General features: G+C 42.9%; 105 protein-coding genes and 1 tRNA gene (2 of these 106 running past the window's edge). 54 read left to right on the forward strand and 52 right to left on the reverse strand.

Annotated features, from left to right (window positions below):
• The 6 genes from secA to ACEN9X_RS16125 all read left to right on the forward strand — a co-directional run.
• Positions 1-3,281 carry the 3' portion of a preprotein translocase subunit SecA gene (gene secA, locus ACEN9X_RS16100; RefSeq protein WP_413666108.1) on the forward strand. Its footprint begins 31 nt before the window's first position, so only the last 3,281 of its 3,312 coding nucleotides appear in the window; its start codon lies beyond the left edge, outside the window; the stop codon is at positions 3,279-3,281.
• Between the two features lie 100 nt (positions 3,282-3,381).
• Positions 3,382-3,846 carry an SPOR domain-containing protein gene (locus ACEN9X_RS16105; RefSeq protein WP_413666109.1) on the forward strand — a complete coding sequence of 155 codons (465 nt, stop codon included), beginning with the start codon at positions 3,382-3,384 and terminating at the stop codon, positions 3,844-3,846.
• Entirely contained in the window at positions 3,839-5,029 is a 1,191-nt protein-coding gene (locus ACEN9X_RS16110; RefSeq protein WP_413666110.1) for a M20 metallopeptidase family protein, read from the forward strand. The genes ACEN9X_RS16105 and ACEN9X_RS16110 overlap by 8 nt, the downstream gene beginning before the upstream one ends.
• Before the next feature lie 84 nt (positions 5,030-5,113).
• Positions 5,114-6,040 (forward strand): hypothetical protein, encoded by a 927-nt coding sequence (locus ACEN9X_RS16115; protein ID WP_413666111.1) that lies wholly within the window; start codon positions 5,114-5,116, stop codon positions 6,038-6,040.
• Between the two features lie 368 nt (positions 6,041-6,408).
• Positions 6,409-8,325 carry a gliding motility-associated C-terminal domain-containing protein gene (locus tag ACEN9X_RS16120; RefSeq protein WP_413666112.1) on the forward strand — a complete coding sequence of 639 codons (1,917 nt, stop codon included), beginning with the start codon at positions 6,409-6,411 and terminating at the stop codon, positions 8,323-8,325.
• A gap of 419 nt (positions 8,326-8,744) precedes the next feature.
• The gene (locus tag ACEN9X_RS16125) at positions 8,745-9,596 is read left to right on the forward strand and encodes a gliding motility-associated C-terminal domain-containing protein (protein WP_413666113.1); all 852 of its coding nucleotides are present in this window, start codon (positions 8,745-8,747) and stop codon (positions 9,594-9,596) included.
• A gap of 161 nt (positions 9,597-9,757) precedes the next feature.
• Here ACEN9X_RS16125 and ACEN9X_RS16130 read toward each other — a convergent pair whose 3' ends face one another.
• The gene (locus ACEN9X_RS16130) at positions 9,758-10,279 is read right to left on the reverse strand and encodes an NADPH-dependent FMN reductase (RefSeq protein ID WP_413666114.1); all 522 of its coding nucleotides are present in this window, start codon (positions 10,277-10,279) and stop codon (positions 9,758-9,760) included.
• Positions 10,280-10,580: 301 nt separating this feature from the next.
• Here ACEN9X_RS16130 and ACEN9X_RS16135 point away from each other — a divergent pair, with 301 nt between their 5' ends.
• From ACEN9X_RS16135 to lepB (ACEN9X_RS16165), 7 genes are all read left to right on the forward strand, one after another.
• Positions 10,581-11,384 carry a ParA family protein gene (locus tag ACEN9X_RS16135; protein WP_274990071.1) on the forward strand — a complete coding sequence of 268 codons (804 nt, stop codon included), beginning with the start codon at positions 10,581-10,583 and terminating at the stop codon, positions 11,382-11,384.
• Between the two features lie 3 nt (positions 11,385-11,387).
• Entirely contained in the window at positions 11,388-12,299 is a 912-nt protein-coding gene (locus ACEN9X_RS16140; RefSeq protein ID WP_413666115.1) for a ParB/RepB/Spo0J family partition protein, read from the forward strand.
• A gap of 15 nt (positions 12,300-12,314) precedes the next feature.
• Positions 12,315-12,992 carry a DUF5683 domain-containing protein gene (locus ACEN9X_RS16145; RefSeq protein ID WP_413666116.1) on the forward strand — a complete coding sequence of 226 codons (678 nt, stop codon included), beginning with the start codon at positions 12,315-12,317 and terminating at the stop codon, positions 12,990-12,992.
• A gap of 23 nt (positions 12,993-13,015) precedes the next feature.
• Positions 13,016-13,765 carry a 4-hydroxy-tetrahydrodipicolinate reductase gene (dapB, locus tag ACEN9X_RS16150; RefSeq protein WP_413666117.1) on the forward strand — a complete coding sequence of 250 codons (750 nt, stop codon included), beginning with the start codon at positions 13,016-13,018 and terminating at the stop codon, positions 13,763-13,765.
• A 47-nt stretch (positions 13,766-13,812) separates the two neighbouring features.
• The gene (lepB, locus tag ACEN9X_RS16155; protein ID WP_413666118.1) at positions 13,813-15,234 is read left to right on the forward strand and encodes a signal peptidase I; all 1,422 of its coding nucleotides are present in this window, start codon (positions 13,813-13,815) and stop codon (positions 15,232-15,234) included.
• Positions 15,235-15,574: 340 nt separating this feature from the next.
• A complete protein-coding gene (gene lepB / locus ACEN9X_RS16160; RefSeq protein WP_413666119.1) occupies positions 15,575-16,714 on the forward strand; it encodes a signal peptidase I in 1,140 nt (379 codons plus the stop codon).
• A 22-nt stretch (positions 16,715-16,736) separates the two neighbouring features.
• A complete protein-coding gene (gene lepB, locus ACEN9X_RS16165; RefSeq protein ID WP_413666120.1) occupies positions 16,737-18,215 on the forward strand; it encodes a signal peptidase I in 1,479 nt (492 codons plus the stop codon).
• Positions 18,216-18,434: 219 nt separating this feature from the next.
• Here lepB (ACEN9X_RS16165) and ACEN9X_RS16170 read toward each other — a convergent pair whose 3' ends face one another.
• The 16 genes from ACEN9X_RS16170 to ACEN9X_RS16245 all read right to left on the reverse strand — a co-directional run bounded on the left by ACEN9X_RS16170 (position 18,435) and on the right by ACEN9X_RS16245 (position 34,389).
• Positions 18,435-19,514: an Ldh family oxidoreductase gene (locus ACEN9X_RS16170; protein WP_413666121.1), complete on the reverse strand. Its 1,080-nt coding sequence runs from the start codon at positions 19,512-19,514 to the stop codon at positions 18,435-18,437.
• Positions 19,515-20,111: 597 nt separating this feature from the next.
• Positions 20,112-20,417 (reverse strand): 30S ribosomal protein S10, encoded by a 306-nt coding sequence (gene rpsJ, locus ACEN9X_RS16175; protein WP_022830652.1) that lies wholly within the window; start codon positions 20,415-20,417, stop codon positions 20,112-20,114.
• Positions 20,418-20,564: 147 nt separating this feature from the next.
• Positions 20,565-22,676 carry an elongation factor G gene (fusA, locus tag ACEN9X_RS16180; RefSeq protein WP_090530243.1) on the reverse strand — a complete coding sequence of 704 codons (2,112 nt, stop codon included), beginning with the start codon at positions 22,674-22,676 and terminating at the stop codon, positions 20,565-20,567.
• 190 nt (positions 22,677-22,866) lie between these two features.
• A complete protein-coding gene (rpsG, locus tag ACEN9X_RS16185; RefSeq protein ID WP_022830654.1) occupies positions 22,867-23,334 on the reverse strand; it encodes a 30S ribosomal protein S7 in 468 nt (155 codons plus the stop codon).
• Positions 23,335-23,353: 19 nt separating this feature from the next.
• A complete protein-coding gene (rpsL, locus tag ACEN9X_RS16190) occupies positions 23,354-23,767 on the reverse strand; it encodes a 30S ribosomal protein S12 (RefSeq protein WP_073405808.1) in 414 nt (137 codons plus the stop codon).
• Between the two features lie 490 nt (positions 23,768-24,257).
• On the reverse strand, positions 24,258-24,950 hold the full coding sequence (locus ACEN9X_RS16195; RefSeq protein WP_413666122.1) for a hypothetical protein: 693 nt from the start codon (positions 24,948-24,950) through the stop codon (positions 24,258-24,260).
• Between the two features lie 250 nt (positions 24,951-25,200).
• On the reverse strand, positions 25,201-25,383 hold the full coding sequence (locus tag ACEN9X_RS16200; protein ID WP_090530234.1) for a hypothetical protein: 183 nt from the start codon (positions 25,381-25,383) through the stop codon (positions 25,201-25,203).
• A 276-nt stretch (positions 25,384-25,659) separates the two neighbouring features.
• Positions 25,660-25,866: a cysteine-rich CWC family protein gene (locus tag ACEN9X_RS16205; RefSeq protein ID WP_413666123.1), complete on the reverse strand. Its 207-nt coding sequence runs from the start codon at positions 25,864-25,866 to the stop codon at positions 25,660-25,662.
• A 212-nt stretch (positions 25,867-26,078) separates the two neighbouring features.
• Positions 26,079-28,451: a ribonucleoside-diphosphate reductase subunit alpha gene (locus ACEN9X_RS16210; RefSeq protein WP_413666124.1), complete on the reverse strand. Its 2,373-nt coding sequence runs from the start codon at positions 28,449-28,451 to the stop codon at positions 26,079-26,081.
• Between the two features lie 139 nt (positions 28,452-28,590).
• Positions 28,591-29,565 carry a ribonucleoside-diphosphate reductase small subunit gene (locus tag ACEN9X_RS16215; protein ID WP_413666125.1) on the reverse strand — a complete coding sequence of 325 codons (975 nt, stop codon included), beginning with the start codon at positions 29,563-29,565 and terminating at the stop codon, positions 28,591-28,593.
• 566 nt (positions 29,566-30,131) lie between these two features.
• Positions 30,132-30,497, reverse strand: a complete 366-nt coding sequence (locus ACEN9X_RS16220; RefSeq protein ID WP_413666126.1) for a methionine-R-sulfoxide reductase — start codon at positions 30,495-30,497, stop codon at positions 30,132-30,134.
• A 278-nt stretch (positions 30,498-30,775) separates the two neighbouring features.
• Positions 30,776-31,318 carry an RBBP9/YdeN family alpha/beta hydrolase gene (locus ACEN9X_RS16225; protein ID WP_413666127.1) on the reverse strand — a complete coding sequence of 181 codons (543 nt, stop codon included), beginning with the start codon at positions 31,316-31,318 and terminating at the stop codon, positions 30,776-30,778.
• A gap of 85 nt (positions 31,319-31,403) precedes the next feature.
• Positions 31,404-31,880 (reverse strand): SRPBCC family protein, encoded by a 477-nt coding sequence (locus ACEN9X_RS16230; protein WP_413666128.1) that lies wholly within the window; start codon positions 31,878-31,880, stop codon positions 31,404-31,406.
• Between the two features lie 101 nt (positions 31,881-31,981).
• Positions 31,982-33,418, reverse strand: coding sequence for an asparagine--tRNA ligase (gene asnS / locus ACEN9X_RS16235; RefSeq protein WP_413666129.1), 1,437 nt, complete (start codon positions 33,416-33,418; stop codon positions 31,982-31,984).
• 208 nt (positions 33,419-33,626) lie between these two features.
• Entirely contained in the window at positions 33,627-33,839 is a 213-nt protein-coding gene (locus ACEN9X_RS16240; RefSeq protein ID WP_413666130.1) for a hypothetical protein, read from the reverse strand.
• 58 nt (positions 33,840-33,897) lie between these two features.
• On the reverse strand, positions 33,898-34,389 hold the full coding sequence (locus ACEN9X_RS16245) for a hypothetical protein (RefSeq protein ID WP_413666131.1): 492 nt from the start codon (positions 34,387-34,389) through the stop codon (positions 33,898-33,900).
• A 111-nt stretch (positions 34,390-34,500) separates the two neighbouring features.
• Here ACEN9X_RS16245 and ACEN9X_RS16250 point away from each other — a divergent pair, with 111 nt between their 5' ends.
• From ACEN9X_RS16250 to ACEN9X_RS16270, 5 genes are all read left to right on the forward strand, one after another.
• Positions 34,501-35,370, forward strand: a complete 870-nt coding sequence (locus tag ACEN9X_RS16250; RefSeq protein ID WP_413666132.1) for a DMT family transporter — start codon at positions 34,501-34,503, stop codon at positions 35,368-35,370.
• 50 nt (positions 35,371-35,420) lie between these two features.
• Positions 35,421-37,364, forward strand: a complete 1,944-nt coding sequence (dnaG, locus tag ACEN9X_RS16255) for a DNA primase (protein WP_413666133.1) — start codon at positions 35,421-35,423, stop codon at positions 37,362-37,364.
• Entirely contained in the window at positions 37,364-37,732 is a 369-nt protein-coding gene (locus tag ACEN9X_RS16260) for a YraN family protein (protein WP_413666134.1), read from the forward strand. Before dnaG ends, ACEN9X_RS16260 begins: the two co-directional genes overlap by 1 nt.
• A 5-nt stretch (positions 37,733-37,737) precedes the next feature.
• Positions 37,738-38,814: a glutaminyl-peptide cyclotransferase gene (locus tag ACEN9X_RS16265; RefSeq protein ID WP_413666135.1), complete on the forward strand. Its 1,077-nt coding sequence runs from the start codon at positions 37,738-37,740 to the stop codon at positions 38,812-38,814.
• Positions 38,815-39,132: 318 nt separating this feature from the next.
• Entirely contained in the window at positions 39,133-39,528 is a 396-nt protein-coding gene (locus ACEN9X_RS16270; RefSeq protein ID WP_413666136.1) for a DUF805 domain-containing protein, read from the forward strand.
• Positions 39,529-39,736: 208 nt separating this feature from the next.
• On the opposite strand, the gene pgi is transcribed toward ACEN9X_RS16270, so the two are convergent.
• Positions 39,737-41,383: a glucose-6-phosphate isomerase gene (pgi, locus tag ACEN9X_RS16275; RefSeq protein WP_413666137.1), complete on the reverse strand. Its 1,647-nt coding sequence runs from the start codon at positions 41,381-41,383 to the stop codon at positions 39,737-39,739.
• 253 nt (positions 41,384-41,636) lie between these two features.
• Here pgi and ACEN9X_RS16280 point away from each other — a divergent pair, with 253 nt between their 5' ends.
• The 4 genes from ACEN9X_RS16280 (at position 41,637) to ACEN9X_RS16295 (ending at position 44,906) form a co-directional block, all read left to right on the forward strand.
• Positions 41,637-42,074 (forward strand): hypothetical protein, encoded by a 438-nt coding sequence (locus ACEN9X_RS16280; RefSeq protein WP_413666138.1) that lies wholly within the window; start codon positions 41,637-41,639, stop codon positions 42,072-42,074.
• A gap of 101 nt (positions 42,075-42,175) precedes the next feature.
• Positions 42,176-43,268 (forward strand): peptide chain release factor 2 gene (gene prfB, locus ACEN9X_RS16285; protein ID WP_413666139.1). Its coding sequence is split into 2 segments (ribosomal slippage): positions 42,176-42,235 and positions 42,237-43,268, totalling 1,092 coding nucleotides; the frame shifts between segments, so codons are not numbered across the junction.
• 193 nt (positions 43,269-43,461) lie between these two features.
• The gene (locus ACEN9X_RS16290; RefSeq protein ID WP_413666140.1) at positions 43,462-44,376 is read left to right on the forward strand and encodes an alpha/beta hydrolase; all 915 of its coding nucleotides are present in this window, start codon (positions 43,462-43,464) and stop codon (positions 44,374-44,376) included.
• A gap of 101 nt (positions 44,377-44,477) precedes the next feature.
• Positions 44,478-44,906: a hypothetical protein gene (locus ACEN9X_RS16295; RefSeq protein WP_413666141.1), complete on the forward strand. Its 429-nt coding sequence runs from the start codon at positions 44,478-44,480 to the stop codon at positions 44,904-44,906.
• Between the two features lie 285 nt (positions 44,907-45,191).
• Here ACEN9X_RS16295 and ACEN9X_RS16300 read toward each other — a convergent pair whose 3' ends face one another.
• From ACEN9X_RS16300 to ACEN9X_RS16315, 4 genes are all read right to left on the reverse strand, one after another.
• Positions 45,192-45,569, reverse strand: coding sequence for a nuclear transport factor 2 family protein (locus ACEN9X_RS16300; RefSeq protein WP_413666142.1), 378 nt, complete (start codon positions 45,567-45,569; stop codon positions 45,192-45,194).
• A 112-nt stretch (positions 45,570-45,681) separates the two neighbouring features.
• Positions 45,682-46,359, reverse strand: coding sequence for a LytR/AlgR family response regulator transcription factor (locus tag ACEN9X_RS16305; protein ID WP_413666143.1), 678 nt, complete (start codon positions 46,357-46,359; stop codon positions 45,682-45,684).
• A gap of 6 nt (positions 46,360-46,365) precedes the next feature.
• Positions 46,366-47,892 (reverse strand): sensor histidine kinase, encoded by a 1,527-nt coding sequence (locus tag ACEN9X_RS16310; RefSeq protein ID WP_413666144.1) that lies wholly within the window; start codon positions 47,890-47,892, stop codon positions 46,366-46,368.
• A gap of 160 nt (positions 47,893-48,052) precedes the next feature.
• Positions 48,053-48,928, reverse strand: coding sequence for a transglutaminase family protein (locus ACEN9X_RS16315; RefSeq protein ID WP_413666145.1), 876 nt, complete (start codon positions 48,926-48,928; stop codon positions 48,053-48,055).
• A gap of 44 nt (positions 48,929-48,972) precedes the next feature.
• Here ACEN9X_RS16315 and ACEN9X_RS16320 point away from each other — a divergent pair, with 44 nt between their 5' ends.
• Entirely contained in the window at positions 48,973-49,572 is a 600-nt protein-coding gene (locus ACEN9X_RS16320; RefSeq protein ID WP_413666146.1) for a hypothetical protein, read from the forward strand.
• A 103-nt stretch (positions 49,573-49,675) separates the two neighbouring features.
• Here ACEN9X_RS16320 and ACEN9X_RS16325 read toward each other — a convergent pair whose 3' ends face one another.
• Positions 49,676-50,803 (reverse strand): polymerase, encoded by a 1,128-nt coding sequence (locus ACEN9X_RS16325; RefSeq protein ID WP_413666147.1) that lies wholly within the window; start codon positions 50,801-50,803, stop codon positions 49,676-49,678.
• Positions 50,804-51,010: 207 nt separating this feature from the next.
• Between ACEN9X_RS16325 and ACEN9X_RS16330 the strand changes: the two genes are divergently transcribed.
• The 25 genes from ACEN9X_RS16330 to ftcD all read left to right on the forward strand — a co-directional run bounded on the left by ACEN9X_RS16330 (position 51,011) and on the right by ftcD (position 78,074).
• Positions 51,011-51,991 (forward strand): deoxyhypusine synthase family protein, encoded by a 981-nt coding sequence (locus tag ACEN9X_RS16330; RefSeq protein ID WP_090530168.1) that lies wholly within the window; start codon positions 51,011-51,013, stop codon positions 51,989-51,991.
• Between the two features lie 252 nt (positions 51,992-52,243).
• Complete coding sequence (locus ACEN9X_RS16335) at positions 52,244-53,524, forward strand: cytochrome c3 family protein (RefSeq protein ID WP_413666148.1); 1,281 nt, start codon at positions 52,244-52,246, stop codon at positions 53,522-53,524.
• A 36-nt stretch (positions 53,525-53,560) separates the two neighbouring features.
• The gene (locus ACEN9X_RS16340) at positions 53,561-56,623 is read left to right on the forward strand and encodes a TAT-variant-translocated molybdopterin oxidoreductase (protein ID WP_413666149.1); all 3,063 of its coding nucleotides are present in this window, start codon (positions 53,561-53,563) and stop codon (positions 56,621-56,623) included.
• Between the two features lie 26 nt (positions 56,624-56,649).
• The gene (nrfD, locus tag ACEN9X_RS16345) at positions 56,650-58,122 is read left to right on the forward strand and encodes an NrfD/PsrC family molybdoenzyme membrane anchor subunit (RefSeq protein ID WP_091165019.1); all 1,473 of its coding nucleotides are present in this window, start codon (positions 56,650-56,652) and stop codon (positions 58,120-58,122) included.
• 5 nt (positions 58,123-58,127) lie between these two features.
• Positions 58,128-58,664, forward strand: a complete 537-nt coding sequence (locus ACEN9X_RS16350) for a DUF3341 domain-containing protein (RefSeq protein WP_091213026.1) — start codon at positions 58,128-58,130, stop codon at positions 58,662-58,664.
• Positions 58,648-59,232 carry a c-type cytochrome gene (locus ACEN9X_RS16355; protein WP_413666150.1) on the forward strand — a complete coding sequence of 195 codons (585 nt, stop codon included), beginning with the start codon at positions 58,648-58,650 and terminating at the stop codon, positions 59,230-59,232. Before ACEN9X_RS16350 ends, ACEN9X_RS16355 begins: the two co-directional genes overlap by 17 nt.
• A 13-nt stretch (positions 59,233-59,245) precedes the next feature.
• Complete coding sequence (locus ACEN9X_RS16360) at positions 59,246-60,514, forward strand: quinol:cytochrome C oxidoreductase (protein ID WP_413666151.1); 1,269 nt, start codon at positions 59,246-59,248, stop codon at positions 60,512-60,514.
• Positions 60,515-60,563: 49 nt separating this feature from the next.
• A complete protein-coding gene (locus ACEN9X_RS16365; RefSeq protein ID WP_413666152.1) occupies positions 60,564-61,748 on the forward strand; it encodes a cytochrome c oxidase subunit II in 1,185 nt (394 codons plus the stop codon).
• A 20-nt stretch (positions 61,749-61,768) separates the two neighbouring features.
• Complete coding sequence (locus ACEN9X_RS16370) at positions 61,769-63,658, forward strand: cytochrome c oxidase subunit I (protein ID WP_413666153.1); 1,890 nt, start codon at positions 61,769-61,771, stop codon at positions 63,656-63,658.
• A 137-nt stretch (positions 63,659-63,795) separates the two neighbouring features.
• Positions 63,796-64,854 (forward strand): COX15/CtaA family protein, encoded by a 1,059-nt coding sequence (locus ACEN9X_RS16375; RefSeq protein WP_413666154.1) that lies wholly within the window; start codon positions 63,796-63,798, stop codon positions 64,852-64,854.
• A complete protein-coding gene (gene cyoE, locus ACEN9X_RS16380; RefSeq protein WP_413666155.1) occupies positions 64,851-65,714 on the forward strand; it encodes a heme o synthase in 864 nt (287 codons plus the stop codon). Before ACEN9X_RS16375 ends, cyoE begins: the two co-directional genes overlap by 4 nt.
• Position 65,715: 1 nt before the next feature.
• Entirely contained in the window at positions 65,716-66,300 is a 585-nt protein-coding gene (locus tag ACEN9X_RS16385) for a heme-copper oxidase subunit III (RefSeq protein ID WP_413666156.1), read from the forward strand.
• Positions 66,301-66,321: 21 nt separating this feature from the next.
• Entirely contained in the window at positions 66,322-67,041 is a 720-nt protein-coding gene (locus ACEN9X_RS16390; protein ID WP_090530134.1) for a cytochrome c oxidase subunit 3, read from the forward strand.
• A 13-nt stretch (positions 67,042-67,054) separates the two neighbouring features.
• On the forward strand, positions 67,055-67,396 hold the full coding sequence (locus ACEN9X_RS16395; RefSeq protein ID WP_413666157.1) for a cytochrome C oxidase subunit IV family protein: 342 nt from the start codon (positions 67,055-67,057) through the stop codon (positions 67,394-67,396).
• Entirely contained in the window at positions 67,396-68,094 is a 699-nt protein-coding gene (locus ACEN9X_RS16400) for an SCO family protein (protein ID WP_413666158.1), read from the forward strand. The genes ACEN9X_RS16395 and ACEN9X_RS16400 overlap by 1 nt, the downstream gene beginning before the upstream one ends.
• Before the next feature lie 6 nt (positions 68,095-68,100).
• Positions 68,101-68,676 carry a DUF420 domain-containing protein gene (locus ACEN9X_RS16405; protein ID WP_413666159.1) on the forward strand — a complete coding sequence of 192 codons (576 nt, stop codon included), beginning with the start codon at positions 68,101-68,103 and terminating at the stop codon, positions 68,674-68,676.
• A 25-nt stretch (positions 68,677-68,701) separates the two neighbouring features.
• Complete coding sequence (locus ACEN9X_RS16410; protein ID WP_413666160.1) at positions 68,702-68,980, forward strand: hypothetical protein; 279 nt, start codon at positions 68,702-68,704, stop codon at positions 68,978-68,980.
• 53 nt (positions 68,981-69,033) lie between these two features.
• Entirely contained in the window at positions 69,034-69,438 is a 405-nt protein-coding gene (locus ACEN9X_RS16415; protein WP_413666161.1) for a DUF983 domain-containing protein, read from the forward strand.
• Positions 69,416-70,078 carry a DUF2461 domain-containing protein gene (locus tag ACEN9X_RS16420; protein WP_413666162.1) on the forward strand — a complete coding sequence of 221 codons (663 nt, stop codon included), beginning with the start codon at positions 69,416-69,418 and terminating at the stop codon, positions 70,076-70,078. The genes ACEN9X_RS16415 and ACEN9X_RS16420 overlap by 23 nt, the downstream gene beginning before the upstream one ends.
• A gap of 13 nt (positions 70,079-70,091) precedes the next feature.
• Positions 70,092-70,919 (forward strand): flagellar motor protein MotB, encoded by an 828-nt coding sequence (locus ACEN9X_RS16425; protein WP_413666163.1) that lies wholly within the window; start codon positions 70,092-70,094, stop codon positions 70,917-70,919.
• Between the two features lie 246 nt (positions 70,920-71,165).
• Positions 71,166-71,675, forward strand: a complete 510-nt coding sequence (locus ACEN9X_RS16430; protein ID WP_413666164.1) for a MarR family winged helix-turn-helix transcriptional regulator — start codon at positions 71,166-71,168, stop codon at positions 71,673-71,675.
• Positions 71,668-73,227: a histidine ammonia-lyase gene (gene hutH, locus ACEN9X_RS16435; RefSeq protein WP_413666165.1), complete on the forward strand. Its 1,560-nt coding sequence runs from the start codon at positions 71,668-71,670 to the stop codon at positions 73,225-73,227. Before ACEN9X_RS16430 ends, hutH begins: the two co-directional genes overlap by 8 nt.
• Positions 73,205-74,878: a urocanate hydratase gene (hutU, locus tag ACEN9X_RS16440; protein WP_413666166.1), complete on the forward strand. Its 1,674-nt coding sequence runs from the start codon at positions 73,205-73,207 to the stop codon at positions 74,876-74,878. Before hutH ends, hutU begins: the two co-directional genes overlap by 23 nt.
• Positions 74,879-75,103: 225 nt before the next feature.
• The gene (gene hutI / locus ACEN9X_RS16445; protein ID WP_413666167.1) at positions 75,104-76,330 is read left to right on the forward strand and encodes an imidazolonepropionase; all 1,227 of its coding nucleotides are present in this window, start codon (positions 75,104-75,106) and stop codon (positions 76,328-76,330) included.
• Positions 76,331-76,382: 52 nt separating this feature from the next.
• The gene (ftcD, locus tag ACEN9X_RS16450; protein ID WP_413666168.1) at positions 76,383-78,074 is read left to right on the forward strand and encodes a glutamate formimidoyltransferase; all 1,692 of its coding nucleotides are present in this window, start codon (positions 76,383-76,385) and stop codon (positions 78,072-78,074) included.
• A gap of 214 nt (positions 78,075-78,288) precedes the next feature.
• Here the strand turns inward: ftcD and ilvA are convergent, their stop codons facing one another.
• The 13 genes from ilvA to ACEN9X_RS16515 all read right to left on the reverse strand — a co-directional run bounded on the left by ilvA (position 78,289) and on the right by ACEN9X_RS16515 (position 92,787).
• On the reverse strand, positions 78,289-79,539 hold the full coding sequence (gene ilvA / locus ACEN9X_RS16455; protein WP_413666169.1) for a threonine ammonia-lyase IlvA: 1,251 nt from the start codon (positions 79,537-79,539) through the stop codon (positions 78,289-78,291).
• 2 nt (positions 79,540-79,541) lie between these two features.
• Positions 79,542-80,708 (reverse strand): 2-isopropylmalate synthase, encoded by a 1,167-nt coding sequence (locus ACEN9X_RS16460; RefSeq protein WP_090530095.1) that lies wholly within the window; start codon positions 80,706-80,708, stop codon positions 79,542-79,544.
• A gap of 216 nt (positions 80,709-80,924) precedes the next feature.
• Positions 80,925-81,680 (reverse strand): class I SAM-dependent methyltransferase, encoded by a 756-nt coding sequence (locus ACEN9X_RS16465; protein WP_413666170.1) that lies wholly within the window; start codon positions 81,678-81,680, stop codon positions 80,925-80,927.
• A gap of 126 nt (positions 81,681-81,806) precedes the next feature.
• Positions 81,807-82,877, reverse strand: coding sequence for a 3-isopropylmalate dehydrogenase (leuB, locus tag ACEN9X_RS16470; RefSeq protein ID WP_413671143.1), 1,071 nt, complete (start codon positions 82,875-82,877; stop codon positions 81,807-81,809).
• Positions 82,878-82,937: 60 nt separating this feature from the next.
• Positions 82,938-83,738, reverse strand: coding sequence for a methyltransferase domain-containing protein (locus tag ACEN9X_RS16475; protein WP_413666171.1), 801 nt, complete (start codon positions 83,736-83,738; stop codon positions 82,938-82,940).
• A 113-nt stretch (positions 83,739-83,851) separates the two neighbouring features.
• Positions 83,852-84,442: a 3-isopropylmalate dehydratase small subunit gene (gene leuD / locus ACEN9X_RS16480; protein ID WP_413666172.1), complete on the reverse strand. Its 591-nt coding sequence runs from the start codon at positions 84,440-84,442 to the stop codon at positions 83,852-83,854.
• A 115-nt stretch (positions 84,443-84,557) separates the two neighbouring features.
• Positions 84,558-84,968 (reverse strand): GxxExxY protein, encoded by a 411-nt coding sequence (locus ACEN9X_RS16485; RefSeq protein WP_413666173.1) that lies wholly within the window; start codon positions 84,966-84,968, stop codon positions 84,558-84,560.
• Positions 84,969-85,081: 113 nt separating this feature from the next.
• Entirely contained in the window at positions 85,082-86,494 is a 1,413-nt protein-coding gene (gene leuC, locus ACEN9X_RS16490) for a 3-isopropylmalate dehydratase large subunit (RefSeq protein WP_413666174.1), read from the reverse strand.
• Between the two features lie 196 nt (positions 86,495-86,690).
• Complete coding sequence (gene ilvC / locus ACEN9X_RS16495) at positions 86,691-87,749, reverse strand: ketol-acid reductoisomerase (RefSeq protein ID WP_091213120.1); 1,059 nt, start codon at positions 87,747-87,749, stop codon at positions 86,691-86,693.
• 237 nt (positions 87,750-87,986) lie between these two features.
• Entirely contained in the window at positions 87,987-88,589 is a 603-nt protein-coding gene (ilvN, locus tag ACEN9X_RS16500) for an acetolactate synthase small subunit (RefSeq protein ID WP_091213124.1), read from the reverse strand.
• Between the two features lie 29 nt (positions 88,590-88,618).
• A complete protein-coding gene (ilvB, locus tag ACEN9X_RS16505; protein ID WP_413666175.1) occupies positions 88,619-90,355 on the reverse strand; it encodes a biosynthetic-type acetolactate synthase large subunit in 1,737 nt (578 codons plus the stop codon).
• Between the two features lie 138 nt (positions 90,356-90,493).
• Positions 90,494-92,200: a dihydroxy-acid dehydratase gene (ilvD, locus tag ACEN9X_RS16510; protein WP_413666176.1), complete on the reverse strand. Its 1,707-nt coding sequence runs from the start codon at positions 92,198-92,200 to the stop codon at positions 90,494-90,496.
• Between the two features lie 353 nt (positions 92,201-92,553).
• A complete protein-coding gene (locus tag ACEN9X_RS16515; protein WP_413666177.1) occupies positions 92,554-92,787 on the reverse strand; it encodes a hypothetical protein in 234 nt (77 codons plus the stop codon).
• A gap of 165 nt (positions 92,788-92,952) precedes the next feature.
• Here ACEN9X_RS16515 and ACEN9X_RS16520 point away from each other — a divergent pair, with 165 nt between their 5' ends.
• The gene (locus ACEN9X_RS16520) at positions 92,953-93,732 is read left to right on the forward strand and encodes a Fic family protein (RefSeq protein ID WP_413666178.1); all 780 of its coding nucleotides are present in this window, start codon (positions 92,953-92,955) and stop codon (positions 93,730-93,732) included.
• Between the two features lie 72 nt (positions 93,733-93,804).
• Here ACEN9X_RS16520 and atpC read toward each other — a convergent pair whose 3' ends face one another.
• The 3 genes from atpC to ACEN9X_RS16535 form a co-directional block, all read right to left on the reverse strand.
• Positions 93,805-94,056: an ATP synthase F1 subunit epsilon gene (atpC, locus tag ACEN9X_RS16525; protein WP_091174059.1), complete on the reverse strand. Its 252-nt coding sequence runs from the start codon at positions 94,054-94,056 to the stop codon at positions 93,805-93,807.
• 155 nt (positions 94,057-94,211) lie between these two features.
• Entirely contained in the window at positions 94,212-95,717 is a 1,506-nt protein-coding gene (atpD, locus tag ACEN9X_RS16530) for a F0F1 ATP synthase subunit beta (protein ID WP_413666179.1), read from the reverse strand.
• Between the two features lie 174 nt (positions 95,718-95,891).
• Positions 95,892-96,878 (reverse strand): NAD(P)H-quinone oxidoreductase, encoded by a 987-nt coding sequence (locus ACEN9X_RS16535; protein ID WP_413666180.1) that lies wholly within the window; start codon positions 96,876-96,878, stop codon positions 95,892-95,894.
• A gap of 123 nt (positions 96,879-97,001) precedes the next feature.
• On the opposite strand from ACEN9X_RS16535, the gene ACEN9X_RS16540 reads away from it, so the two are divergent.
• On the forward strand, positions 97,002-97,871 hold the full coding sequence (locus ACEN9X_RS16540; protein WP_413666181.1) for a GGDEF domain-containing protein: 870 nt from the start codon (positions 97,002-97,004) through the stop codon (positions 97,869-97,871).
• 358 nt (positions 97,872-98,229) lie between these two features.
• On the opposite strand, the gene ACEN9X_RS16545 is transcribed toward ACEN9X_RS16540, so the two are convergent.
• Positions 98,230-100,629 (reverse strand): ABC transporter permease, encoded by a 2,400-nt coding sequence (locus tag ACEN9X_RS16545; protein WP_413666182.1) that lies wholly within the window; start codon positions 100,627-100,629, stop codon positions 98,230-98,232.
• A 201-nt stretch (positions 100,630-100,830) separates the two neighbouring features.
• On the opposite strand from ACEN9X_RS16545, the gene ACEN9X_RS16550 reads away from it, so the two are divergent.
• The 4 genes from ACEN9X_RS16550 (at position 100,831) to obgE (ending at position 103,229) form a co-directional block, all read left to right on the forward strand.
• Entirely contained in the window at positions 100,831-101,292 is a 462-nt protein-coding gene (locus tag ACEN9X_RS16550) for a redoxin domain-containing protein (protein WP_413666183.1), read from the forward strand.
• A 62-nt stretch (positions 101,293-101,354) separates the two neighbouring features.
• A tRNA-Arg gene (locus ACEN9X_RS16555) sits at positions 101,355-101,428 on the forward strand.
• Between the two features lie 101 nt (positions 101,429-101,529).
• Positions 101,530-102,108: an adenylate kinase gene (locus tag ACEN9X_RS16560; RefSeq protein ID WP_413666184.1), complete on the forward strand. Its 579-nt coding sequence runs from the start codon at positions 101,530-101,532 to the stop codon at positions 102,106-102,108.
• Between the two features lie 113 nt (positions 102,109-102,221).
• The gene (gene obgE, locus ACEN9X_RS16565) at positions 102,222-103,229 is read left to right on the forward strand and encodes a GTPase ObgE (protein WP_413666185.1); all 1,008 of its coding nucleotides are present in this window, start codon (positions 102,222-102,224) and stop codon (positions 103,227-103,229) included.
• A gap of 159 nt (positions 103,230-103,388) precedes the next feature.
• Here obgE and ACEN9X_RS16570 read toward each other — a convergent pair whose 3' ends face one another.
• From ACEN9X_RS16570 to ACEN9X_RS16625, 12 genes are all read right to left on the reverse strand, one after another.
• Positions 103,389-104,960 (reverse strand): hypothetical protein, encoded by a 1,572-nt coding sequence (locus tag ACEN9X_RS16570; protein ID WP_413666186.1) that lies wholly within the window; start codon positions 104,958-104,960, stop codon positions 103,389-103,391.
• 30 nt (positions 104,961-104,990) lie between these two features.
• Positions 104,991-105,542, reverse strand: a complete 552-nt coding sequence (locus ACEN9X_RS16575; RefSeq protein ID WP_413666187.1) for a WcaF family extracellular polysaccharide biosynthesis acetyltransferase — start codon at positions 105,540-105,542, stop codon at positions 104,991-104,993.
• Positions 105,529-106,095 (reverse strand): exosortase Y, encoded by a 567-nt coding sequence (xrtY, locus tag ACEN9X_RS16580; protein ID WP_413666188.1) that lies wholly within the window; start codon positions 106,093-106,095, stop codon positions 105,529-105,531. Before xrtY ends, ACEN9X_RS16575 begins: the two co-directional genes overlap by 14 nt.
• Entirely contained in the window at positions 106,095-106,955 is an 861-nt protein-coding gene (locus ACEN9X_RS16585) for a glycosyltransferase family 2 protein (RefSeq protein ID WP_413666189.1), read from the reverse strand. The genes xrtY and ACEN9X_RS16585 overlap by 1 nt, the downstream gene beginning before the upstream one ends.
• Entirely contained in the window at positions 106,952-107,575 is a 624-nt protein-coding gene (locus ACEN9X_RS16590) for a class I SAM-dependent methyltransferase (RefSeq protein WP_413666190.1), read from the reverse strand. Before ACEN9X_RS16590 ends, ACEN9X_RS16585 begins: the two co-directional genes overlap by 4 nt.
• Positions 107,576-107,652: 77 nt before the next feature.
• Positions 107,653-109,062, reverse strand: coding sequence for an exosortase Y-associated Wzy-like protein (locus tag ACEN9X_RS16595; RefSeq protein ID WP_413666191.1), 1,410 nt, complete (start codon positions 109,060-109,062; stop codon positions 107,653-107,655).
• Positions 109,063-109,167: 105 nt separating this feature from the next.
• Complete coding sequence (locus tag ACEN9X_RS16600) at positions 109,168-110,325, reverse strand: glycosyltransferase family 4 protein (RefSeq protein ID WP_413666192.1); 1,158 nt, start codon at positions 110,323-110,325, stop codon at positions 109,168-109,170.
• 58 nt (positions 110,326-110,383) lie between these two features.
• Positions 110,384-111,667 carry a glycosyltransferase gene (locus tag ACEN9X_RS16605; protein WP_413666193.1) on the reverse strand — a complete coding sequence of 428 codons (1,284 nt, stop codon included), beginning with the start codon at positions 111,665-111,667 and terminating at the stop codon, positions 110,384-110,386.
• Positions 111,668-111,670: 3 nt separating this feature from the next.
• A complete protein-coding gene (locus ACEN9X_RS16610; RefSeq protein ID WP_413666194.1) occupies positions 111,671-112,888 on the reverse strand; it encodes a hypothetical protein in 1,218 nt (405 codons plus the stop codon).
• Positions 112,885-113,913 carry a glycosyltransferase family 4 protein gene (locus tag ACEN9X_RS16615; RefSeq protein ID WP_413666195.1) on the reverse strand — a complete coding sequence of 343 codons (1,029 nt, stop codon included), beginning with the start codon at positions 113,911-113,913 and terminating at the stop codon, positions 112,885-112,887. Before ACEN9X_RS16615 ends, ACEN9X_RS16610 begins: the two co-directional genes overlap by 4 nt.
• 28 nt (positions 113,914-113,941) lie before the next feature.
• Positions 113,942-115,120 (reverse strand): glycosyltransferase, encoded by a 1,179-nt coding sequence (locus tag ACEN9X_RS16620; protein WP_413666196.1) that lies wholly within the window; start codon positions 115,118-115,120, stop codon positions 113,942-113,944.
• Positions 115,110-115,343: the 3' portion of a glycosyltransferase family 2 protein gene (locus ACEN9X_RS16625; RefSeq protein WP_413666197.1), read on the reverse strand. Its footprint extends 687 nt past the window's final position; 234 of the gene's 921 nt are visible here — the last part of the coding sequence; its start codon lies beyond the right edge, outside the window — the gene reads right to left on this strand; it ends in the stop codon at positions 115,110-115,112. The genes ACEN9X_RS16620 and ACEN9X_RS16625 overlap by 11 nt, the downstream gene beginning before the upstream one ends.

Raw genomic sequence — 115,343 nt, forward strand, 5'->3', positions numbered from 1 at the left:
GCAAATCAGAACGGGATGTAAAAAGTATACAGCCTATAGTTGAGAAAATTAAGGCTGAATATGCAAAACTTGGCTCCCTGAGTAATGATGAGCTTAGGGCTAAGACCATATATTTTAAAGAAACCATTGCCGAAGGCCTTTCAGGTATCGACAGTGAGATACAAGCCATTAAAGATCGTACAGAAAACGAGCTTGATATGGATGTAGCCGAAAAAGTTGAGCTTTATACTCAGCTTGATAAGCTTGAAAAAGACCGTAACAAAGAGCTTGAAGATATATTGATGAATATATTGCCGGAGGCATTTGCTGTAGTTAAAGAAACAGCAAGCCGCTTGTCTGCCAATAGTTCATTAGAAGTTACCGCTACCGACTTTGACCGCACACTGGCTGCCCGCAAATCAAATGTTACTATAAAAGGCGATAAAGCCTTCCATAGCAGCACCTGGATTGCTGCCGGTAACGAGGTTACCTGGAACATGGTCCACTATGATGTGCAGCTGATTGGTGGTACCGTATTGCACCAGGGTAAAATATCGGAGATGGCAACAGGTGAAGGTAAAACGCTGGTAGCCACGCTGCCTGCATACCTGAATGCCCTTGCCGGACAAGGTGTTCACATCGTAACGGTGAATGATTACCTGGCCCGCAGGGATAGTGAGTGGATGGGTCCGTTGTATGAGTTCCACGGTTTGTCGGTTGATTGTATCGACAAGCATGAGCCAAACTCGGAGCAGCGCCGTGCTGCTTATTTAGCTGATATTACTTTTGGTACCAACAACGAATTTGGTTTTGATTACCTGCGTGACAATATGACACGCAGTCCCGAAGAGCTGGTACAACGCAAACTGCATTATGCCATGGTGGATGAGGTTGACTCTGTTTTAATTGACGATGCCCGTACACCTTTAATTATATCTGGCCCTATCCCACGTGGTGATGAGCATGAGTTTTACGAGCTGAAACCACGCATTGAGCGCTTGGTTAATGCGCAGAAAAACTACATCAACGGTGTATTGAACGAAGCTAAAAAAGCGATTAACGATGGTAATACCGAAGTTGACGGCGGTGGTTTGGCGTTATTACGTGCTTACCGTGGTTTGCCAAAAAACAAAGCACTCATTAAATTCCTGAGCGAAGGCGGTAACCGTACCATCCTGCAAAAAGTGGAAAACCATTACATGCAGGATCAGGGTAAAGAAATGCCTAAGGTTGACTCTGAACTTTTCTTTGTTATTGACGAGAAAAATAACCAGGTTGAACTTTCTGAAAAAGGTATTGAGCTGATCACCGCGTCTGGCGAAGACCCCCATTTCTTTGTGATGCCTGATGTAGGTACCGAAATTGCCGAGATCGAAAAATCAGCTTTAAGTACTGAAGAGAAAATTGCTCACAAAGATGAGTTGATGCGTGATTTCTCTATTAAATCTGAGCGTATCCACTCGGTTAACCAGTTGCTTAAAGCTTATACCCTGTTTGAAAAAGATACAGAATACATCCTTGACGAGGGCAAAGTAAAAATCGTTGATGAGCAAACCGGTCGTGTATTGGACGGTCGCCGTTACTCTGATGGTTTACACCAGGCTATTGAAGCTAAAGAAAACGTTAAGGTTGAGGATGCAACCCAAACTTTTGCTACCATCACGCTGCAAAACTACTTCAGGATGTACCACAAGCTTTGCGGCATGACCGGTACTGCTGTTACTGAAGCAGGCGAGTTCTGGGAAATATATAAACTGGACGTGGTTGAAATTCCAACCAATTCGGGTATTGTACGTGATGACCGCCAGGATTTGGTTTATCGTACCGTACGTGAAAAATATAACGCAGTTGCCGAAGAGATTGTTAAGCTTACACAAGCTGGCCGCCCGGTACTGGTTGGTACAACATCGGTTGAGATCTCTGAATTATTAAGCCGTATGCTTAAGCTGCGCGGTATTAAACATAACGTACTGAACGCCAAAATGCACCAGAAAGAGGCCGATATTGTGGCCGAAGCCGGTAAAGCAGGCACTGTGACCATTGCTACCAACATGGCTGGTCGTGGTACGGATATTAAATTAGGCCCGGGCGTTAAAGACGCAGGAGGTTTAGCTATCGTAGGTACTGAGCGTCACGAATCACGTCGCGTTGACAGGCAGTTACGCGGTCGTTCTGGTCGTCAGGGCGATCCTGGTTCTTCTCAGTTCTTTGTATCGTTAGAGGATAACCTGATGCGTTTATTCGGATCAGAACGAATTTCAAGCCTGATGGTACGTATGGGTATTGAAGAGGGCGAGGTTATCCAGCACTCTATGATCTCTAAATCAATTGAGCGTGCACAGAAAAAAGTAGAAGAAAACAACTTCGGTATCCGTAAACGTTTGCTGGAATATGACGACGTGATGAACTCACAGCGTACGGTGATCTACACCAAACGTAAAAATGCCTTGTTTGGCGAACGTTTAGACGTTGACCTGAGCAACACCATTTTTGATGTGGTTGAAGATATTGTTACCGAGTATAAAGAAAGCGCTAACTACGATGGTTTCACTTTAGAGGTGATCCGTTTGTTCTCTGTTGATATTGAGCTTAGTGCTGATCAATTTACATCAACAACAATTCCGGCATTAACAGATTTGACCTTCCAAACGGTAATGGATTTCTATAAACGTAAACAGGAAGCGGTTGCACAACAGGCTTACCCGGTTATTAAAGATGTTTATGAAACCCGCGGCCAATACGTTGAAAATATTGTTGTTCCGTTCAGCGACGGTATTCACGGCATCCAGGTAGCTGTTCCGCTTAAAAAAGCGGTTGAAAACCACGGTCACGAGGTGTTTAAATCGTTTGAGAAAAACGTTACCCTGTACCTGATTGATGATGCCTGGAAAGAGCACCTGCGCGAAATGGACGAGTTAAAACAATCGGTACAAAACGCGGTTTACGAACAAAAGGACCCATTGTTGGTTTATAAGTTTGAAGCGTTTGAACTGTTCAGAGGCATGTTGGCCAATGTGAACAAGGAAATTGTAAGCTTCCTGTTCCGCGGTGGTATCCCGGTTCAGCAGCAGGCCGAAGAGGTAAGGGAAGCAAAGCCCGAACCAAAGCTTGATCTGCGCAAAATGAAAACCACCAAGGCCGAGGTAGTAAGCGAAAGCAACGGTGTGCCAATGGATGATTTCCCTCAGGAACAGCAAAAAATCACCCCGGTAAGGGTTGAAAACAAAATAGGCCGTAATGACCCTTGCCCTTGCGGTAGCGGTAAAAAATACAAAAACTGCCACGGCGTAGGGCAGAATTAACCCCTCCCAACCCTCCCCGGAGGGAGAGGGCTTTAAAAACGTAACTAAAAGACTACCATAAAAAAGTCTCCCCCTCGGGGGAGATTTAGAGGGGGTGACTATGAAAAAAGCAGTATTTGATCATCAAGCTAAACCAGCCATCATCAGATACTGCTTTTTTATTTTATTGCTATTGGCACCCACCCAAACCTTTGCCCAAACCCGCGGCAAAGTTGAGATTATAAAAGATCCATTATTGGACAGCCTGATAGCCAAACGGTTTTCACTCAATGGTGCAACCGGTACCGATGCGGCCGGTTATTCATCATACGGTTACCGGGTGCAATTCTTCAGTGGTTCAAACCGGAAGGATGCCTATAACGCACAAAATCGTTTACAGCAGCAATATCCCGAGCTGCGTACCTACATCAGCTACCGAGAGCCCAATTTTAAAGTAAAAGCAGGCGACTTCCGTACCCGGCTCGAAGCCGAAAAACTGGTACAGGAGCTGCGTTCGTCGTTTTCGAGCATATTCATCATTTCCGAAAAAATTAATCTTCCTAAAACGGATCCTAATAATGATTAAAGAGCAAATACAGGAATTATCCGCAAAAATATTCAATGAGGTAGTGGCCAACCGCCGTCACCTGCATGCCAACCCCGAGCTTTCATTTCATGAACTGCAAACCTCGGTGTTTGTAGCCAACAAGCTTGAAGAGCTGGGTTTGGAATACCATAAAATGGCCGATACCGGTTTGGTGGCCCTTATCAAAGGTGAAAAGCCATCTGATACAAACAATGTAGTAGCATTGCGTGCTGATATGGATGCCCTGCCGATACTGGAAGCTAATGATGTTCCTTATAAATCGCAAAACCCGGGCGTGATGCATGCCTGCGGCCATGACGCGCACACTTCATCATTATTGGGTACCGCTAAAATATTGACCGAACTCAAAAGCCAGTTTGCGGGCACCGTTAAACTGATCTTTCAGCCGGCCGAGGAAAAGCTGCCGGGCGGTGCAAGCCTCATGATTAAAGAAGGCGTTTTGGAAAACCCGAAACCTGCGGCCGTATTGGGCCAGCATGTGATGCCTTTGATCGATGCCGGTAAAGTTGGTTTCCGCGCAGGTAAGTATATGGCCTCAACCGATGAGCTTTACGTTACCGTTAAAGGTAAAGGCGGCCACGGTGCGCAACCACAGCAAAATATTGATCCGGTTATTATCACCGCTCATATACTAACTGCTTTGCAACAGGTGGTGAGCCGTTTTGCCGATCCTAAAAGCCCGTCGGTACTGTCGTTTGGTAAGGTGATTGCCAATGGCGCTACCAACGTGATCCCTAATGAGGTTTACCTGGAAGGGACTTTCCGTACCATGGATGAGAAATGGCGCGAGGAAGCCCACAAACGCATGAAAAAAATGGCCGAAGGTATTGCCGAAAGCATGGGCGGAAGCTGCGATTTCAACATCATGCGCGGCTATCCATTCCTGATCAACGAAGAGAAATTAACCCATGCTACCCGCGGCCACGCCGAAGATTATTTGGGTAAAGAAAATGTGCTCGACCTGGATATCTGGATGGCAGCCGAAGATTTTGCCTACTATTCGCAAGCCGCCGATAGCTGTTTCTACCGCCTCGGCACCCGCAATGAAGCCCGGGGTATTACTTCTTCTGTACACACACCAACTTTTGATATTGAAGAAGATGCATTTAAAGTAAGTACCGGTTTAATGGCCTATCTGGCGGTTAAGCAGTTAGGTAACTAATTTTGAGCTGAAAGGTAAAAGGCGAAAGGCAAAAGGTGCAGCTACCTTTAACCTTTCGCCTTTTACCTTTAACCTAATTTTACTATGAAAAAACTACTCCTGATCCTTATCCTTACTACCGCAAGTCTGTTCGTGAAGGCGCAACAGATCAACCGCTTCAATCCGGATACCATTCGTACTATCGTAATCGACTCGCTGGTTGATATTCGTTCGCATAAACTTAATGCCCAGGATTTTATTGATGCTGTATTGGCCGATACCGGTTTCTACCAAGCTTTCCAGAATATGAAGAAATTCGGCTTTACTGCCGAAAATCGCATTTTTACTTACGACAATAAAAATAAGGTAAACGGACGTATCTACCGTAAAATACTACATAGTAACGCTGCCGGTAAACATAAAATTGAATACATAGCCAAAAAGGATAGTGGCGATGTTTATAAAAAGAACGGCAAGTATCAGTTGTACACTGTGGAGATGTTCGATTTTATTTTCATGAACGCCTATAATTCTGATTTTACCAAGGGGGATGCCCTGCCAGGTTCGGGAGGTAAAAATGAATCGTACAAAAGCAAACTCAAAACGCTGATTTTTACGCCGGGCCGTAAGGTGAGCGGGATTCCTTTCATCAGCAGCAAAACAGAGATATTCTCGGGCGATATGCGCCAGTATTACTATTACGAATTTGCCCGTGGCAAATACCTTGATACCATTCCCGTTTACCGTTTTAAGGTGAGGTGCAAACCCAGCACGTCCGACAGTGATACCATGATCAAGGAAATGACTACTATTTTTGATGAACGCACCTTCCAGATCCTTGGTCGCTATATCGATATGAAATTCAGCAATATGTTCTTTGATTTCAATGTGCAGATGAACATCGAACTTAATAATTTCCAGGGAGAACCATTACCTACCAAAATCACCTACCAGGGTAACTGGAACATCCCTTTCCATAAAGAAGAACGCGCCAGTTTTTTGATTGTGCATAAGGATTATAAGAAAGAGTAGATGGCCCCTAACCCCTAAAGGGGAATGATCTTAAGGGGTAACGATAAAAAGCCATGTCATTGCGAGGTACGAAGCAATCGCACGTAAGCACGGCCGCCCTGTATAGCATAATGAAAGGAAATATAATAAGCTTATTTTTCATATTAGCAGGCTTTTGTATACTAATAGTTAACTTTTTAAATGCGAGGATTGTTTGGGATAAGTGACTGTTTTGCAGTGTATAATATATTCATGGTTTAGCAGGTTTTTATGCACCGGCGTAACCAAAAAAATATATTTTTGGTGGTTCGATGTTTATATTTCTCAACCGGTTAATGCGTTTCAACCCCGTTAAATTATTTCTGTTGATTTTATTTGTGTTTGCTTGCGTGCAAGTTAAAGCGCAATCGGTTGTTTGTAATGGCAGTTATGGCGATCCGGTGGTGAAACTTGACTTTGGGTCGGGCGTTAGTAATACCGGGCCCCCGCTTGCTACAGGCATCACAACTATGAACTACACTTCTGATTGTCCAAAAGACACGTATTATTCAATTGTAAGCAGTCAGACCGCATGCCACCATGACACATGGCATACGGTACTTCATGATCATACAGGAAATACCGGCGGCTACATGATGCTCGTGAACGCGTCATATGAGCCGAGTGTTTTTTTTACCGAAGCAAAGGACCTTAATCTTTGCGAGAATACGACTTACGAGTTTTCGGCGTATGTACTTAACCTTATGAAGCTTTCATCAAGCGATGCAGATACTAAGCAGCCCGATTTATTATTTACCATAAAAAAGCCAGACGGAACAATTTTGGTTCAGTACGATACCTATACCATACAGCCTACCGCAGACCCTCAATGGAATAAATATAGTGTGCCGTTTTCAACAGGTGCCGGGGTTACTCAAATTGTATTGGAGATCTCAAATAATGGTGCAGGTGGTAATGGAAATGATTTGCTTCTTGATGATATTGAATTCAGGGCCTGTGGACCTACTATCAAGGTGGGATTTACCACCGTTGACGACACCCAGCCTAAAAATAGCTGTAAAGGGCAGGTTCAAAGCTATAACCTTATAGCCGATCTGAATAATGGCTACAGCAATCCCAAAGAACAATGGCAAAGCAGTACCGACGGTGGTGTTACCTGGGTAAATATACCCGGAGCAACAAATCTCAGTTATTCATTTCAATTTGATGAAAATAAACCGGTTGGCACTTACCTATATAGGATGGCTGCTGCCGAGGGGGACAATATCAATTCGCCTAATTGCCGCGTTTATTCAGATGTGCGTACTGTAACTGTTAACGCTTACCTGGACAAACCTACAGTTACTGCTCCTGCAGTATGCGAAGGTGACGCGCTTACACTCGCAGCTACCGCACCCGGAGCGGTGAGTTATGAATGGACGGGGCCGGGCGTTACTGCTGCCAATAAAAATCAAAATCCGTTAGTCATCGACAATGCCACTGTTGCTGCAGTAGGTGACTACCAGGTTACCGTAGTTTCGGCCGGCGGATGTCCCACCCCATCGGATAAAGTAAAGGCAACCGTCAATTTAAAACCCGTGATACCGGCTATTACCCCTGCTCCAATTTGTAAAGGGAGTGCCACCATTCTCAATGAAACCACGCCTAACGCCAAAAGCTATAGTTGGTCGCCGGTGGCAGGCTTATCTGATCCAACGGCAGCGAGTCCCGCTGCTAAACCTGCCGAAACCACTACATATACTGTAACCGTAACCAGTAATGAGGGTTGTACAGCCACCCAAACGGTAACCGTAACGGTTATGCCTGTACCCGAGGCAAGTATCATTCCGCAAAAAAAGATTTTTGAAGGGCAGTCTGTAGTACTGGATGCCCAGACGCAATATACCGACACGTACTTATGGAGTCCTGCCACCGGGCTTGACGACCCTACTAAAAAGAATCCTGTTGCCAGTCCTACCGATGATATCACTTATACACTGAAAGCTACATCAGGTATTGGCTGCGGATCTGCCTATGCCTCAATTTTTGTACGGGTGTATAAAAAAATTGTTATTCCTACCACGTTTTCGCCTAATGGAGATGGTTTAAATGATTATTGGGATATCGAAGCTTTGTCAACCTATCCGCAAAGTACGATGAATGTTTTTAGCCGCAGCGGGCAAAAAGTATATAGTTCCACAGGTTACGACAAACCCTGGAATGGTGCCTATAAAGGATATGTTTTGCCATCGGGTACGTATTACTACGTGATTGATCTTAAAAGTGGCGCACCACTTTTATCGGGTTGGGTGCTTATTGTCCATTAATGAGCTTTAGTCTTTAGCCTAAAGTCATAAGTGCTAAGAAGCTTTTGAATTTGATTGTTTTTCTAAGAGACTGTTTAAAAACGATAGTTTTTGAATGTAGAGACACATAATTGCGTCTTCCGCTTGCAATTTACGGCAGCAGAGGCGCTTTGAAATCGGCTTGTCTTCCGGGAGACGCAATTATGCGTCTCTGCAAAAATACTTTCTCCCATTTTTAAACAGCTTCTAAACAATCCGATTTGTGACTTCCGACTTAGGACTATTGACTTAATTTATAAAACTGACCGTTGACTGCTGCCTGAATTAGAGTGGTTGAACATACTTTTGATGTTTTAAGTGTTGATTCGGTCATGCACGTGCGTCTTTCCCCGATTTTTTTACTGTTGATGTTATTTTGTACCAGTGTCAATGCTCAAAGCATGGATTGTACCGGAAAATTAGGGCATTGGTTATTCAGGGAAGATTTTGGCTCGGGCATCGGACATGGGCCTGCATTACCGGCTGGTGTTACCAATATGGTCTATACACCCTATTGCCCGGCCGACGGCTTTTATACACTGGTTAATACTTCGGAAGGCTGTGCTGAAGAGTCCTGGAATAAGGTGATACATGACCATACCGGTAATAATAATGGCTATATGATGATGATCAATGCATCAAACGAGCCGAGCACTTTTTATACCCGCATGGTGCCCTCTCTTTGCCCCGCTACAACCTATGAGTTTTCGGCCTATATTCTTAACCTGCTCAAAAATACCGTAGTTGGGCCAACGGTGCAGCAACCGGATATTCTTTTTTCTATCGAAACAACAACCGGCGAAGTGCTTGAAACACTGCGTACGGGGCCGATAGCTGCAACGTCGGGGCCGGTATGGAAAAAGTATAAGCTGGTTTTTAAAACGCCGGATAATGTAAGCAGCCTTGTTTTAAAAATAAGCAACAATGCCCCCGGCGGTCCAGGTAATGATTTGTTGCTTGACGATATCGAATTTATAACAAGTGCGCCTAAATTAACCATCCCTACTGCATTTTCGCCCAATGGCGATGGGGTTAATGATGTGTGGAATGTTGTTAATCTTGATGCTTATACCGATTGTGTTTTGACTATTTATGATCGCGGCGGTGCAGTGATTTTTAAAAGCATAGGCTATAACACCCCCTGGAATGGTACCCGTAACGGTGCCCCTCTTGACACCGGGACTTATTATTATGTAATTGATTTCAAGAATGAGATCCCAAGGGTATCGGGATGGGTGTTTTTGATTAGATAGGTTTTTGGGGATTACACCGATTATTTTTTGATTTCTCCGATACTCAGCTGATTTAATTAGTTCCGCCCAATGTTGAAATCTTTCTTTTATCAAAATAATCCCTGCAATCGCAGAAAAAAGGAATCGGTGTAATCAATTCCAATCGGTGCAATCTCCCAAAATCAAAATCTAATGATCTTATCGATCTGCTCGTTTACAAACTTTATGGTATCGGGTTTAAACAGGTTTTCTTCTTCGTCAAACTCTTTGTGTATGGCTGCTATGTGCAGTTTAAGCGCCATGATGTTGAGGTGCAGGTAGTGGCAAACGCCGGTGAAATGGTCAACGCCGCGAATGTTGCCGTATTTACCCGATGATAAGCCTACCAAAGCCGCTTTTTTATCGTAAAAACTTTCGGGAAAACTACAGGCATCGATAAAAACCTTGAGCACGCCAGGGAAGCTGCCGTTGTATTCGGGGATAAGGAATATGAATTTATCGGTATTGGTAACTATCTGCTGGATAACTTCGAACTCCGGGCTGCGTTTCTTATAAAGGTCTGTTTCAATAACATTTGGCGGCAGTTGGGCAAGTGATAAAATGCCGGCTTCCACACCTTTTTCGCGCAGTTTTTGCTGATATACGTTGGCGAGTTTTAGCGTTGAGCTTCCGGGCCTGTTGGTTGACGATATTATGGTTATCATTTATTATTGGTAAATTGCTGACTGATCTGCTCAGTATTATCGGTACTGGTTTGCTTGTTAATTTTTTGTTAATGAGTGCTTTAATATTAAATATGATTTAAGCAATAATATCCATCAAATTGTTAAGCTGATAATTCACTAATTGATCAATTTTGTTTGTAAATAGGCGAAAGCTGTGGAATTCTACATTATTTAATTCCGTATCTTTATCACCGGATAAAAACTTTACGAAAGTAGAAATTTCTGTTTCTATTTAACGTTGTTATAAATCACAGAACTATAAATTTTTTTAAACTATAGAATGAGTAAAATTATTGCTTTAGCCAACCAGAAAGGCGGCGTAGGGAAAACTACATCATCTATAAATCTGGCTGCAAGTTTAGCTGTATTAGATTATAAAACTTTGTTGGTTGACGCCGATCCGCAGGCTAATTCAACTTCGGGCATTGGATTCGATCCCCGCAATATAAAAAACAGTATTTACGAATGTATCATCAATGAGGTTGACCCTCATGAGGCCATTCAGAAAACTGAAACCCCTAATCTTGACTTATTACCTGCACATATTGACCTGGTAGGTGCCGAAATTGAAATGATCAATTTAAGCGGCCGCGAGTACAAAATGAAGCAGGTATTTGACAAGGTGCGTGACGAATATGATTTTATCATTATTGATTGTTCACCTTCATTAGGTTTGATCACCATTAATGCTTTAACCGCTGCCGATTCGGTAATTGTACCTGTACAGTGCGAGTATTTTGCGTTAGAGGGTTTGGGTAAGTTGTTGAATACCATCAAAATTGTTCAGTCGCGCCTTAACCCGCAGCTGGAGATTGAAGGTATTTTGTTAACCATGTACGATGTGCGTTTACGCCTGAGCAACCAGGTGGTTGACGAGGTTAAAACCCACTTTGAAGATATGGTTTTTGATACCATTATACAACGTAATACCCGTTTAAGCGAAGCGCCGAGCTTTGGTGTATCGGTAATTATGCATGACGCTACCTGTAAGGGTGCAATAAATTATTTGAACCTTGCCCGCGAAATTTTGGAAAAAAACGGGTTGGTTAAGGGTGAACAGGCAACAGCTACAGCAACAGTATAGTAAATGAGTGGTGAAAAGAGAAATGCCCTGGGCAAGGGACTGAGTGCGCTATTAAACGACACGCCTAACGTACAGCCATACCAAAACAGAAATAAAGAAACTGCAAGCCCGGCTGAGGTAAATGACCTGGGCTCGGTTAATGAAATAAAACTGGCCGAAATTGAGGTTAATCCTTTTCAGCCCCGTACCGATTTTGATGAGCAGGCACTGACCGAACTTTCTGAGTCGATTAAATTGCAGGGTTTAATTCAGCCTATTACACTCAGGAAATTAAGCGCGCATAAATACCAGCTAATATCGGGCGAGCGCCGTTTTCGTGCATCAAAGCTGGCTGGTTTAACCCAGATCCCGGCTTATGTGCGTACTGCCAATGATCAGCAAATGCTGGAAATGGCACTCATTGAAAACATTCAGCGCGAAAACCTGAATGCTATTGAGGTTGCCCTGAGCTTTCAGCGTATGATTGAGGAGTGTAACCTGAAACAGGAAGAACTTGGCGACAGGGTGAGTAAAAACCGCTCGACAGTTACCAACTATCTGCGCCTGTTAAGGCTGCCGCCGGTTATCCAGGCTTCTATTCGCGATGGGGAGCTTACTATGGGTCATGCCAAAGCTATTTTAACGTTAACTGATTCTGCAAAACAATTATTTATACATCAGCATATTATAAAGGAAGGTTTATCCGTTCGTAAGGTTGAAGAACTGGTAAGAGAGATGCAAAAGTCGCCGGTAAAAAAGGAGGGCAAACAGCCTGAGCCGGTATCATACCAGTTGCAAAAGATCCAGGATGACCTGGCTTCAAAATTTAGTACAAGGGTAAAGCTAAAAGTTGGCAGCCGCGGAAGCGGCGTTATTGAGATTCCTTTCCTGTCGGAAGATGACCTTGGCCGCATCCTTGAAATGCTTGATTGGTAATTGTTAATTTTAAAAATGTATAAATTCCTGTTTTTTTTAGGTGTATTCACTTTTTTTATTTTTGCTGCACAGGCTCAAATAGTTGATAGTACGGAGAATAAAAAAAGTGATACGCTGAAAGTAAAGCATCCCGTTAAAACCCCTTCAGGCTCGTTTGCCCCAAAAATCGATCCTGCTAAAGAAAAGATCTATCACCCGGATAGTACGCACATCCCGCATAAAGCAGTAATACATTCATTGATGGTACCGGGCTGGGGACAAGTATATAATCACAGGTGGTGGAAAGTACCGTTAATTTACGGTGGTTTAGGCCTGTTGACTTCGGCCATTATTTATAATCAGCATTATTATCACGAGTATTTAATATTATCGAGATATCGCCAGGGCAACCCGCCAAATCCCGGCGATCCTTATTATAACGAATATTTTTTATATAAGGATGTACCCGATGCCAACCTGAGCGACGCGCGTGAAAACTCAAGGCGTAACCGCGATTTAAGTATTTTTGGTTTTTTAGCCGTATGGGGTATCCAGGCTATTGATGCTTATATCGATGCCAAGTTTATTCACTCGTATACGGTTGATAATAATTTGTCGTTTAAGGTAACCCCCGGTTTAATTAATCAGCCGGTGTATGCGCAGGGTGCTAATAATGCTTATATTCCGGGTTTAAAAGTTACCTTTACGTTTTAATAAGGAAAACCACAATACCTGAAATGAAGATAGCACTACTTGGCTACGGAAAAATGGGCAAAATCATTGAAAAGATAGCCCTTAGCCGCAAGCACGAAATTGTACTTACCATTGATCATGAAACCCTTCATGACCTTACCACCGAAAACCTGCAAAAAGCAGATGTTGTAATTGAATTTACCACACCGGCATCTGTCTTGTCAAATATTGAACATTGCTTTAATGCCAATGTTCCTGTTGTTATTGGTACAACGGGCTGGTACGAGAAACTGCCGGAAGTAAAGCAGCAATGTATTGACGGGAATAAATCATTATTGTGGGCTTCAAACTTTAGTGTTGGTGTTAATGTGTTTTTCCATGTGAATAAGCTGCTGGCTAAAGTGATGAACAAGTACCCTTATTATGAGGTACAGGTTGAAGAAATTCACCATACGCAAAAAATGGACTCGCCAAGCGGTACGGCCATAACCATTGCCGAAGGTATCATAAATAATACCGATACCAAAAATGAGTGGGTTAATGTATTAACTACTGATGACAAGGATGATGATGCTAACGTTGCTCCAAATCAATTGCTCATTGAATCGTTAAGAATTGACAGCGTACCGGGCACTCACACCGTTATTTATGACTCGGAGGTGGATAGCATTGAATTTAAGCATACTGCGCATAACCGTAATGGTTTTGCTTTAGGCGCTGTACTGGCTGCCGAATGGCTTCACGATAAAAAAGGCTTTTATTCGGTTGAAGCCATGTTTGATTTTAACAGCTAATAGCTTTAATATAAATGGCAATAGCGGGCTATATTGGGTTTTATATCATGATAAGCCCGCTATTGGTTTTAATACTGGCCGGATACTGGAAACTTTTTGAAAAGGCCGGTCGCCCGGGTTGGGAAGCGCTCATTCCGGTGTATCACCTTTATATTATGCTCAAGTTGAGCCAGCGGCCGCTCTGGTTGCTTTTGCTGCTTTTAATACCAGGCATAAATTTCATTATAAGCATCGGTATCCTCATTGATTTTATTAAGTCGTTCGGGAAAGTAGGTATAGGGCAAATTACCATGTCTGTACTGCTGCCTTTTATATTTATCCCCAAATGGGGGTTTGATAAAAGTACCCGCTATGTTGGACCATCGGCAAGTGATGATTTCAGAGAGAAATACCGGGACTTTGATAAATCGCCTGTAAGGGAATGGACAGAAGCCATTCTTTTCGCTGTAATAGCGGCAACCGTTATCCGCGGGCTTTTCCTGGAGGCTTTCACTATCCCTTCATCATCTATGGAAAGCTCGCTAATGGTTGGCGACTTTTTATTTGTAAGCAAGATCAATTACGGTGCCCGCCTGCCTATGACCCCGATAGCATTTCCGTTTGCACATCATACTCTGCCGCTTACGGGTACTAAAGCCTATTGGGATGGGATAAAGCTGCCATATTACCGCTTACCCGGTTTTAGCCAAGTTAAAAAAGGTGATGCCGTGGTGTTTAATTATCCTATGGATGCCGATTCGCCGTTTTATCGACCGGTTGATAAGCAGGAAAATTATATAAAACGTTGTCAGGGCAGCCCCGGCGATACCATTAAACTTGAGTATGGCCAGGTGTATGTAAATAACCAGCCGATGCCAATTCCGCGAAGTGGAGAAATGGAGTATCGCATACGTACAGACGGTTCGGTAAAAGGAATTGACCCCGGTACGCGCTATAACCTGCATATGGAAGATCTCCAGCAGTTTACAAGGGTTGATTTTACAGCGAATATGACGGTGCAATCGGCCGAAAAGCTGAAAGCCTATCCTTTTGTTAGAGCAGTGAAACCCGATATTAAATTAAGGGGCGTGTATGATCCGGAAGTTTTTCCGCACGATCCGCACTTTAGATGGAACGAAGATAACCTGGGGCCAATCATTATACCGAGAAAAGGCTGGACAGTGACGCTGGATAGCTTGACCATGCCTTTTTATCAGCGTGCTATTGAGGTGTATGAAAATAACAAGGTGCAGATTAAAGGCAATGAGATATTGATTAACGGTACTAAGGCCGATAGTTATACCTTTAAAATGGATTACTATTGGATGATGGGCGATAATAGGCACAACTCCGAAGATTCGCGTTTTTGGGGTTTTGTTCCCGAAGATCACATTGTTGGCAAGGCGGTGTTTGTATGGATGAGCTGGGATGCCAACGCGCCGTCATGGTGTAAGATAAGATGGGATAAGGTGTTTAGGCGGATCAATTAATGTGCGGATGAGGGAAGATGTGCGGATGTGCAGATTTCAGATGTGCAGATGAGGAAGGATGTGCGGATGTGCAGATTTCAGATGTGCAAATGATTGAGGAAGGATGTGCGGATGTGCAGATTTCAGATGTGCAGATGGGGGAAGATTTGGGGATTTCAGATGTGCAAATGATTAGGAATGGGTGCGAATGAATGGTTTGATTGGCATCTTTTAATTATTATTGGGGAGCGTAACATATAACGTGTAACATATATCTTATATATAAAATATAAACATTAAAAAATCTGCACATTTGCACATCTGAAATCTGCACATTTAAAATAATTTGCACATCAAGAACATGAACTGGAAATTCTGGAAAAAGAAAGATTCAACTAAAGTAAAGAAGAAAAAAAGTGCGCTTCGTGAATGGGGCGATGCTATCATATTTGCAGTAATAGCCGCTACCCTTATCCGTACGCTGTTTATCGAAGCCTATGTTATTCCCAGCGGTTCGATGGAAAACTCGCTTTTAATTGGTGATTACCTGTTTGTAAGTAAAGTGAATTATGGAGCAAGGATGCCAATAACGCCTGTTTCATTTCCTTTTATGCACCATACTACGCCTTGGGGAACTCAAGCTTACTGGGGTGGAATAAAATTGCCTTATTACCGCCTGCCGGGATTAAGTGATATAAAGAAACAGGATATCGTGGTTTTTAATGCACCAATCGAGGCCGATTCACCTTATTTCAGGCCGGTTGATAAACGCGAAAACATTATCAAACGTTGCCAGGGCACGCCGGGCGATACATTGAGCGTTGTTAATGCGCAGGTGTACATTAACGGTAAGGCTGCGCCAAATCCCGAAAGAGGCAAGGAGGGTTATTTTGTTGAAACTAACGGGCAGGAATTTAACCCCGCCATTTTAAACGAACTTAAGATAGAGATTAGGGGGAACACCGGCAATCGTTATGAAATGATGATGGCAAAGGAATCGGCCGCTACTTTGAAAACCTATTCAAACGTAAAATCGGTAGTGCCCGCGGTTACACTCAGAGGTACCAGCGATCCGCTGAACCCGGTTTACCCTGCCAAGTATCCGCGCTATAAGATCACGCCTAACTTCCCCGATTTTAAATGGAACGTTGACAACTACGGCCCTATCATTATCCCTAAAAAAGGCTGGACTGTTAAATTGGATAGCCTTACTTTCCCGGTTTATGGCCGCGCCATTGAGATTTATGAAAATAATAAAGTAAATGTTGTAGGTAAGGATATCATGATTAACGGAAAAAAAGCCGATACTTATACCTTTAAGCTCAACTACTATTTTATGATGGGTGATAACCGCCATAACTCGGAAGATTCGCGCTTTTGGGGTTTTGTTCCGGAAGATCACGTAGTAGGCAAGGCGTTATTTACCTGGATGAGTATTGATAGTACAGCCACTTTCTTTGATAAAATAAGGTGGAACAGGCTATTCAGGGGCATACATTAATTGAAAATATAAAAACACTGAAGTGAACGTTGTAGGATTTGTAATTGCATTTATTATTTTAATCATATTGCCTTACGTAGGCTTATGGAAGTTATTTGAAAAGGCCGGCAGACCGGGTTGGGAAGCTATAATTCCGCTCTACAATTTTTATATAATGATCAAATTAAGCGGAAGGCCTGGCTGGTGGTTTGTATTGTTACTTATACCGGGGTTGGGCTTTCTTGTTGCCTTGGGTATAACAATTGATTTTATTAAATCTTACGGCAAGTTTACGTTTGCCGAACATTGTGCAGGTGTTGCACTGCAATTTATCTACCTGCCAAAATGGGGTTTTGATAAGGATACCAAATATTTAGGCCAATCGGCCAGTCCTGAGTTCAGGGCTAAATACAAGATCGCCTTAAAGAAAACCCAGGCACGTGAATGGGCCGATGCTATCATTTTTGCAGTGATAGCCGCCACGCTGATCCGTACGCTGTTTATTGAGGCGTATGTAATTCCAAGTGCATCGATGGAAAGCTCGTTGCTTATTGGTGATTACCTGTTTGTAAGTAAAGTGAATTACGGGGCACGTTTACCCATGACGCCCGTTGCATTTCCTTTTGCACATCATACCATGCCGCTAATTAATACCAAGGCATATTGGGATGGCCTTGAGTTGCCATATTATCGTTTGCCAGGTTTAAGCGATGTGAAAAAAGGCGATGTGGTAGTTTTTAACTATCCTATGGATGCCGATTCGCCATATTTCAGGCCTGTTGATAAACGCGAAAACTATATTAAACGCTGCCAGGGCACTCCTGGTGACACTTTGAGCGTCGTTAACGCACAGGTATTTATAAACAACAAAGCGGCTATTACGCCGCCAAAAGGGGAGATCACTTATGATGTTAAAACAGACGGAAATGAGCTGAACCCGCAGATAGCAACGGATTTGCATTTGTCTGATATCTCATCGATAAATAACACCGAATTTGTTACCAATACTACCGAGGAGTCGGCAAAAGCACTGAGGGGATATTCAAACATCAAATCGGTTACACCGAGATTAACACCCAGGGGTGCTTCTGATCCTATGAACCCGGTTTATCCTGCCATTTTCTCCAATTACAAAATAGGGGCAAACATTCCTGATTATAAATGGAACGTTGACAACTTTGGGCCTATCATTGTACCTAAAAAAGGCTGGACAGTAAAGCTGGATAGTTTAACCTTCCCGATCTATGGCCGCGCTATCGCTGTATATGAAGGTAATAAAGTAGAAGTAAGCGGTAAGGACATCCTAATCAACGGACAGAAAGCCGATAGCTATACTTTTAAAATGAACTATTATTTTATGATGGGCGATAACCGTCATAATTCGGAAGATTCACGTTTTTGGGGCTTTGTTCCTGAAGATCACATAGTAGGTAAGGCGCTATTCATTTGGATGAGCGTTGATGATAACGCTTCATTCATTCATAAGATTCGTTGGAGCAGGTTGTTTAACCTGATCCATTAGGCCCCCTAACCCCCTAAAGGGGGAACAATAGACAAGGCCTGTTTTGCAGAGCAAAACAGGCCTTGTGCTTTATTGTATACGCTGCCGCGGGCTTTATTATGGTTTCAGCTTTCAACTGAATTTTATGTAAGCTGGAAGCTTACATCGTAATCCCACAGGTTACGCTGCGCTAAACCTGCGGTAGTGGGTAGTTGTTGATTTAGAACTGTTGTTCCCCCTTTAGGGGGTTAGGGGGCTAATTCCGAACCTTTCCGCAAGTTTATTCAAATCCTCCACAACAGCATCAACTAATGGGATTCCATTGGCAATCCTGTCCGCTTCGGCTTCCATTTCAGGTTCGCCGGGGATGATGACCTTTTGCTCCGGATCAACCGTAGTTGATGATTTAAACCGCTCTATCCAGTTATCTAAATGATTTTTGAACTCATCAACCGGCCGGAAACCATCAACACGCATGGCGCCTAAAAAGTGGCCTATACCTGCGCCAACCGGGGCATTCGGCGGGTCAAGAAAAGCAACGAACGGCGGCACCCAGGGGCCGTAGTTTGCGCCGGATAGTACTGCTGATAATATATCAACGGTAGCGCTCAAGCCAAAACCTTTGTGGCTGCCATGATCACGATCGCTGCCGAGGGGCAGGAGGGAGCCTCCTGTTTTTAAGGCATGCGGATCGGTAGTGTAATTGCCCTCTTTGTCCTGAATCCAGCCTTCGGGAACTTGCTTGCCCAAACGCTGGGCTATTTCAAGTTTACCATTGGCAGCAGCCGAAGTAGCCATATCAACTATGACCGGCGGATATTTACCTGCCGGAAAGGCATAGCACATGGGATTGGTACCCAAAAGTCGCTCACTTGAAAAAGTAGGGGCAACCAGCGGACTGGCATTGGTCATGGCAAAGCCTATCATATCTTTCTCTACAGCCATTAATGCATGATAGCCTGCAATACCAAAATGATTGGAATTGCGTACTGACACCCAGCCCGAGCCGTATAATTCAGCTTTTTTAAGGGCTACCTCCATTGCAAAAGGGGCAACCACCAAGCCAAGCCCTGCATCTCCATCTATTGTAGCCGTTGTAGGCGTTTCATGAACTATCCGGATATTGGGTGTTGGGTTAATGCGTTTCTTTTCCCAGAGGCGTACATAGCCGCTCAGGCGGGCCACGCCATGAGAATCGATGCCCCGCAGATCGGACTTGAGCAGCACATCAGCAGCTAAAACAGCATGTTCATGACTGCAGCCTATTGCTTTAAATATATCTTCTGTGAAGGTGCGTAGGGTAGATGGTGATATCAGCATAGGGGCAAAGATAACCGTTGATTTTTTTGATTACGCTGATTTCGTTGATTTTTGTCTGAACCTGGATTTGGGGGGATTTTTGGGATGGAAGGATTTTTTTGTCTGAACTCGAATTTTAAGGAATTATAAGAATTTATCGAATTTGGTGAGCATTCTGCTCATTCCTTAATTCTCCCAAATTCGAGTTCAGACCAAAGCAGGCAGGCAAAATCCTATAATCCGATTAATCCCATAAATCACGGTTCAGGCAAATTCTGCGTTAGGGATGGGAGCGGATACCTGCCCGTGCGTAATGCCTGCAGGCGTATGAGCGTACAGCCCGGGCCGCAGGCAACGCCAATAGCAGTGTGTTTAAATAATTATTAAAATATACGTCATTGCCAGGTACGAAGCAATCGCGAACTATACAGGGATGATTTGCATGGTTGCTCAGTAAAGTTAGGGATTGCTTCGTGCCTCGCAATGACGGGTGGGTGAGGATTGCTTCATTTCCTTACAGCTAATCCAATAAATATCCCCATAAAAAAAAGACCATCCGCTTACGCAAATGGTCTTTTTATTTTTTGATCCCACACCTTTCAGTGGGCCGGTCGTCTATCAAACTTTGATCTCAACCTCAACACCGCTTGGCAATTCAAGCTTCATCAGGGCATCTACAGTTTTTGAGTTAGAGCTGTAAATGTCTAATAAGCGCTTGTATGAGCAAAGTTGGAATTGCTCACGTGCTTTTTTGTTTACGTGTGGTGAACGTAATACGGTGAAGATTTTCTTTTCGGTTGGTAACGGAAGTGGTCCGCTAACTACAGCGCCTGTTGGCTTTACTGTTTTTACGATTTTCTCGGCAGATTTGTCTACCAGATTGTAATCGTAAGATTTCAATTTGATCCTGATTCTTTGGCTCATTGTTAATTTGAATTTTAACTACCCTAAGAGCTATTTATTAGGGATAGTTGATTGTTTATTTACTGTATTTGAAAATTTGGTGATTTGAAGATTTGAAAATTAAAAAGCATCTTCAAATTATCAAATCACCCAATCTTCAAATTAAATTTAGTCGATAGCAACTTGTTTGCGGCCTTTTGATTTGGCAACAACTTCGTCCTGTACGTTACGAGGTGCATCAGCGTAGTGGTCAAACTCCATAGTTGAAGTTGCACGGCCTGAAGTGATAGTACGTAATTGAGTTACGTAACCAAACATTTCAGAAAGTGGTACCATAGCTTTGATTACCTGTGAGCCGTTACGGGTGTCCATACCTTGCAGCTGGCCACGACGACGGTTCATGTCACCGATAACATCACCCATGTTTTCTTCAGGGGTTAAGATCTCGATTTTCATGATTGGCTCAAGCAATACCGGTTTACATTTTGGCAATGCTTCGCGGTAAGCAGAACGTGCAGCGATCTCGAATGATAACGCGTCCGAATCGACTGCGTGGAATGAACCATCAATCAAACGAACTTTTAAGCTTGTAAGCGGGTAACCTGCAAGTACACCATTGTCCATAGCGGCTTTGAAACCTTTCTCAACAGATGGGATAAACTCACGTGGGATAGAACCACCAACAATTTCGTTAACAAACTGCAAGCCTTCTTTGTTGTCGTCGGCTGGAGAGATAACAACCTGGATGTCGGCGAATTTACCACGACCACCAGTTTGTTTCTTGTAAGTTTCACGGTGTTGAATAGTACCGGTGATAGCCTCTTTGTAAGCTACCTGAGGAGCACCCTGGTTAACTTCCACTTTAAACTCGCGTTTTAAACGGTCCATCAAAATATCCAGGTGTAACTCACCCATACCAGAGATAACTGTTTGACCAGTATCTTGATCTGTTTGTACGCGGAAAGTTGGATCCTCTTCGGCTAGTTTACCTAAAGCAATACCTAATTTATCAACGTCGGCCTGAGTTTTAGGCTCAATTGCCAAACCGATAACCGGCTCAGGGAATACCATCGACTCAAGAACCAACTGATGTTTCTCGTCGCAAAGGGTATCACCTGTTTTGATATCTTTAAAGCCTACTACCGCAGCAATATCACCTGCACCTACGTTAGGGATAGGGTTTTGCTTGTTAGCATGCATCTGGAAGATACGGCTGATACGCTCTTTGCTTTCTGAACGCATGTTGTACACGTATGAACCAGCATCAAGGTTACCAGAGTAAACACGGATGAAGCATAAACGGCCCACAAACGGGTCGGTAGCAATTTTAAATGCTAATGCTGCAAATGGTTCTTTTACATCTGGTTTAACCAAAATTTCGGCACCGGTGTCAGGGTTAGTACCAACAACACCTTTTGAATCAAGAGGTGAAGGCATTAACTCCATCACATAGTCAAGCATGGTTTGTACACCTTTGTTTTTGAAAGATGAACCGCAAGTCATCGGAACGATTTTACCGGCCAAAGTAGCCTGACGTAAAGCGTCTAATACTTCGCGCTCAGTGATGGTTGTAGGATCTTCAAAGAATTTCTCCATTAAAGAGTCATCAAACTCAGCAACTGCTTCCAATAATTTCTCTCTCCACTCAGTAGCTTCGTCAAGCATATCGGCAGGGATAGGCACTTCGGTAAAGGTCATACCTTTATCGTGCTCATTCCAAACAATACCACGGAAGTTGATCAAATCAACCACACCTTTAAACTGGTCTTCAGCACCGATAGGTAACTGTAATGGGATAGCAACGCTGCCCAACATTTCTTTAACCTGTTTTACCACGTTTAAGAAATCGGCGCCAGAGCGGTCCATTTTGTTAACGAAACCAATACGCGGTACGTTGTAGTTGTTAGCCAAACGCCAGTTGGTTTCTGACTGAGGCTCAACACCGTCAACCGCGCTGAATAAGAACACCAAACCATCAAGTACACGTAATGAACGGTTTACCTCTACGGTAAAGTCCACGTGACCCGGGGTATCAATGATGTTCATGTGATAGTTGTGGTTACGGTATTTCCAGTTTACGGTTGTTGCAGCCGAAGTGATGGTGATACCACGCTCCTGCTCCTGGGCCATCCAGTCCATAGTAGCGGCACCTTCGTGTACCTCACCAATTTTGTGGCTTACACCAGCATAGTAAAGGATACGCTCGGTAGTGGTAGTTTTACCAGCATCAATGTGAGCGGCAATACCAATGTTTCTTGTATATTTTAGATCTCTTGACATGTCAATTATTGAGTTTTTGAATTAGTGAATTAGTGATTGAATAAAAACGTGCGGATCAAGTCCTATTGTATCTTCAATTGTTAATTCAATCCTTTTATTTGTTTTTTATGGGATGAATTGCCGAAATAATGAATTATTGATTAGTAAAATGTTACCAAATCAATAATTCACTAATTCAGTCATTCACTAATTAGAATCTAAAGTGAGAGAACGCTTTGTTAGCCTCAGCCATTTTGTGCGTATCTTCTTTCTTCTTAACAGCGGCACCTTCGCCTTTAGCTGCTGATATGATCTCGCCGGCTAATTTCTCCATCATGGTTTTTTCACCACGACGACGTGCATAGCTGATTAACCATTTCATACCTAAAGCTATTTTACGCTCCGGACGAACCTCTGTAGGTACCTGGAAGTTAGCACCACCTACACGGCGGCTTTTTACTTCAACAGCAGGCATTACATTGTTTAAAGCTTTTTTCCAGGTTTCTAAGCCGTTTTCGCTTGTTTTTTTCTCAACAATTTCAACAGCGTTGTAAAAAATAGAGTATGCGGTTGATTTTTTACCATCATACATCATGTTGTTTACAAACCTTGTTACCAAAGTATCATTGAACTTTGGATCAGGAAGGATAATTCTCTTTTTTGGTTTTGACTTTCTCATTGCTTTCTATCCTCCTTAATTATTTCTTTTTACCTTTTGTTGGCGCTGCTGCTACCTGACCTGGTTTAGGACGTTTGGTACCATATTTTGAACGTCGTTGGTTACGGCCAGCTACACCTGATGTATCCAGTGCACCACGTATGATGTGGTAACGTACACCTGGTAAGTCTTTAACACGACCACCGCGGATCAAAACGATAGAGTGCTCCTGTAAGTTGTGACCTTCACCTGGGATGTAAGCGTTTACTTCTTTACCGTTGGTTAAGCGCACACGGGCAACTTTACGCATTGCTGAGTTTGGTTTTTTAGGGGTAGTGGTATACACACGTGTGCATACGCCTCTTCGCTGTGGACAGCTGTCCAACGCTGGTGACTTACTCTTGTCAACCAGAGCTACTCTACCTTTTCTAACTAATTGCTGAATAGTAGGCATTTCTTGCTTTTTTGTCTAATTATTTTATCCCGCATTTCGGGACTGCAAAAGTACGAACATTATTTTTGATTTTCAAGTAGTTGTGTGAAAGTTTTTTTAAGGGGAAGAAGTTGAGGGTGTGAGGATTAAAATTTTGTTTTCGGGTGGTAAATTGTCTGAACTCGAATTTCTGGAATTAAAGAATTAGCAGAAGGAAAAACAAATTCAATAAATTCTAACAATTCATTTAATTCGAGTTCAGACAAAAGCAAACTAACCTCCAATCTCCAATTACTAAACCGGGCAATACCTTCGGCCCGGGCTTTACGTTCATACGCCTGCATGCCTTACGCTCATTGGCCGGTATCCACTTCCATCCCTATTGCGAAATTCGTTTCAATTAATATTATGCCTACAGGTATAATAAAAAAGGGCCGGTTACCGATGTAACCAGGTTTAGGTGACAGCGGGCCGGCCCATAATATTTTATATAATGATTTAATCAGGGAGTTTATTCTTTTACCTTATTCCAGGTATCGCGGTTAAAAGCCAATACTTTGACGGTGTTGCCGCTCGCATCTTTAGTGAATTTTAAAGGAAAGCCAAACGCTTGGTTTAAAAACAGCACATCTGATAGGGGCTTAAAATTGATCTCCTTGCCATCCCATGATTGTTTAAGCGTTAAACCATTGGGTATTGCAGTGATTGTGATAAAAAGATCAGCCCGCTCATCCGACTGGTATTTGCCTGCTAAAACTTTTATTTGGTCGGGCTTCAGCTGTACCTCTTTTGGAGGAGTATAGCTTTTTATTTTAATAAAGGTTTGCCGGCCACCCAAAGAAATTTGGCTGATCTCTCCCGCTTCATTCTTTGAAAAAACAACAGGGATTTTTTCATCTCCATCGTCATCCATAAGTTCAAATTTAAGATCCGATTTGCGGGTTAAAATTAATTTTTGATCTCCTCCAAGTTGTTGAGCAACCAATTTATCGCCATCTGCCACTAATTTATAAACCCTGAACTCGTTTTCCTTTAATTGGTAAATGCCTTCAAATGCTTTGAGCTGGGTATCTGTGATAATAGTTATATGATGTTTGGGAGTTTTGGCTATGGTTGTAACAGCGCTTACTATAAGTGATAAAGTTAATGCAGCTATAAATGCAAGCCTGCATACGTAGCTCATGGTAGATTTAATGCAGTTCATTTTTGATAGGTTTGTAATGTATGGACCAAATTTAGAAAAAAATATTTTTAAAAATCAAATTTTACAGAATTAAATTTTGTTGTAATTTATTTTATGGATTTTTAATTTTGATTTTTTGACAAATAGCAATTAAATACGCAATAAAATTCGGCGTTTATTATAGTCTGCACATATAAAAGAGCACCGGTAAAAACCGGCACTCTCTTTCATCACTCACTAAACTACTTATGGAAAACTTAAACTAACAATCTTAATAACCGCGGTCGTGATAATGGCCATGGTCGTCACCGTCATGGTAGCCATTGTTATAACCATTATTATAACCGTTACGGTATCTATGGTGGTGACCATAATCTTCACGTACTACACAACCTGAGGTTACAGATACTACTGCTGATATTAAAAGTGCCAAAGCAACAAATTTCCTTTTCATGGTATAAAATCTTTAATCATCATCTTTATTGAAGATGTACATATATATGACTAATGGAAATGGAAAAGGATTAATCGGGGGAGATTAATTTGAAAAAGAATAGCTTTGGTAGCTTGTTCATAATCAAGCGTCATTGCGAGGTACGAAGCAATCCCCAAGAAGTAGAGAGGCTATGCAAATCCGCCCTGTAAAGTAGGGGATTGCTTCGTACCTCGCAATGAAGGGATGTAATAAGTAGTCGTTTATCTTAAAAAAATAGCGTGGCCACATTTCGAATCAAACCACCCCCATATTCTCCCTGTACTCCTGCTGAATGATCAACAAACAATTAGCACACAAACACCCGTCATACAGTTCGCTTACATATTGTACCTCATTAATAGTAAGCTGCACGGTACTGCACTGGCACTTGGTGAATGAATTGGCTTTACATTCAAAAGGTGTTTCGCAACGTTCGCAACGGATAATTTCGTGTTTGTGCATTTGTTTTTAAGTCCGAAAGTCGGGAAGTCCGCAAGTCCGAAAGAAGTGGTGCGGAAGTCTTGAGTCAAAGGTATCGAATAAACACAAGTTCTATGTCAGCTCAATCCCACTAAAACAAAAAAGTCCATAAGCTAAAACTTATGGACTTTAAATCTATTGTTCTTTGTCTTTCGGACTTATCCGACTTACGGACTTTCCGACTACAAAAAAACTTAAGCTGAGCAAGTCACGCAGCCTTCTTCCATTGAGCAGGTTGGGCCTGCAGGAATTTCGTCGGCAACGGCGTCAACAACGGCAGGGATAACCGGATCCATGTTTTTGCCGCCCTGGTTCTCAACAGTAAATTTAACCGCTTGCGATGCCGCTTGTGTACGCAGGTAGTACATACCTGTTTTCAAGCCTTTTTTCCATGCATAGAAATGCATTGAAGTAAGTTTTGAAGCGTTTGGCGAGTTGATGAACAGGTTCAATGATTGCGACTGGCAAATGTACGCGCCCCTGTCGGCAGCCATATCAATGATGCTGCGCATCTTGATCTCCCAAACAGTTTTGTACAATGCTTTGATATCAGCCGGAATCTCGGGGATTTCCTGGATTGAACCGTTTGCGCTGATGATCTTATCTTTCATGCTGGTGCTCCACAAGCCAAGGTTAACCAAATCGCGTAGCAGGTATTTATTTACTACAATGAACTCACCGCTTAATACACGACGGGTGTAAATGTTTGAAGTGTATGGCTCAAAACATTCATTGTTGCCCAAAATTTGTGATGTTGAAGCAGTTGGCATTGGTGCAACCAATAATGAGTTACGTACGCCATGGTTCATTACATCTAAACGCAGGTTTTCCCAATCCCATCTGCCGCTTTCTGGTTTTACACCCCATAGATCGAACTGGAATTTACCTTGTGACAGTGGTGAACCTTTGAAAGTTTCGTAAGCGCCATCTTTTATAGCCATATCTTTTGAAGCTGTCATAGCTGCAAAGTAGATGGTTTCGAAGATCTCGATGTTTAGCTTTTTAGCTTCATCGCTTTCAAACGGCATACGCAGCTGGATGAAAGTATCAGCCAAACCTTGTACACCTAAACCAATAGGACGGTGACGTAGGTTTGAGTACTCAGCTTCTTTAACCGGGTAGTAGTTACCGTCAATGATCCTGTTAAGGTTCACGGTAGCCTGGTAAGTTACTTCGTAAAGTTTTTCATGGTCAAAAGTACCGTTGTTAATGTAACGTGGCAATGCTAATGAAGCAAGGTTACAAACAGCTACTTCGTTTGCATCGGTATACTCGATGATTTCGGTGCAAAGGTTTGAGCTTTTAATGGTACCTAAGTTTTGCTGGTTTGATTTACCGTTGGCAGCATCTTTATATAATAAGTATGGTGTACCGGTTTCAACCTGCGCGTCAAGTACAGCAAACCAAAGTTCCTGTGCTTTTACAGTACGGCGCTGACGGCCTTCTTTTTCGTATTTAACGTAAAGCTCTTCAAACTCTTTACCCCAGCAATCGGCTAAGCCTGGTGCTTCGTGCGGGCAAAATAAGCTCCAATCTTCATTGGCTTCAACGCGTTGCATAAACAGGTCAGATACCCAAAGGGCGTAGAACAAGTCGCGGGCACGCATTTCTTCTTTACCATGGTTTTTACGCAGGTCAAGGAATTCAAAAATATCAGCATGCCATGGCTCTAAGTAAACAGCGAAAGCGCCTTTACGTTTACCACCGCCCTGATCTACATAACGTGCAGTATCATTAAATACACGCAGCATTGGGATGATGCCGTTGCTGGTACCATTAGTACCGCTGATGTATGAACCTGTAGCCCTTACGTTGTGGATGCTTAAACCGATACCACCCGCGCTTTGCGAAATTTTGGCGGTTTGTTTCAAAGTATCATAAATGCCTTCGATGCTGTCATCTTTCATGGTTAACAGGAAGCATGACGACATTTGTGGTTTTGGTGTACCTGCATTGAACAGGGTTGGTGTAGCATGTGTAAACCAACGCTCGCTCATTAAATGGTATGTTTTAATGGCGCTTTCAATATCGTGTTTGTGGATACCAACCGATACACGCATGAACAGGTGCTGAGGGCGCTCGGCAATTTTGCCATCGATTTTTAACAGGTATGATTTTTCAAGGGTTTTGAAACCAAAGTAATCAAAACCAAAATCGCGGTCATAAATGATGGTGCTGTCAAGCAGTTCGGCATTTTCTTTAATCACCTCATAAACATCATCGGCAATAAGGGATGCGTCTTTACCGGTTTTCTTATCAACATATTCATGCAGGAGGCGCATGGTTTCAGAAAACGATTTGATGGTGTTTTTGTGTAGGTTGGATACCGCTATACGCGAAGCCAGCAAAGCATAATCAGGGTGCTTGGTGGTTAATGAAGCGGCGGTTTCGGCAGCCAGGTTATCCAGCTCGGAGGTGGTAACGCCGTCAAACAAACCTTCAATTACCTTTTTAGCCACATCAATAGGGTCAACTAACTGAAACCCGTAGCACAGTTTTTCGATACGTGCGGTGATCTTGTCAAATTTTACGGACTCTCTTCTGCCGTCTCTTTTTATTACGAACATTTTCCCCCTCCTTTTGCCCCGTTAAAAGCGAAGCTTTTTTAGTTAATATTATTGTGATTTGATTATTTTCTGAACCTTGATTTTCCTGATTTTGGGATTAGCCTGAAACCATCTAATCACCAATCTCTAACCTCTTCAATTAAAAATCATCATCAAGCGAAAAGCTCTTGCTTTCGGCCGATGCGTTTAGTACACCACTTTTTTGGTAATCGCCTACGCGTTTTTCAAAAAAGTTGGTTTTGCCCTGCAATGAAATCATTTCCATGAAATCGAACGGATTAGTGGCATTATAATATTTATCATAGCCCAATTCGCTCAACCATCTGTCGGCCACAAACTCAATGTACTGGCTCATCAGTTTGGCGTTCATGCCTATCAGGTTAACAGGCAGTGCATCGGTGATAAATTCTTTTTCAATTTCAACAGCGTCGGTAATAATTTTAGTAACCTGTTCCTGTGGCAGTTTGTTTTCGAGCATACCATACAATAAGCAGGCAAATTCGCAATGTGAGCCTTCATCACGTGAAATCAGCTCATTGCTGAAAGTTAAGCCCGGCATCAGGCCACGTTTTTTAAGCCAGAATATAGAGCAAAAGCTGCCAGAAAAGAAGATACCTTCAACAGCTGCAAACGCTACTAAACGCTCGGCAAAGTTGCCATTGTTGATCCATTTCAACGCCCACTCGGCTTTTTTGCCAACACACGGTACAGTTTCAATAGCGTGGAAAAGACGATCTTTCTCGGCCGGATCTTTTACATAGGTGTCTATCAGCAGGGCATAGGTTTCAGAATGGATGTTTTCCATCATGATCTGGAAACCGTAAAAGCACCGTGCTTCGGGCAACTGTACTTCGCTCATGAAATTTACCGCCAGGTTCTCGTTCACGATACCATCGCTTGCGGCAAAAAAAGCAAGTACATGCGAGATGAAATGTTTCTCGCCCGAATTAAGACTTTCCCAATGTTTGATATCGTCCGACAGGTCGATCTCTTCGGCTGTCCAGAAGCTGGCCTCCGCCTTTTTGTACATTTCCCAAATTGCGGGATACTTGATGGGAAGGATAACAAACCGGTCCTTGTTTTCCCGTAGTAATAATTCGTTTTCCAAACTCATTGGTGCCTACTTTTTTTTAATTTCTTTCTTCATTCAGGTATTCAGACACGAAAGCGGGCCTTACCTTTCAATAAAGCCTTGAATTTTGATGCCTTCGGATCGATCCTTAGCAACTGTATTGTTTAACTTTCTGACAGCCAGTGATTTAATCAGGGGTTGACGAGTGCGTCGGGCTGTCGGCCGAATGCCTTTTTATTACCTTGTTGAGCAAAGTTAATGTTTGAATTGTGTAGTTGTGAATGATAGTTTTTCACAAACCCCCGAGTTATCAACACTTGAATAAGCCGGAGTTATCAACATCAAAAATTAATGAACTTGAAAACAACGTATTAAACGGCGGGGTGAAAATTAATAGCTTCAAAACTTGCGGATTACAATAATTTAACATTGTAAATTACTTGACGCTTTGCCGACAATTATTGCCAATAATGTAAGGCTTTTACTTTGGGCCGATATGAATATCTAAATGAGCGGATAAATTTTCCCGGCGACGAAAATGTGGAAAACAAATACGCCCATAAGTCATCAACTTATGGGCGTATTCCTCAAAGTTTTACGAATTATTTTTAGTCCTCTACCGGAACAAATTTCATTGATACCGAATTGACACAATGACGGGTATTTTTGGGTGTCATATACTCGCCTTCAAACACGTGGCCCAGGTGGGCACCGCAATTAGCACATAAGATCTCTACCCTGCGGCCATCGGCATCCACTTCGCGACGAACCGCTCCGGGGATCTCATCGTCGAAACTTGGCCAGCCGCAAAATGATTCAAATTTATCTTCCGAACGGTACAATGGTGCATCGCAGCGTTTGCAAACGTACAGGCCGTGTGCCTTGTTGTTTAGTAACGAGCCGGTAAATGGTCGTTCGGTACCTTTGTATAATATTACCCTTTCTTCTTCGGGCGTTAATTGATTGTATTCCATATTTTTTTGTTGGGATTACACAGATTTTTGATGATTTCACCGATTAAGATTTTATTCGGCTTTTCGATCTATATAAAGATACGACAAATCGGGTCGATATAATGTTTTACCGGTTGATGTTTACACTGGTTTGACGGGGGAGCGGCAAATGTGTTGATGTGCAGATTTCAGATGTGCAAATTGCAAAAAACAGATAACCGCGGGTTTTTAATCTATATTATGTCAGCTGAAAACCGAAGCTATGCTTAACCGCTGGCTGAAAACCCGCGGCGGTGCGCTTAGTATCCTGCGTCCAGCTTTTTCAACAGCTCAAGGCCTTCATTCCATTCGCCATAACCTGCTGATACATTGATATGGCCTGCGTCACCTATATTCACTATCTCACTTCCCCAATTGTTTGCAAATAACCGGGCCCGTTCCGGGCTTACGTAGAAATCATTATTACTAATCACAGTTATTGATTTGAATGGTAGTTTGCCTAAAGGCATCGGCGTAAAACCACTTGTGCCGGTTGGATAGCTATCCGCTTCGGTATCGCTCGGCGCAACCAGTAATGCTCCTTTTATGTTAATGTTATATTGCCCGGCCCATCGGGCTATGGCGGCGCAGGCAAGGCTATGGCCAACTAATATCACATTTGCCGGATCATGCCTGTTTACATATTCATTTAGAGTTTTTACCCAATCGCTGCAAACAGGAGTTTCCCAATCCTGTTGTTCAACACGGGTAAAGTTGAACTGCTTTTCCCAGATGCTTTGCCAATGCTGCGGGCCTGAATTGCCCAGGCCGGGATGTATAAGAATATCAGCGTTGAAAGTCATAGTTTCAGTAAGATGTTAAATATCCTAATAATTGAATGCTCAATATATGGATTTTTAAATAGTTGCCCGCAGTAGGCTAAGGCAGTTAAACTCCCCCTTTAGGGGGCTGGGGGGCTTCAGCGATTTGCTTAATCACCGCATTCCGCTTTAATAACAACCTCGTCATATAATTAGATAAAAACAGGAAGTTCGCAGCTTCTCCAAATATCCCTCCGGGCGATTCGAAAGTGAAAATATCACGCATCATAGTTTGATTAAGGATGGGATAAAAATAGTGCTCGTGGGTAAAGTTTTTAAAAGCACCTTCAACCTGGACATCCGTAAAGTAATTAGGGTATTCCATTTCGGTGATCTTTGAGGTAAGGTTTTGCCACACGCCGAAATGTTTGGCCCGCCATGTAACGGTTTCGCCGAGTTCTATCAGGCCGCTTGTCCGCCCGGCAATAGCCTGCTCGCCGGTATGTTTGGTTGATTCTACATGCACATCAATATTACGGGCAATATCAAAAACTTTTTCAACAGGGGCATTAATATGGGTGGCAAGCAGGATTTGTGATGGCATGTGATATAAAAAAATAGGCTGTTGCATAACAACAGCCTAAATATAAGGTTACGCTTTGCAAATAATCAGCGTAATCATAAAAATCAAAAAACGATCAACGGTTAAAATTCCGCATTCTTAGGAAACCTTGGGAAAGGGATCACATCGCGGATGTTGCCCATGCCGGTAACAAACAGTACTAAACGCTCAAACCCTAAACCAAAGCCGGCATGCGGACAAGAGCCAAAACGGCGGGTATCCAGGTACCACCAAAGCTCTTCGGTAGGAATGCCCATTTCATTCATGCGTTGTTCAAGCTTGTCTAAACGTTCCTCGCGCTGAGATCCGCCAACAATTTCGCCGATACCCGGAAACAGGATATCCATAGCGCGTACAGTTTTACCGTCGTCGTTCTGGCGCATGTAAAATGCTTTAATTTCCTTCGGGTAATCGGTCAGGATCACCGGCTTTTTGAAATGTTTTTCAACCAGGTAACGTTCGTGCTCGCTCTGCAGATCGGTACCCCAGCCTTCAACAGGATAAACAAATTTTTTCTTTTTGTTCGGGGTCGATTCTTTCAGGATGTCGATAGCTTCGGTATAAGTGAGACGCTCAAAATCGTTATTTAAGCAAAACTGCAATTTTTCGAGCAGCGTCATTTCTGAGCGCTCGTTTTGCGGTTTGGTTTTTTCTTCTTCGGTTAAGCGCTGGGTTAAAAACTCAATATCATCGGCATTTTTATCAAGGGCGTATTTGATCACGTATTTCAACATGTCTTCGGCAAGGTCCATGTTGTCAACCAGATCGTTAAAAGCTACTTCGGGCTCAATCATCCAAAACTCGGCCAGGTGGCGGGTAGTGTTTGAGTTTTCTGCACGGAAAGTTGGGCCGAAGGTATAAATATCGCTCAGGGCCATAGCACCAAGTTCGCCTTCCAGTTGACCGGATACGGTTAAGTTGGTAGCACGGCCAAAAAAATCCTGCTTGAAATCGATCTCGCCGGTTTCAGTTTTCGGGATGTTATCCAAATCGAAGTTGGTAACGTGGAATGTTTCGCCCGCGCCCTCCGCATCCGAAGCGGTAATTACAGGTGTATGCAGGTAAACAAAGCCTCTCTCCTGGAAAAACTGGTGTACAGCAAATGCCAGGCTGTTGCGTACCCTGAAAATAGCGCCGAAAGTGCTGGTGCGGAAACGCAGGTGAGCGTTCTCCCTCAAAAACTCAAGGCTATGTTTTTTAGGCTGGATAGGATATTTTTCAGGATCACTATCGCCTAAAATCTCAATTTCAGTAGCTACAACCTCAACAGTTTGGCCTTTACCTAAAGATGCGATGAGCTTACCTTCAACGCTTAATGCTGCACCAACGGTGATGCGTTTAAGCAAAGCCGGATCGGTATTTTCAAAATCGACAACAATCTGGATATTATTATTAGTTGAGCCATCATTCAAAGCAATAAAACGATTTGAACGGAATGCACGCACCCATCCTTTAACGGTTACATCAATTTCGGTTTGCTGGCTTTGCAGCAATGCTTTGATCTTAGTTCGCTGACTCATAAATTGTAATTCTGTATAAAACTGTATAATTTTTAGAGTCGCAAAAATACAATTAATTATCAAAGCACACTTTGAAACATCAGCTAAAAAACATTAGCCGGTTATTATAGAAAGGAAATATCGGAGAGAGGGGTATAGTGGGAAAATGAAATCTATGATCCAAAACATAGCCGGGAACATATGGCATTCCCGGCCTTTTTTTTTGCGCTTACTTGCCTGATACCATAATGGTGTCACGACGGTTTAAGCTTGGTGCCGCCTGACCGCCAACCATAATCGTGTCTTTGGTTTTATTCAACGACTGATTAAGGATGCTTTTTTTAGTACTAACGCTGTCTTGCTTTGGAGCTACGCCATTTTTTTGGCAACCAGCAAGTAACAGGAGTGATACTGAGGCGGTTAGTAATAGAGCTTTTTTCATAAAACAAATTTACAACTAATACGAATAATAAATTCGTTAAGTTACACTAATACGTAAGTTAATACTTGAGTGTTGCTTTAAACTTGCCTTCGCTAAAAAAAACCTTATCCGGGTAACTCCCCGGAGGGTTATCGTTCACTTTCAGAAACCTGAGTTCGAAAAGCCCCTGTAATATCTTATCGGTCTGATTATACGAAATTATAGTTACCGAACTAAGGTGAGTTGGGTCGGGCTTATATTCCACCAATAAGGCTCCGTTTTTTGTAACCCGGTAAAATTTTTCGTTTGCTTTGAGGGTATAATACCCAACCCCGTCAAATACGATTTTGAAACTCATTTGTTCTTCTTCAGTCCCGGTATTGGTTTTTCCTGATATCGTAATAGTATCGCCCAGGATATTTGAACCTGAAGGATCAGCCTCCCATTTGGCATTGTTTTTTTGCGCAAGTATAAAATCAGGAGCAACCGGAAAATTGCAGCAATCCTTCTTTTTGCAAGCCGAAAAAAGCAGCGTCACGGCTATAGTTAACATAAACCGGGGGTATTTCATTGATTTGGTGATGAGAGGTTAACTAATTGTACAGGTAATATAAAGGTATTTAAAAGTAAGGCATATTATACAGGCTTTCAGTAAGTTTGCCGCTCATTTAATTTTTTGCCCATGAACCCCAGATTGAGCCTTGTTATTGGCATTTTATGTATCTCCTTTTCGCCGATATTTGTAAAGCTTGCCGGGGTATCACCAATTGGTTCGGCATTTTACAGGGTATTTATAGCGTGGGTTTGCCTGGCACCTTTTTGTATCATTAAAAAGAAACTTAAGGTAAACAGAAAGCAACTGCTTATCTCGATAGCTGCGGGAATGGTATTTGCGCTTGATATTGCCGTGTGGAATATTTCGCTGTTAAAGATCAGCGCTACCGTTTCAACACTCATAGCCAACCTCGCGCCGGTTTGGGTGGGCCTGATGAGCTTCCTGTTTTTAAGAAAGCGCTCGGGACTGTTATTCTGGATAGGTACGCTCATAGCTATCACCGGGATGGTGATATTAGTAGGTTATGAACATATATTACACATGGAGCTTAATGCCGGCATATTATTGGCCGTATTAGCCAGCTTTTTTTATGCCACCTACATCATGATCACCAAAAATATTATGGCAGGTATTGATGTGTTTAGTTTCATGTTTTACAGCATGCTTAGCGCCAGTATTTTTTTATTAATGATCAATGGATATATGCATAATGATATTGTCCATCTGTCATTAAAAGTATGGCTTTGCTTTATAGGTATGGGATTAATTTGTCAGTTGGCAGGCTGGCTCACCATCAATTACTCGTTACGCTACCTTGAATCAACCAAAGTATCTATCGCTTTATTGAGCCAAACGGTTTTTGCCGGATTGCTTGCTGCTTTTTTACTTCACGAGCGTTTAGGTTTTAATGAGATTGTTGGCAGCGTCATTGTTTTGAGCGGGATAGCCGTAACATTTTTAAAGCCACGTAATCAGGCAAATAAAAATGTATCTTAACGATTGTTAATTATACAATAACGTTTTGCCCTACATTTGCATTTTAACTTATGATCCAAAAATCCACTATCGACCGTATTATGGAAGCCACCGACATTGTGGAGGTGATAGGGGAATTTGTGCAGTTAAAAAAACGAGGGGCTAACTTTGTAGGCCTTTCGCCTTTTGCCAATGAGCGTACACCATCATTTACGGTGTCGCCTGCTAAAGGTATCTTTAAAGATTTCTCTACAGGTAAAGGTGGTTCGGCGGTTACGTTTTTGATGGAGCTGGAAAAATTCAGCTATCCCGAAGCTCTGAAATGGCTTGCCAAAAAGTACGGCATTGAGGTTGAAGAAACCGTTGAAGCACCCGAAAACCGGGAAGAGGAGCTCCGCCGGGAGAGCCTCATGATCGTATCGGCATTTGCCGCTAAGTTTTTTCACGAAACAATGCTTGATACCGAAGAGGGGCAAAGCATTGGTCTCAGTTATTTTAAAGAACGCGGCTTTACTGCTGAAACGATCAAAAAATTTGAGCTGGGCTATTCGCCCGATCAATGGGAAGCTTTTACCGGAGCGGCCATTAGGAACGGCTATAAAGAGCAGTTTTTGGTTGAAAGCGGCCTATCGGTAAAGCGGGATAACGGTGCACTGTTTGACAGGTACCGCGGCCGGGTAATGTTCCCGATCCACAGTTTTACCGGCAGGGTAATCGGTTTTGGTGGCCGTACGCTAAAAAAAGATAAAAACGTAGCCAAGTATGTTAACTCGCCCGAGTCGGAAATCTACCATAAATCAAACGTACTTTACGGGCTTTACTTTGCTAAAAAGGCCATTCGCGAGCAGGATAACTGCTACCTGGTAGAGGGCTATGCCGACGTGCTTTCGGTACACCAGGCCGGGGTTGAAAATGTGGTAGCATCATCAGGCACCTCGCTTACTACCGAGCAGATCAAACTAATCGCCCGTTTTACCAAAAACATCACCATATTATATGATGGTGACGCCGCCGGTATCAAAGCCTCGCTGCGTGGTTTGGATATGATCCTGGAAGAAGGGCTTAATGTTAAAGTAGTGCTGTTCCCCGATGGGCACGATCCCGATTCGTTTGTACAGTCGAAGGGTTCAAGCGCTTTCAAAAAACATATCGAGGAAAATAAAAAGGATTTCATCCTCTATAAAACCCAGATCCTGCTTAAAGAAGTTGGCAACGATCCGATAAAAAAAGCCGATGTAATCCGTGAGGTGGTTGAAAGTATTGCCAAAATCCCGGACAGCATTAAGGCTTCGGTATTTATAAAAGAGTGTAGCGGTTTATTACAGATAGATGAGCGCGCCCTTTTATCCGAGCTTAATAAAATGCGCACGGCTAAAGCCAAAAAAGAGGAGCAGCAGCGTCAGCAGCAAAACAACAGGTTTGCGGAAATGCCCGATGAACCTCACTTTTTTGATGAGCCGATAGAACCGGAACCCCAGGTTGCCAAGGACGACGCTTTCCAGGAGAAAGAAATTGTGCGCTTATTGCTGCATTACGGTAGCAGGATGATTGACTGGGACGGCATTGCCAATACCTACATAGGCCCCTTCATTATAGCTGAGCTAAGTGATGTTACCTTTGATCACCCGGTTTGTAAGCAGATCGCAGAAATTTACCGTCGCGAGGTAGAAAACGGTGTACTGCCGGATGAGGCCTATTTTATTCATCATAAGGATAAAGCTATTGTTGATTTAACCATTAACATGTTAGCCAGTAAGTATTCGCTTAGCGAAAACTGGTACGAAATGCATAAGATCACGGTGAACGATGAGCAGGCGAATATGAAGGCTACTATTCTCGGTGCGATATTTCACCTTAAAAAACATAAGGTTGGCAAGATGCTGGAAGACCTGCGCACACAACTTCAAAAAGCTGATACTGAGGCCGACCAGGAAATACTGCTTAATCAGTACATGCGCATGAAGAAAGTAGAAAAATCAATATCTGACTTTTTGGGATCCGTAATTATAAAATAATGGCCCAACACCTCGATCTTGGTCGCACCGGCGAAGCATTAGCCAAAACTCATCTTGAAAAGGCAGGCTACGAGATCCTTGATGAAAACTGGACTTTCGGAAAAGCCGAAATAGATATCATTGCTTATAAAGACAAGGTTATTATATTTACCGAAGTAAAAACCCGCACGGGCAATGGCTTTGGCGAGCCGGAAGACTTTGTTGATAATCGTAAACAAAAACTGCTGGCCGAAGCAGCCGATGAATACATATACCTCATGAACCACCAGGGAGAAGTGAGGTTTGATATTATCGCCATATTGTTTGACCGCGGCGGAAATTATATACTAAACCATATAGAAGATGCGTTTTGGCCTTCGGCCACATAACACTTATGAATAACAATAAATTAAAGCTATTCTTTGCCGCCCTTGCCCTAACGGCTTTGGGTTACAGCTGTAAACATAAACCAGATAGTTCGGCTACAGATTATACCATAACCCCCGATGCCGGCACCAACTACAAAGCCGGCGATAAAATTGATATTAAAGTAGGTTATCCCGCAGGTAGTAAAGTTGATTCGGTAGTTTACCTGCTCGATTCCGCAAAAATTGCTTCCAGTAAGGATACTGCAGGTATCAGCCTTAAAACCGATACCATTGGCTTAGGCATCAGGATGATCACCGCCAAGGTTTATGAAGGTGGTAAAAGCAATGAGGTAACAACCAATATACTTCTTCTGGCTGCGAAGGCACCTGCCCGGTACACCTATAAGGTCGAAAAAGTATTCCCTCATGATACCGCCGCTTATACCGAAGGCCTGCAATACGTTGATGGTATTTTATACGAAAGTACCGGCGACTATAAACACTCGTCCATCCGTAAGGTAGACCTCAACACCGGCAAGGTTTTGCAGGAAACCAAGCTCGACACCCAATACTTCGGTGAAGGGTTATCTGTTGTGGGCGATAAAGTAATTCAGCTTACCTGGAAGGAAAAAGTAGGTTTTGTATACGATAAAAATACGTTGAAGCTACTTAACAACTTCACCAACAATGTTGGCCCGGAAGGATGGGGAATGTGCTTTGACGGTAATAAGTTGTACATGGATGACAGTACCAATCGTCTTTGGTTTCTTGATAAGAACAACTATCGCCCGATAGGCCATGTTGATGTATGTGATGATAAACAACAGATAGATTCGATAAACGAACTGGAATATATTAATGGTAAAATATACGCCAATGTTTATCAAACGGATAACATATTGGTGATTAATCCTAAAACCGGCGCTGTTGAGCAGGTGATTGATATGAAAGAAATTTACCCGGTAGCCAGCCGCCCGCAGGACAGGGATTGGAACAACAATGTACTAAATGGCATAGCCTGGGATGCCAAAGGTCAACGCCTGTTTGTAACCGGCAAAAAGTGGCCTCATTTGTATCAGGTTAAGTTTGTGCCGCTTCCTTAAGCCCCCTTGTCCCCAAAAGGGGAACTATTGTTTGAAATAAGAATTTTTATAAACGCGAAATGCCCGGAAAATCCGGGCATTTCGCGTTACAGTAGTATACTACCGCGAGTTTAGCGATAGCGTAACTCGTGGTTGGCATGGTGTAAGCTGAAAGCTTACATTCCACCAGCTGAAAGCTGAAATAGTATTAAACCATGGGCTGGGAGCCCTCGGCAGTATCATAATCAAGCTGCATCTTAACAAATAATTATTCTTTGATTTTATATCTAAATAATATCTTTAAACCAGTTAATTTATTCCTAACCTAATCATTTAAACATGTTTCAGAATTTGTTTTCATTTGAAGGCCGTATCCGCAGGACGGAATACGGTATCAGCTTTATCATTTATGCCATTTGTTATTTAGTAATAATTAGCATTATACCAGGTGGTAGCGCAGTTTCAATGGTTGCATTCCTTGGTTTCATTCCGCTGCTTTGGTTTTTTTGGTCGCAAGGTGCAAAGCGTTGCCACGATTTGGGTAAGAGCGGTTGGTTCCAGATCATCCCTTTTTATTTTATAGCCCTTCTATTTTTTGACGGTGAAGCCGGTGAAAACCAGTATGGCGATAATCCGAAAGGCATAGGGGCCTCATTTGACCCGGCCGATTATCAAAGCCCTTTTTCGCCACCGCAAAGTCAGTCCACAGAAAGTTATTCGGAGACAAAAGAATAGTGATATACTACCGCGGGTTTAGCGATAGCGTAACTCGTGGGAATCATACTGTAAGCTTTCAGCTTACGATCCATCAGCTGAAAGCTGAAGTCATGCTTAACCACGGGCTGAAAGCCCGCGGAAGTGTTTTAAACAAGAAACGCCCGGAAAATCTGGGCGTTTCTTGTTTAAAATTATAAAACTCCCCCTTTAGGGGGCTGGGGGGCGCTTACCTCCACGCTTTATACTGATTGATCAAGCCATTGGTTGATGAATCATGGCTGCTGATCTCAGCGTTATCTTTTAACTCAGGAAGGATCTTGCCGGCAAGTTGCTTGCCAAGCTCAACGCCCCATTGGTCAAAGCTGTAAATGTTCCAGATAATGCCCTGGGTAAAGATCTTGTGCTCATACGCAGCTATCAGTGCGCCTAAAGTATATGGGGTGATCTTTTTAATCAGGAATGAGTTTGTTGGACGGTTACCTTCAAACACTTTAAATGGAGCAATTTTAGCAATCTCTTCGTCTGATTTTCCGGCTGCTTTTAGCTCTTCAATAACCACCTCTTCGGTTTTACCGTTCATTAAAGCTTCGGTTTGAGCAAAGAAGTTTGAAAGCAACATATTGTGATGCTCGCCCAGCGGATTGTGTGACTGTGCCGGAGCGATGAAGTCGGCAGGGATCAGTTTAGTACCCTGGTGAATCAATTGGTAAAATGCATGCTGACCGTTTGTGCCTGGTTCGCCCCAAATGATCGGGCCTGTTGAGTAGTCAACATCTTTACCATTGCGGTCAACATGTTTACCGTTACTTTCCATATCACCTTGCTGGAAATAAGCCGAGAAACGGTGCAGGTATTGATCGTAAGGCAAAATAACATTGGTTTCGGCCTCAAAGAAATTGTTATACCAGATACCGATCAAGCCCATAATAACCGGGATGTTTTGATCAAACTCGGCAGATTTGAAATGGTTGTCGGTAGCATGTGCACCGGCAAGCAGGTCGGCAAAGTTTTCAAAGCCAATGCTCAGGGCAATTGATAAACCAATCGCGCTCCATAAAGAGTAACGGCCACCAACCCAATCCCAAAATTCAAACATGTTTTTAGTATCGATACCAAATTTTTCAACAGCTGCGGCATTGGTTGAAAGGGCAGCAAAGTGTTTAGCAACATCAGCTTCGGTAGCACCGCTGGCCAGGAACCAGTCGCGGGCGCTGTGCGCGTTGCCCATGGTCTCCTGTGTAGTGAAGGTTTTTGAAGCCACCAGGAAAAGGGTGGTTTCCGGATCAACCGCTTTCAGGGTTTCAACTATATGAGTACCGTCCACATTACTTACAAAGTGGAGGTTCAAATGATTTTTGTACGCTTTTAATGCTTCTGTAACCATTACCGGGCCAAGGTCAGATCCGCCAATGCCGATGTTAACTACATCGGTAATAGCTTTGCCGGTATAGCCTTTCCACTCGCCCGAGATAATAGCTTCGCTGAAGGCTTTCATCTGGTCAAGCACTTTATTTACATCAGGCATAACATCTTTACCATCAACGTAAATAGGAGTGTTGCTGCGGTTACGTAATGCGATGTGCAGTACCGGCCGGCCTTCTGTAACGTTAATTTTTTCGCCCGAGTACATGGCGTCTATCGCCTCTTTTAGTGAACATTCTTTGGCCAGCTGTATCAATAAAGCGATGGTTTCGTCATCAATACGATTCTTTGAATAATCGAGCAGGATATCCTCAAACTGGATCGAGAATTTATTAAAGCGCTGGTCGTCAGCATCAAACATTTCCTTCAAACTTTTTGATACAATATCGATGTAATGATCTGTAAGATATTTGTAGGCCTGGGTTGTTGTAAAATCGGTAGTTGGCAGCATAATTGTGTTATTTTTTAACAAAAGTAAAAAGTTAATTGAAAGGTGATTGTTAAATAAAATAATAGTCTGTCTTAGTGTTAATTAAACACAGGCGGCATAGTGTTTACTTTACACCTAAAAATTATGAGAATTACAAAAGAATTACAAATATATTTTGAAGTTTTAAATTTTTATTTGATATATTTGTTTCGATGGTAATCAAATAAGGTATTTATCATCAATTTGTAAATTTACTTTAAAAGCACGTATTACTATGTTTGAAAAACTGTTTTTGCTTGTAAAAGATAACGCCGGGACGGCTGTTATCAACAACCCGGTGATTCCTGCTAAACATCATGATGCAGTGATCAATGAAGCTTCAAGTTCTATCATTGAAGTATTGAAAGGCCAGCTTGAAAGTGGCAAGGTGAAAGAGCTTATAAAGTATTTTCAGTTTTCGGGTAAGTACAACAATTCATTAGTATCAAGCATAACTTACAGTTTTGCCAGCAAGCTTAACATATTTTACAGCATCGATCCGGCCCATGCTTTGGCTGTTGCCAAGGCTTTGATCCCTGCCGTAATGAATGAGCTGGTTAAAGAAACCAAAAGTGGTGAGGCCAAAGAATTTGCCCTGGGCACTATGTTAACTAAACTAAACGGTAACCGTACAGATCTGAACCCGCTTGTGAACAACCTGATGGTTGCTTAATATATTATTACATCTGCCTGATGAACGGGCCTGCTGATTGTTAAACAATTTGCAGGCCTTTTTTATTTATAGCAATTTTTCAAATTACATATATTTGCCGCATGACTAAAGAACAAGTTCAGGATTTAAGGGATAGAGTAACTTCCCTGAGGAGGCATCTTTGACATCGATAAGAAGCTGGAACTACTACAAGAGGAACAGGAAATAACCATTGGTCCGCATTTTTGGGATCACCCTAAAGAGGCCGAAAAGGTACTGGCATCTATCAAAGTAAAAAAAGTATGGACAGATGCTTTTCAGAAAGTGGTATCGGTTGTTGATGACGCCGGTGTGCTTTTTGAATTTTACCAGGGAGGTGACGCTACTGAGGCCGAAATGCAGGAACAATATAATGCGGCTTTAAAGGCTGTTGAAGAGCTTGAATTTAAAAACATGCTTTCGGCCGAAGAAGATCAGCTGAATGCCGTACTTCAGATCACAGCCGGTGCAGGTGGTACCGAAAGCTGCGACTGGGCCGGTATGCTCATGCGTATGTATATTATGTGGGGTGAAAAGAATGGCTACAAAGTAACCGAACAGGACTACCAGGAGGGCGACGTAGCCGGGGTAAAAACCGTTACGCTGCAATTGGAAGGCGAATTTGCTTATGGCTATTTAAAAGGTGAAAATGGTGTACACCGTTTGGTGCGTGTATCTCCGTTTGATGCCAACGCCAAACGCCATACTTCGTTTGCTTCGGTATACGTATACCCGCTGGTTGATGATACCATTGAAATTGAAGTAAACCCTGCCGATATCGAGTTTGAAACCTTCCGCTCGGGCGGAGCCGGTGGTCAGAACGTGAACAAGGTAGAAACCGCCGTGCGTTTATATCACAAACCATCGGGCATTATCATCAAAAACCAGGAATCACGCTCGCAATTACAAAATAAGGACAACGCCATCCGCTTGCTGAAATCGCAGTTATATGAAATTGAGATGCGCAAACGCATGGAACTGACTAATGCTATTGAGGGCAACAAAAAGAAAATAGAGTGGGGCTCGCAGATCCGTAACTACGTTTTACATCCGTACAAACTGGTTAAAGACCTGCGTACCGATCATGAAACTTCAAACGCAGCAGCAGTGCTTGATGGTGATCTGGATGATTTCCTGAAAGCCTACCTGATGGAATTTGGAGGCCCGAAGACGTAATTAGAATAGGTGGCTGTCATGCTGAGCCCGTCGAAGCATGGTGGGTAGGCCTCTCCGCGCGAGTCTTCGACAAGCTCAGACTGACAGCGCTTTCCTTATAGTTTAAAAAACGGAGTATCATTTCTGATATTCCGTTTTGTTTTTGGGGGATTAATTGTATTTTGGACACATCCAATTTAACATTTAATAAAATATGAGATCCATCTTATCTGCCTTAGTTTTGACAGCTATAACATTTGCTTCCTTTGCACAGGAAAAACCTATGCCGCTTTATCCCAAAGGAGTGCCTAATTCTAAAAAGGCGCCTGCTACTTATACAGAAAAAACTAATAACGGAAGCTGGATCACCATGGTTACAGAGCCAACACTAACGCCGTATCTTCCGGAAAAAGGGAAAGCCAACGGCGCTGCAATTGTTGTTTGCCCTGGCGGCGGATATTCCGGGCTGGCTTCAGATCATGAAGGCAAGGCCGTAGCCCAGGCTTTTGCGCAGATTGGAGTAACCGCTTTTGTGTTAAAGTACCGCTTGCCAAGCGATGATATCATGGCTGATAAATCTATCGGTCCATTGCAGGATGCGCAAATGGCTGTATACACCGTGCGCAAAAATGCTGCTGAGTGGAATATCAATCCGTCTAAAATAGGTATTATAGGTTTTTCGGCCGGCGGTCACCTGGCTTCAACTGAGGGTACGCATTTTGATAAACCGGTTATTGAGGATAAAGAAAATATCAGCGTACGCCCTGATTTTATGATGCTGATTTATCCTGTAATTTCTTTTGGAGAGTATGCCCACGTTGGCTCGAGGGAAAACCTGATAGGTAAGAGCCCGTCAGCAGAGCAGTTAGATCTGTATTCGAACGAGAAACAAGTGACTGCAAACACCCCGCCAACATTTTTAGTGCATGCCGAAGATGATACCGTAGTACCTGTGCAAAACAGTCTGTTGTTTTACGATGCGCTTTTAAAAAATAAAGTGAAGGCCGAAATGCACCTTTTCCAGGAAGGTGGCCATGGCTTCGGGATGAACAACTCTAAAAATAAAGGCAAATGGTTTGAATGGGGTGCTTCATGGCTGGAAGAAAATGGCTTTTTGAGCGGGAAATAATTCCACAGGAGCGATTTTTTTTCTGCTGTAAAACAGTAAGCCAATTTTATTGTTGAGGTAGACAGTCTTTTTTTGAGAAGTTCGACCTTAATGATCATTTTATGTTGAAAAGAATGCTGTTGGCAGTGTTGCTCATTACCGGTGCCTGCTTTAACGTTATCGCCCAATCCATCAAATACAAAAGCGTATCCGATCAGGATCTTACTTACGTTTTAAATAACCTGCAAAAGCGTTATGTATATACCGATCATAAAACGCTGAATATTGCGGTGTACCTTGTCGCCGATCAGCAGGGAGACGCTGATGCTCCGGCAGATTGCAAAACGCCGGGTTCTATTTATATAGCGGTAGCTGAAGTTAAACCCCAGCCCCAGCAATATGCTTATAAACTGAACCCGGTATGCGATCCCAAGTTTGTTAACTGGATCAAATCAAAAAAGATGTATAAGATCGCTTTCAGCTATGGCCCGGCAGCTAAAAGGAAAACAGCAACTATCGGGATTACGTTGAAAAAGCTGGTGGTGGAGTAGATTAAAAAACGTCATTGCGAGGAAACACAAGGGAAGCTCTGGAAAAAAACAAGATGACGTGCAAAATATGTTTTAGAGATATTGTGCGGGGGCCGCGTTAGGGGTTGCAGTGAAAAGCCCAAAGCTTGCGCCGGTTTTGTGCGCTGGCAAAGTGAGGACTTGTAACGAAAAGCCCGGGCCGCAGGCAACGCCCATGTTATAAAATTCAACCTTAAAATATATCTAATAATCAATAACTTATAATAATGTAGTGAAAAGTATAGGTTCTTTAATTCCAATTGAGAATCAACTAATATCCATTATCCCAATAATCTTTTCCTCATCAAAAGTAAAAATAGAATGTCCTTTCAGGTTTAGCTCATCGCCTTTTTTTAAGCCATTTGGTAGATCAATGGCTAAAATAGCGTTATAGTCAATAGCTATTTCGGTTTTGTTGCCGGTATGCTTAAATGACCGGATAATTTGCTCGCGGCGCTCAAAAAGCTTTACAGCTTGTTCGGCCTGATTTCTGAATGCTTCGATACCATCAAGTTCCATATTTACGTCACCATTAGATATATTCTGGAATTTAACGGATGGTGCAAGATTTTTAATCATGCCTATAACATCAAAGTTGTTATAGGTCTTTACATAATTGCTGATGATAAGTTCGCGGTGCTGCATATATTAAAGTTAACGATTATCGGATAGATTTAAGACTTACGAAGTTTTTAAAACTTCGTAAGTCTGCATAGTTTTACAGAAGTGCCAAAAGGGGGACAACAATCTGAATAATCTATTTGATCATCCCCAAATTCTGAATATAAGCGCCACCTACAGGCAACATAAAGCCATTGATGGTTACCTGGTGGCGCTCTATCTTATCAATTTTACTTACGGCAGCAATAAACGACCGGTGGATCCTGATAAATTTCTCAGCCGGAAGCAAGGCTTCAACTTCGGTAATGGTCATTCGGGTAACTACCTTGCTATCCTTCAACACAAAATTGACATAATTGCCTGTGGCTTCCAGGTGATAGATTTCATCAAAATTAACGCGTACCTGGTCATAGCCGGTTTTCAGGAAGATATAATCCTTAACATCGGCGGTGTTCCTGAAGTTGTAAAGTTCATAGGCTTTATTGCAGGCTTTGATGAACCGCGTAAGGGCGAAGGGTTTCAACAGATAATCAACCGCGTCGAGCTCAAAACTGGTAACGGCATGTTCGGTATAGGCGGTGGTAAATATTACCAGCGGTTTTTTGTTGAGGCACGTTAACAGGTCGATGCCCGAAATGTCGGGCATCTTAATATCCAGGAACAGCAGATCGACCGGCTCAAGCTGCAGGTAGTCCATCGCCTTAAAGGCATCGGTAAATTCGGCCTTCAGATCAAGGAAGGGTACCTTAGCAGCGTGCGAGCGGATCACATCCAATGCTATAGGTTCGTCATCAATGGCTATGGCTGTTATCAAAGCTTATTATAGTTGTATGGTTAAATGTATGAAAAAATCTTTGGCGCTTTCGCGGATCACCAGCTCGTGTTTATTGGGGTACAAAAGAACAAGCCGCTGTTTAACGTTCTCCAGCCCTACACCGTTGTTATATTTTTCGGTATCGTTAACAACTTTAGGGTGAATGCTGTTATGCACATCAAAGTAAAGCGTATTCTCTTTGGTTTGCAGGCTGATGTTTATATGCGATGGTTCGCGCAGGCTGATGCCATGTTTAAAGGCGTTTTCAATAAAAGGGATAAGCAGCATCGGTGCAATTTGCAGGGCATTCACATGATCTTCAATTTGCAGCACGATACTAATATCCGGTGAGGTTTGGGTGCGGAGCTTTTGCAGGGCGATGTAATTATTCAGGTAATCGATCTCGCGTACCAGCAATATTTTTTCCTGCATGTTTTCCTGCAACATGAAGCGCATCATATCACCCAGGCGCTGTACACCTTCGGCGGTACGTTCGGCATCTTCCTGCAGGGCAGTGCCATATAATGTATTCAACGCATTAAATAGGAAATGCGGATTAATTTGTGAGCGAAGAAAATCCAGATCGGCGGTGGAGCGGCCAAGGGCGGTTTTAAGATAGGTAATTTCCTGGTTGCCGGCCAGCTTGCGTTTGTAAACAATCCAGGCAAAGGGGCCCGTAATAAGTAGTTGTATACCGCAATTAAAGCCGCCAATAATAAATGTCGGCTCCGATGATTCAAATATCAAACTTGTTAAAATACCTATTGGGATGCTGATCAACAACATAATACCTGCAATTTTGAACAGGTAGTTAAAGATGCCACGATTTCTGGCCAGCGTTTGTGGGATTAAACTATAGAAAGACAGGGCATAAACGCCGATGGCCACCGGTGCTATAATCACGAAAGTAGTGATCAATTCAACCGGGAAATCCGCAAGTGCCATCATAAAGGCAATGATCATACAAATTACAATCGCGATAATACAATCATGGGTAAGCACCCTGTATTTGGCTTGTATTTTATCTACATTACTTAACAGGAAATTTGCCGAATACTTGATCATGCTGTAAAAAGTAAGCATCATCATCACCCATAAAGCATACAACACATTTGTTTTAAAAACCAGATTATACACATAATCGGCAGATTTGTGGTAAAAAAGGTAGCCCTTTAGCCATGTATCGGTTATGCCGAATAAACCCCAAAGAGCAACAAGCAGGGCCAAGCCTAAAATGATGTTCCAGGCAATTCGTCTTTTTTCGGCCAGGGCAGGAACGATTACGAAGTTCCAAATTAAAAAGCCGCCATAATAGCCCGTATATCTAAATACTTCCGGGAAAAAGTAATATTTAGAATAGGAGTAATGCAGGTGGTAGTTGTTGAACATGTACCTGTATGGGGTCCATATTTCTTTGTAATTACTGTCGGCAACTTTGGTTAGCAACAGTAAAACGGCAAAAGCGTAAATAGTGGTTGCGGCCCAAAATTCAATTTTGCCAAGGTTCAGGTTCTTTTTTAGCAGATCGTTCATAGTGTTTTGAATTATGACCGCAAGGTATAATGCACAATACTACTGAATAAATAAATGGGATGAAATACAGGATCGGTGTGATGAAGAGCCCCCTAACCCCCTAAAGGGGGAACAATGGCAGGAACGAAAGATGAAACCATGCAAATAAAAAGCACCCCCTTCAGGGGGCGGGGGGGGCGTCATCCATGATTTGGAGCAATTCATTCAATTCTCTCACTTTCTCGGCCGATCCCAGATTTTCGTAGGCACTGATCAGGTTACGGATCACACGTTTGATGATATCGGTATTAGAGCATGGCTCGTAAAACTGTTTATCGAATTTAAGGTTAAGCTGTTTCAGGAACATATCCACATCGCGTCTGCCAAACAGGAAACCTTTATTAAAGGCGTTGATATAAAACAGGATCCCGCTTTCAAATTCGCTTTGCATGCTTTCGTCAAGGTAGGCGAGTATAAAGTGCTGTGGAAGGTTCACACCATACACCGGTATATCCAGTTTTTGCGCTATGATAGAATAAATGATGGCTAACGAAATCTGGTTGCCTTTTTTGGTTTCGAGCACCTGGCTCAGGTAGCTGTTTTGAGGATCGAGATGATTGGCCGTGTTGCCGCTAAAACCATAGATATTGTAAAATACATGGTTGATCAGCTTAATTTGCTCTTTTGGACTGGCCTCGTTCATCATCTGGATCCAGATATCACGTTTGATTGCTTCTATCTGGTTAATTACCTTTTGTTCGTCAAGATCGGGGTACTGGTAGCGGTTAATGATGAGGATGCCCTGCAAAAGGTCGAAGGCACCGCTTTGGTTCCAGAGTTTCAGGTCGTTTTTAAGGTTGTTGAACTGAATTTCATGAACCAGGTTGGCAATGCGTTCCTGAAGGATAGGGTCAAAAGCCTGCTCGAACGCCGACTCAAGATAGCTGATAGCTTCGGCACCATATGAAAACAATTTGCTATACACATGTTCATATATCTCGCCGTCAGGATCATCCAGCAAGCGGATCAATGAATTTACTTCAGTTGGATTTATCATACGCTGTAATGCTAAAATACTAAACCTTTTTTATTTTTACAGCAATGTATAATATAAGGTATGGGCTTAATTATCTGCGGCACCGTTTGGGGGCCAACAACAGGCACGGCATACACTCTCCATTTGTTTACAAGCTGATTGATACGGTTATTTACGATTATCACGGCCAAAAAGTGTATCGTGAGATTGAAGAAACCATCAGAAAGCAACATTCTGACAAGGGCATGATAAATACGCTGCCGTTAAAATTTTACCGTTTACTTTATCGGTTTGCTGTTTACTTTAATCCCCAAACGATATTGTTAGCTGATTCAGAGGATTACATCAGTGAACTTGTTATCAAACAAGCTAATCCAGAAGTTCAAAGTATAACATTAGCTGCACAAGGCATTTGCCCGGCTGATATGATCCTGGCGGATGCCTTGAAACAGAGCCGTGCCAATTATGCGGCAGAGATTATGCCATTCATTCATGATAATACCGTTATCATATTTACAAACATCCATCGCAATGCATCCACCAAACAATCATGGGAGCAGCTTAAATTGAATCAACAGGTTAGGGTAACTATTGATCTGTTTTATATCGGCATGGTATTTTTTAAACCGGGGATGAGCAGGGAAGATTTTAGGGTGAGGTATTGATAGCTTATGGTTCATAGATCAGGGTTCATAGCCGAAGCCACTAAATTCATCTATGATACGATATTATGCCATGAACTATGAACCATCAACCATGAACTCAAAATCAAAACGACTGGCCCAATCCAATATAAAAGCCGGTTAATCTTTTTTCGTTAGGGATTTTCTGGCCTACACCATAGTCTACACGTACAGCAAGCCCTTTTTCCACATCAAAAAAGTAACGGATACCACCGCCGTAGTTGGGTTTTAGTTCGGATGCGCTGAAGCTGTTTTTAAAAACTTCGCCTCCGCCTACGAAGCCTGCAAAACCTATACGGTTACTTAACCGGTAACGCAGCTCAGCCTGCCCGGCTAACATATTCCTGTCGCGGAAACGGCCGTTGTAATAGCCTCGCATTAACTCGTCGCTTCCCAGATCGGGCAGTAAATAAAATGGCGAGGTGCTGCCGGTTAAACTTTGCTCCTGTACGTCGAGGCCCAATACCCATTTAGGTGCCAGTAAAAAAAACTGGGAGTATTCGATATTAAAGAAACCGCCTTTATAATCATTGTTACCAAAGATGCCATGTATGGCCTGGAAGTAGGCGTTTACAATAAGCCCTTTGGTGGTATAAGTGTTGTTGTTCCGGTTGTCAAATATAATGGTAGGGCCTATATAAACACTTGGTCCGCCGCTGCGGTTTTCAACACGCGGATCAGTATAAAAGATACCTGTTTTATCGTCGTCATTGAATTTGTAATCCCAGGCACCGCCTATTATGCCGGCATACAGGTTATTGGAGATCTTTTTTTCAGCAGTAAAATTTACCTTGAACCGTTTTTGACCAATCCTGTCGGAGTTGGCCTTTAATGTATTGTTGCCGATGCCATAAAAATCGAAAGGGAAATTAATGTAACTGACGCCGGCAGTGAGGTGATAGTCGTTCCCGGGTGTCCAGTAGCTGGTAGTAAGGCTTAACCGGCTTTGACCTTTAGTTGTTATAGTGGCGTAACCAAAAACATTGGATACGCGGGTATTAAGTTTTGAAGTATCGGTATAAAAAGAAAGGAGGCCTGCACCGCCAACCTCAAGCCCGGTTTCGGGAGCTGAGCTTAATACCGGTAATATAACAAAACTACTTTTGCGTGTAGTATCTTTATCAAAATACATGCGCTTTATAGCCCGGGATATTTGTGAAAAGGCACTGGTTGAAAGGGCACAGAACAGTATTAATATGGCAAGTTTCTTCATAGATGTTTGTAATGGCTAATATAACCCATTTTGTTGTATAAGGTTCTGTGAGGGGTATTTTAAAATTATGATGACAATATGAAGATGGATAGGGGAGGTGGGAGCGCTAAATTTAAATACGAAATGGTTATAAAAAGATAAAGTTCCATTTAAAATTCAATTTAACTAAAATGTCTACTTTTGCGGCTGAAATTTTATTGAAATATTATGAGCACTACAAGAGGACCTATTTCGCAGTTTATTGAAAGAAATTATCTGCACTTTAACGCCGCGGCATTAATGGATGCAGCTAAAGGCTATGAAACACACCTTGAAGAAGGCGGTAAAATGATGGTAACCTTAGCTGGTGCCATGAGTACTGCTGAGCTGGGTATTTCGCTGGCCGAGATGATCCGCCAGGATAAAATTGCTATTATTTCATGTACAGGCGCCAACCTTGAAGAGGATATCATGAACCTCGTGGCACACTCACACTACAAAAGGGTACCTAACTATCGCGACCTGAGCCCTCAGGAAGAGTGGGATCTGCTTGAAAATCACTATAACCGTGTTACCGATACCTGCATCCCGGAAGAAGAAGCTTTCCGCCGTTTGCAAAAACATATCCACAAGATATGGAAAGATGCTGATGACAGCGGTGAGCGCTATTTTCCGCATGAGTACATGTATAAAATATTATTAAGCGGCGAGTTGGAGCAATACTATGAAATTGATCCTAAAAACTCATGGATGCTGGCTGCTGCCGAAAAGAACCTGCCTATCGTTGTACCGGGATGGGAAGATTCAACCATGGGCAACATCTTTGCTTCATACGTAATTAAAGGCGAGCTTAAAGCATCAACCATGAAAAGCGGTATCGAATACATGGCATGGCTTGCCGACTGGTATACTAAAAACTCATCGGGCAAAGGCATAGGCTTTTTCCAGATTGGTGGTGGCATAGCAGGCGACTTCCCGATATGCGTTGTGCCGATGCTTTACCAGGATATGGAGATGCATGATGTACCTTTCTGGAGCTACTTCTGCCAGATCTCTGATTCAACTACTTCATATGGTTCATATTCTGGCGCTGTTCCTAACGAAAAAATAACCTGGGGCAAGCTTGACATCCATACCCCTAAGTTTATAGTAGAGAGTGACGCAACCATTGTTGCACCGCTTATTTTTGCCTGGTTACTAAAACAATAGATAAAATTTTATAATTAAAGTTGGATTGTAATTATTCCAAAAAAATGTCAAATGACATTAATATGCATTTAGCAGCGTTTAAACGCAGTTTTTTGTCTATTTAGAACGATTATAAATTATAGGTTGGTGTCATTTATGTGTCACCGATAGTGTATAAAATTATACTTTTGTGCCTGTAATTATCCGATGAAACATACATCTTACAACAGTTTCAATCATTAATATAAAAATTATTTAGCATAAATACACTGTATGAGAAGTTTCTCATTGATTCTTAAACAATTCTCAAGGTCGGTTTTACTGATTGCCGGGTTTGCTTTTTGGAGTTTATCTAATGCGTACGCGCAAACTGACGCTGCTAAAGGCGAGGCCATTTTCAAGTCAAAATGTACTACCTGTCACAAAATCGAAAGCCGCTTAATTGGTCCGGCATTAGGCCCGCAACTTACTGAAGAAACTGATGATAAATATCTTATCCAGTGGATTCAGAATAACCAGGCGCTGATAGCCGCTAAAAACCCTAAGGCACTCAAAATTTATAATGAGTATAACCAGTCGGGTATGACCGTATTCGCTGACCTTAGCGATGCAGATGTAGGTAATATCTTAACCTATGTTCGTACTACCTGGAAAGATATGCAGGCTAAAGGTCCTGAAGGTGGCGACAAGGGCAAAGAGACCAAAGTTGAAAGCGGCCCAAGTGATATGGTTGTTTTCGGTTTGATCGGTATCATCGTTATCGCTTTCATCGTTATCCTGGTATTAAACAGGGTAGTAGGTTCTTTAGAGCGTATCCTGCTTAAAAACAAAGACCTTGTTATCGAGGACGAAGTTGCTGTAGAAGGTGCCGTAGCGGTTGATGCTAAAAAAGAGTTCATCGCCAAGATTCTTAAAAACAAAAAACTGGTATTCTTTATATTGGTTGCTGGTACTGTTGCTATGTGCAGCTGGGGTTGGGTTTCTTTATGGAACACCAACGTACACCAGGGTTACCAGCCGGTACAGCCAATTAAATACTCGCACGAGTTACACGCCGGTATCATGAAAATTGATTGCCAGTACTGTCACTCAGGTGCATACAAGTCAAAAAATGCTTCTATTCCTTCATTAAACGTGTGTATGAACTGCCACAAGGTTGTTAAAACCGAGTCGGAAGAGATACATAAGATCTATGACGCTTTGGGCTACGATCCGAAAACGCAGAAGTATGACAGTACTGCGGCTAAACCAATTCAATGGGTGCGTATCCACAACCTGCCTGACCTGGCTTACTTTAACCACTCACAACACGTAAAAGTTGGTGGTATTAAATGTCAGCAGTGCCATGGTCCGGTACAGGAAATGAAAGAGGTTTACCAATACTCTCCGCTTACCATGAAATGGTGTATCCAGTGCCACAAACGTACCGAAGTTAACGGTAAAGGCAATGCTTACTATGACAGCATCCTGGCTGCACACGATAAGATCAAGAAAGGTGAGAAAGTTACAGCCGCCGTGTTAGGTGGTATCGAGTGCGGTAAGTGTCACTATTAATAAAAAGAATTTAGCATTACAGTTTATATAGCTTAAATGGACAGCAATAAAAAATACTGGAAAGGTTTAGAAGAACTAAACAGAACACCAGAATTTGTTGAGAAAAATAAAAACGAATTTGCAGAGCCAATTCCTATCGAGGAAGTGCTTAGCGGATCTGGTTTGTCAGCTAAAACTCCACGTCGTGACTTTTTAAAGGCACTTGGCTTTGGTGTTGGAGCAGTTACATTGGCAGCTTGTCAGAAAGTGCCGGTGCATAAATCCATTCCATACCTGATTAAACCTGAAGAGGTTACGCCGGGTGTGGCTAACTATTACTCTTCAACTTACGAAGGTCAGGCTATCCTGGTTAAAACCCGCGAAGGCCGCCCTATCAAAGTTGAAGGTAACCCTAACGACGTGTTTTCAAAAGGCGGTTTAAGTGCACAGGCCCAGGCTTCGGTACTTGACCTGTATGATGTTAACCGTTTAAAAGATCCTAAATTAAAAGGTAGCGAAGCCGGTTGGGCCGAGGTTGACGCTTATGTAATGAAAGAGCTTGCAGCTGTTGCTGCAGCAGGTAAAGGTATCCGTTTGGTTACTTCAACTGTATACAGCCCTTCAACTTTAGCAGTTATTGCCGAGTTCATCGCTAAATACCCTACTACAAAACATATCAATTATGATGCGGTTTCATACACCGGTATCATTCAGGCCAATCAAAACAGTTTTGGTAAAGCAGTATTGCCTCACTACAACTTTGATAAAGCCGATGTAATTGTAAGTTTCGGTGCTGATTTCTTAGGTACATGGATCTCTGGCGAAGAGTTTACCCGCCAGTACGTTTCAAACCGTAACAGCAAATCGCTGGCAAACAAAAAAATGTCGCGCCACATTCAGTTTGAAACTGGTATGAGCATGACCGGTACCAATGCCGATGCCCGTATCACAACCAAACCATCGGAAATTGGTGTTGCATTAATAAACCTTTACAATGCAATATCAGGTACTACTTTACCTGGTTCAAAAGCAACCGGCAGCAAAAAAGTTGATACTGCTATTCAGTTAGCTGCTAAAGAATTAGTAGCTGCTAAAGGTAAAGCATTGGTTGTTTCAGGTTCAAACGATGTTGCTACACAAGTATTGGTAAACGCTATCAACTCCTTATTAGGTAGCTACGGTACTACTATCGATTTGGATAACCCTTCAAAACAATACGCCGGTAACGACGCTGCATTTGTTGAGTTTGTAAACGAAGTAAAACGCGGTGATGTTGGTGCTGTATTCTTCCTGAATGCTAACCCTGCTTACGATTACTATAAAAATGATGAATTTAAAGCGGCGCTTAAAAACGTTCGTTTAACAGTATCATTTGCTGATCATGACGACGAAACAGCTTTATTGGCTACAGTTAATGCTCCAAACCACCACTATTTAGAGACTTGGGGCGATGCTAACGCTGTTGAAGGTTATTACACTGTAGTTCAGCCAACAATTAACCCGGTTTACAACACTCGCCAGGCCGAGCATAGCTTACTGGTTTGGATGGAAAACCCAATCAAAGATTATTACACTTACGTACGCAAAACCTGGGATGCAGGTTTGTTGGCAAAAGGTGGCTTATCTGGCCAAAAAGGCTGGGAAACCCTGTTGCAAACAGGTATGGTGATAGCTGCTCCTGCAACAGCGGGCGCTTACAGCTTTAGCCTTGACCTTGCCGGTGTAACACAAAAAATATTAACCCAGAGCAAAGCTGTTGCCGCAGATGGCGACAAATTTGAATTACAACTTTATGTAAGCCAGGCTATAGGTGATGGTAAACGTGCCAACAACCCATGGTTACAGGAGCTTCCTGATCCGGTTTCAAAAGTTACCTGGGATAACTTTGCTGCCATGTCAATTTCTGATATGAAGAAATTGAAACTGGAAGAAGGTGACGTGATCAAAATTGAAGCTAATGGTTACTCAGTTGAGTTGCCGGTATTGGCTCAGCCAGGTCAAACACAAGGCACCTTATCAGTTGCTGTTGGTTACGGCCGTACAAATGCTGGTCCGGTTGGTAATAATGTTGGTAAAAATGCCTTCCCATTCTTTAGCTTAAGCAATGGTACTTTCCAAACTGCTGCTGTAGCTTCATTTAAATCGGCAGGTTACAAATCGCCGCTTGCACAAACACAAACCCACCACTCATATGAGGGCAGGAGCGTGATCCGCGAGGCTACTTTTGTTGAGTACAAAAAGAATCCTGCAGCAGGCAGCGGTAACGAGCATGGTCGTAAAGATTACAATGCTGAATCACTTTGGGATAATCATGATCGCCCTGTTTATGATTGGGTAATGGCTATCGACCTAAACGCATGTACCGGTTGCGGTGCCTGTGTGGTTGCATGTTCTGCAGAAAATAACATTCCGGTTGTAGGTAAAGATGAAGTTTCACGTCGTCGTGAAATGCACTGGATCCGTATCGACCGTTACTATAGCTACAATGACCACGGCAACAGCGAAGAAGCAGTTACCAAAGAAAAGGAAATTGATAAGCTTGAAAACTTTGACAATGTATCGGTTGTGCATCAGCCAATGCTTTGCCAGCACTGTGACCACGCACCTTGCGAAACTGTGTGCCCGGTATTAGCTACCGTTCACTCGTCTGAAGGTTTAAACCACATGGCTTACAACCGTTGCGTAGGTACCCGTTATTGCGCTAACAACTGTCCGTTCAAAGTACGTCGTTTTAACTGGTTCAACTACTGGAACGATGCACGTTTTGACAACTACCTGCAAGGTGAGCATACACAATTAGTACTTAACCCGGATGTGGTTACACGTTTCCGTGGTGTTATGGAAAAATGTTCAATGTGTATCCAACGTATCCAGGCTGGTAAACTGAAAGCTAAAATTGAAAAGCGCCCGCTTAAAGATGGCGAAATCAAAATGGCTTGTCAGCAAACATGTTCTGCCAACGCTATCGTGTTCGGTAACAGAAATGATCCTAACTCTGAAGTTTCAAAAGCACTTGCAAGTGAAAGAACTTACTACGTGCTTGAAGAACTTAACGTACAGCCAGGTATTGGTTACCAGACAAAAGTTAGAAATATAATAGAAACTGAAGCTCAGGCATAAATTTTTATATACAGAGATTAAGATATATGGCATCTCATAGTGAATCAATAATAAGGGAACCGTTAATTACGGGTAAGGACATCACGTATGCAAAAATTACGAATGATGTATTACGCCCTGTAGAAAATATGCCGGGTAAAGCCTGGTGGATCGGTTTTAGTGTGGCTTCGCTTGGCGCCTCACTTTGGGTTTTCGCGATCAGCTGGACTTTCTGGTTCGGTTTAGGTGAGTGGGGCCTGAACAAAACAGTAGGATGGGCCTGGGACATTACCGGTTTCGTATGGTGGGTAGGTATCGGTCACGCCGGTACGCTAATCTCTGCCGTATTGTTACTCTTCCGTCAAAACTGGCGTAACTCCATTAACCGCTCGGCCGAGGCGATGACCATCTTTGCGGTAATTTGTGCGGCTACTTATATCGCCGCTCACATGGGCCGTCCATGGATGGCTGTTTATTCCTTACCGCTACCAAACCAATACGGTTCGTTATGGGTAAACTGGAACTCACCGCTTATCTGGGACGTATTTGCGATCTCAACATACTTCTCGGTTTCATTGGTATTCTGGTACACAGGTTTATTGCCTGATATCGCTACCATCCGTGACCGTGCTCAAGGTATCCGCCGCCGTATCTATTCGGTACTTTCATTCGGCTGGACAGGTTCAGTAAAAACCTGGCAGCGTTTTGAAACAGTATCGTTGATCCTGGCAGGTGTTTCAACCCCACTGGTACTTTCGGTACACACCATCGTATCAATGGACTTTGCAACTTCACTGGAACCGGGATGGCACACTACCATCTTCCCTCCATACTTCGTTGCTGGTGCGATCTTCTCAGGTTTCGCCATGGTACAAACCCTGTTGCTTATTGCACGTAAGGTTTTAGGCCTGGAAAACTATATCACCATGTTCCATATCGAATCGATGAACAAGATTATCATGTTAACAGGTTCGATAGTAGGTGTGGCTTACTTAACAGAGTTGTTCATCGCTTTCTACTCACAAAACGAGTACGAGCAATATGCTTTCGCAAACCGTATCGCCGGTCCGTACTGGTGGGCTTACTGGAGCATGATGACCTGTAACGTAATCACCCCGCAGTTGTTCTGGTTTAAAAAGATCCGTACCAACATTCCTTTGTCATGGGTATTATCAATCGTGGTTAACATCGGTATGTGGTTTGAACGTTTTGTAATTATCGTTACATCACTGCACCGCGACTTTATACCATCAAGCTGGGCTATGTTCTATCCAACCTGGGTTGACGTGAGCGTGTTCATCGGTTCAATCGGTGTATTCTTTACTATGTTCCTGCTGTTCATCAGGGTGTTACCTTCAGTGGCTATGGCCGAGGTGAAATTACTGCTGAAAAGCTCAAGCGAGCAGGCTAAGAAAAAACTTATGGACGAAGGCCATGTTGTACCTGCCGAAGCAGAGTTTTATATCGCTTCGCTGGAGAAATTTGATAGTGTTGAACAGTCTGAATACTTAAAAGCATAATACTAATGAGTAGCACTAAATATATATTAGGCGTTTTTGATGATCCCGATGATATGATGCACGGGATTGATAAGCTGCAAAAGAACAGCGTACCTATTTATGACGTTTATACACCTATGCCTATCCATGGTATCGAGGCTAAATTAAACATCAAAGATTCGCGTCTTGGTTATGCAGCATTTATGTTCGGTTGTTTAGGTGGCACCATTATGTTCAGCATGGTTTATTATATGCTGGTTCATGACTGGCCTATCAACATCGGTGGTAAAAACTTTTTCGCTATTCCGGATTTTATCCCGGTTACATTTGAGTGGACGGTATTGTGGACCTCGTTTGGTATGACATTTACCTTCTTCTTTGCAAGTCACCTGTTCCCGGGCCGTGCGCCAAGGGTAATGGACCTGCGTGCAACTGACGATAAGTTTGTAATTGCAATTAACGCTAAAGGAAGCATTCCTCACGACGATATAACTAATTTACTAAAAGAAGCGGGCGCTACAGAAGTTAAGCATAACGACAGAAAATATGTTAGCTATGAATAAAATTAAAATATTAGGAACAATTGTTACTATTATCGCTGCTTCGATAGTTTTTACATCGTGCAAGGATAAAAGAAGTACCGGCTGGGAGTATGCACCTAATATGTACGAGCATTTGGCATACGATCCGGATCAAAAAAATAACAATTTTAAAGATGGTAAAACTGCACAGGTACCACCTGCGGGAACTATCCCGGTTGGCTTTACCAAATTTGATTATCCAAATACCAAAGAAGGTTATGAATTAGCCAGCGTTGAGGTTAAATCAGTACTGGCGCAAACCCAGGCTAACTACGCCGACGGTAAGATTTTATTTGAGCATTTCTGCTCTCCTTGCCATGGTGTTAACGGTCAGGGTGACGGATTGGTGGTTCAGCACGGTTATCCGGCGCCTCCATCGTATTCAAAAGGCCAGTCATCACGCGGTGGTAACATGAAAGACCTTACAGACGGTAAAATTTATCATACCATTACTTACGGTGTAAATGCTATGGGTTCATACGCTTCTCAGCTTGCTCCCGAAGAACGCTGGAAAGTGATCATGTATGTTCACCATTTACAAACCTTATAAGAAAAAGATATTAATGAAGACTCATAATAATTTTGACGGGCAATACGAATTTGTCGGCAAAGCCAAAACATGGAGCTTGATATGCATCGTGATTGGTTTGGTTGCCATACTTGGTGGCTTTGCGCTTGGTTATACCGAGCGTACGTTTGCCAACCTGTTGCTAATGACCTATTACTTTGCTGCGGTTTGTATGTGCGGTATTTTCTTTTGCGCCGTACAGTATGCAGCACAGGCTGGCTGGTCTGCATCGATGATCAGAATTCCGCAGGCTTTTGGTAAAGTTTTACCTATTGCTGCAATTTCTCTAATTATTGTTGTTATCGCCGGGTTTTCATTAACACATACAGTAACCAACGAAGAAGGTAAGCAGGTTGTTGCTCCTTACTTATATAAGATTTGGGCTGCTGTTGGCGTTACTGATCCTCATAGCGAAAATTACAACGCTATTATCGCTGGTAAATCAGGTTACATGAACAAAGTTGGATTTGTGATCCGTTTGATCTGCTTCCTTGGTTCATATTGCATATTCGGTCGATTATTGGCTAAATACTCTGAGGCTGAGGATGATTTGGGTGGCATGTTTTACTATAAAAAGAGCTTTAACATGTCATGTTTGTTCCTGGTGATCTTTGGTTTCACTACGCCTATATACGCTTTCGATACCATCATGTCATTAGAGGCGGAATGGTTCTCAACCATGTTTGGCTGGTACAACTTCGCAGCAATGTGGGTAAGCGGATTATCTGTTATTACACTTACGCTGATCAGGTTAAAACGTATTGGTTACTTTGAATGGGTTTCAGAAGACCACATGCACAGCTTAACCAAATTTATCTTCGGTTTCTCTATCTTCTGGACTTACGTATGGTTTGCTCAATTCTTGCTGATCTACTACGCTAACATGCCTGAAGAAACTGTTTACTTCTTTAAACGCTGGGAGCCTGAATTTAAACCGTGGTTCTGGATCAATATCGTTATCAACTTCCTTACTCCTTTATTGGTGTTGATGTCACGTGATTCTAAACGTATCTATCGTACAGTTGAGATTATGTGTATCATCCTGATTGTTGGTCACTGGTTAGATTACTTTATGATGATTATGCCTGGTACAGTTGGTCCAACTTCATCATGGTTAACTGAGATTGGCCCGATTGAGATAGGCGTGTTCTTAGGCTTCGGAGGTTTATTCACCTTCACCGCGATGACAGCTTTAACCAAGTTCAAATCGCTGGTTCCTAAAAAACACCCGTTCTTACAGGAAAGCCTTCATCATCACATATAATAATTATTACATTTGCACCAAAATACAGAATACCAAACAGCTTACTAAAATGGGATTCAGAAAACTAATAAATTCTAAAAAACTACTATCGTTCTTCGCTGCGTTTATGCTCCTGGGCACAAACCTGCTGATGGCGCAAACTGCGGCTGCCGGTGCAGCCCAGGAGGAAGCCCCCAAAGTTGACTGGACCGGGGTTGCATATTATGTGCTGATATTTTTCCTGATCTGCTTAGGTGTTGCTATTGTTGGCAAAATCCTTAAGGTTTATGATCTTACCTTGAAAATGCAGGGTAAAAAAGGTATCAAGTGGAATACCGTGATGGCAGTAATTTGCATCGTTTTCCTTGTTGCCGGTCTTTATGGCGCTTACTGGTCATTTACCGAACAAGGCAGTATGACTTTACCTGAAGCAGCTTCGGCACATGGTGTTAAAATAGATGAGATGTTTACCGTCACTACTGTTTTAACAATGATAGTATTTTTTGTTACCCAGATCCTGCTGTTCACATTCCTGTTCCAATACCGTCATTCTGATAAACGTCGTGCACACTTTTTGCCGCACAATAATACCATTGAGAAAGTTTGGACAATTGCACCAGCTATCGTTCTGACTATCCTGGTTGTGTTTGGTTTCTTTACCTGGCAGAAGATCATGAACAGCGAAAATCTTACAGGCGATATCAATATCGATGTAACCGGTCACCAGTTTGCCTGGGAATTACGTTACCCTGGTAAGGACGGCGTTTTAGGCCCTAAAGATTTTCGTTTGGTTACAGGTGCAAATAACCTGGGTGTTAACTTCAAAAAGAAAAGCAGCTTTGACGATTTAAAGGTAGATACCATGTACTTACCGGTTAATAAATCAATCAGGTTGAATATCCTTGCACAGGACGTGATCCATAGCGTTTATATGCCTCACTTCAGGGTTCAGTTGAACGCAGTACCAGGTTTACCAACCTTCTTTAAATTTACCCCGACTATTACTACCGCAGAGATGCGTACAAAATTGGACGACCCTAAATTTGAATATTCCCTTTACTGCAACAAAATATGCGGTGGAAGCCACTACAACATGCAAAAAGTTGTACGTGTTGTTACCGAAGCTGAATATCAGTCATGGCTGTCAAGGCAAAAGCCTTACCTAAATGATGCTTTAAGAAAAGAGCTTCATTTTGCTTCAGCAGACAATGCACAAAGCGGTGCTTCAACAAATAGGTTAGCGTTAAATAATTAATAAAGATAAGAAAGATAGATATGTCAACATTAGCAGTTCACGACCACGCAGGAACACACCACGACGAACACGGTCACGAACACCACCATGACCAATCATTCCTGTCTAAATATGTATTTAGCATGGACCACAAGATGATTGCCAAGCAATTCCTGATCACAGGTATTACTATGGCGGTTATCGCGATGATTTTGTCAATCCTGTTTAGGATCCAACTTGCTTACCCTGATAAAACATTCCCGCTGTTAACAACTTTGTTAGGTCGTTTTGCACCTAACGGTCGTATCAGTCCCGATTTTTACCTTGCTTTGGTTACCATACATGGTACTATCATGGTATTCTTTGTACTAACTGCCGGCTTGAGCGGTACTTTTGCCAACTTATTAATTCCATTGCAGGTAGGTGCGCGTGATATGGCTTCGCCTTTCATGAACATGCTTTCATACTGGTTCTTCTTTTTAGCCAGCGTTATCATGTTGTCATCTTTCTTTGTACAAAAAGGCCCTGCCAGTGGTGGCTGGACAATTTACCCGCCGTTATCTGCATTACCTAAAGCAATGCCGGGTTCAGGTGAAGGTATGACCCTTTGGCTGATCAGTATGGTACTGTTCGTAGCATCATCATTAATGGGTGGTATCAACTACGTAAGTACTGTGTTAAACATGCGTACAAAAGGTATGGACCTTTGGAAAATGCCTTTAACTATCTGGGCTTTATTCCTTACTGCTATTTTAGGTATCCTTGCTTTCCCGGTTTTAGTAGCCGGTGTGGTATTGTTGATATTTGACCGCAGCGTTGGTACAAGCTTCTATTTATCTGATATCGTATTAAACGGTGTACAGCAACCATTTGAAGGTGGTAGCCCGATCCTGTTCCAGCACTTATTCTGGTTCCTTGGTCACCCGGAAGTATATATCGTTATTATGCCTGCGATGGGTATCTCATCTGAGGTAATGTCGGTAAACTCAAGGAAACCAATCTTTGGTTACCACGCGATGGTTTACTCCCTGATTGGTATCACTGTATTATCGTTCATCGTATGGGGCCACCACATGTTTGTTACAGGTATGAATCCGTTCCTGGGTGGTGTGTTCATGATTACTACTTTGATCATTGCGGTACCATCGGCAGTAAAAACATTTAACTGGTTAGCTACACTTTGGCGCGGTAACATCAGGTTTACACCTGCTATGTTGTTCGCTATCGGGATGGTATCGTTCTTCATTTCAGGTGGTTTAACAGGTATCTTCCTGGGTAATGCTACTTTGGATATCAATTTACATGATACTTACTTTGTGGTTGCCCACTTCCACCTGGTAATGGGTTCTGCAGCTATATTTGGTATGCTTGCAGGTGTTTACCATTGGTTCCCTAAAATGTTCGGTCGTATGATGGACGAGAAATTGGGTTACCTGCACTTCTGGTTAACATTTATCTGTGCTTACCTGGTGTTCTTCCCAATGCACTTTATGGGTCTTGACGGTGTGCCACGTAGGTATTATGCCTTCACCGAATTTGCTTCAATGCAAAAATGGTTAACCATAAATACATTTGTTACCTGGGCTGCTATTATTGCTGCACTTACACAGTTTGGTTTCCTTTATAACTTCTTTGTATCCATATTCAAAGGACAAAAAGCGACTCAAAATCCTTGGGAGTCAAATACCCTTGAGTGGACTACTCCTGTTGAGCACTTACACGGTAACTGGCCAGGCGAAATTCCAACTGTTTACCGTTGGCCATATGATTACAGCAAACCGGGCGCAGAAGAGGATTACATCCCTCAAACTGTTCCTTACTCGCAAACTATGAGCTCAAACCTTCCACACGATTTTGAAGACAATCCTGCAGGTTTGGAAGAACTAAACAAGTTTACAAGTACGCTGAAAGCAAACGAACAAGTAAAATAAATTAATACTTATCTGATCTTTTAGGGTACCGGTTAAGTCTTAAGTCGGAAGTTTTAAGTCCTAAGTTAAGCAGCTTTGAACTTAAAACTTAGAACTTCCGACTTAACGAGGTACCCTAAATTTTTAGAAACATTTAGATGAGCACAGCCGCAAAAAATAGGTTTCAAAAGATCAATATTACGACCATTGTTCTGCTCTTTGTTTTGATTCTTGCCGGTGGTGTTGTGCGTAGCTCAGGTTCTGGTATGGGTTGCCCCGACTGGCCAAAATGCTTCGGAAGGTATATCCCGCCTACTGATCTTACTGATCTTCCTAAAGATTATAAGCAGAAATATGTAGCCAAACGCGTTGAAAAGAACCAGCGTTTTGCAAAAACACTTGATGTGTTTGGTTACAGCGATCTGGCAAAACGTATCCGCGAAGACCGCTCCATCCTTGTACCTGAAGAGTTTAATGCGGGCAAAACATGGACTGAGTATATCAATCGTCTCATTGGTGCTTTGTCTGGGTTTTTCCTTCTGCTTTCTGTTGTTTTTTCTTTTAGTTATTGGAAAACAGATAAGAGGATAGCAATTCTTAGTATTTTCAACCTTGTGCTTGTGGGTTTTCAGGCGTGGTTAGGATCAATTGTGGTATCCACCAATTTAGTTGCATGGATAGTTACGGTACACATGCTTTTGGCTCTTGCTATTTTGGCTATTTGTATTTACACATATCACGTAGCCCGGATATCAGGAAAGAATACTTCGGGTACATCTCCATTGGTTTATATTATCACCCTTGTGGCGCTGTTTGTAAGTATTCTGCAAATTGCTTTCGGTACCGAGGTACGGGAGAAGATAGATGCGGTTGCCAACCACTTTCAAGGTGGTTATCGTAAAGATTGGATTACCAATGCCGGCGAGATATTTCAGCATCACAGGGACATCGCCATTTTGGTGTTGGTATTGAACGTTGCTTTATTTGCGTTGATCCGCAAAGGCTTTAACAGGCATTCTATCCAGCAACAGCTGATGAGTTTTACATTTTTGATGATCACGTTGCAGATAGTTACCGGGATCTTATTATCATATCTCGCATTGCCGCCGGTTGCTCAGGCAGCTCACATCGTATTGGCGAGTTTAATATTTGGGGCACAATTTTATTTGCTTTTGAATTTATTTCAAGGTGTTAATGGTAGGGAGGTAAGCAGATGAAATGGGCTGATTTTTCGAAACTGATTAAAACGAGACTTACCTCTTTGGTGGTGTTTTCGGCATCAATATCATTTTTAATAGGGAGCCGCGCCAATGGCCATATTATTTGGATTGATTGGGTAAAATTGATTATTGGTGGTTTCCTGGTTACGTCTGCAGCTAATGCTTTTAACGAGATCATCGAAAAAGATCTGGATAAGCTGATGAAGCGCACCATGGACAGGCCCATCCCCTCAGGTAAAATGACCACCGGACAGGCGTTGGTATTGGGTTTAGGAATGGGTATGGCAGGTACTTACCTGTTAGGCAGCTTAAATCTATTAACTGGTTTGTTATCGGTGTTCTCTATTTTATTATATGCGTTTGCCTATACACCTTTGAAACGTAAATCGCCGATAGCAGTATTTGTTGGAGCAATTCCGGGGGCTTTGCCGCCGCTTATTGGTTATGTGGCTGCACAGGTACATGGCAGGATAGATGAGATAGCAATAATTTTATTTTCTATCCAGTTTATCTGGCAGTTTGTTCACTTTTGGGCAATTGCATGGGTACTGGACGATGACTATAAGCTTGCCGGTTTTAGGTTATTACCATCAGGCAAAAGAGATTTAACAAGTGCGGTAATTACATTTATATTTGCCGTTATATTGGTGCCTGTGAGTTTATTGCCAACCATTTATGGTTATGGCGGTTACTGGGTTGGCGGTGTATCACTTATCTGCAGCCTGATATTTTTATACCAGTCATTTATGCTGCTGCGTACACGGCAAATACCCGAGGCGCGTAAATTAATGTTCGGCTCGTTTTTTTACCTGCCGTTAGTTCAGATAATGTTTTTAGTAGATTTTATAGTTAAGTGAGATGATGGCAAGGATGGAACAAGATAACGACAGGCTTAACCTTGGTGCCAAAAAGTTTAATATGTGGATCTTCATATTCACATCGTTTATGCTTTTTGCTGCTTTTACCAGTGGTTTCATCGTTTATTCGGGAGGTAGCGGTCACGGGTTAAACGTGATTATGCCCCAGTCGTTTTTATATAGCACTATAGTTATAGTGTTAAGCAGCGGCACGTTGTTTTTAGCATCGAGAGCTGCCAAGGCATTGCAGTTTGATAAACAGAAGCTGTATTTATGGATCACATTGGGCTTAGGACTGGCATTTTTTGCCTTACAGATCTACGCCTGCTATGTGTTGACCTTCAAAATGCAGATTTATTTTGTTGATCCTAACGCTTCACGTTCGTTTGTTTACGTTTTTGTTGGCGCACACCTGGTACACATTTTTGCGGCGCTGTTATTGCTAATAAATACACTTATAGGTACATACCGTAATATCCCTCAGGTAAGGAACATGTTTAAGATGGAATTAACTTCCATTTTCTGGCATTTTCTCGATATTATATGGATTTATCTGTATGTTTTTTTACTTTTGAATCATAATTAATACACCCATAGATTAGTACAGATGAGTACAACAGTTTCACAAATTGACGAAGTAAAAACTTCGCCCTGGTCGGGAGGAAGATCCCCGTTCAACGTGGAGTACGGAAAAATAATGATGTGGTTTTTCCTTCTTTCGGATGCATTTACCTTTTCATCGTTATTGATAGCTTACGGTTCATTGCGTTTCAGCGCAAGCGTATGGCCAGGTGCGGATAAAGTTTTTCAATCTGTACCAGGATTAGTTGATCACGGTGCGCCATTGGTGTTTGTGGGTTTAATGACCTTCATCCTCATTGCAAGCTCTGTTACCATGGTATTAGCTGTAGAAGCGGGCCATCGTAATGCTAAAAAAGAGGTGGTAGGCTGGATGATAGCTACAGTTATAGGTGGTTTCATGTTTCTTGGTTGCCAGGCTCTGGAATGGGGACATTTACACCATGAAGGTTTCTGGTGGGGTAGCGTTCCTCCGGCAGAAGAGTTGAAGAAATTATTTACCGGCGGTACCGAAGCTGTGCAGCACATGACTTCTCAGGAATTTGCTAACTTGTTCTTTACCATCACAGGCTTCCACGGGTTCCACGTATTTACAGGTGTTATTATTAACATTATTATCACGGTTAACGTGTTAATGGGCACATACGAAAAACGCGGCAGTTATTTAATGGTTGAAAAGGTTGGTTTGTACTGGCACTTTGTAGACCTTGTTTGGGTATTCGTATTTACATTCTTTTACTTAGTTTAAAAAACATTTACATATGTCAGCAGAATCGCACGAAGTTCACCACGACGGTGATCACGAAACCATGAGCAGAAAGCGTATATGGCAGGTAGCCGGAATATTAACTTTTATTACTTGTATTGAGTTTATTATCGCGCTTGCTATAGTTCCCAACCATCCGGATTTGTTGAAGTATGCCAACCCTGTATACATCGTTTTAACATTGTTTAAAGCATTTTATATAGTTGCATATTTTATGCACCTGAAATTTGAAAAAATGGGCCTGATATTGTCAATCGCAATTCCCGTGATATTCATAATAGGTTTGATCCTGGTACTTACAAACGAAAGCCACCACTGGGTTGACTTAAGGTTCTAATGAACAAAGCTTCAATAGGAAAAAAGATCATAATCCTGGTACTCATCTTAGCAGTACCAGGATTTTTATATTATTTACTTACCGCAAAGGGTAAAAACAGGTATAAACCCCTCGCTGTTTTCGGGCCGAAGGTGCTTGCCAAAACAGGCCACAAGTTTCACGGCAAGTACATTCCTGATACCATTTACCACACTATCCCTGATTTTAAACTCACCGACCAGGAAGGCGAGCCGGTTACACTGAATACCCTAAAAGGAAAGATTTTTGTAATTAATTTCTTTTACGCTAATTGCCCTACCGTTTGCCAAACCATCAACAAAAACATGAGCTGGCTGGTTGGTACTTATTATAAAAATAAGATGGTTTACTTTTTAACCATCACTGTTGATCCGGAGCATGATACCCCGGAAGTATTAAGTAAATACCTGCAAACGTTTAAGCCCGAATCAAACCGTTGGCTGATGTGCAGCGGAGATACCTCATCGGTTTACAATTTTGCCCGTAATGGCCTCTATGTAAATGCCGCAAAAGCCGGTGGCGACTTTGTTTACAGCGATGACTTTGTATTGGTTGATCAGGAACACCGTATTCGCGGATATTACAAGGCCGCGGTTACGCCAGAGGTAAACCGCCTCAACGATGAGATAAAAGTATTGATAGCCGAAGAACTTCGTAAAGTTGATAAGCCCCTATATTAATTTGCCATGAGCGATAAATTTATAATCCGCTTTGTAGCGGTTGTTACCATAGTTGTAATTGCACTTGTTGTTCTTTTAAACCGGCACCTTATCCCGGGCCCTGCCGTTGCCCCTTCTTTTACCCCCTATCTGCCTATGCTTAACGCGATGCTGAACGGCACCTGTACCATATTGCTGCTTTTGTCGCTATATCAAATTAAACAAGGTAATATCACGTTACATAAACGGCTTAATATTATTACGTTTTGCCTTTCGGCGCTTTTCCTGGCGTCATATGTATTATTTCATTACCTGATGCGTAATGAAATTGTTTATGGTGACATTAATGGCGACGGACAATTGTCGGAGGCAGAACGGACATCTGCCGGATCTTTACGTACCATATACCTGGCTATTTTAACGCCCCATATTATACTTGCGGCTGCAGTTTTGCCGTTAATATTAATGAGTTTTCACCGCGGGCTGCAAATGCAGGTTGAAAAGCATCGCAAGCTGGTACGCTGGACATTCCCGATCTGGTTGTATGTTACAGCAAGTGGTGTGGTAGTTTATTTAATGATCCGCCCGTTTTATCATTTTTAATTTATAATTGGTTAAATTTGTACTTATGAAACAAGGTTTTAAGATTATCCTTTTTGTAGTGGCCCTTGGCCTTATGCTGATTGCCCGTAAGCCGGTAAAAGCCCAATGTGCGCAATGTGCCGCCACGGTTGAAACCAACGCTCAAAGCGGCAGCTCAAAAACAAGGGGATTAAATAACGGTATCCTGTTTTTATTAGGCGCACCTTATTTTGCAGTTGCATTAGGTGGTTACATCTGGTACAAAAAATACCGTCGTAAAGATGTAAAGCTTGAAATGCGTCCCGAAAAACTTAATCTGAATTAATAAACAACTGCGGTTATCAGTGGCCGCCTTTGTAACCTTATAAGATACTTATCGTGTCTCAAACACCAAAGTCATGGGCTATGCTTAAATGTAAATGTCCGCGCTGCAGGCGTGGCGATATGTTTAAGGGTAGCCCTTACAGTTTCTCTAATAAAATCAACCTTAATTGCCCGCATTGTAATCTTTTCTTTGAAATAGAGCCGGGTTATTTTTATGCCGCCATGTACGTGAGTTATGCATTAAATGTGGGCGAGGCTCTCGGGATAGCATGGCTTACCTATTTGATTACCCATAACCAGGATTCGCCGTGGTTATATCTCGGCGCTATAATTTTTGGTTGCTTTGCGCTTGCTCCTGTAAATTTCAGATATTCGCGTGTGTTTTTGTTGTATTGGTTATCACCCAAGATACATTACCAAAGCTATTTAGATACCGATGATATACCAGGAAAGTCTTGAGTTTTTAAAAGATCTCGCCGAAAATAATAACCGAGAATGGTTTGCTGCTAATAAAGAGCGTTACGATAAGGCCCGCGAAAATGTAATTGATTTTACGGCGAAGGTGCTTGAGGGCGTGCGTAAAATTGAGGTGGGCATGGACGAAAATCTTGATGCCAAAAAATGTGTGATGCGCATTTACCGCGACATTCGCTTCAGTAAAAATAAAGCGCCTTACAAAAATAACTTTGGGGTAAGTTTGCCAACATCCGGCTTAAAGGGCGGTGGGGTTGAGTATTACCTGCACATCCAGCCCGGCAATTCATTTATCGGCGGCGGTTACTGGATGCCCGAAGCACCACATCTGAAAGCTATTCGCCAGGAAATTGATTATAATGCTGCCGATCTGAAAAAGATCATAGATGATGAGGAGTTTATTAAACTATTTGGCGACTTTAGGAAACAGGAACAGCTTAAGTCATTGCCGAAAGGTTATGAAGCCGATAACGAAAACCTCGACCTGATAAAACTAAAAAGTTTTGTGGGCTGGCATAAACTTACAGATAAAGAATTAACCCAACCCGGATTGGAAAAAACTGTGATTGATATGTGCAGCAGGATCCATCCGCTTAATGTATTTTTGAAGAACGCCCTTTCTTAACCCTCAATAAACTATGAAAATTAGATATGCATTTTTAGCCGCTGCTGTGTGTTTCACAATGTACTCATGCAAGGTAATGTCGCCAAAAGCATACAAAACCCTTGTGGCAGAACGCGACTCATTAGCTACCCGTACAACAAATCTGGAAGGACAGCTTGCGCAGCTGCAGGCCGATACAGCTCGTCTTCACCGCCAGCTTGCCGATCTGCGAAACAACAACAATGTGCTGAACAGTAACCTGGATGCAACATCATCAAAAGCTAACGAATTGGCCGCTCAGACCGCAAAATTGGCAGCTGACCTGAAAAAACGTGAAGCCCGTTTAAAGGAAGTAGAAGACATTTTGAAGAAGCGCGATGAGGCTACCAATGCTCTGAAAGATAAATTGCAGAAAGCATTATTAGGCTTTCAGCAAAGCGGTTTAACGGTTGATATCAGAAATGGCAAGGTTTATGTGTCATTAGCTGATAAGTTATTGTTTCCTTCGGGCAGTATCATTATTGATGAAAAGGGTAAGGCTGCATTGAAGCAATTGGCAGTGGTAGTTAACAAGGAACCAGATATCAATATGGCGGTGGAAGGCCATACTGATGATAAAAAGGTGAAGAACCTTGGCCAGATAAAAGATAACTGGGATTTGAGCGTATTGCGCGCTACCTCGGTAACCCGCTATCTCACCGAAACAGAAGGTGTTGACCCGCACAGGCTTACTGCAACAGGTAAGAGCGAGTTTCAGCCGATAGATGCTACCGGCACCGACGAAGCCCGCGCAAAGAACAGGCGAATAGAGATCGTGCTTACCCCTAAGCTCGATGAGTTATACAACCTGATCACTAAGTAATAAATGAAAGCTCCCGGCAAACCGCCGGGAGTTTTTTTGTTTTAGATGTTTTCCTTTCTCGTTACGGAGAAACTGTTTGAATTTTTTAATGTAGAGACGCATCACATGCGTCTCGCACAGGACAAGCCACTTTGAAGTGGTTTAACTATCTTAATTTGTATGCGGGAGACGCAATTATGTGTCTCTACATTTGAACAACCCCGAAAATAAATTTGCAATTATATAAGCACTTATATAAATTGCATCATGAATTTATATCAAAGCCTGGGGCATCTGGTTTTAGGCAGTCGTTTAAGGCGGTTGAGCGAAGCCTTTCTGGCCGAAATTAACCGTGCTTATCAAACCGCGGGTATCGATTTTGATGCCAGCTGGTTTCCCGTATTTTATTTATTGTCGAAAAATGACGCTTTATCTATCAAAGAATTAAGCGAACAGATAGAGGTTTCGCATCCTGCCGCAAGTCAGCTCATTACCAACCTTAAAAAAAGAGGCCTGGTAAGTACCGATACTTGTACCGATGACGGCAGGAGGCAATTGGTTACGCTTACTGCCGAAGGCCGCGATTTGTTGAAACAGGTAATACCTGTTTGGGATGCTATCAGCCTATCGATGGCTGAGCTTGTAACCGCAGACGCAACCGCCCAGCAATTACTGCCGGCAATAAGTGCGCTTGAAAACGTTTTCAGGCAAACTAAACTGGCCGATGATATCGTTGAAAAACTGAATACCAATTTAAAACCAGCCGGCAATGACTAATATATTTAATTACGGCACCGACCATCTTACCATAGGTATTTGCCTTGATATAGCTGCGGGTAAAACTAAAGGGATCATCAACAAAGAAGCCGCAGATATGGTCCAATCCTCATGGCGTGAGGTAGAAAAGATTGTACACAGCCACCACCCGGTTTATGGAATTAATACCGGTTTTGGCCCTTTGTGCGATACCCGGATCTCGGAAGAAGATACAAGTTTACTTCAAAGCAATATTCTTAAAAGCCATAGCGTGGGTGTTGGTAAGCCCATCCCGCAGGAAATAGCGAAGCTTATGATGATCACCAAGGTGCATGCTTTGGCGCAAGGCTATTCGGGTATAGCGCTTACCACGCTTGAGCGGATTATCTGGCATATCGACAATGATATTGTCCCGGTTGTTCCCGAAAAAGGTTCAGTAGGAGCTTCCGGTGATCTGGCGCCTTTATCTCACCTGTTTTTGCCATTAATTGGTTTGGGCGAAGTATTTGAAAATGGTGAAAGGTTCCCGGCTGGAGAACTTTTAAACAAACACGGTTTACAGCCTTTATTACTTGGACCTAAAGAAGGCCTTGCCCTTATCAATGGCACGCAGTTTATCCTGGCTTTTGCAGTTAAAGCTGTGCAGCGCCTGGATGATGCCCTGAACCGTGCCGACCTCATCGGTGCTATGTCATTAGAGGGGTTGATGGGGTCTATCCGTCCCTTTGATGAGCGGCTGCATAACATTCGCCCGTTTAAAGGTACGCGTATGGTAGCTCATCGCCTGTTTACTTTACTTGATGGATCTGAAATTAATTCGTCACACATAAACTGCGACAGGGTACAGGATCCATATTCGTTGCGTTGTATGCCGCAGGTACATGGTGCGTCACGTAATGCATGGCTGCACCTGAAAGAGCTTACTGAAATCGAGCTCAATTCAGTTACGGATAACCCGGTTATTTTTAATGCCGATGATACCATTAGTGGCGGCAATTTTCATGGACAGCCCCTGGCTTTACCGCTTGACTATGCAACTACAGCAGCAGCCGAAATTGGTAACATTGCCGACAGGCGTTGCTACCTGATGAGCGAAGGCCGCTATGGCTTGCCTAAATTGCTTACGCATGATGCCGGGCTTAATTCGGGTTTAATGATTCCGCAGTATACCACCGCCGCCCTCGTTACCGAAAATAAAACCCTGTGTTTCCCCGCCAGTGCCGATAGCGTGCCAACCTCGCTTGGACAAGAAGACCATGTATCCATGGGTTCTATCAGCGGGCGGAAGTTACACCAGGTGATAGATAATATTGAATATATCCAGGCTATTGAGTTGTTATATGCAGCCCAGGCCATGGATTTCCGCAGACCGTTAAAATCAACCCCGGTTATTGAGGTTTGCCACCAATTGGTAAGGCAGCATGTTGATTTTATACAGGATGACCGCGTTTTTGCTCTGGATATTAACAGCCTTCACAAACTAATTATGGATGGCTCCCTGCTGAAAACCGCAGGCGAAGCGGCTATTGCTCACCAAATAGATTTAAGTCATGACGAGTTCGGAATTTATTAACACCTACGCCAACCACCCGGTGTATAAAGCACCGCGTGGCATGCAGCTTCATGCCAAAAGCTGGCAAACCGAAGCCCCGCTCAGGATGCTGCTTAACAATCTGGATGGCCAGGTAGCCGAAAACCCCGATGAACTGGTAGTTTACGGGGGTATCGGTCAGGCTGCCCGGAACCCGGAGGCGCTCCGTAAAATTATCGGGTTGCTGTTGGAACTTGATGAATATCATTCGTTGCTAATTCAGTCGGGCAAACCGGTGGGAATTATCCGCAGTCATCCTGAAGCACCGCGGGTTTTGATAGCCAACAGTAACCTCGTGCCTGCATGGGCCAACTGGGAACATTTTAACGAGCTGCGTGAAAAAGGCCTGATGATGTACGGACAGATGACGGCTGGTAGTTGGATCTACATTGGTACGCAGGGCATTTTGCAGGGCACCTACGAAACTTTTGTGGAATGTGGTAACCAACATTTCAATGGTGATCTGGCAGGCAAACTCATTGTAAGCGCCGGCTTAGGCGGTATGGGTGGTGCTCAGCCATTGGCGGCGACTATGGCAGGCGCTGTATTTTTAGGTGCCGATGTTGATGCATCCCGGATTCAAAAACGGGTTGACACGAAATATATCGACCGGATGACGGATTCGTACGATGAAGCCATCGCCTGGATCAAAGAAGCCATCGCCAGAAAGGAAACACTTTCGGTAGGTTTGGTAAGCGATGCAGGCGATCTGCTTGAAAAGCTGTTGAAGGATAATATCATCCCTGATATGCTTACCGATCAAACATCTGCACATGATCCCTTGAATGGTTATATCCCTAATGATCTGTCATTAAATGAGGCAGCCGCTTTGAGGAAAGAGGATGCGGTAGAGTATAAACGGCGGTCGCTGAAAAGTATGGCGAGGCATGTAGGCTTAATGCTGGAACTGCAAAGCAAAGGAGCTATTACTTTTGACTATGGTAACAACTTGCGTGAGTTTGCCCGGCAGGGCGGCGAGGCCGATGCTTTTAACTTCCCGGGTTTTACACCGGCCTATATCCGTCCGCTGTTTTGTGAGGGGAAGGGGCCGTTCAGATGGGTAGCCTTATCCGGCGACCCGGAAGATATTTATACTACTGATCAGGCGCTGATCGAGGCCTTCCCTGAAAATAAGCCATTAATCACCTGGCTTAAAAAAGCAAGGGAGAAAATAGCATTCCAGGGATTACCTGCCCGCATTTGCTGGCTGGGCATGGGCGAACGTGAAAAGGCCGGACTGATATTTAATGAACTGGTAGCGTCAGGTAAAGTAAAAGGTCCCATAGTGATCGGTCGCGACCACCTGGATTGCGGCTCGGTAGCATCGCCCAACCGGGAAACAGAGGCTATGCTTGACGGTTCAGACGCAGTATCCGACTGGCCGTTACTCAACCTAATGGCCAATGCATCAGGCGGCGCAACCTGGATCTCGTTCCATCATGGCGGCGGTGTAGGTATGGGGTATTCCCAGCACGCCGGCATGGTAGTACTGGCCGACGGCAGCCATCGCGCAGCTACCTGTTTAAAAAGGGTGCTGTATAATGACCCGGCCATGGGTATCTTTAGACATACTGATGCGGGATATGATAAAGCTGCCGAATGGGCTGATAAGTTTAACCTAAAGGTATGGTAAAGCATAAAATATAAAAAAGTCATTGCAGGTTTTAAACTTCGGCGCGCTCTGAAGGTGAAATGACATCGACCCGATAACTCTTTGTCATCCTGAGCGATAGCGAAGGATCTTCTTCTAAAGGCAAAGCCGCTGTACAGGGCGAAGAAGATGCTTCGTTCCTCAGTATGACAAACGTTTTAACTTGTCATGGGTAGGAACGAAGCAATGATGGTTTAAGATAGAACGATGAAAAAACTGATAGGTCCGTTTACGCAAATACTTCCTTTAACAGGTTTGCCCCTTAAAGGAGCCTTAGGGGACGAGCAACTGCACATCATTACCAATGGTGGTGTGCTGATTGAAGACGGCGTGATATTAGCTGTTGATGATTTTGAAAAGCTCCGCAAAAACTATCCATCTGCACAAGTGGAAGAAGTTACCGGCGACCATGTATTGCTGCCCGGCTTTGTGGATTGCCATACGCACATCTGTTTTGCCGGAAGCAGGGCTAAAGATTACGCCATGCGTAATGCAGGGAAAAGCTACCTGGAGATTGCCGCATCGGGCGGCGGCATCTGGGATTCGGTTACGCAAACCCGCGCAGCCACTGAAACGGAATTAATCAATTTGCTGACGAAACGGATAGCCCGTCATTTAGCAGAAGGGGTAATCACTATTGAAGTTAAAAGCGGTTACGGTTTATCTGTAACAGAGGAGTTAAAGCAGCTTAAGGCTATTCGGCAGGCGGCTGATAAAACGCATGCGCATATTATCCCTACCTGCCTTGCCGCGCATATCAAACCAAAGGATTTTGATGGTGCCGAAAGTGGGTATCTGAAATATCTGTTAAATGATCTGTTACCGAAAATAAAACAACAGGGTTTGGCCAACCGGGTTGATATTTTTATTGAACAAAGCGCATTCAATACAAGCGATGCCCTGTTTTACTTAAGTAAAGCCAGGCAAATGGGTTTTGAAGCTACCGTTCATGCTGACCAGTTTACAACCGGTGGCACCGAGGTTGCAATTAAAGCAAGGGCCGCTTCGGCCGATCACCTGGAAGCCAGCGGCGATTATGAGATAAAATTATTAGCCAATTCAGATACTGTTGCTGTAACTTTACCCGGCGCTTCGCTGGGTTTGGGAATGGGCTATGCTCCTGCCCGAAATTTGCTTGATGCCGGAGCTTGCCTCGCCATAGCCAGCGACTGGAACCCAGGCTCGGCCCCGATGGGCGATTTGCTGATGCAGGCTTCAATAATGGCTGCCTCCGAAAAACTAAGCACAGCCGAAGTTTTTGCAGGTTTAACTTTTAGAGCATCACAAGCGTTAAAACTAAACGACCGCGGCATATTAACCAAAGGAAAACTTGCCGATATGCAGGCTTATCCGTGTAACGATTATCGTGAGATACTATATCAACAAGGAAAACTAAAGCCAGTCCGGGTTTGGACGTTTGAAAATAATGATTAAGCAGGTTTTATGATTTGCTTAGCTACCAATGAACCATTGAACTAATGAACCAATGACCAAATTAATAGAATGCGTACCCAATTTTAGCGAAGGTGTAAACCTCGATACCATCAAACAGATAACAGACGAAGTTGAGTCTGTTGAAGGAGTGAGACTGCTGAATGTTGATCCGGGAAAGGCAACTAACCGTACGGTTGTAACTTTCGTTGGTGAACCGGAAAGGGTAATTGAAGCTGCTTTCCTGGCCATTAAAAAAGCGGGTGAGCTGATTGATATGAGCAAACAAAAAGGCGAGCATCCAAGGATGGGTGCAACAGACGTTTGTCCGCTGATACCGATCAGTAATATCACCATGGAGGAAACCGCAGAATACGCAACCCGACTTGCCAAACGTGTGGGAGAGGAATTGCAGATCCCGGTTTATTTGTATGAGGCTGCGCAACCTAACAAAAGCCGGAGCAACCTATCGGTGATCCGTGCTGGTGAATACGAAGGTTTCTTTAAAAAGATCAAGCAACCGGAATGGGCACCTGATTTCGGTCCGGCAGAGAATGATGTTAAACGCGGGGCTACTGTAATTGGGGCAAGAGATTTTCTGGTAGCTTATAACGTTAACCTGAATACTACATCCGTTCGCAGGGCAAATTCTATTGCTTTTGATGTGCGTGAGGCTGGTCGTACCCTGCGCGAAGGTGATCCGATCAATGGTAAAATAGTGTATGACGAAAACGGCAAAGCCAAAACAATTCCCGGTTCATTGAAGGCGGTAAAAGCTATTGGCTGGTTTATTGAGGAATATGGCGTTGCCCAGATCTCGATGAATCTGACCAATATCAACATTACCCCGGTTCATAAGGCATTTGACGAAGTGTGTGATAAAGCCGCTGCACGCGGCATCAGGGTGACAGGCAGCGAGCTGGTTGGCCTGATCCCATTGAAAGCGATGCTTGATGCAGGCAGGTATTTTTTGGAGAAACAGCAACGCTCGGTGGGGGTAAGCGAAAAGGAGCTGATCAGGATCGCTATTAAATCGATGGGGCTGGATGAGCTCTCTCCATTTAAACCGGAAGAACGGATCATTGAGTATTTACTGAAAGATAAAGCCGACAGTAAGCTCATCAACATGAGCCTAACCGACCTCGCTGATGAAACTGCCAGCGAAAGCCCGGCACCGGGTGGCGGTTCTATTTCAGCAGCTGTTGGTGCTTTAGGAGCTTCGCTGGCTACCATGGTGGCAAACCTGAGTTCGCACAAAAAGGGATGGGACAGCCGCTGGCGGGAATTTAGCGACTGGGCACAAAGAGGTCAGCAATTTAAAAATGAATTGCTGGTATTGGTTGACCTGGATACCACAGCCTTTAACCAGATCATGGAGGCATTTGCCCTGCCCAAATCAAACAATGAGGAAAAGGCTGCCCGTGATAAAGCTATACAGGATGCTACCCGCTATGCTATTGAAATACCTTTTAAAGTAATGGAGGCCGCTTTAGATAGCATGGAGGTAATTAAAGCAATGACGCTGACCGGTAACCCCAATTCTATAACCGATGCCGGTGTGGCCGCCCTTTGTGCCCGTACCGCGGTATTAGGTGCATTCATGAACGTAAAGATCAACGCTTCGGGCTATAAGGATAAAGATTATGTAATTGATATCATTTACCGCGGCAATGAAATTGAGCGGAAAGCCGTAGCGCTTGAGGCGGAGATCATTGAGTTGGTGAACGGGAAGATAGGATTGGGGTAGTCTGGTTTAATGAAGAAAACAGACTTACGAAGTTTTCAAAACTTCTCCTAATGGCGCAAGTGTTGTGTGGCTGACTGTGGGAATGCTCACTTGTGCCTGGTAAGCTCTTTCTGTTAGGTCAGATGATTTGTAAGAAGCACAAGTCATCTGACCTCAATCCATCGCACAAGACTTGCGCCAGAAACGGACAGCAAGTTTAAGATTTGGAATTATCTCACACCAAATACTCAAACAAAGTCTGATCCTTATTCAGTTCAATAACATTGAAACGATGTGCGTGCATACGCTGTAATAACGCAGGATAATCTTCGGCATTTTTTAATTCGATACCTACCAGCGCCGGACCATTTTCTTTTTCATTCTTTTTGATGAACTCGAAACGGGTAATATCGTCACCAGGGCCTAATACACTGTTCACAAAAAGTTTCAAAGCACCCGGGCGCTGCGGGAAACGAACGATGAAGTAATGTTTCAGGCCTTCGTACAACAGTGATTTTTCTTTGATCTCCTGCATCCGGGCAATATCATTGTTACCGCCGCTGATGATACAAACTACCTTTTTACCTTTGATCTGCTCTTTACAAGCGTCAAGTGCCGCTACTGACAACGCGCCTGCAGGTTCAACTACAATAGCATCCTCGTTGTAAAGTTTCAATATGGTGGTACAAATTTTACCCTCAGGTACCAGCAGCATATCGTTCAGGATGTCTTTACAGATATCATAAGTTAATGCTCCAACACGCTTAACGGCGGCACCGTCAACAAAACGGTCTATTTCATCTAATGTAATGGGCTTACCATGGTTGATAGCGCCCAGCATTGATGGGGCACCTTCCGGCTCAACGCCTATCAGATGGATATTTGGGACATTGTTTTTAAGATAAGTACCTGTTCCTGAAGCAAAACCGCCACCACCGATGGGCATAATCGCCACTTCAATATCTGGCAGGTCCTGCAGTATCTCAACGCCTACGGTTCCCTGGCCTTCAATAACACGGTAGTCATCAAAAGGAGGGATGAAGGTCATCTGGTTTTTTTCGGTATAGGCGAGTGCCTCGGCCAGGCAATCATCAAAAGTATCGCCGGTAAGTACAATCTCTATATTACCGTTGCCAAACATGGCGGTTTGTTTAACCTTTTGTTTGGGGGTAATTTCGGGCATAAAAATTACGCCTTTAATGTTTTTTTTGTTGCATGAAAAGGCTACGCCCTGGGCATGGTTACCCGCGCTGGCGCAAACCACGCCACGGCTCAACTCATCATCATTTAGCTGACTGATCATGTTGTATGCGCCGCGCAACTTATAGGAGCGAACAACCTGCAGGTCTTCGCGTTTTAAATAAACTTCGCACTCATATTTTGCCGAAAGACCGGCGTTATATTGCAGCGGTGTACGTTTCACAACGTCCTTTATCCGCTGGTATGCCGCTTCAAAATCAAGCTGGCTTTTTGTATCAGTTTCCATTGTTAATTTTTTACCAGTCGGTGCGCCATAAGGCCTTGCAAATCCTGGTCATTTATGTCAAGCTTACTATCGGCAAGCGTTAAAAAGTTATTGTAAACAAAAGCAAGTTCTTCCTTATCCAGCGTATATCCTAAACGCTCCAGATGGAATTTCAGAGCATGCCTGCCGCTGCGCGCGGTTAGCACTATTGTGGCGCTCGGAAAGCCTACATCTTCAGGGCGAATTATTTCGTAGTTTTCACGCATTTTCAGGAAGCCGTCCTGGTGAATACCTGAGCTGTGGGCAAAGGCATTGGCACCTACAATAGCTTTGTTAGGCTGTACCGGCATCCGCATTTGCGTACGGATCATCTGGCTCAATTCATAGAACCGTTTAGAGTCGATATTGGTATGCAGGCCCAGGGTATGGTGCGTTTTCAGGATCATCACCACTTCTTCTATAGAGGTATTACCTGCGCGCTCGCCGATACCATTGATGGTACCTTCAATCTGACGGGCACCATTTTGTAAACCGGCTATTGAATTGGCAGTAGCCAAACCAAGATCATTATGGCAATGTACCGAAATGATAGCTTTATCAATATTTTTAACGTTTTCTTTCAAAAACTTGATCTTAGCACCGTATTGGTCTGGTAAGCAATAACCGTTAGTATCCGGAATGTTCACCACAGTTGCGCCGGCGGCGATAACAGCCTCAACCATTTGCGCCAAATAAACCACATCGGCCCTGCCTGCATCTTCGGCGTAAAACTCGATATCCTCAACCGATTTTTTTGCGTATTTAACGGCTTCAACAGCGCGCTCTAAGATCTCTTCGCGGGTGCTGTTGAATTTATGCTTGATGTGCATGTCAGACGAACCGATACCGGTATGGATCCTTGGACGTTTGGCATATTGCAGAGATGCCACAGCAGCGTCAATATCACCTTTGTTGGCGCGGGTAAGCGCGCAAACGGTAGGCTCTTTAACGGCTTTTGAAATTTCAACAACGCTTTGGAAGTCGCCCGGACTTGAAACCGGGAAACCTGCTTCAATAATATCCACGCCCAGTAGTTCCAGTTCCTTAGCTATCTCAATCTTTTCGGGGGTTGTTAACTGGCAACCCGGTACCTGCTCGCCATCGCGGAGCGTGGTATCAAAAACATAAACGCGGTTGGGATCGTGTAACATATCGTTTTATTTAGATTTGAGATGTTAGATATGAGATTTGAGACTCATGTCTAATCATCTATATTGTTATTTTTTGTTTCTTTTATTTTTTGTTAGAGGTATAAGTTGAGATATAAAGAAATCTCATGTCTCAAATCTCACTTCTCATATCTCTTTGAAGAAGTGGATATTCAAGTTAGAGAAAAAATCTCATATCTCAAATCTCACGTCTCATATCTACTTTTTAATGGCAACAAATCTTAACCTTTTGTAATCAGCATACCATTGGCCGTTATCATTATAAAAAGGTTCAAGCTTTTTGGTGATCTCGGCCAGGATCTGTTCTTTCTCATCCTCGGGGATGCCTTCTAAAAATTGTGCACCAAACATAGTAATCCATTTGGCAACACCTTGTTCGCCATCCTGCAGCTCGGTTCTGCGATCATAATGAATCATATAGGTCACTCTGAAACCATGCTCTTCCAGTTTGGTAGCATACTCGCCAACTGAAGGGAAATACCATATTTTAGCGTCGGCATTTTCATTGTAACCATGATTATGCAGCACCAGTTTGGTAGCCTCAATCAAACGTTCAACATTATCCTTGCCGCCCATTTCGGCAACAAACCGGCCTCCTTTTTTAAGGCTGTTGGCTACGCTGTGAATAGCACCGTTGGCATCAAGCACCCAATGCAGGGCCGCATTTGAAAACACGGCATCATACTTTTCTGTGGTGTGAAAATCAGCCGCATTCTCTACCGCAAAATCAACATCAGGGTAAAGCTGTTTGGCCTGAGCTATCATTTCGGGCGAATAATCGGTGCCTTTTACGATGGCGCCTTTATCCTGTATTAGTTTAGTTAAATGGCCTGTGCCGCAACCCAGGTCAAGGATGCGCTCACCTGGTTTCACATCCAAAAACTCAAGCACATCTTCTCCGTATTTAAATACAAAGGCATGCTTTTGGTCGTATAAATCAGCGTTCCATTTCATGTTTTCTTAGATTACACCGATGATTTTTTGATTACACCGATTCTTTTTTTGTTGAGATTTCACCGATTGATTGATGATTACACCGATTTTTTGCCTGATCTCTAATCTCCGGTCTCTAATCTCTACCTATAAATATTCAAGCACTTTTTGGCCCATAGCCATTGTGCCTAAAATTTTTGCTTTGTCGGTATTAGCATCAGCAATATCGCCGGTGCGGTAACCGTCTTTAAGCGTTTTATCAATTGCATCCGTTATCTTTTTAGCTTCTTCTTTAAGGCCGAAGCTTATTTCAAGCATCAGGGCAACAGATAGGATAGAAGCTAATGGGTTAGCTTTATCCTGGCCGGCAATATCATGCGCCGAACCATGGATAGGCTCAAAAAATCCTGTTCCATCACCTACCGAAGCCGAAGCAAGCATACCCATCGAGCCTGCAATTTGCGATGCTTCGTCGGTAAGGATATCACCAAAAAGATTAGCTGTTAGTACCACATCAAACTTTTTAGGATTTTTAACCAGCTGCATAGCCGCGTTGTCGATAAACATATGTTCAGTTTCAACGTCAGGGTATTGTTTGGCAATTTCCTGTACCACCTCGCGCCATAAGCGTGAAGCTTCCAGTACGTTAGCTTTATCAACCGAGCATAACCTTTTACCACGTACGCGAGCTGCCTCATAAGCTTTGATAGCGATACGCTCAACTTCGTAACGTGAATAGATCATCAGGTCGGACGCGGTATTACGGTCTTCACTGCGTTTTTTCTCGCCGAAATAAACGTCGCCGGTTAATTCGCGGAAGAAAAGAATATCAGTGCCTTTCAATATTTCGGGCTTAAGACTTGATGCATCCAAAAGCTCATCAAACAACATAATAGGGCGCAGGTTGGCATATAAACCAAGCTCTTTACGGATCTTTAATAATCCCTGCTCCGGACGTACTTTGGCCGATGGATCATTATCATATTTGATGTGACCGATAGCGCCAAACAGGATAGCGTCGCTTGCTTTAGCTTTAGCCAGGGTTTCATCAGGCAGCGGGTTGCCGGTTGCCTCGATGCCCGCGTGGCCCATAAGGGCTTCGTCGAACGTAAATTCGTGGCCAAAATCCTGACCAATTTTTTCTAAAACTGCTTTACCCCAGGTGGTAACCTCGGGGCCTATCCCGTCGCCGGGTATTACTAATATGTGTTTTTTAATTCCCATGCCCCCAAACCCCCTAAAGGGGGATTTTTATTTTATGGTTAATAATTTCAGGACTTATGCCTGTTTAATTCCTCTTACTTCTTTTAGTTTCATCACCATTTGCTGGGCTTCATTTTCTACCCAGTTGGTGTACTCATCAATAGCAAGCAAACGCGATTCATCGTCAATATAGCCTTCCTCAACCATTTGCTTTGACTGAGCTACTTTTGCCCAGATGCCCGCTTTGTTTACAAAGTTATAGTCGCCTTTCTGGTAAACTTCATCGGCATCAAATGTTTCGATATTGGTAAAGCCGGCTTCCTGCAAATATTTCGGCAGGTCTTCAGCAACGTGGTTGTTCATGCCGGCGTCGCCCCTCCACCTTAAAAAGGTAGCATAAAAGCGCTGCATGCTTGCCGGTGGTTGCGGTTGCCATTGTAAAGCCTCGTGGTTATAATCCAAAATGGATACTGTACCACCTGGTTTTAACAACGAATACATTTTCTTTAAAGCCTCAACCGGATTGCTCAACCACTGTAATACCCTTGCCGAAACAATAAGGTCGTACTTTTCTTCCGGCTCAAAGCTGAACAGATCATGATAGATCAGATCCATATTTTGAACCGAAGCGTAAGTTTCCTTACCACTCTGGATAAAATATTCGGTGTTATCAATGCCCGTAACATGACCGCTTTCACCAACCAATGCGGCAATATCTTTAGAGATAGCGCCGGTACCACAACCAACATCCAGCACCTTCAGGCCCGGCCTGAGCAGGGGGGCAAGGGTTGCATAGTCATTCGCTAAACTCCGTTCGTCGAATAATTTGGCAGTACCTTTACCTTCTCTTTGAATATGCTTGTTTGTTGTTGTCATTACGTTACTCTGTCATTTAGCTGCGCTGTCATTAGGTCATTTCTTTGCAGGTCATTTTAGCTTTGCTGCCATCAGGTCGTTGAGTCATTTTTTTTGACCTTTAGCCTTTAACCTTAACGAGCTTCCTCAAACTCCTCTATCTTACCTTTTTGGCTCAGAATATAGTCGATATCATCGTAGCCGTTTATCAGGCAGGCTTTTTTGTACGGGTTGATCTCGAAGCTTTCTTTTTCGCCGGTTGAAGAGATGGTGATGGTCTGGTTTTCCAGATCAATCTCTACCTCGGCTTTATGATCGGCATAAACAGCATCAAAGATCTTTTTCAAAAAATCTTCGCTCACCTGTACTGGTAATAAACCATTGTTAAGCGCGTTGCCTTTAAAAATATCGGCGAAAAAGCTGCTCACTACCGCGTCGAAACCATAATCAGATATAGCCCATGCAGCGTGCTCACGGCTACTGCCGCAGCCAAAGTTTTTACCGGCTACAAGCACTTTACCGCTGAAGGTTGGGTTATTAAGTACGAAATCCTGTTTGGGATTATCATCGCCATCAAAACGCCAGTCGCGGAATAAGTTATTACCAAAACCGTCGCGGGTAGTAGCCTTCAAAAACCTTGCAGGAATGATCTGGTCGGTATCGATGTTTTCGATAGGCAAAGGCACTATGCTGGTTTGGACGTGTTTAAATATTTTAGTTGCCATTTTGTTTTCTTTTTTCTGAACCGGAATTTGTCGAATTTTTTGAATTACACGAATTTTAGAATTTTTTTGAATCAGGTTTTAAGCCTGATCATTCCTTAATTCGTTCAATCCCGGTTCAAACATTATCCGGATTATACTTCTTATTCAATAGTCGTTTAAACTGGAGGCTCTTACTTCCAAAATTAATGAGCAACCCGGTTTTTATATTGTATGCTTCGAGGTAATTAATGCCTTGGGCGAGGTGAACATCCTCCAAAAATATAATCGCTTTCAGTTCAACCATTATTTCTCCCTCAACAAAGAAATCAACCCGTCGCGTGCCAATCTGCTCGTTTCTGTAAAAGATCGGCATCTCCATTTCTCTTACAAACCCTAAACCTTCATGGGCCATTTCAAGTTCTAACGCTCTCTGATAAATCGCCTCCTGAAAACCATTCCCTAAAACTGAATGAACCCTCATAGCGCAACCTATAATTTTACTTGAGCAGTCTTTAAATTCTGTGGGCGTTTTCTTTACAGTATCCATTTATCATCTTTTCTGAGCTTGAATTTGTCGAATTAAAGAATTACGCGAATTTCAAAAGCAAATTCAAAAAATTCTAAAATTCGTGTAATTCAACAAATTCGTTTAATTCCGGTTCAGACAACCTCCTCAGCGAGAAATTCCCTGATATCTGTAACCACACCTGTAATTGCACTTGCTGCCGCAGTAAGCGGGCTTGCAAGGAACGTACGTGAGTTAGGTCCTTGTCTTCCTTCAAAGTTGCGGTTTGAGGTCGATACGCAGTACTTGCCTGCAGGTATCTTGTCCTCGTTCATGCCAAGGCATGCGCTGCAACCCGGTTCGCGGAGCGGGAAGCCGGCTTCGTTAAATATCTTGTCGAGGCCTTCGGCAATGGCTTGCTGCTGTACTTGTTTTGAGCCGGGAACTACCCATACGGTAACATTATCGGCTTTGTGTTTGCCTTTTACGAACTCGGCTACCTGGCGAAGGTCTTCAATGCGCGAGTTGGTACAGCTGCCGATGAATACGTAATCAATTGGTTTGCCCAATAGTGTTTCATCATCGTGCAGGCCCATGTAATCAAGGGCTTTTTTATATGATCCCTGCTCTTTTGCTTCAAACGAAGCAGTTTCAGGAACGTGTTGTGTAACACCGATGCCCATACCCGGATTTGTTCCGTAGGTGATCATCGGCTCAATATCTTCGGCTTTAAAGGATAATACTTCATCAAAAGCTGCATCAGCATCAGAGTATAAAGTTTTCCAGTAAGCTACGGCCTTATCCCAGTCTTCGCCTTTAGGGGCAAACTCGCGGCCTTTTACGTATTCAATAGTTGTTTCGTCGGGCGCTATCAGTCCGCAACGGGCACCCATTTCGATGCTCATATTACAGATGGTCATGCGGCCCTCCATGCTCAGTGAGCGGATGGTATCGCCGGCATATTCGACAGCATAACCGGTACCACCGGCAGCCGAGATCTGCGATATGATGTAAAGGATAATATCTTTGGCACCAACGCCTTTTTGTAGTTTACCATTCACTTCAATTTTCATGCGTTTTGGGCGCGACTGAAGTAAACATTGTGTAGCCAACACCTGCTCAACCTGCGATGTACCAATACCAAAGGCAATGGCACCAAAAGCGCCGTGGGTTGAAGTATGACTGTCGCCGCAAACATAAGTACCACCCGGACGGGTGATGCCCAGTTCGGGGCCTATAACGTGAACGATACCCTGGTACGGGTGGCCTAAGCCATATAGCTCAACACCAAACTCTTTGCAGTTTTTGGTGAGCATATCTACCTGGTAGCGTGAAAGTTCTTCTTTAATGGGTAAGTGCTGATCAATAGTTGGAACGTTATGATCGGCGGTGGCCACAGTTTGTTTTGGCCTGAAAACGGGTAAGCCTCTCTGACGCAAACCATCAAATGCCTGCGGACTGGTTACCTCGTGAATGAAATGTGTATCGATGTACAAAATATCCGGGAACCCCTCGCTGCTGCTGACGACGTGCGCATCCCAGATCTTATCAAATAATGTTTGTCCCATTTTATTATAGTTTTAAGTGGCAGTAGCAGTTGCAGTTTTTGATTTGCTGCTTGCCCTTAGTTTTAAGTGGCAGTAGCAGCGGCAGTTGCAGTGTTTTACTGCTCCTTTAAACTGCTACTGCCACTAATATATTAAAAGTAGGCAGTAGCAATCACAGCGGCTTAACTGCCACTAAAAACTGCTACTGCCACTAATACTAAGCTTCTACAACCTGGTTTTCAGGACGTAAGCTGCGTACGGTTTTGCCTGCTTGCCATAATTCGCTTTCGCGTAATTCTTTCAGTTCGGCATCCAGTTTTTCGCGGTAATCCGGCTGGCTGTTTGAATCGATAGAACGTTGAGACTCTTTACCAGTTGCAACGCTTTCGTAAAGCTCTTCAAATACCGGTTTAGTAGCGTCACGGAATTTTTTCCACCAGTCAAGCGCACCACGCTGAGCAGTAGTTGAACAGTTGGCGTACATCCAGTCCATACCGTTTTCAGCAACAAGCGGCATTAATGATTGGGTAAGCTCTTCAACAGTTTCGTTAAATGCTTCAGACGGAGAGTGACCATGGCTACGTAATACATCGTATTGAGCAGCGAAGATACCTTGAACACAACCCATCAATGTGCCACGCTCGCCGGTTAAATCGCTGTATACTTCTTTTTTGAAATTAGTTTCGAATAAGTAACCGCTACCTACAGCGATACCTAAAGCGATAACACGGTCAAATGCTTTACCTGTAGCATCCTGGAAGATAGCGTAGCTTGAGTTTAAGCCACGGCCTTGCAGGAACATACGGCGCAATGAAGTGCCTGAACCTTTAGGAGCAACCAGGAACACGTCAACATCAGCAGGAGGCACGATGCCTGTTTGCTCGTTGAAAGTGATACCAAAGCCATGAGAGAAATAAAGGGCTTTGCCTGGAGTTAGGTGTTTTTTAACAGTTGGCCATAACGCGATCTGGGCTGCATCGCTCAATAAGTAGCAAATTACAGTTCCTTTTTCTAAAGCTTCTTCAATTTCAAAAAGGGTTTCGCCCGGTACAAAACCATCGCTGATAGCTTTATCCCATGTTTTGGTGCCTTTACGCTGACCAACAATTACGTTGATACCGTTATCTTTTTGGTTAAGGGCCTGGCCCGGACCTTGTACACCGTAGCCAATTACCGCTACTACTTCATCTTTTAATACTTCCTGAGCTTTTGATAAAGGGAACTCTTCGCGGGTTACTACGTTTTCTTCAGTTCCGCCGAAATTTAGTTTTGCCATTGTTTTTTGATTTTTGTGATTTCACCGATTAGTGGTGATCTCACCGATTTTATTTGTATTGAGTAATTTATTTTTCTTGATTACACCGATTATTTAATGATTACACCGATTTTGACCCTTGATGCGGTTTGATTGCGTTGATTATGACCTTCTGACTATGAACCATCATCTATTAACCAAGAGCCAACTCAACTAATCTCTATTCTCCAATCACTAATCTCTCCGCCGTCGGCGGGATTACATCGTAAACACCTTTTCGCCCTGGTTAAGGTATTCGTTTTCGATTACCTCTTCGCCTGGTTCAAGCCTTTCAAACTCGCGCAGTTTGCTGTTAAAGCCTTCGCTATCCTTAATGATAGCAACACGGGCGCTGCGTACAAATTCTATCAGGCCATAAGGTTGTAATATGTTGATCAGGTTATCGGTTTCCTCGCGGTGACCGGTGGTTTCAAACACGGTGTAGTCCTTACGGATCACTACCGCGCGTGCACCGTTTTCGCGTAATAAGCGCTCAACGCTAACCTTTTCGGCAATTACATCGGTTGATACCTTATATAACGCTAATTCCTGCCAAATCACATCTTCGTTGGTGTGATAATATGCTTTTAACACCTCAACCTGTTTTTCTATCTGGCGGGTAAGTTTGCGCACTACTTCTTCATATTCGTTAATTACAATATTAAAGCGGTGAATACTGTCAATCTCCGACGGAGAAGTGTTCAGGCTGTCGATATTGATTTTACGGCGTGTAAATATAATAGCTATCCTGCTTAATAAACCAATTTGGTTTTCGGTATATATGGTGATGTTGAACTCCTGTTTTTTTTCTGCTTCGCTCATGACTCAAATTTTTTAAGTAGGTGAGATTTTTACTTTAACCTGATCTCGCTTACACTGCATCCTTGTGGTACCATCGGGAATACGTTATTCTCTTTGGTAACAATTACTTCAAGCAGGTATGATCCTTTGTTGTTCAGCATTTCGCTTAAAGCAGCAGGCAGATCATCACGGTTGTCAATTGATTTGCCCGGGATACCATAAGCTGAAGCCAAAGTTACAAAGTTAGGGCTTTGGATATCAACAAACGAGTAACGACGTTGGTTGAAAAGCTCCTGCCATTGCCTTACCATGCCCAGGAAACGGTTATTAAGGATGATGATTTTTACATCGATACCGCTTTGCATTATGGTACCCAATTCTTGTAAAGTCATCTGGAAACCGCCATCGCCAATGATAGCTACAACCTCACGGTCCTGAGCACCAAATTTAGCGCCTATAGCCGCAGGCAATGCAAAGCCCATAGTACCCAAACCGCCGCTGGTAACGTTGCTGCGTGTTTTATTGAATTTGGCATAACGACAGGCCACCATCTGGTGCTGACCTACGTCGGTTACGATAACCGCGTCCCCATTGGTAAGCTCGTTAAGTTGTTTAATTACTTCGCCCATGGTCATTTCAGGCGTAGTTGGATTAAGCTCGTTATGAATAACAGCTTCAACTTCCTGGCGGGTGTAGTCGTTAAATTTAGCTAACCACTCAGTATGTTCTTTCTTTTCGATGGCTTTGGTCAGCAATGGAAGGGTTTCCTTGCAATCACCCCAAACCGGTACTGTTGATTTTACGTTCTTGTCGATCTCAGCCGGGTCAATATCCAAATGAACAACTTTTGCTTGTTTAGCATATTTATCCAAGCGACCGGTTACACGGTCGTCAAAACGCATACCTATCGCGATCAATACATCACACTCGTTAGTTAAAACGTTAGGGCCGTAGTTGCCATGCATACCCAACATACCTACGTTTAACGGATGGTCTGAAGGGATAGCGCCGGCACCAAGTACTGTCCAGGCTGCAGGGATACCGCTTTTTTCAACAAAAGCTTTAAACTCCTGCTCAGCACCGCCCAAAATAACACCCTGACCAAACAGGATGAATGGTTTTTGAGCGCTATTGATCAATTCGGCAGCCTGCTGAATGTATTGCGGGCGAACGATTGGTTTTGGCCTGTAGCTGCGGATATGATCGCATGGTTTATAGCCTGCAAAATCAAATAGCTGAATTTGTGCGTTTTTAGTAATGTCGATCAATACCGGGCCGGGCCTGCCGCTGCGGGCAATGTAAAATGCCTTGGCAATAACTTCCGGGATTTCGGTAGCATCAGTTATTTGATAGTTCCATTTGGTAACCGGGGTGGTAATGTTGATCACATCAGTTTCCTGAAAAGCATCGGTACCTAAAAGGTGCGCGAATACCTGCCCGGTAATACAAACCAACGGAGTACTATCGATCTGGGCATCGGCCAAACCGGTTACCAGGTTAGTGGCACCCGGACCACTGGTGGCAAATACCACGCCCACTTTGCCCGAAGTACGTGCATAGCCCTGGCCGGCGTGAATGCCGCCTTGTTCATGGCGTACCAATATGTGGTTCAGCTTGTCATTGTAATCAAACAAAGCATCATAAATGGGCATGATGGCGCCGCCCGGATATCCAAAAATGGTATCCGTACCTTCGGCTATCAATGCTTCCAATAATGCTACCGATCCTGAAACGTTTACGGTTTCGGTGGCGGCTGGCGCGGTTAAGGTTTCTTGTGCAGTTTCCATACCTGTATTTTTTATATTCATAGCACTTTTTGGTGCTAAACTGATTTATTCTATCTGTCTCTAATTTGCTAAAATGAACGGGCTTAGTTTATGTTCACTTTATTCATGGCTTTTATAATACGCCATTTTGTTCATTGCTTATTCGTCGGTAACGCAGCCTTCGGCAGCGGTAGTTACGTTTTTAGCGTAACGATATAACACACCCTTGGTAACCTTCAGCGCCGGTTTTTGCCATGCGGCACGGCGTGCGGCTATTTCTTCTTGCGGCAGCGAAACGTTTATAGTATTGGCAACAGCATCAATCTCGATTATATCATCATCATTCACCATCGCTATAAACCCGCCGTCGTAAGCCTCGGGTGTGATGTGACCGACGACGAAGCCATGTGTACCGCCACTAAAGCGTCCATCGGTAATTAACGCTACTGAGCTACCTAAACCGGCACCAAATATGGCCGAGGTTGGTTTCAGCATTTCCGGCATGCCCGGCGCGCCTTTAGGACCTACGTTGCGGATCACCACAACATCACCTTTTTTAACACGGCCGCTCTGGATACCGGCAATCAGTTCAAACTCGCCATCGAATACACGGGCGGGGCCGGTGAAACGCTCACCTTCTTTACCGGTGATCTTGGCAACACTACCGCCTTCAGCAAGGTTTCCGTACAGGATTTGCAGGTGACCGGTAGCTTTGATCGGGTTTTCGACAGGTTTGATGATCTTTTGAGTTTCAAACTCCAACGAAGGTATTTCAGCCAGGTTTTCGGCAATAGTTTTACCAGTAACTGTAAGGCAATCGCCATGCAGCCAGCCTTGCTCCAAACAATATTTCATTACAGCCGGAACGCCGCCAATGTTGTGCAGGTCTTCCATCATGTATTTACCGCTTGGTTTCATATCGGCCAGTACGGGGATACGGTTACTTACCGCCTGGAAATCATCCTGGGTTAGTTTTACGTCAACGCTTTTAGCCATTGCAATCAGGTGCAATACCGCGTTGGTTGAGCCACCCAGTACCATGATCACAACAATAGCATTTTCAAATGCCTCGCGGGTCATGATGTCTGAAGGTTTGATATCTTTTTCTAACAATACCTTGATCGCTTTTCCTGCTGCAAGGCATTCTGCTTTTTTCTCGGCGCTTAATGCCGGGTTTGATGATGAATATGGCAAGCTCATACCCAAGGCTTCAATAGCGGCAGCCATAGTATTAGCGGTATAAATACCACCGCAGGCACCCGCGCTTGGGCAGGCATTTTTAATAACACCCATGAAATCAACATCATCAATCTGGCCGGCAATCTTTTTGCCTAAAGCTTCAAATGCCGATACGATGTTCAGGTCTTCGCCTTTCCAGTGGCCTGGTTTGATAGTACCACCGTATACCATGATCGACGGACGGTTTAAGCGACCCATGGCCATTACCGAACCAGGCATGTTTTTATCGCAACCAGGCAGGGTAATTAAACCATCATAATATTGAGCGCCGGTAACAGCCTCAATGGAATCGGCAATAATATCGCGGCTTACCAATGAGTAACGCATACCTTCGGTACCGTTACTCATGCCATCACTTACACCAATGGTGTGGAATATCAGGCCTACCATATCTTCATCCCAGATACCTTGTTTAACCAGTTTAGCCAGGTCGTTCAGGTGCATGTTACAAGTGTTACCATCATAACCCATGCTGGCCACGCCGACCTGTGCTTTGCGCATATCGTCGTCGGTTAAGCCAATTCCGTAAAGCATGGCCTGTGCGGCAGGCTGCGTTGGGTCCTGGGTAAAGGTTTTGCTATACTTGTTCAATTCTATAGCCTTGGTGGTATCTGATGATGAACTCATTTTATTAGATATGTAGACAGTGTTAGTATTTAATTTTGTTGATGATACTGGTTTACTTGGTATCGAAAATCAATATATGTAAGGTAGCCATCGCGTCAGGTAATAGCAATAGTCGCCACTGATTTTTTGAAATAAGTATTTTATTTTAATTATTTTATTTATTTGAAATTTAATTTTGTAAAATTTATTTATAAAGATATAAAATTTTTAATGAAATATACCAAAGTTCAAAACGGTATTCGGTATGTTTTTTATGCATGCATAGTAAGTTGTCGATTTTCTGCCTGAAATGAAGGAAATGGCGGTTGGAGTTAGTAGTTGTGAAGGTAAGAAGCCTTATTTTCATTAAGGTTTTAACGCATGGTTTTGACGATTTGATTAGCCTCCCGGCGAGTATAAGATTTTGTTTGACCACTTAAATGGATCTTGCGTTCGTTGTCCAATATTTCCAATTGTTCTCTACTGAGATTAACGATAGTTTTATCATGGATATCTTTTTCTAAAAGTGTATAAACAGCCTCAATCTTGCTATCATCGGCATCTGCCAGGTAGATCATTAATTTTTGCCGGATGGTTAATATTTTCATGGTTTTACACACTGAAAGTACAAATCTAACTATTATAACAGTACTTAATACAGGGTTTAATTGTTTATAGTAGATTCAATATGACTTTAGTTTGTGGTGTAATTAGTTCAAATGTTTCCAAATAAGAAAAATAATAAAGATGCGATTGTATCTTTACACTATCCAATGAAGGATTTGCCTTTTGAAATATTACCAATTGACCTGCTGGACGAATATCGGGAACAGGTACCTCATGCACTTCTTCAAGACTTCGAGCAATTAGAAGATAGCGCTCTGTCGACAAATACTTTTAGTTTTTATACTTCAGTTTCAGCGGTTTTCTCTTCAAAAATTGAAGGTGAAAATATAGAGCTTGATTCGTTTGTGAAACATAAAATGCTTGGAGTACATTTTTTGCCTGATTATACGCAGAAGATAGATGATCTTTACGAGGCTTATCAGTTTGCTCAAATAAACAAATTAAACTACCAGTCAGTTCAGGAAGCCCATAGCTTGCTTACCAAACATATCTTGCAAAAAGACCGCAGAGGGAAACTGCGTACCGGCAATATGTTTGTAATAACACCGGATGGCAAAATTGAATATGTTGCCTGCGCCCCCGATTTGGTTGAACAAAAGTTGGAACTGTTTTTTAATGATGTTGATTTGCTATTAAAAGCTAAGCTAACTACCCCCGAAGTTTTCTTTTTCGCTTCAATGATCCATCTGATCTTCGTGAAGATCCATCCTTTTGAAGATGGTAATGGTCGTACCGCCCGTTTACTCGAAAAATGGTTCATAGCCGAAAAGCTTGGTACGAAAGCCTGGTTTCTGCAATCGGAAAAATATTACTATGATCATCACCAAACGTATTATCATAACATCAGGTTGCTTGGGCTTGAATATGATCTGTTAGATTATTCAGCTGCTTTGCCTTTTTTATTAATGTTGCCACAATCGTTTTAAAGAGATATCCCTACAAAAAAAGCGCCCGGATAATGATACCCGGGCGCTTTATGTAAGTTTATAAAGTAGCGCCTATTTGTGCTGAATACCTTCGGCCAAAACAGTTACTTTATTGTTTAATGCTTCAACAACACCGCCTTTAATAAAAAACACTTCTTCTTTAGCAGCACCACCGCGTACGGTAAGTTTGCCATCCTGAAGGGTGGAAATAATAGGGGCGTGGTTGTTCAGTATTTCAAATAATCCCAAAGCACCAGGCAGGGTTACCGAGGTGGCCTCGCCTTCGTAAACTTTTTTATCGGGAGTAAGAATTTCTAATGTCATGTCTTTTTTAGATATGAGATTTGAGATTTGAGACGTGAGACAACGCTGTCCTGATCTGCGATCTTAAATCGGGTTTTATATGTGAGATATAAGCTTGAATGATATTAACCAAATTTAGGTCTTCTATCTCAAATCTCATATCTCACATCTCAAATCTAAGCGTTAGCTTCAGCTAACAGCTTTTTGCCTTTTTCAATAGCATCTTCAATGCTGCCAACTAAGTTGAAAGCTGCTTCAGGATACTCATCAACTTCGCCGTCCATGATCATGTTGAAACCTTTGATGGTATCTTTAATGTCAACCAGTACACCTTTTAAGCCGGTGAACTGCTCGGCAACGTGGAACGGCTGTGACAAGAAACGCTGAACACGACGTGCGCGTGATACAACTAACTTATCTTCTTCAGAAAGCTCGTCCATACCCAAGATGGCGATGATATCCTGAAGCTCTTTGTAGCGTTGTAAAGTTTCTTTAACGCGTTGCGCGGTATTGTAGTGCTCGTCACCTAAAACTGCTGGGCTAAGGATACGTGAGGTTGAATCCAACGGATCCACCGCAGGGTAAATACCAAGCTCGGCAATTTTACGTGAAAGTACGGTAGTAGCATCCAAGTGGGCGAAGGTTGTAGCCGGCGCCGGGTCGGTCAAGTCATCCGCAGGTACGTAAACTGCCTGTACTGACGTGATTGAACCGCGTTTGGTTGAAGTGATACGCTCCTGCATGGTACCCATCTCGGTAGCAAGCGTTGGCTGGTAACCTACTGCAGATGGCATACGGCCTAATAGCGCTGATACTTCTGAACCTGCCTGGGTAAAGCGGAAGATGTTGTCGATAAAGAAAAGGATATCACGGCCTTTACCATCTTCATCACCATCACGGAAATACTCGGCAATAGTTAAGCCTGAAAGGGCCACACGTGCACGTGCACCCGGCGGCTCGTTCATCTGACCGAACACGAATGTTGCTTTTGAATCTTTCATGGCTTCGGTATCAACTTTAGTTAAGTCCCAACCGCCTTCTTCCATTGAATGCATGAAAGCGTCGCCATATTTTATAATGCCTGACTCAAGCATCTCACGTAAAAGGTCATTACCTTCACGTGTACGCTCACCAACACCTGCAAATACAGATAAACCTGCATAAGCTTTCGCGATGTTGTTGATCAGTTCCTGGATCAATACTGTTTTACCTACACCGGCACCACCAAACAAACCGATTTTACCACCTTTTGCATAAGGCTCTAAAAGGTCGATAACTTTAATACCTGTAAAAAGTACTTCAGTTTCGGTTGATAGATCATCAAACTTTGGAGGAGTAGCGTGGATAGGGCGACCGTTTGATTTGTCAAGGTTAGCAATACCGTCGATAGCATCACCTACCACGTTAAATACACGACCTTTGATGTTATCGCCGATAGGCATTTTGATAGCCGCTTCGGTATCCAATACCTTCATACCGCGTAACAAACCGTCGGTCGAGTCCATCGCGATGGCACGTACACGGTCTTCGCCTAAGTGCTGCTGAACCTCTAAAATGATTTTTTGGCCATTGTCTTTCGTGATCTCTAACGCGTCATAAATTTTAGGAAGATGAGCGTCATCAGCGAAACTTACGTCGACTACCGGACCAATGATCCTTGAAATTTTTCCAATGTTTGGCATATATAACCTGGTGTTTTTTAAAAAATGCTTTTACTGAACAGCAACATACATCATTTGTAACAGGAATGTATAAGATGCTATTTCAGAGGCGCAAAGTTAAGATTTCTATCCAATTATTTAAATAGTGTACCAAGTTTTTTAAAGGATAATTTCAACATTGTTAATTGTTTGCCTTTATTGCGCGAAAGTCAATACAATTTTGCCTGTATGAGTACTACTTTCCATCAGTTTATGAGCTTCTGCAGCTTCGCCGGCATCGAAAATTTTATACACTATGGGCTTGATTTTACCTGATGATAGCAAAGGCCATATTTTTTGTTCGAGATTTTGGGCGATAGCGGCTTTAAATGCAACCTCACGGCTCCTTAACATGGAGCCCGTAATGATGAGCCTTTTGGCCATGACTTTAGCCAGGTCAAGCTGCACTTCGCGGCCATTCATGGCGTTGATCATCACCAGCCTGCCTTCAACAGCCAACGAATCGATATTGCCGGGTATATAGTCGCCGCCAATCATATCCAGGATCACATTAACGCCAATGCTATGGGTAAGCGATTTGATCGCGTCTTTAAAATCAGTTGTTTTATAGTTGATGGCCTTGTCGGCGCCAAGCTGCTCGCAGAAGCCGCATTTTTCATCAGAACCGGCTGTTACATAAACGGTACTGCCCAAAGCTTTGGCCATTTGAATAGCCGTTACACCAATACCGCTTGATCCGCCATGTATCAGCAGCGATTGACCGGGTTGCAGATTGCCACGATCAAACACATTGCTCCACACTGTAAAAAATGTTTCGGGCAGTGAAGCCGCCTCGGTGAAGCTAAGGTTGGCAGGTACGGGGAGACATTGGCCTTCGGGTGCTTTGCAATATTCGGCATAACCGCCGCCAGTAACCAGCGCGCAAACCTTATCGCCAGGTTTCCATTGGATAACAGCGTCACCTACTTCGACAATTATGCCGGCTACTTCCAGTCCGGGGATATCTGCAGGGGCGCTGGCAGGTGGCGGATAATTCCCCTTGCGCTGAAACACATCGGGGCGGTTAACACCGGCCGCCATTACTTTAATCAGTACTTCATCGGCTCCGTATTGAGGCTTTGGCCTTTCGGCCAATTGCAAAACTTCCGGGCCACCGGGTTGGGTTATTACTATTGCTTTCATAGGTATGACGTTGAAAGCTAAGTTAAGATGAAAATGTCATGTAAGGAAAAGCCTCTGCGTATTGGCTTCAGATTAAAACTAATTGTATAAATTTATATCATCCTAAATATCAATTTAATTATTGTGGAGCCCCGTAAACTTATAACCTCGCTTGGCGTAATACTGACAACTATTACCGGTATAATTTTATTTTTTACGGAGTTTGATAAAATCAAGGCATTCTTTTTTCCTGCCGGGATAACTATCAGCGTTCCGTTATATGTGTTTTCGTTATTAGGCATTGGTTTGCTGGTGTTTTATAGTGTTTATATTTTTTATTTCAAAGAAGTTACCAGTCACAAGAAAACTAAAACAGAACTGGAAAATGTGAAAGCATTATTATTAGATTCTGAAAGGATGCGTTTGATAGACTTTGTGACCGGTATTGCCAATCAGGAGAAGTTTAAAATAGATATTCAAAACAGACCCAAAGAGTTATTTCATCTAATACTGATTGATTTAGACGGTTTTGGTGAGATAAATAAAAAACAAGGGTTTCAAAAAGGCGATGAAGTGATCAGGACGATTGCCCAGGAGTTGTTTGGCAGGATGAGAAGGGACGAGGAGATCTACAAGCGGGATTATAAACTTGAAAATAATTTCATGAAACGCATCTACCGAAAATACACAGGTGGAGATGAGTTTATTTTTCTGATAAAAGGCCCCCAGTATGAGGCAGTCGGTTTTTTAGCGAGGATCCAAAAGCAGCTGGAAGAACTGAACGCTGAATCTCCTGTTTTTTCAAATTACAAAATTACTTTTCACGGTGCTATCGTACCGTTATATCCATCAGATACCTTTGAACAGGCTTATGATAAGTTGCAAAGAGGATTTGTGCAGGCAGTTGAAGAAAGTAATGGGCTACGGGTTTATTGGGATAAAACAGAAGAAGATACATTTTTGAAATATAAATCCTTATATGATAACGCAAGAAGGATTTTTAAGATCCAATGATCTGAAGATAAAGGCTACTTATACCGTTGCTAAAGGCACAAGTAGCGATTGCCCTCCATTCCCGCCCTTCATACTTGCGTCGGTCGAGGGTTTGTTTTAGAATGCGGACGGTAAGTAATACGCTTTTAAAATCAACAGTAAATACGAGGCACCTACGGAGCCTAAAGGTTTTCGATTTATTTTCTATAAACACGGTACCTCTCTGGGGTATTCGGCGTTAAATTAAAACTCCGTTAGGAGTACCGTGTTTATAGCAACTTATAAAGTAACTTTTTGGCTCCGTAGGTACCTCATGTTTAAAAGTGCTATATGTTAACAGAAATTACAAGCCAATCACCGGCATAGTAGCTCCCAACCTCTAATCGCTAACCCGCAAACTCTCAACCGGATTAGCCGCTGCAGCCCTGAAAGATTGTAGACTGATAGTAACAAACGCGATAGCCACAGCCCCCGCGCCTGCTAATATCACCACCCACCATTGTATATCTTGCCGGTAAGCAAAACCCTGCAGCCATTTGTTCATAGTTAACCAGGCCAATGGCGCTGCAATTAAAAATGACATAGTCACTAACCTCACAAAGTCTTTCGATAACATGGTTACAATAGCCGCTATGCTTGCACCCAATACCTTGCGAATGCCTATCTCCCGGTTACGTTGCTCGGCGGCATAAGCGGCAAGGCCAAATAAACCAAGGCAGGCAATAGCTATAGCTAAGCCTGTAAAAATGATAAATAGTTGCCCCATGCGTTGCTCGGTGCGGTACAGGGCATCAAAATCGGCGTCCATGAACGAATATTCAAAATGCTCATTTGGGGCGATGGTTTTCCAGGTTTTCTCTATTCCGGTCATCAGGATGGGCAGGTTATGGGTATTTATGCGGATGCTTAAACGCGCCAGCCAATCGTTGTCGAGCACCATTACCAGCGGGGTGACATTATCGCGCAACGAACTAAAGTTGAAATCCTTTACTACGCCTATCACATGATATTTTTTTAGGTCCTTAGCAATGCCCGTGTTGATGGTTTTGCCAATGGCATCATTGCCATAGCCAAATACTTTTGCCGCTGTTTCATTGATAACCATCGCTGTTGAATCGGTCCTGAACTCCCCGGAAAAACCGCGGCCATTCTTCATTTGCATACCCATGGTGCCGATGTAATCTTCATCAATTTTCCAGAATTGGGTAGACTGGCCCTCTTTTCCACTGGGCGACACATAGTTTAACACTTTGTTATTGGCTGTTGGTAAAAAGCTGGTAAGCGTAGCGTTAATAACACCGGGTAGCTTTTTAATCTCCTGTTTCAACAGTTCGGGGTGTTCAAGCGTATTAACGTTGTTGAGGATAAGTACCTGGTTTCGGTTAAAGCCGAGGTTCTTATTTTGAATATAGTTGAGTTGGTTATAGATCACCAAAGTGCCTATCACCAAAAAAATAGAAATGGAAAACTGGAAAACCACCAGCGTGCTCCGGAATGTACCACCTTTAAAGCCTGTTGAGATCTTCCCTTTTAAAACATTAATGGGTTGAAATGCCGAAAGGAAAAATGCGGGATAGGAGCCTGCCAAAACACCAACTATAACAACAATGCTTAATAATGCAGGCAATAGCCAGGTTGCAGTTTGCGCATTTATGACTAATTGTTTGTTTGAAAGATGATTGAATAAAGGTAGCAGGGCCCACGCGGCAAACACCGCAATAACGGCAGCTACGAAAGTTACGATCAATGACTCGGCAAGGAACTGGAAAATAAGATGCTTGCGCGATGAGCCTAATACCTTGCGTACCCCAACTTCGCGTGCCCGACTGGCCGAGCGGGCTGTGGACAAGTTCATGAAATTAATACAGGCCAGTAATAAAATAAATATAGCCACCGCCGAAAAAATATAAACATACTGGCTGTTGCCATTAGCACCCAACTCCATTACCCGGTTTGATTTAAGGTGGATATCTGTTACCGGCATCAGGCTAAGTTTGAAGTAGTTGCCGCCGGACCTGAACTTGCTGTAATTCATAGTGCTTGAGCCTTTAAGTCCCTCTTGCATTTCTGCATTGAGTTTTGATTCGAGGCTGGCAATGTTTGTGTTGGGTTTAACCAGCACATAAGTGGCAAAGGCGGTTAGCCTGTTCCATGGAGCATCGTTGTTAACCGGACTGGCTGCCAGTAAAAAGTTGGCCCTGAAATGCGATTGTACCGGCATATCTTTCATGACGCCGGTTATTTTGAGTGATGTACCGCTTGTTACTAAAAACAAAGTTTGCCCAATCACATTGCTGCGGTTAAAATATTTTTTAGCCATCGACTCAGCGATCACTATCGTGTTAGGTTCCTTTAAAGCCGTTTTGGCATCGCCGGAGAGTAGGGGGAGGGTAAATACATCAAAAATATTGGGTTCGCTGTAAAATGTCGTGCCATCTTCGCGTACAATTTCGTCGCCTTTTTTAAAGCGGATGTTTAATGCCGGTGTTACACGTACGGCTGTTTCAACTTCGGGGCATTCTGTTTTTAAAACATTGGCAACCGGAATAGCTGTTATGGCATATTCAGTAAGCGTTCCGCTAAATTTTAGGTCGGTATTAACTCGGTAGATCCTTTTGTGTTTGACATTATATTGATCGTAACTCAATTCATCTGTCACATAAAATGTAATGAGCAGGCAAATGGCCAACCCTAATGCTAAACCTATAATATTAATAAAAGTAAAGCCTTTGTTTTTTAATAAGCTTCGCAGCGCGGTTTTAAAGTAGTTCCTGAACATAGCATAAAAGGTTTATGTTATAAAGATATAACTAAGTTTTTAGTTAATCGATAATAATAACTAATTTTTTAGTTTTTGTGTTATTTGATCGGCCTTTTATATAAAGCAGGCATTCATTTAAACATCTTAATGTTAAAAAAGGAGGTGTGCTTATTTAACTCATTTTATTTTCATTCATTTGCTTAAAACAAACAACACCATATGTCATTACAGATCGGCCAGCCGGCTCCTCAGTTTATTTTGATTTCATCTGCCTTAAAAAGCGTTTCACTGGCCGATTTTAAAGGCCGCAAAGTAGTTATCCACTTTTTTCCTCTGGCTTTTACGGGCGTTTGTACCACGCAGCTTTGCACCATGCGCGACAGCTTTGGTTATTATGATGGCCTCAATGCCAGTATATTGGGCATTTCTGTCGATTCGCCTTTTACTTTAGCTAAATTTAAAGAGGAGAACAATTATCAGTTTGATTTGCTTTCTGATTTTAACAAGGAAGTATCTACAGCTTATGGCGCTATTTATGACCAATTTGTTATGGGACTTAAAGGTGTAGCCAAGCGCGCGGCCTTCGTAATTGACGAAGAGCAGAATGTCATTTACGCCGAGGTGCTTGAAGATGCAGGTCATTTACCTGACTTTAAAGCTATTGCAGAAATTGTAAAATAATTTTGAATAAAAATTTGCAGCGGGTTATTTAAATCCTATCTTTGCATTCCATTTCGGAACAGGCACTCGTAGCTCAATTGGATAGAGCATCTGACTACGGATCAGAAGGTTAGGGGTTCGACTCCCTTCGAGTGCACAAACGCACTGCAATTACAGGGTTTTTCTGCCCAAGGTGCACAAAACTAACTGATAAGCCTTTCTGTTGTATTACCGAAAGGCTTTTAATTTATCAAGAGCATGCTAAATCTGGTTTTGTTTGGCCCTCCCGGTGCCGGGAAAGGTACTCAGTCGAAAAAACTTATTGAGAAATACGATTTGATCCATCTTTCAACTGGGGATTTATTACGCGGCGAAATTGCTCAAGGTACAGAATTGGGTTTGGAAGCCAAGAAACTGATGGACGACGGAAAACTTGTTCCGGATGCCGTAGTTATTGGCATGATCAGCAATAAGCTTGACGCTAACAAGGATGCCAAAGGTTTTATTTTTGATGGTTTCCCGCGCACTGTTGCACAGGCAGAGGCTTTGGATAAGTTATTGGAATCAAAGCAATCGGCAATTTCAGGCATGACAGCGCTTGAGGTTAACGATGACGAGCTTGAGCGCCGTCTGTTGGATAGGGGGAAAGAATCTGGCAGGGCAGATGATGCTAATCCCGAGGTTATCCGCAAACGCATTAAAGAATACAATGATAAAACTGCTCCTGTAGCCGGTTTTTATCAAAATCAAAATAAATTTAAAAACATTAACGGCGTAGGTTCGGTAGATGACATCTTCGGTGCTTTAGTTGATGTTATAGAAGAGTATAATAAATAGTCGTTCGGAAGTCTTTAGTCCGAAAGTCGGTAAAGTCCGCAGGTTGGGAACATTAATATTCTTAACTTTCGGACTTTACTAACTTTCGGACTTTCCGTCTAAATAAAAAAATTATGTCGCAGGGTTCCAATTTTGTTGATTATGTAAAAATCTGTTGCCGTTCGGGCCACGGAGGTGCCGGTTCTGCCCATTTGCACCGTGATATATTAACTTCAAAAGGTGGTCCTGATGGTGGTGATGGCGGCAGGGGAGGCCATGTTATTGTAAAAGGTAACGCCCAGCTATGGACAATGCTTCACCTAAAATATCGAAAACACGTTATTGCAGGCGATGGTGATTCGGGCGGCAGTTCATTACGTACTGGCAAAACCGGTCGCGATGAAATTTTGGAAGTACCCCTTGGTACAACCGTAAAAAATGCCGAAACCGGAGAAGTACTTTTCGAAATCACTCAGGACGGCGAAACAAAGATCCTTACTCCGGGTGGCCGTGGCGGACTGGGAAACTGGCATTTTAAAACATCAACCCAACAAACACCGCGTTTTGCGCAGCCCGGAGAAGACGGCCGTGAAGACTGGAATATTCTCGAACTTAAAGTATTGGCTGATGTTGGTTTGGTAGGGTTCCCTAACGCGGGTAAATCAACCCTGCTTTCGGTAGTGTCGGCTGCAAAACCCGAAATTGCTGATTACGCATTCACTACACTGGTGCCTAACTTAGGCATCGTATCATATCGCGGCGGGCGTTCATTTGTAATGGCCGATATCCCGGGTATTATCGAAGGTGCATCGCAGGGTAAGGGCTTAGGGCTTCGGTTTTTAAGGCATATCGAGCGTAACTCAGTATTACTGTTTATGGTACCTGCTGATACGTCGCGCAGCATAAAAGAAGAATACGAAATATTATTACGTGAGCTGGAAGAATACAATCCCGAACTGATGCACAAGCCGCGTGTGCTGGCAATTACTAAAACTGACATGCTTGACGACGAGCTGCAGGCCGAAATGAAAAAGGAGATCCCGGATGGAATCCCCTCTATATTTATATCGTCTGTAGCCCAGAAAAATATCGATCAGCTAAAAGACCTGCTCTGGAAAGAGATCAATGCGAGCGTGGTTTAACGAGATTTTTTTAAGTATTCTGCTTGTTGTTGGTGTTGTCACCAACAATCTTACATCCTGCTTTTGAATAAGGCTTTCTGGATATAACAATAACATTCGAGTATAAAAACATAGTTGGTGACAACACCAACAACGGTGAGGGGGGACTCTTTCCTTCACCTACTTCGCCTCCCACAAAATAAACTGGTTGCTCAGCATCGTCATTTTAAAACCCTTATAACCCGGAAAACATTTACGCATGATGGTTGATTTTGGGCCGATATAATCGGAAGGTAAAACTATATACAGCGGACCGGCGTGGCCTTTATATACATAATCGTCAAAATCAATTGCTACGTCGGGGCCGATGGCTTCAACTGTTATCGTACGGTTATGTTCAATCTCCAGGCTCAGATCTGGACTTGTAACTACAAAAATCGCGTTGGTATTTTGCTTGTCGAGGTTCCGGATATAGTTTAACGATGGCTGATCAATAAATAACTGTGCTATCCCCGAATAGCCGTGTGCGCTCGTGTTTTTATTTTGAAAATAGCTTGGTACAAAATATTTATAGCTTGAGTAGGCAATAACGAAGCACACAAAATAAAACAGGTATTTGTAACCGGTTTGCAGGCCGCTTATCAAATAAATGATGCCCGGGGCAATGATGAGCCCAATGAGCCTTAAATGCCTTGCCTCGTATGAGATATTAGCCTGCCTCAAAAACGATTGCCCGAAAAACAACACCATTACCACATAAAAAACCAGCAGCAGCAGTACGTAATTTTTGTAGGGAACTTTTTTTACGATAAACCAGATGAGTAAAATACTTAATATGGCACAAATAAGTACAATTACTACGCCCCAAAAATAGGTAAACATAGGAGGGTCATCATGAAACAACAGGCCGTTGGTTAAATCATCTATCGAAAAAGCTGTCAATATTGGTGATGCCAGCGGAAAACCGAAAGTTTCCCAGGCCAGTTTTATGCTGCCATGCACGGTTGATGGATTACCTCCTTTAGAAAGATAAAAATGACTGATGGTAAGTAGTGAAAGTATTGCCGGAATACCTATCCATAAGCCATTTTTTATCCAGCCGGAGATAGCCTTTGTACCTAATGAAAGCCGGAACCACAAAAAACAGCAGCCGGCGGCAAGCATCCACAAAAAGGATGATTTACAGATAAAACCAATGATACCGGCAACAGAAATGAATACCGCCAGTTTCCAATTAACTTTTTCGAACGCCATACAGCCGCATAAAAACCAGCCGGTATAGCCAAAAAGCAATACTTCGCCGCCATTGTAAAATACATAAGGCGTAAAAAACGAGAGCTGAATGATGATGAACAGTACACTTAAAACCGAGATCATTGGCGTAAACCCGGCCTTTTTAAAGAAATAGTAAAATCCGAAAATGCCTGATAACGAAAATAGCAGCGTTACTATAGAAGAGGCCTGCCCTGTATTAACGCCAAAAATCAGTTTGAAAAAGTAAGGCACCAGGTATTGTCCCGGCGACCACCATGCCAAGAATTCAGAGGTATTTTTGCTGATATCATTCTGATTGGGTTTTACAACGATGTTGAACGCCGAGCCTAACTCCATAGAGCGCATTACCTGGAATCCTTTGCTCGGGTCGGGATAAATGGCCGCAGGGGCTATGATCAGCATAATACCCATAATGAAAACAATCCCGCTCATAACCAATAAGATGATTTGATGGGTTTGTAGTTTTTGTTTTAGCATAGTGTTACTTTAAGCAGATGATGTAAATTTTTAACTGATCTCCCGTTCCCGGATCTTTACTGCAGGATTACCCTGGTAAATGCCATAGGCTTCCATATTTTTTGTAGCAATGGAACCGCTGGTTAATACCGCATGTGAAGCGGCTGTTATGCCGGGGGTAACCATTGCCCCTGCGCAAATCCATACCCCATCTTCCAAAATTATGCCTTTGGTGATCAAATCAAACGATGTTTTTTTGTAATTGTGACTGCCCGTTAACAACACCGCCCCCTGCGACAAGCACACATGTGCACCAATCCGGATCAGCACCAGGCTATCTATCCATACGTTTTCGCCTATCCAGCTTTCGTTGCCTATATGCAGGTTCCAGGGATATTTGATGTTTACACAAGGCTTGATAGTTACGTTTTTACCAATTTTTGCGCCAAACAGCCTCAAAAAAAATACTTTAAACGCGCTTGATGGTAAAATGCTTGTTTTTAAAAACAGCGCATTAAAGTAGTACCATAAAATGCACTTCAATGCGTTGCCGCCCGGATTATAAGGATGATTGTTGTAAGTAGAAAGATCAGTTTTGGGCATCGGTACCGGCAAGCTTATCGTTACGTTTAATCCAAATATAAAGGCTAAACGCAATAATGATGTAAAGTATAATATTGAAAATGGTGTGATGGTCAATTATCCGGTTTGCCTTTTTTGACCAAAAGATAGCCAGTAAAACAAAACGCAATACGTTTAAAAGCTGGATAACTAAAATCCCCGAAATGAGGAACACCAATTTTGATCGGAGCGGAGATGGATAGGCCAGCACAAAAGCCGAAAAAAAGCTGATCAATCCTAATCCCAGGCAACTGTAAACCACGGCCAACGTACCTTTACCTGCAACCAATAGTTCGGAGTTGTTATCTATTGCTGCATAGCCAAGCCACTTCAGGACCGTTACGCTGCAATCCAGCAAAAGCTGTCTTAAAGCTGCGATATAATTTAGATGCTCGGCTAAAAATGGACTGTAATTTCCGCCGGGACTGGTAATGCCAAAAAAGAAAATATTAAAATTGTAGAAAATGGTAAATAACAATATGAACAACAGCATAAACCGTGTTGCCGGATTATTAAAAAAAGCAGGGCGCTTCATTATTTTTTACTCTCCTTTCGTAACTCATAAATTTTAGCATCGATCAAAAACCTGAACCAAAAACCCTGTAAAAAATGGAATACCAGCCCGGTTTTTCCATCTAAAAAACCAAGCTTTATAAAATATCTTATCGTGAAATAAATTACAGGCCTTACAAATAAGGGAAACGCTTCGTACCTTTTTTTCATGTATCGGCGGCGTTCCATCGGGTTACCAAATAAGCGCGGATGTACCAATTTGCCCTTATCGTCAACTAAAGGAGCGTTTTGCTGCTCAACAAGATACTGTGCTTCCAGCGTTGCCCAATGGTTGTGACGTGCAATGAAACTGGTAAGGGAATCGGTTATGACATCAATAATATCTGTTTTTAGTATCTGTGTGTTGCCGGTAACCTTAAAATGCTGGTCGTACAGTTTTTCCTCGCAGCGCCCGAAACCCTGCCTGAACAGGTTGGCATGATAAGTAGGGTAGTGACCGCCATGTTTTATCCATTTTCCCATAAACATCGTACGCCTGCTGATGAGAAAACCATTGATTTCTGAATCTACAGGCTTGCTGAAAATATCATTCAACTGTGCTGCAAGTTCAGGTGTTACCCGGTGATCGGCATCAAGATTAAGGACCCAGGCACCTGCTAAAGGGAGATTATCCAGTGCCCAGTTACGCTGAGCGGCATAGTTTTCAAACGGATGGGTGAAAATGTTTTGAGTATGCCGCCTGCAAATATCCAAAGTGTTATCGGTTGAGCCAGAATCAACAATGTAAATATTAGCCTTAAGCGCAGTTGCACTTTGCAGGCAGTCGCCGATGTTTTTTGCTTCGTCAAAAGTTAAAATAATAATGTCCAGGTTTTCGCTCACTTGAGTTTGGCTTTAATGATCATCGTCATCCAAAAATAAGGAAACCTGCCGCAGCCCCTGAATGCAGTTACTTCAAACCCATGTTCGTTAAGAATTTGCGTAAGCGTTTTAACCGACCAGAATTTAATATGCCCGCCCTGCCACAAAGGGCTGATATGGTTATCCCATTTATTTAAGATGCTTAAAAACAAATTTTTTAAATAGCCATGATAGGGCGTGGATACGATAAGCTCTCCTTTTGATTCGCTTAAAACATCCCGGCAAAGGCGTATAAAGGCATAAGGGTCATACAGATGCTCAATAACCTCGGTTGATATAATGGTATTAAAAGTATGATCTTTCAATGGCGCCGGCAAACCTTCAACGGAAAGGTCATGAACAAAAAACCTGCCGGGGTTTATTTTTTCGGCAATGGCTATGCCGGGTTTAGATGCATCAATACCGTAAGCGTTAAATCCCCGGGCCAACAAATAATTTACCAGGTGCCCATTACCGCAGCCAAGATCAAGAATACTACTGTTAACATCTTTATTTAATAAGGACATCAGTGGCTTCTCCAGCTCCTTAAATACATGGCAGGGACTTGCGTCGGGATAATCGTAGTCTTTATAAGCGCTCATGCAGTTGTTATTTGCAGGTACATATTTTTTATTATCGCAGCTGTTTTATGATTGTTAGTGATCGGCTAAGGATTACTTTAAACCTCTTTTAAAATCTTAGAATTTACTAATATTCTGTGGATGAGCAGCATGCTGATATAACTCCAGAAAACGGTGTTAAATAAAAACTCGAAGCTGATGCCGCGCCACATGATTTGAAACAGGCCCGAAAATATAAGTGCTGTTCCTAATATATATCCTCCAAATAATTTTTCGGCTTTAACGGCTATGAGTTGCGCAATGGCACCATAGCCAAAAAGGAAGATGAAAATTCCTAAATCACCTCCCGAAAGGTAGGCATCAACAATATAGGCTGGTTTGGCCGATACGGAAGAATTACGGTTAACTACGCCGGCATCGTAAACCCGCTGCATGATCAGGTCTTCGGTAATAGGCTTAGAGGGCCATAGTATTCGCGGTACTAATGCAATGGCCGATTGTTTAACGAGATCCAGTCCATAAAAATCAACATTTTTAGGCGTCGACTGTACAAAGCGGGTAAACATATCAATTTCGCTTAAGCGATAAACTAAAAAATCCCAGTTAGTTTCTTTAACATCTTCGTCATCTACATTTAATGCAGCATCAAGGGCCAGTTGTGAGGCCTGGTCACTATTGGTATCACCATTCCAGGCATTGGCGCGGTAAATATGGTTATAGGTTGGCAATACCGTAAATAATAAAAAAATGGCAGGGATAAAAGTAATGGTTACCAGTTTTTTATAGGTGGGGTACAAAAAGATGCCTAAAACAAGTATGCTGATGATAATAGGTTCTTTAAACCCAGATGTAAGTGCCTGGTAAAAGTTGAAGGCATAAAGCAAAAAACAGATAAGCGTATTGCCTGCTTTTTTTAGCGGTATAGCGAAGGCTAACGCCAACGTGCCGGCAATAAAGCTTAATGAGCTAAACTGGTAATAAAATTGTGAAAGCCCCGGAACTTTAAGAAACACCAATGAGAGCGGAAAGCTGATAATGGCCGACACCATGAGCAGGTTTGCCAGTTTTTCTGTTTCGATGTGGTATTTTTTGACTACAGGATAGTTCATGAAAATAAGTACCCCCATTACAAAAGAAGCATGACCGAGGCAGTAATAGCGCTGGCATTGTGCAATTAATCCCAATGTATCTTTATCATTTAAGGTATGAATAAACACGTGCTTAAAATTTTCATAGCCGAGGGTATTCATAAAATAGAAGATGGATGTACTGCACATGTACCCCGCAAAAATTATCTGGATGATAAATAAAGGCCTCATCAATTGTTCGGCAATGGGGCGATCATTGGGGATTGGGCGTACCCAGCCGGTAAGTGTGATCAGGAATATAAAAAATGAGCCCCCCCATGCCACAAAATAGGATAACACGCTATCGCTTTTACATGCCAGCGCCAGCAGCCATGGTATAAACAACACAATATACCGCTCTATTGATTTGCTTTGCTGCATTTATTAATTAATATCGTGTTATTGACAAATTGCCCTTGGTTTTTAGTCTGAAGTTATAAGCTCTAAGTAAAAAGTCAGAAATCTGACTTGCGACTTCCGGCTTAATTATAGGCCTAACACTAATTGTTCTATCGCTTCAACCTGTTTGCCAAAGCTCCATCCTTCAATAATTTCCCCAGACTGCTGTCCCATTGTAAATAAAGCAGTTTTATTATACAGAAGCAATGTTTTTAGTTTGCTTTTTAAATCGGTAAAGTCGCCGGCATTAAAGATCATGCCGTTTTTATGATCCTTTACCAGATCAGTGCCCGCACCAACCTTGTTTGATATGAGTATTGCCTTACTGCAGGCCATTGCTTCGTTTATGGCCAGTCCCCAGGTTTCACCGGGCCCTTTTGAAGGGAGGCAAAAGATATCGCAGGCCTGATAAACTACGGGGATATAAAGCTGGTTTTGAAAATCAATAAAGTGTACGTTTTTATGCAGGCTGGCCTTGTTTTTGAGTTCTGTCTCTAAAATTCCGTTCCCCGCAAACAGTAGGTGGGTATCCGGTAAGTTTACATCAGCAAAGGCTTCAAGCAGCAATAATGGGCCTTTTTTATTTTCAAATTTACCCGCAAAAAGCAGGAGCTTTTCATCATCTTCTATCCCCAACTGATTGCGCAGTGCCTGTGCCTCATGTGTTCTGCCGGTAGCAAATCGATCATTATCTACTGCATGCGGCGCAAAAAACAATTGTGTTTCTTTTAACCCGCATTTCTTAAAATATGCCCTATTATTTGAACCGGTGTACAGCGCGTAATCAACGTTTCGGTAAACCCACTTTAAAAACAAGCTTCGCAATAATGATTTAATCCCGCCGGTATGGTCAAGTAAAGTTGAATCGCCCCGGAAAATGACGGGGACTTTGCCTTTAAAATGTTTAAGGGTTTTAAGGTGGCTTTTATAAAACCAGCCATATACCAATACGGCATCAGGCTGCCAGGTATTTATCTGATTAATAAGATCAGGATTGTCGATCCCTTTTGAGTGATGTGATCCCGGATCGGCCGAAATGTTTTTTACCCATTGATAAGGATAACCCTCAAGCAGCGGAAGGTCCCAGCTGATATTTTTGCCGAAGCCGGGATCAAACTTTTGCATGGCACCCTCGCCCCAGGTATAGAATACCATGATACTTATTTTTTGCTGTTGCTGCAACAGCTTAAATACCGGGGCGTAGTACTGTATAGGGTGGGTGATAACAATGGCTAATTTCTTCATTTAAATAGTTTCGCCCATTATTTTGCCAAGATTGCTTTCAGAATAAAACTTCATTTATTTAACGGTCTGCACAAATGACTTTATCAAATAAGCGGCACTGTGCCAGTGTCATTTCCTGCGCTGAATATTCTTTTACAGCATCAGTATTATATTCAACCGGTTTTAAACCGCCCTGAATTAGCTGATTGAAAAATGTGAATACATTTTCATTAGTAATATTATCGTAGCTGTAAACATGTTCTACACCATACTGCTGCATAATGGGTATTGCAGAGCTTGCAGCATTAAATACAGCTAACACAGTTTTTTTTGTGAGCAGGTACGGGAATATTTTTGATGCCGTATATTTGGGATCGTCAGATCCCGGGATGAACAGTGCATCGGCCTGTTGTAGTGTGAGTAGTGTTTGATAGTAGCTGATCCTGTCGGTAATTTCAACAACATGGTCCGCAATACCATATTGTTTGGCCAAAGGTTGTATTGTTGCTATTCCCTGCCCGGCGGGGGCATAACTGGTACCGATGAAGTAAAGTTTTATTTTAATGTATTGCTCTTTGTCTTTCTTTAATCCGGTTTGCAATGCTTCAAACACCGGGCTTATGGCTTTGTGCATATCCTTACCCCCGCGACCTATATATACCACATTAACAGAGCTCTCATCAAGCAAATTGGGAAAAAGCTTTTCATTGTCTTTTGCTATTTGCAAATCTGGTTCAAAAGCCCCGAAGGTTATGGTTGCCGCCGGGATATTCTGAATTACAGGATAACGTGATTTAAGCTCGTCGATATAGGCAGATGATACGCTGATCAGTCCAGCTACATTTTTTACCGCTATGGGCTCCAGGTATTTGTTTAAGCGATAGGCAAACCAATATTTAGGGGGCTGTTCGTTTTTTGGCTTATTGATATAATAATCGGAATGCCAGGGGTCCTGCATGTCAATAACATAGGGAACCCCGAAACGCTTTTTCCAGTAAGCCCCCAAAATACAAACCGGGAATTGTGTGGTTGAAAAATAAATGAGGTCAAACTTGTTATTCTTCAGCAAGCGGTTAACCGTTTTACGGTAATACCATAATGAGCGGATAGCAATACTACCCAGCCCTACTTTTGAAGTCAATTTCTTGCTTAAAGCTTTTACTTTGTGAATTTTAATACCCGAAGGCAGGCTTTGCAGCAATAGCTCATCTTTGGCCTGGTCGGCATATTGTTCGTCAATGGTTACCACCTCTGGATCCCAGCCACAGGCTGCAAAATAAGGAAGGCTCATTCTTACGCGCTGCATATCCGCCGCATTTACAGGTGGGAAGTATGGCGAAATAATGAGGAGCTTTTTATTCAAGTGTTATAGATTTTGAACCAGGTTTAAAAATACCCTGCTTTCAGTTTCCCAGTTTAAGGTTGTTTGCCCTAATTGGTAGTTTTGAAGGCGTGTTTGATATAAAACATCCGGATTCTCAATATAAAAACTGATAGAATCCGTTAGTGATTGCAAATTGTGTTTTTGATATAATTTTCCGGTAGCCGGATATTGTTCCATAAACAGTTTTTGTGCCTGTGTATCGCTTGCTATCATGGCAAGGCCGCATTGTACATAAGTAAAGATTTTGTTGGTGAGGCAGATATCCCTGTTTAAAGGCACCCCTGTTTCGGTAGCCATGCCGATATCAAAGCGGCTCGCAAAACTGAAGATCTCATCAGCAGCAATAGGTTCATGGAACTGAAGTTGATCCGCGTTTAATTTAAGCTCATCGCCAAGGTTTAACAATGCCAATCTGTTGTTTTCACTGCAATTGCCCAGCAGATGTAATTGTACATTACCTTTAGTAGCTGCCATTGCTTTGATAATATCTTCCAATCCTCTTTCCGGGCCTATCGTTTGCGAAAACCAAAACAGTTTTAATGGCTCATTGGCTTTATAGTTTTGGACGATATTCAACGTTGTTTTAGGGAACACATTGTTTATAACAACAGGGCTTAAGTAACCGTATTCGTGTTTGTAATATTGGGCTATGAGCAGGCTTGCCGCCGTAAAATAATCAACCCGGCTAAAATATTTTTCTTCAATGTATTTATTGAGGCGATAGCTTTCGTCATGAGTTGAAGTAAACTGGCCCGAATGCATATCCTCTGCATCGTAACCAACTTTGGCACCATTGCGTTTTGCTGCTAATACTGCAGCTGGCAGTGCGCCGAGGTTATGGGCTATGTAGAGGTCTGTTTTTATTTTTTTTGCGATAGCCAAGGCTTCAATATGGCTACGGCTGATGGCGTTTTCCGGGATGCCGAAATTTCGGGTATATTTAAATAGCAGCGTACTTAGCTTTTGGCGGATACGCGTTTTAAAATAACTTGCCTTTTTCACAACCGGATCTCCGCCACAATAAATATACATGCCAGGATACTTTTCTGTTAAAGTCTTATCGGCTTTTTGTGCCCATTGCTGGTAAAAGCAATAGATAACTTTAACGCTATAACCAAGCTTATGCAATATTTCGGCCTCTTTAACCAGGCGCGGATTGGTAGTAGGCTGACCGGTAGTAATGAAAGTAACGTTCTTCAATTTTTACGCGTTGCCAGTTGGTATAACTCCTCGTATTGTTTGGCCAGCACCCCGGCGCTGAATTTTTGTTCGGCCACCTGCCGGCAGGCTGCCCTGTTGATGCTATCAATATGGTTAATTGCCTTTATCATATCGACCTCCGTATCGCATACAAAACCGTTTAATCCGTTGGTTACTACCTCCGGAACAGCGCCACGTTTAAAACCGATAACGGGCGTGCCGCAGGCCAGTGCCTCGGCCATTACAATGCCAAAGGGCTCATCCCAGGTTACAGGCATCAGGAAGGCTTTTGAATTACGGAGCAATTGGTTTTTTTGGCTATTGTTAACCGGGCCTATGTATTTGATCTGTTCGCCATCTATATAAGGTTTTACCTGTTCATCAAAATATTGTTGATGTTTTGGCTCGTTAGGTATGTTACCTGCTATTACCAGTTTTTGATTAGTTTTTTTTGCTGCATGTATGGCAATAGCTGTTCCTTTTTCGTGCTGGATCCGGCCTAAAAAAGTAAGAGGCGCATCAGGGGCAACATCGGCATTGAAATCGTAATCGTTGATGTCAACCCCGTTATAAATAGTGGTTACATCGGCAAAAGCAGTTATTTGATTGGCTATGTAGTTGCTGCAGGCGGTAAACCTGAGTGAATGTTTATAAGCAATGCTAACTGCTTTTTTAACCTGCGATAGGGTAGGTGGCAACTGGTATGACACTATTTTGGGAATCCGGCTTAACATGAGTAAAGCAATATTGTTCATGCGGCCGAAAGTGTGCACAATATCAAAATGCTGAAAAGCAATTTTTGAAGTAAGCCGGTTGATCTTCACCAGATCTTTTATCCCATAATGCGTGGATTCGCGGAAACCAACGAGTTTGCAGCCCGGCTGCGAATGTTCATTGGCATATAGGGTAACATCATGCCCGTTTTTTTTAAGCTCCTGGATCAGCATAAAAACAATGCGTTCAATACCACCGTATTGCTCGGGAGGTACAGGGATCAGCGGATTTACGATAATGGCTATTTTCAAAGGTTTAAGATAGGTTTGTTATGTACGTTTATTTGTCAAAAATAGCCCTCTTTATTTTTTTTAACGATGAAGAGATGGCGTGATCGTTCAATGCCCTTTGCTGCCCGTTGATCCTTAGCTTATCCCTTTTTTCTTTGTTGCTGAGCAGTTCAGTTGCTTTTTGCACCAGTTCATCAATAGTGCGGTAAACGTTAATTTCCTGTTCTGTATCGTAAAGCTCATCAATGCCTTGGCAATATTCGGTAAGGTAGCAGGCGCCAAGCATCGGGGCTTCTATATCACGCAACCGGGAATAGGTTAGCGGATTGTTGTGGGGACGTTTAAACGTTGGTACCCGGTTAATACCCAGGGTAACCATACTGCTTTGGGTGATGTTGATATACTCATCAAAATCAGGGCTTGCAAATATATGATCGCCGTTAATCGGGATAACGGGGAGTTTGTTTAATTGCTGTTGAACTTTGATGGACAATCCTGAAAGTCCATGCTGTTTTGTAAAATTAACCTGATTAATGAGCTTTTGATAGGCAGAACCCGGTACAAATGGTGGGGGTGTATCATTCGTTAACCAGCCTGCACCGCGAATGCTTAGCGGAAGGCCTTTTTGAATGGCCTGCGCTAAGAGATTTTCCCGCAATATGTCTTTTGAGCCAATAAATGATATGCCAGGTTGTTCATGGACCGGAATATGCTGCCTTAATTGGGGCTCTACCCACATAGGCATTGGCAGGTTGATATGCTTTACCCCAGCTTTCTTGTACATAGTTAAAGCCTCAAATTCAGGAACCCAAATCAAATCAAAGATCCTGAACTTTGCCGGTGCCGTTTTAAACTCCCTGATGTTATCGCAATAAAAATTAACACAGGGGATTCCCATTTTCCTGATCTGTTCTATAGCATCCACTTGTATTTGCCTCGGATACAGGTAAGCTAAAAAAATATCGATGTTTTGCCGGTTGGCTTTAATATAATTGATGGTTGCCTGCCAACTCTGTTCCTGCCAGTTTTGCAAAGCAGCCGAACCTTCATCGTATACCAAACCTTCGGCCCAATCAACCTCCGGTACTTCAATATAGCTCATGCCAGCCTCCTCAATACCATTTTTAATATAATGTTGCCAAAAGCGGTAGGAGGGCACGGGATGGGGCTTGCTTACTTTATCCTGTAAAAATGAAAGCAGTATGCGCATGGATATATTATCTGCCAAAGAAGGCTTTAAATTTTTGTGTTAATTTCCAGCCTATGAACCGATTTAGCACTTTGGTGTAGCCGCCCGCCGGGAACTGTGCTTTTGAGCCGCCTAACTCATCAATGCGCTGTTGGGCCTTGTTCATAATATCGGGATGGTGGGGATAATACGCATAAACAAAATTTTGCAAACAATCGGCAACGGCGGTTCTTACCCTTGCGCTATTTTCATACTGCAGCAT

This window comes from Mucilaginibacter sp. Mucisp86, assembly GCF_047324315.1.
Taxonomy (GTDB): domain Bacteria; phylum Bacteroidota; class Bacteroidia; order Sphingobacteriales; family Sphingobacteriaceae; genus Mucilaginibacter.

Excerpts from the sequence above, each read along its gene's own strand:
- ACEN9X_RS16105 (WP_413666109.1), top strand. The coding sequence starts at position 3,382 with ATGAAAAAAGCAGTATTTGATCATCAAGCTAAACCAGCCATCATCAGA.
- ACEN9X_RS16110 (WP_413666110.1), top strand. The coding sequence starts at position 3,839 with ATGATTAAAGAGCAAATACAGGAATTATCCGCAAAAATATTCAATGAG.
- ACEN9X_RS16115 (WP_413666111.1), top strand. The coding sequence starts at position 5,114 with ATGAAAAAACTACTCCTGATCCTTATCCTTACTACCGCAAGTCTGTTC.
- ACEN9X_RS16125 (WP_413666113.1), top strand. The coding sequence starts at position 8,745 with ATGGATTGTACCGGAAAATTAGGGCATTGGTTATTCAGGGAAGATTTT.
- ACEN9X_RS16130 (WP_413666114.1), bottom strand. The coding sequence starts at position 10,279 with ATGATAACCATAATATCGTCAACCAACAGGCCCGGAAGCTCAACGCTA.
- ACEN9X_RS16135 (WP_274990071.1), top strand. The coding sequence starts at position 10,581 with ATGAGTAAAATTATTGCTTTAGCCAACCAGAAAGGCGGCGTAGGGAAA.
- ACEN9X_RS16140 (WP_413666115.1), top strand. The coding sequence starts at position 11,388 with ATGAGTGGTGAAAAGAGAAATGCCCTGGGCAAGGGACTGAGTGCGCTA.
- ACEN9X_RS16145 (WP_413666116.1), top strand. The coding sequence starts at position 12,315 with ATGTATAAATTCCTGTTTTTTTTAGGTGTATTCACTTTTTTTATTTTT.
- dapB (WP_413666117.1), top strand. The coding sequence starts at position 13,016 with ATGAAGATAGCACTACTTGGCTACGGAAAAATGGGCAAAATCATTGAA.
- lepB (WP_413666118.1), top strand. The coding sequence starts at position 13,813 with ATGATAAGCCCGCTATTGGTTTTAATACTGGCCGGATACTGGAAACTT.
- lepB (WP_413666119.1), top strand. The coding sequence starts at position 15,575 with ATGAACTGGAAATTCTGGAAAAAGAAAGATTCAACTAAAGTAAAGAAG.
- ACEN9X_RS16170 (WP_413666121.1), bottom strand. The coding sequence starts at position 19,514 with ATGCTGATATCACCATCTACCCTACGCACCTTCACAGAAGATATATTT.
- rpsJ (WP_022830652.1), bottom strand. The coding sequence starts at position 20,417 with ATGAGCCAAAGAATCAGGATCAAATTGAAATCTTACGATTACAATCTG.
- fusA (WP_090530243.1), bottom strand. The coding sequence starts at position 22,676 with ATGTCAAGAGATCTAAAATATACAAGAAACATTGGTATTGCCGCTCAC.
- rpsG (WP_022830654.1), bottom strand. The coding sequence starts at position 23,334 with ATGAGAAAGTCAAAACCAAAAAAGAGAATTATCCTTCCTGATCCAAAG.
- rpsL (WP_073405808.1), bottom strand. The coding sequence starts at position 23,767 with ATGCCTACTATTCAGCAATTAGTTAGAAAAGGTAGAGTAGCTCTGGTT.
- ACEN9X_RS16195 (WP_413666122.1), bottom strand. The coding sequence starts at position 24,950 with ATGAACTGCATTAAATCTACCATGAGCTACGTATGCAGGCTTGCATTT.
- ACEN9X_RS16200 (WP_090530234.1), bottom strand. The coding sequence starts at position 25,383 with ATGAAAAGGAAATTTGTTGCTTTGGCACTTTTAATATCAGCAGTAGTA.
- ACEN9X_RS16205 (WP_413666123.1), bottom strand. The coding sequence starts at position 25,866 with ATGCACAAACACGAAATTATCCGTTGCGAACGTTGCGAAACACCTTTT.
- ACEN9X_RS16210 (WP_413666124.1), bottom strand. The coding sequence starts at position 28,451 with ATGTTCGTAATAAAAAGAGACGGCAGAAGAGAGTCCGTAAAATTTGAC.
- ACEN9X_RS16215 (WP_413666125.1), bottom strand. The coding sequence starts at position 29,565 with ATGAGTTTGGAAAACGAATTATTACTACGGGAAAACAAGGACCGGTTT.
- ACEN9X_RS16220 (WP_413666126.1), bottom strand. The coding sequence starts at position 30,497 with ATGGAATACAATCAATTAACGCCCGAAGAAGAAAGGGTAATATTATAC.
- ACEN9X_RS16225 (WP_413666127.1), bottom strand. The coding sequence starts at position 31,318 with ATGACTTTCAACGCTGATATTCTTATACATCCCGGCCTGGGCAATTCA.
- ACEN9X_RS16230 (WP_413666128.1), bottom strand. The coding sequence starts at position 31,880 with ATGCCATCACAAATCCTGCTTGCCACCCATATTAATGCCCCTGTTGAA.
- asnS (WP_413666129.1), bottom strand. The coding sequence starts at position 33,418 with ATGAGTCAGCGAACTAAGATCAAAGCATTGCTGCAAAGCCAGCAAACC.
- ACEN9X_RS16240 (WP_413666130.1), bottom strand. The coding sequence starts at position 33,839 with ATGAAAAAAGCTCTATTACTAACCGCCTCAGTATCACTCCTGTTACTT.
- ACEN9X_RS16245 (WP_413666131.1), bottom strand. The coding sequence starts at position 34,389 with ATGAAATACCCCCGGTTTATGTTAACTATAGCCGTGACGCTGCTTTTT.
- ACEN9X_RS16250 (WP_413666132.1), top strand. The coding sequence starts at position 34,501 with ATGAACCCCAGATTGAGCCTTGTTATTGGCATTTTATGTATCTCCTTT.
- dnaG (WP_413666133.1), top strand. The coding sequence starts at position 35,421 with ATGATCCAAAAATCCACTATCGACCGTATTATGGAAGCCACCGACATT.
- ACEN9X_RS16260 (WP_413666134.1), top strand. The coding sequence starts at position 37,364 with ATGGCCCAACACCTCGATCTTGGTCGCACCGGCGAAGCATTAGCCAAA.
- ACEN9X_RS16265 (WP_413666135.1), top strand. The coding sequence starts at position 37,738 with ATGAATAACAATAAATTAAAGCTATTCTTTGCCGCCCTTGCCCTAACG.
- ACEN9X_RS16270 (WP_413666136.1), top strand. The coding sequence starts at position 39,133 with ATGTTTCAGAATTTGTTTTCATTTGAAGGCCGTATCCGCAGGACGGAA.
- pgi (WP_413666137.1), bottom strand. The coding sequence starts at position 41,383 with ATGCTGCCAACTACCGATTTTACAACAACCCAGGCCTACAAATATCTT.
- ACEN9X_RS16280 (WP_413666138.1), top strand. The coding sequence starts at position 41,637 with ATGTTTGAAAAACTGTTTTTGCTTGTAAAAGATAACGCCGGGACGGCT.
- ACEN9X_RS16290 (WP_413666140.1), top strand. The coding sequence starts at position 43,462 with ATGAGATCCATCTTATCTGCCTTAGTTTTGACAGCTATAACATTTGCT.
- ACEN9X_RS16295 (WP_413666141.1), top strand. The coding sequence starts at position 44,478 with ATGTTGAAAAGAATGCTGTTGGCAGTGTTGCTCATTACCGGTGCCTGC.
- ACEN9X_RS16300 (WP_413666142.1), bottom strand. The coding sequence starts at position 45,569 with ATGCAGCACCGCGAACTTATCATCAGCAATTATGTAAAGACCTATAAC.
- ACEN9X_RS16310 (WP_413666144.1), bottom strand. The coding sequence starts at position 47,892 with ATGAACGATCTGCTAAAAAAGAACCTGAACCTTGGCAAAATTGAATTT.
- ACEN9X_RS16315 (WP_413666145.1), bottom strand. The coding sequence starts at position 48,928 with ATGATAAATCCAACTGAAGTAAATTCATTGATCCGCTTGCTGGATGAT.
- ACEN9X_RS16320 (WP_413666146.1), top strand. The coding sequence starts at position 48,973 with ATGTATAATATAAGGTATGGGCTTAATTATCTGCGGCACCGTTTGGGG.
- ACEN9X_RS16325 (WP_413666147.1), bottom strand. The coding sequence starts at position 50,803 with ATGAAGAAACTTGCCATATTAATACTGTTCTGTGCCCTTTCAACCAGT.
- ACEN9X_RS16330 (WP_090530168.1), top strand. The coding sequence starts at position 51,011 with ATGAGCACTACAAGAGGACCTATTTCGCAGTTTATTGAAAGAAATTAT.
- ACEN9X_RS16335 (WP_413666148.1), top strand. The coding sequence starts at position 52,244 with ATGAGAAGTTTCTCATTGATTCTTAAACAATTCTCAAGGTCGGTTTTA.
- ACEN9X_RS16340 (WP_413666149.1), top strand. The coding sequence starts at position 53,561 with ATGGACAGCAATAAAAAATACTGGAAAGGTTTAGAAGAACTAAACAGA.
- nrfD (WP_091165019.1), top strand. The coding sequence starts at position 56,650 with ATGGCATCTCATAGTGAATCAATAATAAGGGAACCGTTAATTACGGGT.
- ACEN9X_RS16350 (WP_091213026.1), top strand. The coding sequence starts at position 58,128 with ATGAGTAGCACTAAATATATATTAGGCGTTTTTGATGATCCCGATGAT.
- ACEN9X_RS16355 (WP_413666150.1), top strand. The coding sequence starts at position 58,648 with ATGTTAGCTATGAATAAAATTAAAATATTAGGAACAATTGTTACTATT.
- ACEN9X_RS16360 (WP_413666151.1), top strand. The coding sequence starts at position 59,246 with ATGAAGACTCATAATAATTTTGACGGGCAATACGAATTTGTCGGCAAA.
- ACEN9X_RS16365 (WP_413666152.1), top strand. The coding sequence starts at position 60,564 with ATGGGATTCAGAAAACTAATAAATTCTAAAAAACTACTATCGTTCTTC.
- ACEN9X_RS16370 (WP_413666153.1), top strand. The coding sequence starts at position 61,769 with ATGTCAACATTAGCAGTTCACGACCACGCAGGAACACACCACGACGAA.
- ACEN9X_RS16375 (WP_413666154.1), top strand. The coding sequence starts at position 63,796 with ATGAGCACAGCCGCAAAAAATAGGTTTCAAAAGATCAATATTACGACC.
- cyoE (WP_413666155.1), top strand. The coding sequence starts at position 64,851 with ATGAAATGGGCTGATTTTTCGAAACTGATTAAAACGAGACTTACCTCT.
- ACEN9X_RS16385 (WP_413666156.1), top strand. The coding sequence starts at position 65,716 with ATGATGGCAAGGATGGAACAAGATAACGACAGGCTTAACCTTGGTGCC.
- ACEN9X_RS16390 (WP_090530134.1), top strand. The coding sequence starts at position 66,322 with ATGAGTACAACAGTTTCACAAATTGACGAAGTAAAAACTTCGCCCTGG.
- ACEN9X_RS16395 (WP_413666157.1), top strand. The coding sequence starts at position 67,055 with ATGTCAGCAGAATCGCACGAAGTTCACCACGACGGTGATCACGAAACC.
- ACEN9X_RS16400 (WP_413666158.1), top strand. The coding sequence starts at position 67,396 with ATGAACAAAGCTTCAATAGGAAAAAAGATCATAATCCTGGTACTCATC.
- ACEN9X_RS16405 (WP_413666159.1), top strand. The coding sequence starts at position 68,101 with ATGAGCGATAAATTTATAATCCGCTTTGTAGCGGTTGTTACCATAGTT.
- ACEN9X_RS16410 (WP_413666160.1), top strand. The coding sequence starts at position 68,702 with ATGAAACAAGGTTTTAAGATTATCCTTTTTGTAGTGGCCCTTGGCCTT.
- ACEN9X_RS16420 (WP_413666162.1), top strand. The coding sequence starts at position 69,416 with ATGATATACCAGGAAAGTCTTGAGTTTTTAAAAGATCTCGCCGAAAAT.
- ACEN9X_RS16425 (WP_413666163.1), top strand. The coding sequence starts at position 70,092 with ATGAAAATTAGATATGCATTTTTAGCCGCTGCTGTGTGTTTCACAATG.
- ACEN9X_RS16430 (WP_413666164.1), top strand. The coding sequence starts at position 71,166 with ATGAATTTATATCAAAGCCTGGGGCATCTGGTTTTAGGCAGTCGTTTA.
- hutH (WP_413666165.1), top strand. The coding sequence starts at position 71,668 with ATGACTAATATATTTAATTACGGCACCGACCATCTTACCATAGGTATT.
- hutU (WP_413666166.1), top strand. The coding sequence starts at position 73,205 with ATGACGAGTTCGGAATTTATTAACACCTACGCCAACCACCCGGTGTAT.
- hutI (WP_413666167.1), top strand. The coding sequence starts at position 75,104 with ATGAAAAAACTGATAGGTCCGTTTACGCAAATACTTCCTTTAACAGGT.
- ftcD (WP_413666168.1), top strand. The coding sequence starts at position 76,383 with ATGACCAAATTAATAGAATGCGTACCCAATTTTAGCGAAGGTGTAAAC.
- ilvA (WP_413666169.1), bottom strand. The coding sequence starts at position 79,539 with ATGGAAACTGATACAAAAAGCCAGCTTGATTTTGAAGCGGCATACCAG.
- ACEN9X_RS16460 (WP_090530095.1), bottom strand. The coding sequence starts at position 80,708 with ATGTTACACGATCCCAACCGCGTTTATGTTTTTGATACCACGCTCCGC.
- ACEN9X_RS16465 (WP_413666170.1), bottom strand. The coding sequence starts at position 81,680 with ATGAAATGGAACGCTGATTTATACGACCAAAAGCATGCCTTTGTATTT.
- ACEN9X_RS16475 (WP_413666171.1), bottom strand. The coding sequence starts at position 83,738 with ATGACAACAACAAACAAGCATATTCAAAGAGAAGGTAAAGGTACTGCC.
- leuD (WP_413666172.1), bottom strand. The coding sequence starts at position 84,442 with ATGGCAACTAAAATATTTAAACACGTCCAAACCAGCATAGTGCCTTTG.
- ACEN9X_RS16485 (WP_413666173.1), bottom strand. The coding sequence starts at position 84,968 with ATGGATACTGTAAAGAAAACGCCCACAGAATTTAAAGACTGCTCAAGT.
- leuC (WP_413666174.1), bottom strand. The coding sequence starts at position 86,494 with ATGGGACAAACATTATTTGATAAGATCTGGGATGCGCACGTCGTCAGC.
- ilvC (WP_091213120.1), bottom strand. The coding sequence starts at position 87,749 with ATGGCAAAACTAAATTTCGGCGGAACTGAAGAAAACGTAGTAACCCGC.
- ilvN (WP_091213124.1), bottom strand. The coding sequence starts at position 88,589 with ATGAGCGAAGCAGAAAAAAAACAGGAGTTCAACATCACCATATATACC.
- ilvB (WP_413666175.1), bottom strand. The coding sequence starts at position 90,355 with ATGGAAACTGCACAAGAAACCTTAACCGCGCCAGCCGCCACCGAAACC.
- ilvD (WP_413666176.1), bottom strand. The coding sequence starts at position 92,200 with ATGAGTTCATCATCAGATACCACCAAGGCTATAGAATTGAACAAGTAT.
- ACEN9X_RS16515 (WP_413666177.1), bottom strand. The coding sequence starts at position 92,787 with ATGAAAATATTAACCATCCGGCAAAAATTAATGATCTACCTGGCAGAT.
- ACEN9X_RS16520 (WP_413666178.1), top strand. The coding sequence starts at position 92,953 with ATGAAGGATTTGCCTTTTGAAATATTACCAATTGACCTGCTGGACGAA.
- atpC (WP_091174059.1), bottom strand. The coding sequence starts at position 94,056 with ATGACATTAGAAATTCTTACTCCCGATAAAAAAGTTTACGAAGGCGAG.
- atpD (WP_413666179.1), bottom strand. The coding sequence starts at position 95,717 with ATGCCAAACATTGGAAAAATTTCAAGGATCATTGGTCCGGTAGTCGAC.
- ACEN9X_RS16535 (WP_413666180.1), bottom strand. The coding sequence starts at position 96,878 with ATGAAAGCAATAGTAATAACCCAACCCGGTGGCCCGGAAGTTTTGCAA.
- ACEN9X_RS16545 (WP_413666182.1), bottom strand. The coding sequence starts at position 100,629 with ATGTTCAGGAACTACTTTAAAACCGCGCTGCGAAGCTTATTAAAAAAC.
- ACEN9X_RS16550 (WP_413666183.1), top strand. The coding sequence starts at position 100,831 with ATGTCATTACAGATCGGCCAGCCGGCTCCTCAGTTTATTTTGATTTCA.
- ACEN9X_RS16560 (WP_413666184.1), top strand. The coding sequence starts at position 101,530 with ATGCTAAATCTGGTTTTGTTTGGCCCTCCCGGTGCCGGGAAAGGTACT.
- obgE (WP_413666185.1), top strand. The coding sequence starts at position 102,222 with ATGTCGCAGGGTTCCAATTTTGTTGATTATGTAAAAATCTGTTGCCGT.
- ACEN9X_RS16570 (WP_413666186.1), bottom strand. The coding sequence starts at position 104,960 with ATGCTAAAACAAAAACTACAAACCCATCAAATCATCTTATTGGTTATG.
- ACEN9X_RS16575 (WP_413666187.1), bottom strand. The coding sequence starts at position 105,542 with ATGCCCAAAACTGATCTTTCTACTTACAACAATCATCCTTATAATCCG.
- xrtY (WP_413666188.1), bottom strand. The coding sequence starts at position 106,095 with ATGAAGCGCCCTGCTTTTTTTAATAATCCGGCAACACGGTTTATGCTG.
- ACEN9X_RS16590 (WP_413666190.1), bottom strand. The coding sequence starts at position 107,575 with ATGAGCGCTTATAAAGACTACGATTATCCCGACGCAAGTCCCTGCCAT.
- ACEN9X_RS16595 (WP_413666191.1), bottom strand. The coding sequence starts at position 109,062 with ATGCAGCAAAGCAAATCAATAGAGCGGTATATTGTGTTGTTTATACCA.
- ACEN9X_RS16600 (WP_413666192.1), bottom strand. The coding sequence starts at position 110,325 with ATGAAGAAATTAGCCATTGTTATCACCCACCCTATACAGTACTACGCC.